Annotated in this window: 93 protein-coding genes, 1 tRNA gene and 11 pseudogenes (1 of these 105 running past the window's edge); 58 read left to right on the top strand and 47 right to left on the bottom strand. The window is 46.0% G+C overall.

Features of this window, described 5'->3' with window-relative positions; all coding sequences use genetic code 11:
• Nucleotides 1-857 precede the first annotated feature (857 nt).
• The gene (locus MiSe_RS00005) at nt 858-2,195 is read left to right on the top strand and encodes an ABC transporter substrate-binding protein (protein ID WP_226572470.1); all 1,338 of its coding nucleotides are present in this window, start codon (nt 858-860) and stop codon (nt 2,193-2,195) included.
• A 20-nt stretch (nt 2,196-2,215) separates the two neighbouring features.
• Here MiSe_RS00005 and MiSe_RS00010 read toward each other — a convergent pair whose 3' ends face one another.
• From MiSe_RS00010 to MiSe_RS00020, 3 genes are all read right to left on the bottom strand, one after another.
• Complete coding sequence (locus MiSe_RS00010; protein WP_226572472.1) at nt 2,216-2,383, bottom strand: hypothetical protein; 168 nt, start codon at nt 2,381-2,383, stop codon at nt 2,216-2,218.
• Nucleotides 2,384-2,816: 433 nt separating this feature from the next.
• A tRNA-Pro gene (locus tag MiSe_RS00015) sits at nt 2,817-2,890 on the bottom strand.
• A 50-nt stretch (nt 2,891-2,940) separates the two neighbouring features.
• Nucleotides 2,941-3,468 (bottom strand): GNAT family N-acetyltransferase, encoded by a 528-nt coding sequence (locus MiSe_RS00020; RefSeq protein WP_226572474.1) that lies wholly within the window; start codon nt 3,466-3,468, stop codon nt 2,941-2,943.
• Between the two features lie 222 nt (nt 3,469-3,690).
• Here MiSe_RS00020 and MiSe_RS00025 point away from each other — a divergent pair, with 222 nt between their 5' ends.
• From MiSe_RS00025 to MiSe_RS00035, 3 genes are all read left to right on the top strand, one after another.
• Complete coding sequence (locus MiSe_RS00025) at nt 3,691-4,410, top strand: ACT domain-containing protein (protein WP_226572915.1); 720 nt, start codon at nt 3,691-3,693, stop codon at nt 4,408-4,410.
• A gap of 163 nt (nt 4,411-4,573) precedes the next feature.
• Nucleotides 4,574-5,470 carry an alpha/beta fold hydrolase gene (locus MiSe_RS00030; RefSeq protein WP_226572476.1) on the top strand — a complete coding sequence of 299 codons (897 nt, stop codon included), beginning with the start codon at nt 4,574-4,576 and terminating at the stop codon, nt 5,468-5,470.
• 230 nt (nt 5,471-5,700) lie between these two features.
• Nucleotides 5,701-7,422 carry a two-component system response regulator gene (locus MiSe_RS00035; RefSeq protein ID WP_226572478.1) on the top strand — a complete coding sequence of 574 codons (1,722 nt, stop codon included), beginning with the start codon at nt 5,701-5,703 and terminating at the stop codon, nt 7,420-7,422.
• 232 nt (nt 7,423-7,654) lie between these two features.
• Here MiSe_RS00035 and MiSe_RS00040 read toward each other — a convergent pair whose 3' ends face one another.
• The 3 genes from MiSe_RS00040 to tsaD all read right to left on the bottom strand — a co-directional run bounded on the left by MiSe_RS00040 (nt 7,655) and on the right by tsaD (nt 18,091).
• The gene (locus MiSe_RS00040; protein WP_226572480.1) at nt 7,655-8,920 is read right to left on the bottom strand and encodes a sensor histidine kinase; all 1,266 of its coding nucleotides are present in this window, start codon (nt 8,918-8,920) and stop codon (nt 7,655-7,657) included.
• 3 nt (nt 8,921-8,923) lie between these two features.
• Entirely contained in the window at nt 8,924-16,933 is an 8,010-nt protein-coding gene (locus MiSe_RS00045) for a PAS domain S-box protein (RefSeq protein ID WP_226572482.1), read from the bottom strand.
• A gap of 102 nt (nt 16,934-17,035) precedes the next feature.
• On the bottom strand, nt 17,036-18,091 hold the full coding sequence (gene tsaD, locus MiSe_RS00050) for a tRNA (adenosine(37)-N6)-threonylcarbamoyltransferase complex transferase subunit TsaD (protein WP_226572917.1): 1,056 nt from the start codon (nt 18,089-18,091) through the stop codon (nt 17,036-17,038).
• Nucleotides 18,092-18,271: 180 nt separating this feature from the next.
• Here tsaD and MiSe_RS00055 point away from each other — a divergent pair, with 180 nt between their 5' ends.
• Complete coding sequence (locus MiSe_RS00055; protein WP_226572484.1) at nt 18,272-18,769, top strand: Photosystem I reaction center subunit III; 498 nt, start codon at nt 18,272-18,274, stop codon at nt 18,767-18,769.
• A gap of 34 nt (nt 18,770-18,803) precedes the next feature.
• Nucleotides 18,804-18,932 carry a photosystem I reaction center subunit IX gene (gene psaJ, locus MiSe_RS00060; RefSeq protein WP_226572486.1) on the top strand — a complete coding sequence of 43 codons (129 nt, stop codon included), beginning with the start codon at nt 18,804-18,806 and terminating at the stop codon, nt 18,930-18,932.
• Here the strand turns inward: psaJ and MiSe_RS00065 are convergent.
• Nucleotides 18,889-19,152 carry a hypothetical protein gene (locus MiSe_RS00065; RefSeq protein ID WP_226572488.1) on the bottom strand — a complete coding sequence of 88 codons (264 nt, stop codon included), beginning with the start codon at nt 19,150-19,152 and terminating at the stop codon, nt 18,889-18,891. The two genes, psaJ and MiSe_RS00065, sit on opposite strands and share 44 nt — an antisense overlap.
• Between MiSe_RS00065 and MiSe_RS00070 the strand changes: the two genes are divergently transcribed.
• Entirely contained in the window at nt 19,152-19,286 is a 135-nt protein-coding gene (locus MiSe_RS00070; protein ID WP_226572490.1) for a photosystem I reaction center subunit IX, read from the top strand. The genes MiSe_RS00065 and MiSe_RS00070 overlap by 1 nt on opposite strands.
• Nucleotides 19,287-19,296: 10 nt before the next feature.
• Here the strand turns inward: MiSe_RS00070 and MiSe_RS50700 are convergent, their stop codons facing one another.
• Entirely contained in the window at nt 19,297-19,431 is a 135-nt protein-coding gene (locus MiSe_RS50700) for a hypothetical protein (RefSeq protein WP_264196257.1), read from the bottom strand.
• 135 nt (nt 19,432-19,566) lie between these two features.
• Here MiSe_RS50700 and MiSe_RS00075 point away from each other — a divergent pair, with 135 nt between their 5' ends.
• Complete coding sequence (locus tag MiSe_RS00075) at nt 19,567-20,064, top strand: photosystem I reaction center subunit XI (protein ID WP_226572492.1); 498 nt, start codon at nt 19,567-19,569, stop codon at nt 20,062-20,064.
• 173 nt (nt 20,065-20,237) lie between these two features.
• Here MiSe_RS00075 and gmk read toward each other — a convergent pair whose 3' ends face one another.
• Together gmk and nrdJ are read right to left on the bottom strand one after the other, a co-directional pair.
• Nucleotides 20,238-20,795, bottom strand: a complete 558-nt coding sequence (gene gmk / locus MiSe_RS00080) for a guanylate kinase (RefSeq protein WP_226572498.1) — start codon at nt 20,793-20,795, stop codon at nt 20,238-20,240.
• A 265-nt stretch (nt 20,796-21,060) separates the two neighbouring features.
• Nucleotides 21,061-23,097, bottom strand: a pseudogene (nrdJ, locus tag MiSe_RS00085) (ribonucleoside-triphosphate reductase, adenosylcobalamin-dependent); the annotation flags it as partial.
• Nucleotides 23,098-23,191: 94 nt separating this feature from the next.
• Between nrdJ and MiSe_RS00090 the strand changes: the two are divergent.
• Nucleotides 23,192-23,332: a hypothetical protein gene (locus MiSe_RS00090; RefSeq protein WP_226572499.1), complete on the top strand. Its 141-nt coding sequence runs from the start codon at nt 23,192-23,194 to the stop codon at nt 23,330-23,332.
• An 18-nt stretch (nt 23,333-23,350) separates the two neighbouring features.
• On the opposite strand, the pseudogene MiSe_RS00095 reads toward MiSe_RS00090, so the two are convergent.
• The 3 genes and pseudogenes from MiSe_RS00095 to MiSe_RS00105 all read right to left on the bottom strand — a co-directional run.
• Nucleotides 23,351-24,325, bottom strand: a pseudogene (locus tag MiSe_RS00095) (glycyl radical enzyme family protein); the annotation flags it as partial.
• Nucleotides 24,326-26,119, bottom strand: coding sequence for a group II intron reverse transcriptase/maturase (ltrA, locus tag MiSe_RS00100; RefSeq protein WP_226572921.1), 1,794 nt, complete (start codon nt 26,117-26,119; stop codon nt 24,326-24,328). It lies immediately after the preceding pseudogene.
• A gap of 676 nt (nt 26,120-26,795) precedes the next feature.
• Nucleotides 26,796-27,050: pseudogene (locus tag MiSe_RS00105) on the bottom strand (ribonucleoside-triphosphate reductase); the annotation flags it as partial.
• A 161-nt stretch (nt 27,051-27,211) separates the two neighbouring features.
• On the opposite strand from MiSe_RS00105, the gene MiSe_RS00110 reads away from it, so the two are divergent.
• The gene (locus tag MiSe_RS00110) at nt 27,212-27,793 is read left to right on the top strand and encodes an Npun_F5749 family FMN-dependent PPOX-type flavoprotein (protein ID WP_226572502.1); all 582 of its coding nucleotides are present in this window, start codon (nt 27,212-27,214) and stop codon (nt 27,791-27,793) included.
• Between the two features lie 122 nt (nt 27,794-27,915).
• Here MiSe_RS00110 and cysE read toward each other — a convergent pair whose 3' ends face one another.
• Both cysE and MiSe_RS00120 read right to left on the bottom strand, forming a co-directional pair.
• On the bottom strand, nt 27,916-28,710 hold the full coding sequence (gene cysE, locus MiSe_RS00115; protein WP_226572503.1) for a serine O-acetyltransferase: 795 nt from the start codon (nt 28,708-28,710) through the stop codon (nt 27,916-27,918).
• A 215-nt stretch (nt 28,711-28,925) separates the two neighbouring features.
• Nucleotides 28,926-29,417, bottom strand: coding sequence for a hypothetical protein (locus MiSe_RS00120; protein ID WP_226572504.1), 492 nt, complete (start codon nt 29,415-29,417; stop codon nt 28,926-28,928).
• A gap of 570 nt (nt 29,418-29,987) precedes the next feature.
• On the opposite strand from MiSe_RS00120, the gene MiSe_RS00125 reads away from it, so the two are divergent.
• The 3 genes from MiSe_RS00125 to MiSe_RS00135 are packed head-to-tail and all read left to right on the top strand — an operon-like array spanning nt 29,988 to nt 35,435.
• On the top strand, nt 29,988-31,184 hold the full coding sequence (locus MiSe_RS00125) for a PstS family phosphate ABC transporter substrate-binding protein (protein WP_226572505.1): 1,197 nt from the start codon (nt 29,988-29,990) through the stop codon (nt 31,182-31,184).
• 20 nt (nt 31,185-31,204) lie between these two features.
• The gene (locus MiSe_RS00130; RefSeq protein ID WP_226572506.1) at nt 31,205-32,101 is read left to right on the top strand and encodes a vWA domain-containing protein; all 897 of its coding nucleotides are present in this window, start codon (nt 31,205-31,207) and stop codon (nt 32,099-32,101) included.
• A gap of 37 nt (nt 32,102-32,138) precedes the next feature.
• Complete coding sequence (locus MiSe_RS00135; RefSeq protein ID WP_226572507.1) at nt 32,139-35,435, top strand: tubulin-like doman-containing protein; 3,297 nt, start codon at nt 32,139-32,141, stop codon at nt 35,433-35,435.
• A 379-nt stretch (nt 35,436-35,814) separates the two neighbouring features.
• Here MiSe_RS00135 and MiSe_RS00140 read toward each other — a convergent pair whose 3' ends face one another.
• Nucleotides 35,815-37,017, bottom strand: a complete 1,203-nt coding sequence (locus tag MiSe_RS00140) for a Coenzyme F420 hydrogenase/dehydrogenase, beta subunit C-terminal domain (RefSeq protein WP_226572512.1) — start codon at nt 37,015-37,017, stop codon at nt 35,815-35,817.
• A gap of 52 nt (nt 37,018-37,069) precedes the next feature.
• Between MiSe_RS00140 and MiSe_RS00145 the strand changes: the two genes are divergently transcribed.
• The 6 genes from MiSe_RS00145 (at nt 37,070) to MiSe_RS00170 (ending at nt 41,069) form a co-directional block, all read left to right on the top strand.
• A complete protein-coding gene (locus tag MiSe_RS00145; RefSeq protein ID WP_226572514.1) occupies nt 37,070-37,243 on the top strand; it encodes a type II toxin-antitoxin system HicB family antitoxin in 174 nt (57 codons plus the stop codon).
• Nucleotides 37,244-37,255: 12 nt separating this feature from the next.
• A complete protein-coding gene (locus MiSe_RS00150; RefSeq protein WP_226572532.1) occupies nt 37,256-37,459 on the top strand; it encodes a type II toxin-antitoxin system HicA family toxin in 204 nt (67 codons plus the stop codon).
• A gap of 352 nt (nt 37,460-37,811) precedes the next feature.
• Entirely contained in the window at nt 37,812-38,231 is a 420-nt protein-coding gene (locus tag MiSe_RS00155) for a hypothetical protein (protein ID WP_226572534.1), read from the top strand.
• Nucleotides 38,212-38,589, top strand: coding sequence for an HNH endonuclease (locus MiSe_RS51880; protein WP_307731091.1), 378 nt, complete (start codon nt 38,212-38,214; stop codon nt 38,587-38,589). Before MiSe_RS00155 ends, MiSe_RS51880 begins: the two co-directional genes overlap by 20 nt.
• A gap of 133 nt (nt 38,590-38,722) precedes the next feature.
• Complete coding sequence (locus MiSe_RS00165; RefSeq protein ID WP_226572536.1) at nt 38,723-40,141, top strand: tetratricopeptide repeat protein; 1,419 nt, start codon at nt 38,723-38,725, stop codon at nt 40,139-40,141.
• 277 nt (nt 40,142-40,418) lie between these two features.
• Nucleotides 40,419-41,069 (top strand): type I restriction endonuclease subunit R, encoded by a 651-nt coding sequence (locus MiSe_RS00170; protein WP_226572538.1) that lies wholly within the window; start codon nt 40,419-40,421, stop codon nt 41,067-41,069.
• A gap of 120 nt (nt 41,070-41,189) precedes the next feature.
• Here MiSe_RS00170 and MiSe_RS00175 read toward each other — a convergent pair whose 3' ends face one another.
• Nucleotides 41,190-41,378, bottom strand: coding sequence for a hypothetical protein (locus tag MiSe_RS00175; RefSeq protein WP_226572540.1), 189 nt, complete (start codon nt 41,376-41,378; stop codon nt 41,190-41,192).
• Nucleotides 41,379-41,807: 429 nt separating this feature from the next.
• Here MiSe_RS00175 and MiSe_RS00180 point away from each other — a divergent pair, with 429 nt between their 5' ends.
• The 3 genes from MiSe_RS00180 (at nt 41,808) to MiSe_RS00190 (ending at nt 44,942) form a co-directional block, all read left to right on the top strand.
• Nucleotides 41,808-42,638: an acyl-CoA desaturase gene (locus MiSe_RS00180; protein WP_226572542.1), complete on the top strand. Its 831-nt coding sequence runs from the start codon at nt 41,808-41,810 to the stop codon at nt 42,636-42,638.
• 91 nt (nt 42,639-42,729) lie between these two features.
• Nucleotides 42,730-44,379 carry a 16S rRNA (cytosine(967)-C(5))-methyltransferase RsmB gene (gene rsmB / locus MiSe_RS00185; RefSeq protein ID WP_226572544.1) on the top strand — a complete coding sequence of 550 codons (1,650 nt, stop codon included), beginning with the start codon at nt 42,730-42,732 and terminating at the stop codon, nt 44,377-44,379.
• 140 nt (nt 44,380-44,519) lie between these two features.
• Complete coding sequence (locus tag MiSe_RS00190; protein WP_226572546.1) at nt 44,520-44,942, top strand: tellurite resistance TerB family protein; 423 nt, start codon at nt 44,520-44,522, stop codon at nt 44,940-44,942.
• Nucleotides 44,943-45,033: 91 nt separating this feature from the next.
• Here the strand turns inward: MiSe_RS00190 and psb35 are convergent, their stop codons facing one another.
• Complete coding sequence (gene psb35, locus MiSe_RS00195) at nt 45,034-45,249, bottom strand: photosystem II assembly protein Psb35 (protein ID WP_226572548.1); 216 nt, start codon at nt 45,247-45,249, stop codon at nt 45,034-45,036.
• A 147-nt stretch (nt 45,250-45,396) separates the two neighbouring features.
• Nucleotides 45,397-48,261, bottom strand: coding sequence for a PBP1A family penicillin-binding protein (locus MiSe_RS00200; RefSeq protein ID WP_444980441.1), 2,865 nt, complete (start codon nt 48,259-48,261; stop codon nt 45,397-45,399).
• Between the two features lie 600 nt (nt 48,262-48,861).
• Here MiSe_RS00200 and MiSe_RS00205 point away from each other — a divergent pair.
• The 3 genes from MiSe_RS00205 to MiSe_RS00215 all read left to right on the top strand — a co-directional run bounded on the left by MiSe_RS00205 (nt 48,862) and on the right by MiSe_RS00215 (nt 54,261).
• Nucleotides 48,862-49,485, top strand: coding sequence for a hypothetical protein (locus MiSe_RS00205; protein ID WP_226572550.1), 624 nt, complete (start codon nt 48,862-48,864; stop codon nt 49,483-49,485).
• A 97-nt stretch (nt 49,486-49,582) separates the two neighbouring features.
• Nucleotides 49,583-51,385: a radical SAM protein gene (locus MiSe_RS00210; protein ID WP_226572552.1), complete on the top strand. Its 1,803-nt coding sequence runs from the start codon at nt 49,583-49,585 to the stop codon at nt 51,383-51,385.
• 578 nt (nt 51,386-51,963) lie between these two features.
• A complete protein-coding gene (locus tag MiSe_RS00215) occupies nt 51,964-54,261 on the top strand; it encodes an NACHT domain-containing protein (protein WP_226572554.1) in 2,298 nt (765 codons plus the stop codon).
• A 15-nt stretch (nt 54,262-54,276) separates the two neighbouring features.
• On the opposite strand, the gene MiSe_RS00220 is transcribed toward MiSe_RS00215, so the two are convergent.
• The 6 genes from MiSe_RS00220 to MiSe_RS00245 all read right to left on the bottom strand — a co-directional run bounded on the left by MiSe_RS00220 (nt 54,277) and on the right by MiSe_RS00245 (nt 59,452).
• Nucleotides 54,277-55,071, bottom strand: coding sequence for an SDR family NAD(P)-dependent oxidoreductase (locus tag MiSe_RS00220; protein WP_226572555.1), 795 nt, complete (start codon nt 55,069-55,071; stop codon nt 54,277-54,279).
• Nucleotides 55,072-55,136: 65 nt separating this feature from the next.
• A complete protein-coding gene (locus MiSe_RS00225) occupies nt 55,137-56,141 on the bottom strand; it encodes an NADP-dependent oxidoreductase (RefSeq protein ID WP_226572557.1) in 1,005 nt (334 codons plus the stop codon).
• Between the two features lie 515 nt (nt 56,142-56,656).
• Entirely contained in the window at nt 56,657-57,142 is a 486-nt protein-coding gene (gene apcA / locus MiSe_RS00230) for an allophycocyanin subunit alpha (RefSeq protein ID WP_226572559.1), read from the bottom strand.
• 72 nt (nt 57,143-57,214) lie between these two features.
• The gene (locus MiSe_RS00235) at nt 57,215-58,174 is read right to left on the bottom strand and encodes an orange carotenoid protein N-terminal domain-containing protein (RefSeq protein WP_226572561.1); all 960 of its coding nucleotides are present in this window, start codon (nt 58,172-58,174) and stop codon (nt 57,215-57,217) included.
• 159 nt (nt 58,175-58,333) lie between these two features.
• Complete coding sequence (locus MiSe_RS00240) at nt 58,334-58,846, bottom strand: response regulator (RefSeq protein WP_226572563.1); 513 nt, start codon at nt 58,844-58,846, stop codon at nt 58,334-58,336.
• Between the two features lie 201 nt (nt 58,847-59,047).
• A complete protein-coding gene (locus tag MiSe_RS00245) occupies nt 59,048-59,452 on the bottom strand; it encodes a fasciclin domain-containing protein (RefSeq protein WP_226572565.1) in 405 nt (134 codons plus the stop codon).
• A gap of 519 nt (nt 59,453-59,971) precedes the next feature.
• Between MiSe_RS00245 and MiSe_RS00250 the strand changes: the two genes are divergently transcribed.
• Together MiSe_RS00250 and MiSe_RS00255 are read left to right on the top strand one after the other, a co-directional pair.
• Complete coding sequence (locus MiSe_RS00250; protein ID WP_226572567.1) at nt 59,972-61,189, top strand: RNA-guided endonuclease InsQ/TnpB family protein; 1,218 nt, start codon at nt 59,972-59,974, stop codon at nt 61,187-61,189.
• A gap of 241 nt (nt 61,190-61,430) precedes the next feature.
• Nucleotides 61,431-62,207 (top strand): sterol desaturase family protein, encoded by a 777-nt coding sequence (locus tag MiSe_RS00255; RefSeq protein ID WP_226572576.1) that lies wholly within the window; start codon nt 61,431-61,433, stop codon nt 62,205-62,207.
• Nucleotides 62,208-62,551: 344 nt separating this feature from the next.
• On the opposite strand, the gene MiSe_RS00260 is transcribed toward MiSe_RS00255, so the two are convergent.
• The 13 genes and pseudogenes from MiSe_RS00260 to MiSe_RS00320 all read right to left on the bottom strand — a co-directional run bounded on the left by MiSe_RS00260 (nt 62,552) and on the right by MiSe_RS00320 (nt 71,401).
• Nucleotides 62,552-63,046, bottom strand: coding sequence for a type II toxin-antitoxin system VapC family toxin (locus tag MiSe_RS00260; RefSeq protein WP_226572578.1), 495 nt, complete (start codon nt 63,044-63,046; stop codon nt 62,552-62,554).
• A 148-nt stretch (nt 63,047-63,194) separates the two neighbouring features.
• Complete coding sequence (locus tag MiSe_RS00265; RefSeq protein WP_226572580.1) at nt 63,195-63,446, bottom strand: hypothetical protein; 252 nt, start codon at nt 63,444-63,446, stop codon at nt 63,195-63,197.
• Between the two features lie 176 nt (nt 63,447-63,622).
• Nucleotides 63,623-65,326, bottom strand: coding sequence for a hydrogenase maturation protein (locus MiSe_RS00270; RefSeq protein ID WP_226572582.1), 1,704 nt, complete (start codon nt 65,324-65,326; stop codon nt 63,623-63,625).
• A gap of 109 nt (nt 65,327-65,435) precedes the next feature.
• Nucleotides 65,436-65,672 (bottom strand): IS1/IS1595 family N-terminal zinc-binding domain-containing protein, encoded by a 237-nt coding sequence (locus MiSe_RS53550; protein ID WP_444980439.1) that lies wholly within the window; start codon nt 65,670-65,672, stop codon nt 65,436-65,438.
• 422 nt (nt 65,673-66,094) lie between these two features.
• Nucleotides 66,095-66,619: a hypothetical protein gene (locus MiSe_RS00280; protein WP_226572584.1), complete on the bottom strand. Its 525-nt coding sequence runs from the start codon at nt 66,617-66,619 to the stop codon at nt 66,095-66,097.
• A gap of 227 nt (nt 66,620-66,846) precedes the next feature.
• Nucleotides 66,847-66,996: pseudogene (locus tag MiSe_RS00285) on the bottom strand (helix-turn-helix domain-containing protein); the annotation flags it as partial.
• Between the two features lie 79 nt (nt 66,997-67,075).
• Nucleotides 67,076-67,523: pseudogene (locus tag MiSe_RS00290) on the bottom strand (type II toxin-antitoxin system VapC family toxin).
• Nucleotides 67,520-67,762, bottom strand: a complete 243-nt coding sequence (locus MiSe_RS00295; RefSeq protein ID WP_226572590.1) for a hypothetical protein — start codon at nt 67,760-67,762, stop codon at nt 67,520-67,522. Before MiSe_RS00295 ends, MiSe_RS00290 begins: the two are co-directional and overlap by 4 nt.
• A gap of 122 nt (nt 67,763-67,884) precedes the next feature.
• Entirely contained in the window at nt 67,885-67,965 is an 81-nt protein-coding gene (locus MiSe_RS52495) for a hypothetical protein (protein ID WP_373872733.1), read from the bottom strand.
• A gap of 541 nt (nt 67,966-68,506) precedes the next feature.
• A complete protein-coding gene (locus tag MiSe_RS00305) occupies nt 68,507-69,142 on the bottom strand; it encodes a CAP domain-containing protein (protein WP_226572592.1) in 636 nt (211 codons plus the stop codon).
• 136 nt (nt 69,143-69,278) lie between these two features.
• Nucleotides 69,279-69,650 carry a hypothetical protein gene (locus MiSe_RS00310; protein WP_226572595.1) on the bottom strand — a complete coding sequence of 124 codons (372 nt, stop codon included), beginning with the start codon at nt 69,648-69,650 and terminating at the stop codon, nt 69,279-69,281.
• 234 nt (nt 69,651-69,884) lie between these two features.
• Nucleotides 69,885-70,163: a hypothetical protein gene (locus MiSe_RS00315; RefSeq protein ID WP_226572597.1), complete on the bottom strand. Its 279-nt coding sequence runs from the start codon at nt 70,161-70,163 to the stop codon at nt 69,885-69,887.
• 248 nt (nt 70,164-70,411) lie between these two features.
• Nucleotides 70,412-71,401 carry a sigma-70 family RNA polymerase sigma factor gene (locus tag MiSe_RS00320; protein WP_226572598.1) on the bottom strand — a complete coding sequence of 330 codons (990 nt, stop codon included), beginning with the start codon at nt 71,399-71,401 and terminating at the stop codon, nt 70,412-70,414.
• A gap of 797 nt (nt 71,402-72,198) precedes the next feature.
• Between MiSe_RS00320 and MiSe_RS00325 the strand changes: the two genes are divergently transcribed.
• From MiSe_RS00325 to MiSe_RS00340, 4 genes are all read left to right on the top strand, one after another.
• A complete protein-coding gene (locus tag MiSe_RS00325; protein ID WP_226572600.1) occupies nt 72,199-72,663 on the top strand; it encodes a hypothetical protein in 465 nt (154 codons plus the stop codon).
• A gap of 168 nt (nt 72,664-72,831) precedes the next feature.
• Entirely contained in the window at nt 72,832-73,278 is a 447-nt protein-coding gene (locus MiSe_RS00330; protein WP_226572604.1) for an SRPBCC family protein, read from the top strand.
• A 334-nt stretch (nt 73,279-73,612) separates the two neighbouring features.
• Nucleotides 73,613-74,068: a hypothetical protein gene (locus tag MiSe_RS00335; RefSeq protein WP_226572606.1), complete on the top strand. Its 456-nt coding sequence runs from the start codon at nt 73,613-73,615 to the stop codon at nt 74,066-74,068.
• A 108-nt stretch (nt 74,069-74,176) separates the two neighbouring features.
• Nucleotides 74,177-74,332, top strand: a complete 156-nt coding sequence (locus tag MiSe_RS00340; RefSeq protein ID WP_226572609.1) for a hypothetical protein — start codon at nt 74,177-74,179, stop codon at nt 74,330-74,332.
• A 6-nt stretch (nt 74,333-74,338) separates the two neighbouring features.
• Here the strand turns inward: MiSe_RS00340 and MiSe_RS00345 are convergent, their stop codons facing one another.
• Complete coding sequence (locus MiSe_RS00345; RefSeq protein ID WP_226572617.1) at nt 74,339-75,544, bottom strand: hypothetical protein; 1,206 nt, start codon at nt 75,542-75,544, stop codon at nt 74,339-74,341.
• A gap of 231 nt (nt 75,545-75,775) precedes the next feature.
• Here MiSe_RS00345 and MiSe_RS00350 point away from each other — a divergent pair, with 231 nt between their 5' ends.
• Together MiSe_RS00350 and MiSe_RS00355 are read left to right on the top strand one after the other, a co-directional pair.
• Entirely contained in the window at nt 75,776-76,000 is a 225-nt protein-coding gene (locus MiSe_RS00350) for a hypothetical protein (protein WP_226572930.1), read from the top strand.
• Between the two features lie 23 nt (nt 76,001-76,023).
• Nucleotides 76,024-78,395, top strand: a pseudogene (locus MiSe_RS00355) (VIT domain-containing protein).
• 112 nt (nt 78,396-78,507) lie between these two features.
• Here the strand turns inward: MiSe_RS00355 and MiSe_RS00360 are convergent.
• On the bottom strand, nt 78,508-78,738 hold the full coding sequence (locus MiSe_RS00360; RefSeq protein WP_226572619.1) for a hypothetical protein: 231 nt from the start codon (nt 78,736-78,738) through the stop codon (nt 78,508-78,510).
• A gap of 7 nt (nt 78,739-78,745) precedes the next feature.
• On the opposite strand from MiSe_RS00360, the gene MiSe_RS00365 reads away from it, so the two are divergent.
• Entirely contained in the window at nt 78,746-78,940 is a 195-nt protein-coding gene (locus MiSe_RS00365) for a hypothetical protein (protein WP_226572620.1), read from the top strand.
• Nucleotides 78,941-79,108: 168 nt separating this feature from the next.
• Here MiSe_RS00365 and MiSe_RS00375 read toward each other — a convergent pair.
• Nucleotides 79,109-80,699, bottom strand: a pseudogene (locus tag MiSe_RS00375) (nuclease/transposase family protein).
• Between the two features lie 797 nt (nt 80,700-81,496).
• Here MiSe_RS00375 and MiSe_RS00380 point away from each other — a divergent pair.
• The 6 genes from MiSe_RS00380 (at nt 81,497) to mrdA (ending at nt 90,623) form a co-directional block, all read left to right on the top strand.
• Nucleotides 81,497-82,468 carry a cytochrome c oxidase subunit II gene (locus MiSe_RS00380; RefSeq protein ID WP_226572626.1) on the top strand — a complete coding sequence of 324 codons (972 nt, stop codon included), beginning with the start codon at nt 81,497-81,499 and terminating at the stop codon, nt 82,466-82,468.
• A 107-nt stretch (nt 82,469-82,575) separates the two neighbouring features.
• Nucleotides 82,576-84,324: a cytochrome c oxidase subunit I gene (gene ctaD / locus MiSe_RS00385; protein WP_226572627.1), complete on the top strand. Its 1,749-nt coding sequence runs from the start codon at nt 82,576-82,578 to the stop codon at nt 84,322-84,324.
• A 194-nt stretch (nt 84,325-84,518) separates the two neighbouring features.
• The gene (locus MiSe_RS00390; RefSeq protein WP_226572628.1) at nt 84,519-85,139 is read left to right on the top strand and encodes a cytochrome c oxidase subunit 3; all 621 of its coding nucleotides are present in this window, start codon (nt 84,519-84,521) and stop codon (nt 85,137-85,139) included.
• Between the two features lie 598 nt (nt 85,140-85,737).
• Nucleotides 85,738-88,491 (top strand): tyrosinase family protein, encoded by a 2,754-nt coding sequence (locus MiSe_RS00395; RefSeq protein WP_226572630.1) that lies wholly within the window; start codon nt 85,738-85,740, stop codon nt 88,489-88,491.
• 73 nt (nt 88,492-88,564) lie between these two features.
• Nucleotides 88,565-88,726: a hypothetical protein gene (locus tag MiSe_RS00400; protein WP_226572638.1), complete on the top strand. Its 162-nt coding sequence runs from the start codon at nt 88,565-88,567 to the stop codon at nt 88,724-88,726.
• An 82-nt stretch (nt 88,727-88,808) separates the two neighbouring features.
• The gene (mrdA, locus tag MiSe_RS00405) at nt 88,809-90,623 is read left to right on the top strand and encodes a penicillin-binding protein 2 (RefSeq protein WP_226572640.1); all 1,815 of its coding nucleotides are present in this window, start codon (nt 88,809-88,811) and stop codon (nt 90,621-90,623) included.
• 63 nt (nt 90,624-90,686) lie between these two features.
• On the opposite strand, the gene MiSe_RS00410 is transcribed toward mrdA, so the two are convergent.
• Complete coding sequence (locus tag MiSe_RS00410; protein WP_226572642.1) at nt 90,687-92,927, bottom strand: S8 family serine peptidase; 2,241 nt, start codon at nt 92,925-92,927, stop codon at nt 90,687-90,689.
• Between the two features lie 904 nt (nt 92,928-93,831).
• Between MiSe_RS00410 and MiSe_RS00415 the strand changes: the two genes are divergently transcribed.
• Nucleotides 93,832-97,584 carry a S8 family serine peptidase gene (locus MiSe_RS00415; RefSeq protein WP_226572644.1) on the top strand — a complete coding sequence of 1,251 codons (3,753 nt, stop codon included), beginning with the start codon at nt 93,832-93,834 and terminating at the stop codon, nt 97,582-97,584.
• Here the strand turns inward: MiSe_RS00415 and MiSe_RS00420 are convergent.
• On the bottom strand, nt 97,517-98,713 hold the full coding sequence (locus tag MiSe_RS00420; protein WP_226572646.1) for an RNA-guided endonuclease InsQ/TnpB family protein: 1,197 nt from the start codon (nt 98,711-98,713) through the stop codon (nt 97,517-97,519). The two genes, MiSe_RS00415 and MiSe_RS00420, sit on opposite strands and share 68 nt — an antisense overlap.
• A 69-nt stretch (nt 98,714-98,782) precedes the next feature.
• Here MiSe_RS00420 and MiSe_RS00425 point away from each other — a divergent pair, with 69 nt between their 5' ends.
• The 6 genes and pseudogenes from MiSe_RS00425 to MiSe_RS00450 form a co-directional block, all read left to right on the top strand.
• Entirely contained in the window at nt 98,783-98,953 is a 171-nt protein-coding gene (locus tag MiSe_RS00425) for a ribbon-helix-helix domain-containing protein (RefSeq protein WP_226572648.1), read from the top strand.
• Nucleotides 98,954-99,032: 79 nt separating this feature from the next.
• Complete coding sequence (locus MiSe_RS00430; protein ID WP_226572932.1) at nt 99,033-100,067, top strand: calcium-binding protein; 1,035 nt, start codon at nt 99,033-99,035, stop codon at nt 100,065-100,067.
• A 378-nt stretch (nt 100,068-100,445) separates the two neighbouring features.
• Nucleotides 100,446-100,775 carry a hypothetical protein gene (locus tag MiSe_RS00435; protein ID WP_226572649.1) on the top strand — a complete coding sequence of 110 codons (330 nt, stop codon included), beginning with the start codon at nt 100,446-100,448 and terminating at the stop codon, nt 100,773-100,775.
• Between the two features lie 32 nt (nt 100,776-100,807).
• Entirely contained in the window at nt 100,808-101,167 is a 360-nt protein-coding gene (locus MiSe_RS00440) for a rhodanese-like domain-containing protein (RefSeq protein WP_226572651.1), read from the top strand.
• Between the two features lie 205 nt (nt 101,168-101,372).
• Complete coding sequence (locus MiSe_RS00445) at nt 101,373-101,567, top strand: hypothetical protein (RefSeq protein ID WP_226572652.1); 195 nt, start codon at nt 101,373-101,375, stop codon at nt 101,565-101,567.
• Nucleotides 101,568-101,579: 12 nt separating this feature from the next.
• Nucleotides 101,580-101,780: pseudogene (locus tag MiSe_RS00450) on the top strand (GNAT family N-acetyltransferase); the annotation flags it as partial.
• 78 nt (nt 101,781-101,858) lie between these two features.
• On the opposite strand, the gene MiSe_RS50715 reads toward MiSe_RS00450, so the two are convergent.
• Nucleotides 101,859-101,990: a hypothetical protein gene (locus MiSe_RS50715; RefSeq protein ID WP_264196262.1), complete on the bottom strand. Its 132-nt coding sequence runs from the start codon at nt 101,988-101,990 to the stop codon at nt 101,859-101,861.
• Between the two features lie 269 nt (nt 101,991-102,259).
• Between MiSe_RS50715 and hrcA the strand changes: the two genes are divergently transcribed.
• From hrcA to MiSe_RS00505, 11 genes and pseudogenes are all read left to right on the top strand, one after another.
• A complete protein-coding gene (gene hrcA / locus MiSe_RS00455; RefSeq protein ID WP_226572655.1) occupies nt 102,260-103,333 on the top strand; it encodes a heat-inducible transcriptional repressor HrcA in 1,074 nt (357 codons plus the stop codon).
• A gap of 71 nt (nt 103,334-103,404) precedes the next feature.
• Nucleotides 103,405-104,085 (top strand): DUF2834 domain-containing protein, encoded by a 681-nt coding sequence (locus tag MiSe_RS00460; protein WP_226572657.1) that lies wholly within the window; start codon nt 103,405-103,407, stop codon nt 104,083-104,085.
• 309 nt (nt 104,086-104,394) lie between these two features.
• The gene (locus MiSe_RS00465; RefSeq protein ID WP_226572659.1) at nt 104,395-105,048 is read left to right on the top strand and encodes a DUF2834 domain-containing protein; all 654 of its coding nucleotides are present in this window, start codon (nt 104,395-104,397) and stop codon (nt 105,046-105,048) included.
• 15 nt (nt 105,049-105,063) lie between these two features.
• Nucleotides 105,064-105,765, top strand: coding sequence for a DUF2834 domain-containing protein (locus MiSe_RS00470; RefSeq protein WP_226572661.1), 702 nt, complete (start codon nt 105,064-105,066; stop codon nt 105,763-105,765).
• A 263-nt stretch (nt 105,766-106,028) separates the two neighbouring features.
• Nucleotides 106,029-106,985: a COX15/CtaA family protein gene (locus tag MiSe_RS00475; RefSeq protein ID WP_226572662.1), complete on the top strand. Its 957-nt coding sequence runs from the start codon at nt 106,029-106,031 to the stop codon at nt 106,983-106,985.
• A gap of 154 nt (nt 106,986-107,139) precedes the next feature.
• Nucleotides 107,140-108,114, top strand: coding sequence for a heme o synthase (locus tag MiSe_RS00480; RefSeq protein WP_226572664.1), 975 nt, complete (start codon nt 107,140-107,142; stop codon nt 108,112-108,114).
• Between the two features lie 553 nt (nt 108,115-108,667).
• Nucleotides 108,668-109,528, top strand: coding sequence for an HIT family protein (locus tag MiSe_RS00485; RefSeq protein ID WP_226572667.1), 861 nt, complete (start codon nt 108,668-108,670; stop codon nt 109,526-109,528).
• A 315-nt stretch (nt 109,529-109,843) separates the two neighbouring features.
• The gene (locus MiSe_RS00490; protein WP_226572674.1) at nt 109,844-112,732 is read left to right on the top strand and encodes a class I SAM-dependent DNA methyltransferase; all 2,889 of its coding nucleotides are present in this window, start codon (nt 109,844-109,846) and stop codon (nt 112,730-112,732) included.
• A 26-nt stretch (nt 112,733-112,758) separates the two neighbouring features.
• Nucleotides 112,759-113,337 (top strand): Uma2 family endonuclease, encoded by a 579-nt coding sequence (locus MiSe_RS00495; RefSeq protein ID WP_226572676.1) that lies wholly within the window; start codon nt 112,759-112,761, stop codon nt 113,335-113,337.
• An 87-nt stretch (nt 113,338-113,424) separates the two neighbouring features.
• A pseudogene (locus MiSe_RS00500) lies at nt 113,425-113,775 on the top strand (Uma2 family endonuclease); the annotation flags it as partial.
• A gap of 386 nt (nt 113,776-114,161) precedes the next feature.
• Complete coding sequence (locus MiSe_RS00505; protein WP_226572677.1) at nt 114,162-114,854, top strand: PEP-CTERM sorting domain-containing protein; 693 nt, start codon at nt 114,162-114,164, stop codon at nt 114,852-114,854.
• A 27-nt stretch (nt 114,855-114,881) separates the two neighbouring features.
• Here the strand turns inward: MiSe_RS00505 and MiSe_RS00510 are convergent.
• The 3 genes and pseudogenes from MiSe_RS00510 to MiSe_RS00520 all read right to left on the bottom strand — a co-directional run.
• Nucleotides 114,882-114,980, bottom strand: a pseudogene (locus MiSe_RS00510) (phosphohydrolase); the annotation flags it as partial.
• Between the two features lie 12 nt (nt 114,981-114,992).
• Nucleotides 114,993-115,184 (bottom strand): annotated as a pseudogene (locus tag MiSe_RS00515) (LuxR C-terminal-related transcriptional regulator); the annotation flags it as partial.
• A gap of 56 nt (nt 115,185-115,240) precedes the next feature.
• A protein-coding gene (locus tag MiSe_RS00520) for a TetR/AcrR family transcriptional regulator (RefSeq protein ID WP_226572681.1) crosses the window boundary here: on the bottom strand, nt 115,241-115,343 show its 3' portion. Its footprint extends 488 nt past the window's final position; only the last 103 of its 591 coding nucleotides appear in the window; its start codon lies off the right edge, out of view; its stop codon occupies nt 115,241-115,243.

Here is a 115,343-nt window from a genome sequence, read left to right on the forward strand (position 1 = left end):
GTCGATCTTTGGTTGCCAAACCCACGATTTTTCCGAGAAACTTTGGTGATTTGCCTAGAAACCGGGTTTCTGCGTCGATCTTTGGTTGCCAAACCCACGATTTTTCCGAGAAACCCGGTTTGTTTGCCCCGGTTCTCAGAGATATAGGACGATCCTAGAAACCGGGTTTCTGCGTCGATCTTTGGTTGCCAAACCCACGATTTTTCCGAGAAACTTTGGTGATTTGCCTAGAAACCGGGTTTCTGCGTCGATCTTTGGTTGCCAAACCCACGATTTTTCCGAGAAACCCGGTTTGTTTGCTTAGGTCCTCACAGATATAGACTTAGTTTTTGCCAGACCAGTTCCAAGGTAACGTTATATTCTCGCTCAAAATGCTACAAATCCTGTAAAAAAGCAGTCGGCTGTATTCATAGATGCTACAGTTGGAAGCAGATTAAGCTGGCAAGCTCTGAGCAATCCTGTTCAGGACTGACGCTTGGGCGACCAAGAAACCGGGTTTCCAGCTGCTATCTCCCCTTCCAAAGCGACGATTTTTCCGAGAAACCCGGTTTCCAGCTGCTTACTCTGGTTTCAAAGCCACGATTTTTCCGAGAAACCCGGTTTCCAGCTGCTTACTCTGGTTTCAAAGCCACGATTTTTCCGAGAAACTCGGTTTCAAGCTGCTTACTCTGGTTTCAAAGCCACGATTTTTCCGAGAAACTCGGTTTCAAGCTGCTTACTCTGGTTTCAAAGCCACGATTTTTCCTAGAAACCGGGTTTCTTTGCGTAAGTCCTGCTTTTGAGAGCTTGGTGATTATCAATTCTGAACTACTTTTCCCCCCGCCGTTGTAACCCTTTTAAACGATTGCAATAAAAATATGAATTATTATTCCTCTGGGGAGGATACTTCCCACCCTCAATATAAACAAAGTGCGTTCGCGAAGCTTCTCCGAATCAGAATCGCTGTTTCAAGACACCTACTCAGACTAGGAGCTATAACCCCGATCTTACTCGTATCAGGTTGTCAAACCGCTCCCAGCGGACTCAAAATTGGCACGCTTCTACCCATCACTGGGGACTTGTCCCAGTTTGGCTCTTCGATGCAGGATAGTGCTAGTTTGCTCGTCAAAACCGTCAATAGCTGCGGTGGCGTGTTAAACAAACCCGTACAATTAATCTCAGAAGACGACCAAACCAATCCTTCTGCGGGTGCGGCGGCGATGAGCAAGTTAGCCGAAGTGGATCGGGTCGCCGGAGTCATTGGGGCAGCCGGGAGTGCTGTTTCGAGTGCTGCAATTGACATTGCAGTACGCAACCAAGTCGTACAAATTTCCCCCTCCAGCACCAGCCCCGTTTTTACCGAACGCGCTAAAAAAGGCGATTTCAAGGGATTTTGGTTCCGCACCGCCCCGCCGGATACGTTTCAGGGACAAGCTTTAGCTAAATTAGCTAGTGCTAAAGGTTACAAATCAGTTTCAGTACTGGCGATTAATAACGACTATGGGAAAGGCTTGGTACAATCGTTTATCCCAGCTTTTGAAGCCGCTGGGGGCAAAGTGGTGAATAAGGCTCTTCCGACTTATTATCCGCCCCAGAGTGCTACTTTTGACTCGGAAGTCTCAGCAGCTTTTCGAGGGAACCCAAACGCGGTCGTTTTAGTTGCTTATCCAGAAACTGGCAGTATTATCGTCAGGACAGCTTATCAACAGGGACTGCTGGGAAAACAAACGCAACTGCTGGTGACAGAAGGGATGAAAGACCCCAAAATTGCCCAACTCGCGGGAAAAGATACGGCGGGTAAGTTTATTGTATCTGGAGTTATCGGGACGGCGCCGAGTACAACCGGACCGGCGGTAAAACAGTTTCGCGAAGTCTACCAAACCACTTACAATAAGCGTCAACCCGGTGTGTTTGACGCCAACACTTGGGATGCTGGCGCGCTTTTAGTTCTCGCAGCTGAAGCAGCTAAATCGACTTCTGGTGCTGAGATTAAAGACAAAATCCCCGTTGTTGCCAATCCCCCAGGACAAGAAGTTACCGATGTTTGTCAAGCACTTGCCTTGATCCGCCAGGGTAAGGAGATCAACTATCAGGGAGCGAGCGGTAAAGTAGACTTCGATGCCCAAGGCGATGTTGTCGGCAGTTACGATGTTTGGACAATTGACAATAACGGGCAACTCAAGGTGACAAATACCATCACCGTCGGCGGATTTTAAAGTCCTGAGTCAGGAAAAAGCTAGATATCAGAAGGTTTGAGGTGTTCCAGCGCTAGCTTATCAATATAATGTTTTCGTATTACTTCAGGGGTATTTCCTACCCATCTAGCAATGGTGTCGCTTGAGTTACCCTGGAGTGCTTGTAAGGTAATAAATGTATCCCGACAGTTGTAGGGTGTGGTAGGCATCCCATTTTTTTGGTTCAGGTTAACCAGTTTTGTGACTGTTTTCCAGGCTCTTCTACTAAAGTCATTGTAGTTAATTGGATTGCCTTCTCGGTTAGGGAATAAGCTGCGGGAGCATTTAAATCCAATAAAGAGGCGGGCAAGATGCCCACCCCACAAGAAGAAGGGAAAATTTGACTCTCAAATTAGGTGCGTAGCAGCTTACTAAGGTTTCAGGGTGATAATTTTCCGCTCTAATTGATACAGCGGTACAACCGATGGCTTGCTCTTGCTGTAGGCGGCGTCATCCGCTGGTGTCGCTTTTCCTCCCTGACCTGAAGGTGCAGGGTTTCCCAGCTGCCGGAGGTTCTTTATGAACCATTTACTGGTGATTATCCACAAATGAAAAAACCCCAAACCTTTGCTATTTAGTGGTTTCGGGGTTTTAAACTTAACATCGGGATGACAGGATTTGAACCTGCGGCATCGTGCTCCCAAAGCACGCGCGCTACCAAGCTGCGCTACATCCCGTCGCTTGTCTAGTATAACCTACTTTTTCCAGAATGGGAATTAGGGATGGTTTAGTTAGGATACCAAAACATGCCTTTGATGCCCTCCGGATCGGAAATAAACCCAAGGCCGTGATAAAAATCTAGCACATGGGGGTCGGCGAATAAGGTAATGTTGCTAATGTCCTCACTGCGGAGTTTTTTGATCGTGTATTTCATCAGAGACTTACCCAGACCTTGACCTTGGAAGTCCGGGTGAACGACTACATCCCAAATCGTCGCGTTAAACGCATGGTCGGATGTAGCGCGAGAAAAGCCAATTAGCCGCCGCCGGTTAGCTCGCATTTCCCACATGGAAACGACGAGAAAACTGTGTTGAATGGCCTTTCTGACTTTACGCAGCGGACGGCGGGACCACCCCACCGCATCGCAGAGTTCTTCTAATTCGTAGAGGTCAATCTCTCGGTCAGTAGTGAAAAAAATGCGACCATTGCGGTTATTCAAGTCACCTGGACGGGCGATCGCATCCTCTTCAATTTGTGTAGCCCCAGTTGTCGAGGCAGTATCAGATTCGCTGAACCAGCTTTTCCAAAAACCCATGCAGCCGTGGTTATTGTAGTAAAAAGACGTTGGATGGCGGTAATAGTTAGTATATCTCCCGTATCCCCTTCAATGTTTGGCTGGTAGATCAAGTCAGTCCAAAGGCAGGGGAATGGGAAATGACGCGATCGCGGACGCGATCCCCACTTCCCGCATCAGCGTTGAAATTCAACCTTTAGCTAGCCTTTGACCTGGTAAGCACCAGATGCAGCACCCCCAATGATGGAAACGGGTTTGAAATCATCAACACTGGAACTCCTGAAACGCTTTAACAAGTCGTTTCCTCAGTTCTACGAGCAATTTGTCAGCAGCGAGATCCAACTGCAAAACCTGCGGCTAGCCTATAAGCTCTTTAAAACCAAGCGAGCAGTGATTGACATGAAACCGGAGGGTAGCAAAAGTGCGTTACATTTTGCCTACCGCAATCAGTCATTTTTGCTCAGCGATATTTTTGGCGTGCTGGCTGCCTACGGATTGACTATCCACAGCCTCAGCCTGTACGGTCAAATCCAATCCCCCATGTTGGTGTTTATCAAGCTGGTGGTGTCTCGCGGTAGCAAGGCTTTGACAGAAAAAACCGCAGATAATGTCTGTCGCGCGATTCGAGAAGCGCTGGCGGGGGTGTTTGAAGTAGAAGAGATGCTGGCGGTGGAATTCAATCTCGATGCTGGTTTAGAACAGGTAGAAACCGAATTCTACGTCGATCCAGTCTTTAAACTACCCGCGCTATTGATTGAGGCCGATAACCAACCCGGTTTATTTTACAAAGTAATGTACACCATCTGGCAAGAGGATCTGCTGGTGATCAATGCCAATTTGCTCGTTTGGCGAGGGCGAACCCGCCTGATTCTTTACCTGTTGGGACCGAATGAAAACTTGATACCAGACTATCTGGGGCAAAAAATTGCCGAAAGCGTGCGCCTGAGATTGATGGGGCAGTAAAAAATGGCACGCGCACTTAAAAGCCGAAAATTTATCCAGCGGGGACTCTTGACAAAAAGGAAAATATTGCCATATCTCCCATGTCTCCTCAGTGTCCCTATCCGCTTTGTTCCTTGTCTCCAACAGTCGGTCAACAAGGGCTTTTCAAGGATAGGATCGAAATATGGCTAGCATCGATATCCTGGGAGTCCCCCACGCTTACGATTTAACCGCTCCCACAGAGGAACCCCAAGTACTCGTGTTTATTCACGGTTGGCTTTTAAGCCGCCGGTACTGGCAACCCCTAGTTGACCAACTCTCACCTACTTATCAATGTCTTTGTTATGACCTGCGCGGATTTGGTGATTCCCAGCCGATACCGATTTCTGGCTTAAACAGTCAGGAAACATCGGTAAGCTTGACGCCAGACAACAAGGCTTGCCGCTATGCCCCAGCTGCCTACGCTCGCGATCTGGGCTTGTTGCTGGAAAGACTCAATATATCCAATGCGTGGCTGATTGGTCACTCCCTGGGCGGCACGATCGCGCTGTGGGGAGCAGCACAATTACCCTACTGTGTCAAGGGGGTGATCTGCCTGAATGCCGGGGGTGGCATTTATCTAAAGGAAGCATTTGAGCGGTTTCGCGCGGTAGGCGAGCGCTTGGTGCAATTCCGCCCCCGTTTGCTGTGCAATTTGCCTGGGATTGATTTGGTATTTACCCGCGACAGCGTAGCGCGTCCGATTGCACGTTCTTGGGGACGCCAGCGGGTAATTGATTTCGTCATGGCTGACCCAGAAGCCGCCAGAGGAACCCTGCTTGACTCGACTACAGAAGCCGAAGTAAATCGCTTGCCAGAATTAGTCTCCCGGCTGAAGCAGCCGGTTTATTTTATTGCCGGTGCTAAAGACACTATCATGGAACCGAAGTACGTGCGTCATTTAGCTAGCTTTCACCAACTGTTTCAAGCCTGTGGTGACAATGCGATCGAAATTCCGGACTGCGGGCATTTGGCAATGGTAGAACAACCAGAAGCCGTCGCCACTCAGATCCGCAATATCCTTTCTCATCACCCTGGGTAAAAACGGGAGAAAGCTTTATTTTCTATAACTCGGTTCGGTAAACTCGTTGATTGATCTAAGAGGAGCTACTGGATTTAGGCAGATAGCTGGGATTATCTATCATAGCTGGAGTTCAAGTTAAACCACCTGCACCTATAGGGCATTCTAAACCAGTAAATGCGTAAATCCTGATGTTTTTAAAGTGACATTTCATCAGGCTAGCCAACGGTCACGTCGGGGTACAGATAACCATGAGAAAAATTTTAGTAATAGAAGATGAAAGAGCTAGTCGCAAACTTATATTGAAATTGTTGCAGAATGAGGGATATGAGGCAATTGGAGCCGAAAATGGCAGCATTGGATTGCAGCTGGCACTCCAAGAATGTCCCGATCTAATTCTTTGTGATATCAGGATGCCCGAAATGGATGGTTACGAAGTGCTGTCGAGATTGCAGCAAGATCCGGTGACGGCGATGATTCCGGTGATTTGCCTGACGGCGCAAAACGATCGCGCGGATCTGCGGCGGGGGATGGAGTTGGGAGCTAACGATTATCTTACCAAGCCTTTTACGACAGAAGAATTGCTCAGCGCGATCGCCACTCAGCTGGCTAAACAAGAAATGCGCGCCAAACAGCAACAGGAAGTACTCCAGCAAGCGCTCTCCAAGTTTAATAACGTCGTCTACTACGATAGTCTGACGAACCTGCCAAATCGACTCTTGTTACGGGAGCGATTTTACCAAATACTCGCGCCTAAACTCCAAACTCACCAATCGATTCCGATCGCCGTTCTCAGCTTAGACCATCTCGACCGCTTTATCCACAGTCTGGGAACTGACTACAGCGACTTATTATTGCAGGCAGTGAGCGATCGCTTGCTGCCCTATGGAGGTAAAGTAGGTACGATCGCGCGACTCAACAGCGAACAACTAGCTCTGATTTTACCCCCTGTCTCAACTCGACCAGAAGCTGCAAACATTGCTCAAAGTATCTTGGATACTTTATCTCAACCCTTTGATTTGGAGGGATTTGAAGTTTTTCTCACTTGTAGTATTGGCATGGCGTTATATCCTGAGGATGGCAGCGATATCGATAGCCTGCTCAAAGCTGCTAATACCGCGATGAAGGTGGCTCAACAACTGGGAGGAAATCGCTTTCAGCTTTACACGGCAGATATCTCGGAAAAATCCTACGACCGCCTGATGCTGGAAATGAACCTGCATCATGCTCTAGAACGGTCTGAATTTATCGTCTACTATCAACCGCAGATTGACCTACGAACCGGACGTATGGTAGGAGCCGAAGCGTTAGTCCGCTGGCAACATCCAGAGCGAGGTTTAATATCGCCCTTAGAATTTATTCCCATCGCGGAAGAATCTGGTTTAATTATCCCTCTAAATGAATGGGTGCTACAGACAGCTTGTAAACAAGCAGGTATCTGGCAAAAAGCCGGGTATTCCTTAAAAGTGGCGGTAAATTTATCGGGAATTCAATTTAATCAACTGGGTTTAAGTCAAAGAATTATGCGAATTTTAGAGGCAACTAACTTAGAGCCAAGCTGTTTGGAATTAGAATTAACTGAAAGTGCGGTGGTCAAGCATCCAGAAACAGCGATTGCTACGCTACGCGAACTCAAATCACTCGGTATTAAGTTATCTTTAGATGATTTCGGCACTGGGTACTCTTCTTTTAGCTATCTGCAACAATTCCCATTTGATGTATTAAAAATCGACCGCTCCTTTATGCGGAACGTCACCGAAGACTCCAAAAATGCTGCGATTTTGATCGCAATTATTCAACTGGCTCACAGTTTGAATTTGAAAGTAGTCGCTGAAGGAGTCGAAACCTTCGAGCAACAAGAATTTCTGCGCCAGCATCAATGCGATATGATGCAGGGTTATTATTTCAGCAGCCCCGTTCCAGCAAATGTCCTCGAACAAACGATCGTTAGCTACACTAACCCAAGTTGCTAGTTGCATCCAAGGGTACTGATAATAGGTAATAGCTAATCGGTAATTGTTACGATTCTACCGTCTTTTAATATCGTGTCCGGTAGCATCGGTTGCGTTTGGCTAGCTCTTGTGCAGGTGGTATCTTGTGCAGGTGGGAGGGAAAAAAACAGTTTTTGCACCAGCGACTATATACAACCGATGCTAGCAAACTTGATATAACTCAATTACCAATTACCAATTACCAATTACCATCTTATTTATATGGGTGTAGCGGAATTTCAATGATGAACTCTGCCCCCTGTCCTGGTGAGGAAATACACCGCAAATTTCCCCCATGCTTTTCTACAATAATTTGGTAACTAATTGACAACCCCATGCCGATCCCTTTACCTACAGGCTTAGTCGTAAAAAAAGGGTCAAACAGTTTTTGGCGAACTTTTTCTGTCATTCCCGGCCCATTATCTAAAATTTTAATTTCCACCCGATCGTTATCAATTTCTTTAGTGCGGATTTGAATCATCGGCTGGGGTGATGGGTTTTCTTTGCCATGACTTTCTGCTAAAAAATCAATCGCATTAGTAAGAATATTTAGGAAGACCTGATTGAGTTGTCTGGGATAGCATTCAACCAAGGGCAAGTCGCCATACTCTTTGAAGACTTGAATGGCAAAATTGTTTTTTTCAGAATGGAGGCGATGTTGTAGAAATGCCAGGGTATTATCAATTCCTTCGTGCAGGTCAACCCGCTTTAATTCGGCTTCATCTAGACGCGAGAAGTTGCGTAAGTCCTGAACAATTTGAAAAATCCGCTGGGCGCCGGTTTTCATAGAATTTAAAAGGTTGGGTAGATCGTAGGCTATAAATTCTAAATCGATTGCACTGGCGTGCTTTTGGATTTCTGCATCGGGGTTGGGATAATATTTTTGATACAAGTGGATTAAGTCTAGTAGGTTTTGAATATAGACGCTGGCATGGTTGAGGTTGCCGTAAATAAAGGTGACTGGGTTGTTGATTTCATGAGCCATACCCGCCACCATTTGAACCATGCTAGACATTTTTTCGCTCTGAATTAATTGAGCCTGAGTTTGTTGTAACTCCTGTAGAGTTTGGCTTAGTTGCTGATTCGCTTGACTCAATTGGCGATTTAAATTGTACTGTCGCAAGCCAGCGCGCACCCGTGCTTGTAGTTCGTTGGGGTCAATAGGTTTAGAGAGAAACTCATCAGCGCCAGCATCGAGTCCTGCTACTCGGTCGGCAATCGCTTCTCCCCGCGAAGTCAGTAAAATAAAAAATGTAGTTGCTAAATTAGGGTCGGCTTTGACCCGACGACAAACCTCCATCCCATCCATCAATGGCATTACCCAATCGCAAATAATCAGAGCGGGTTGTATCTGAGTTGCTTGCAGCAGCCCTTCTTCACCATCCTTAGCCACAATAACTTGATACCCTTCGATCTGGAGGTCGCGTTTGAGAAATAAGCGAGTTGCCGAATCATCTTCGACTACAAGAATTTTTGACATCACTTATGGATTAATTGTGAGTGACCAATTATCTGTAAAAGTTTTAACCTGCAAGAAAATAGTTTCCAACTGGTCTACCAACTCGGCAGTTTTCTCGAGGCGATTTTCTTGAGCCTGAGTTTCCAGTTGCTGAGCTAATTCTGGCATAGTTCGGATAGCTACCATCGCGCTTCCTCCTTTAAGTTGGTGAGCATGACGAGCCAGCGCTACACAATCGTTGTCTTGGAGCGCTAGCTTAATCTTTGCTAGGTAAGTGGGAGCATCTTCCATAAAAGTTTGCAAAAGATCGAGTTGAAATTCTGTATCGCCTCTGGTGACTTCTTGCAGGCGCTCTAAATCTACGGGTTCTGGAGGGGATGTGGCTTCTGGGGTGGCGGAATTAGAGGAACTGGAGCCAGTTTTTTGTTCTAAATCTCCCCCAGAAGCGCTCTGCTTTTCGCAAGTGCTGTAGCGTTCCAAAACAGCCGCCAAGACATCGAGCTGAATTGGTTTGCTGATATAGTCGTCCATACCTAATGCTAAGCACTTTTCTCGTTCTCCTTTGAGGGCGTTGGCAGTCATGGCAATGACTACGGTATGGCGGGATTGAGCTTCCCTTTGGCGGATGGCTTGGGTGGTTTTGTAGCCATCGAGGATGGGCATGAGACAATCCATTAACACGATGTCGTAGTTTCTTTCTGCGAGTCGGTCGAGAGCTTCTTGACCATTGCTGACGCAGTCTGCTTCATAACCCAGCACTTTGAGTAGATTGAGGGCGACTTTTTGGTTGACTGGGGTGTCTTCCACCAGCAGAATTTTGAGGTTTTTTGGTGATGGGTGAGAAGGTTTTTTATCCCCCATGACTGAGGATTGGTTACTAATTAATTCTGACTGAGAGTTGATTAATGAAGCAGGACTAAGTACATTCATCAGGCAGTCTAACAGGCGCGAGGCTTTTACCGGCGTCGTTAAATGACCCGCAAATCCTAGCGCTTGGGGGTTGATAACTTGACTGCGCTGCCCAAGCGAAGTCATTAAAATCCATTTAGTCCCAAAAGAGCTAGGCGGGCATCCGACGAGTTGAGCGAGCAATTCCCGATTCATGCCTGGAATATTGAGGTTCAGCAGGGCGACATCGTAGGGTTGACCCTGTTGCTCTGCTTGTTGGACGATGGCGATCGCGCTGGCGCCATCTTCTGCTTCGTCCGCTTGTATTCCCCAAGACTTGACATAAGATAGCACCACCTGGCGATGGGTGGCGTTACTATCCACCACTAACAGCCTCACGTCGGGGCGCTCAAAAGGCAAAGATACTGGGGAGGGTAAGGGGTCTGGCTTTTGCGCCAAGGTTGCCGTAAACCAGAAGGTTGACCCCACTCCCAGTTGACTTTCAACGCCAATTTCACCCCCCATCAACTCGACCAATTGCTTGCAGATTGCCAATCCCAAGCCAGTACCTCCATACTGGCGCGTTGTACTGGCGTCTACTTGGGAAAACGACCGGAACAGTTTGTCCATGTCTGCCGCTGCAATGCCAATCCCTGTGTCTCGCACGCTGAATCGCAGCTTAACTGTGGTGGGGGAGAAGGGAGAAGAGGACGCGGTGACGTGGTGACAAGGGAGAGCGGAGAGGTTGATGGAAGAGTTACCCGCGTCTGCATCTTCCCATATTCTCTTGTCCTCTTCATTCTCCGCGTCCCCCTGTCCCTGTGTCCCCGCGTCCTCTTCTGCTTCTGGAAATATTTCTACACGAACCACTACTTCTCCGGTCTGGGTGAATTTGATTGCGTTGCCGATCAGATTCATCAACACTTGGCGCAGGCGGGTGGCGTCTCCTGTTAACAATTTGGGGACGTTGCTGTCGATTAAAGAAAACAGTTCTAGTCCCTTAGATTCGGCTTGGGTGGTCAGCAAATCTACGACTTCTTCAATCCATATTTTCAAATCAAAGTCAATAGATTCTAGCCGCATTTCCCCGGCTTCCAGCTTGGAGACGTCGAGAATATCGTTAATCAGCATCAGCAGACTTTGTCCGCTGACTTTTAGGGTTTGGACAAAGTCTTGCTGTTCGGGAGAGAGGGGAGTTCTCAGGAGTAAATCGGTTAAACCGATGACGCCATTCATCGGCGTGCGGATTTCGTGACTCATGTTCGCCAGAAATTGGGATTTCATCCGCGAAGCTTCTAAGGCGGCTTCCCGTGCTTCTACCAATTCGTTAATTATTTGAGTGGCAATGACGATACCGCCAATTTGGGGATGGGGAGAGGGGGTATGGGGGTTCTTGTGCCGGTGTGCAGGTGGGCAGAGGGGCAGAGGGGAATTTGAACCTACATTCTCCTCTGCTCCCCATCTCCTCTGCTCCCCATCTCCCCTGCTCCCCTGCTCACCTGCCCCATTGCCGATGTACCAAGGTTGGACGGCCCAACGCAGGTAAATTTTGCCGCCATTGGGTTGTTCCCAAACGTCCTCTGGTTTGGAGATTACCTCACCTTGTAAAGCGCGCTGATGAATGGCTTTAATTTCCTCTGGCAGATTGGGGAAAACGTCATAGTAGGATCGCCCGATGAGAGATTGCCCTTCGAGATGGTAATCAGTTAGCCATTGATTGCTGTGGGCGATGTAGCGCATTGAGGTATCGAACATAGCGATCGCAACGGGTGCGTTGGTAATAATTTGCCGCAATTGTTGCCGCTCTTGTTCGATGGCTTGCTCTATGCGCTTGCGGTCTGTAATGTCGTTGAGGGTGCCGGAAGATCCCAAAAATGTCCCGTCAGCGGCCTGGTTGACTCGCCCTTGCACTTCAATCCAGCGGTAGCTGCCATTTTTAGTTTGGCAGCGCACTTCGTATCGGGTGGAATCGACGTGGGAGGACATTAAAGCGTTGAATTGATTTAAAGTCAGCGAATGGTCATCGGGGTGAATAAATTCTAAGAAATGACGACCCAAGCTTTCTTTTATTTCATATCCAGTTATTTCTGTCCAAGCCGGATTGAGAAAAGTCCAGCAGCCCTGTACATCTTTTTGAAAAATAACTTCTCTTAAATTGTTAATGACATAGCGATATTTATTCTCGCTTTCAGAAAGCGCTGATAAAGCCAGCTTGCGCTCTTGACGGAGGGAAATTGCTGCTGCGGCACTCCGCAATAAATCTATTTCTAACGGCTCCCAAGTCCGGCAAGTGACGCATTCGTCGAAGCCAATAAAACCAAAAAACTGGTTATTAACCAGTAAAGGTAAAACTAGCATGGAAAGTATGCCCTGCGGTGCTAAAATTACACGCTCTTCGGCGGGAAAATCGGCAATTTTGCCAGCAATAACTTCCCCTTGCGCCAATACTTGCGCCCAACGGGGGAAAAATTCGTCGTAAGGGCAGTTTTGCAAGTCTGGGTTGTCGATTTCTCGAGCAATGCCAGAGGCACACCACTCGGCGCGCTGGCTCATGTAGAGGCGTCCTGTGACGCAGGCATGGTTTTCAAACACGTAGACGCGGCTGGCTTCTGAAGCGCGTCCTAGGGGTTCCAATATTGACGTGTAGCAGTTGTGGTCACCCTCATCAGCGAGCAGTCGCAGTTGAACTTCGACCAAGGCGGCGAGATAGCGATCGCGTTTCGCCAAAATTTCTTGTGCCAGCTTGCGGGCGGTAATATCGCGAAAAGTCCACACCCGACCGACAATGTTTTCTCCCACTCGCTGGGGCATAGAATAGCGCTCGAATACTCTCCCATCAATAAATTCCAACAATTCGTAGGTTTCCCTATCCGGCAGGGAGTAGATTTCTGCTATTTTTTGCACAAATGCTTGGGGGTCTTGCAGTTGATCGAGGACAAACGAGATCGTCGCTGCATGATCTCGCGTAGCTACAATCTGATCGGGAAGCTGCCACATTTGTTGGAATTTGCGATTAAATGTCGCAATTTTTCCCGCTCGGTCAATTACTAGGATACCGTCTGTGGTAGAATCAAAGGTTGCTTGTAGCAGGGATACGGTTTTGGCTAAGTCTGATTCGGCTTGCTTGCGATCGGTGATATCTGCCCAATAACCGATGAGTTCCAGGGGATTACCGGCTTTATCTAGCACCAACTTGCTCTCGTCGCGCATCCAGCGAATTGTGCCGTCGGCGCATTGGAAGCGGTATTCGTGGCGGTGATAACCAGGCTCGAACAAGCGGGGTAATTCGGCAAAGACTCTTTCCACATCTTGCGGGTGGATGTGGTTTTTCCAGAAACTGGCATCTTCTAGGAATTCCCGCGCTTCGTATCCCACCAGGGTTTTGACGTTATCGCTGACGAAGGTCGTACTGTAATCGTCGGATGCTTTGCGGCTATAAATGACGGCTGGGCTAGAAGTTAGCAGATATTGCAGGCGTTCTTGAGCGATTAGTAGGTCTTTTTCTGCTTGGGCGCGATCGCGCGATTCCATCGCCAGACTCCCCATATAAGCTAAATAACTGGCAAAGTTCTGCTCTTCCAGCGCCCAGTTACGCGCCGATCCAATCTGTTCGTGACGGATGACGCCGATTGTCTCTCCGGCGACGCGAATCGGCACGTCTAACATCGAGGTAATACCTAAAGGCGTCAGATAAGCGGCGCTAAATTCCTGGGTTTGAGGGTCGGTGTGGGCATCGTCGGCGGCGATAATGTTATCTGACTCCAAGGCTTCAAAATAGGCAGGATAGTCAACGGCAGCAATTGCCCAGCCAGATGAATGCTGGAGGGTGGTGAATTCGTAGAGGTCGGCGCAGCGGAGTTGGGAACGGTCGTCGTTGAAGAACCAGATGCTCGCCCGCTGTACTCTGAGTGCGATCGCTGCAATTTGGGTAATATTTTGCAACGCTGGTTTCAAGTCGCCGGTGTATAGCGACTCGCACTTAGACAGTGCCATCAGTCCTTCCTGATGCCTTCTGATGCGCCGTTCCCTTTCCCGCAGGGCGGCTTCAGCGGTTTTTCGCTCGGTAATGTCCTGAATTTGGGCAATTAAGTACAGCGATCGCCCCTGGGTATCCCGTAGCGTCGAGATAGTTAACTGCACCCAGACGATTTGCTCCAGCTTGTGGATGTAGCGCTTCTCCATCTGGTATGTGCCAATTTCCCCATAGAGGATTTGGTGCAAATAGTCCAGGCTAGCTTCCACATCTTCGGGATGGGTAATATCTTGAAATGTCAGCTTGAGCAACTCTGATTCCGAGTAACCCACTATCTCGCATAAAGCCGGGTTGACCTGCAACCAATGACCCTGGGGCGATACCAATGCCATACCAATCGCAGAATACTCAAACGCGCTTCTGAACCGTTCCTGACTCTCTCGCAGCGCGGCTTCTGCTCGTTTTCGCTCGGTGATGTCAAATATCGTGGAGCGCGTCATGAGAAAATTGTCGCCGTCATCTTTAACCCTCGTCCCCGACAAGCTGACAGGAACAACTTTGCCATCCTTGCGAACTAACTCCAACTCTAAATCCTGCACCCAGCCGCGTTGTTTGAAGCGAGGGAAAATTTTGCGAAAAAGTTGCCTGCTATGGGATGTCAGCAAGTCGGCAAACCGCTTGCCAATCAACTCGTCGCGGGTATAACCCAATAATTTGAGTTCGGTATCGTTGACGCGGATAAATCTGCCATCGCTGTCGAGGGATTGATACCCACAGGGAGCGTTGTTATACAGATCGTGAATTTCGGCAGCGTTTCTTTGCAGAACTTGTTCTGACTCAACGCGGTAGGTAATATCGGTCACGGTGCCGATGTAGCCTACGACTTGTCCGTCGTTCCCCTGCTGCGCCACTGCTTGAACAAATGCCCACAAGCAGCTGCCATCGGGACGCTGAAACCGCGTTTCGGTGGCAAAGGGTAAGTTTTCTTGGGTACAGCGATACCAGTGGGTTTGGACGCGGGAGCGATCGTCGGGATGGATGGCGTGCATCCATCCATCCCCCATTGCTGGTTTGAGGGAAATGCCGGTAATCTCGCACCAGCGATTGTTGACATATAAGCAGCGGCTTTGAGCATCGGTATGAAATATTCCTACCGGCGATAAATTAGCTAAGGTTTGATAGCGATACTCGCTGGCGCGCAACGCGGCTTCTACCTGCACGCGGGAGGCAATTTCTAACTTGAGGAATTGGTTCGCGGCGTAAAGATCGGCGGTGCGTTCTTGGACTCGAATTTCTAATTCATCGTGGGATTCACGCAAGGCTTTTAATGCTTTTTTCCGTTCCAGTTCTGCTGCTGCCCGCGCTGCAAATACGCTGATAACTGATTGGGTGCGGTCTTCATCGATCAGGGGTTTATCGTTGAGAATCCACAAATTGCCAATCACGTTTTGGGCGGTGTCTAACAGGGGAACTCCCAAGTAACAATCGGCGCGCAATTTCGTTGGTAATGATATTTCTGGGAATAATTCCTGCAAGCGGTCTGGAAAATAACAGGCTTTTTTTCGCTTGACGACGATTTCGCACGGCCCGCCAGTAATGTTGTATTCTAAAGTTTCCCCAAGAGCGTCGCTATCCCACCAGGCAATCGTCTGCCATTTCTGCTGTTGAACGTCTATCAGTTCGCTCACAAAGGCATAGCGAACCCCCAGTGCCGTCGCTAAATACTGCACCAAAACTGGAAAAAATTCTTCCCCAGTGACTGAAGCTGTTCCGGCGACAATATTTTGCAGGGCAATTTCTGACAGCTTGCGTTCGGTAATGTCGGTGATAATCCCATCGATGCGAATTGCTTCCCCGGTTTCATCTTTGATCGCCTGCGCCCGGTTATTCACCCACCGCACTTCTTTGTTTGGGCGGATAATCCGGTATTCCATTTCTATATTTCCTGTTTCCAAGATGGTGGGGAAAGCCGATGCAACCCGCGAGCGATCTTCCGGATGAATCACTTCTAACCAAAGATATGGATTGTAGTAAAATTCCACTACGGGGCGTTGGTAAAGTGTTTCTGTGGCTGGATTGAGATAAAGTGCTTCAAAGGTACTCGCTGCTACCGACCAAACCACATCTTGCAGCGAGTTGAGCAGGTTAGAAAGTCGCGATTCGCTTTCTCTCAGGGCGAATTCTATCTGTTTTCGCGAGGCAATTTCATTTTTTAATCGTTTGATAGTCTGCCTTAATTCTAGGGTTTGTTCTTCTACCCTTTGCGCCAGATCGGCATTCATTTTACCGATGGCTATTTCAGCCGCTTTTCGCTCGGTCAAATCTCGTCCAATATAAATAAAATCTTCCGCCTCCTCTCCGTCATTTTTAATTGCGGAACAAGAAAAGGAAATGTTTAGCTGTTCGCCGGTTTTTTTCAAACAAACTACTTCAACATCTTTAAACAATTCCCCTTGAGATATAAATCGGTTTTCCCTTGCCGTCTGCCATAAATTATTATCGGCAATAATTTGGAAGATTGACTCTCCGATTAATTCAGATTCATGATACCCAAATAACTGTTGAGCCGCTAGATTAACTTTTTTAATTTCTCCCGTTATTGTCGTTACTATTAATGCATCGGCAATTGAAGCAAGAATTTTATTAATATAACTTCGACAACCGGATAAAGCGTTTAATAAAAGCCGGGCTTCATTGCCTCGATTTAAAAAGCTTTTATTTAATAAAAACTCGGAATTGGCACTTTCAAATAAAATCAAAAATCTATTTAATAAAGTCTCGTCATCTGGCAATCCGACCACACAAATATCAATCCACCCAGAAGCATCATTAGCTGAACTTTGCTCAATATCTTTTAACTCGAAACTAACCTGCCGTCCTTCCAGGACATCAATGAGGAAATCCTCAAATCCAATCATTACGGGAAAGCCTAGACGCACATCGCTGCCCATGGTAACTTGCTCGGGATAATAGGCAAATTGTTGTACGCCTAATGACATTTCTTGGATCAGTAAGTTCCGATCCAGGATGAGATATTCTAAGCGGCGCGACGCAAAGAGTTTTTTGAGCAGCGATTTCATATGGTTGGATTTGATGGGAATATTTTTTAAGGCGGATCGCAAGTGCAAAAATGGCGCTGGTGGCGCTTTTTGTTTGCCACCTGTATTTATCACTCCATACAAAATTTAACAATTCTGTGGTGAGTTTCGCCAATAGCGGGCGTATCCGCTAGATTCCCATGTGTAAATCGCAACCAGTAGCGCGCGCCTTTTTACCTATGCCCCGTGACCCGAATAAAGCTGCATCACGTCGGTAATTGCCAGCCGAGACTGCACGCCTAACGTTAACGGCGAAGTGTGTCCCCTGTTCAAATGGTCACAAGCGGCACAACCAATCATCGCGGCGTTATCGGTACAGTATTTGAGGGGAGGAAACATCACGTGCAGGTTATGCTCAACTGCGGCAGCTTGTAGGTGCTGGCGGAGTCCGCTGTTAGCAGCGACACCACCCCCGATGGCGATCGCATTTAACCCATAATCCAAAGCACAAGCTACGGCGCGTTTGGCAAGGCTACGGGCAACTGTATCTTGAAAGCTGGCGGCGATGTCGTTCACCGGCAAGGGGTCAATGCCTTCTTGCTGTAATTTTTGCACCAACCGCAACACGGCTGTCTTTAAACCGCTAAAACTCGAATCGTAGGGATGATATCCCCCATTGGGTAAGGAAACCTTTCCTTCCGGCAGCGCAAATGCTGCGGGATTGCCTTGTTTTGCCAGTCGGTCGATGACTGGGCCACCGGGATAACCCAAATTCAACAACCTTGCCACTTTGTCGAAGGCTTCCCCGGCGGCGTCATCGCGGGTTTGTCCGAGGGTTTCGTATATACCACAATCTTTGACATAAATCAAGCTCGTGTGTCCGCCAGAAACGAGCAGGCAGAGGAAGGGAGGCTGTAAATCTGGTTGGGAGAGGTAGGAGGCGTAGATATGTCCTTCCAGGTGGTGGACGCCTAGAAACGGTTTCTGATGGACGAGGGCGAGGGTTTTGGCGGCGGTTAGCCCAACGAGGAGCGAGCCAACCAAACCTGGGGCACAGGTGGCGGCGATGCCATCAATTTGGCACCAATTGGTGCCAAAATTTTCTAAGGCGTCTGCGATTGCTTGATTGATTGTCTCCAAGTGTTGCCGCGAAGCCACTTCCGGCACCACGCCGCCATACTGCTGGTGGACTGGAATTTGGGACGCGATGACGCTGAAGATAACTTCACGATTGTTAACAATCGCCACGGCGGTTTCATCGCAACTTGTTTCTATCGCTAGCACCGTCGCCATTACAAGCTTTTCCTGGACTAGAGGGGGAGTTTGAGAAACTTTAACTTTTATTAGCTCGAACTTTACTGGGATTCCCGGCAAGAGTATGATGGCTTCCTAGTTCAGCCATTTTGAATGTAACAAACGTTCTCGGCTTTTTCGACGAAAAATTTATTGTTTTGTAACACAAGGAAACAATCCATGCGACGATTGTTGGCTTTACTTGTAGCAGTCGGTCTCTGGTTTAGTTTTGCTCCCACGGCGTCTGCTCAAGAATCGGCAGTTCTAGTACCTTGCAAGGACTCCCCGGCTTTCCTGGAGCGGGCACAAACCGCGCGCAACACGACGGCAGACCCAGAGTCGGGCAAGAAGCGCTTTGAGCGTTATTCTCAGGCGATGTGCGGCCCAGAAGGGTTGCCCCACCTGATCGTGGATGGTAGCTTAGACCGTGCAGGTGATTTTCTGATTCCCAGCATTCTGTTCCTTTACATCACCGGGTGGATTGGTTGGGTAGGTCGCTCTTATCTGCAAGCGATTAAGACAGAGAAGAACCCCGAAGAAAAAGAAATCATCATCGATGTACCTTTGGCTATTTCCAAGATGCTGACCGGCTTTGCATGGCCTTTGGCAGCGTTTGGAGAACTGACCACTGGGAAACTGACTGCTAAAGACAGCGAAATCCCCGTTTCGCCCCGCTAGTTTAGGCTGAGAATATCACGAGGAGGAAAATTTCATGAAAGATTTGCTGAGGTATCTTTCTACAGCCCCAGTTTTGGCTGCTGTTTGGATGACGATTACAGCTGGAATTTTGATTGAATTCAATCGCTTTTTCCCAGATCTACTTTTCCACCCGATGCCCTAGTCAGAGAGAAAATCTGGGCATCCTGAGATGCAGTAACGGATGAAGCTTGCGATCGCACCTCGAACAGAAGCGGGTGGCGATCGCAAGTTTCATCAATTTCACAACCAGCGGGTGGCAAGCAGTAATAATTATCACCAAAGACATATTTACTCAGGATGAAGAAGTTGAGCGATCGCCACGCTAGTTTGAGGAGAGAGGCGATTTTGAGAGGCTCGTTCAATGCAGCAAAAATATTTATTGAGGTATCTTTCGACTGTCCCCGTCTTAGCAACGGTTTGGCTGTCGGTACAAGCAACTATCCAGATTGTGTTTAACTATTATTTCCCAGACCTGCTTTTCCACCCAATGCCATAACCGACACCACCTAACCCGTCCAAACTCGTTTGGGCGGGGTAATTATTAAATCATCTCTTGTGATATCAGGACTTACGCAAGGGCGTTGCCAGAAACCCGGTTTCTTCATTCTCTGGTCGCCGCCGCCAAACCAACGATTTTTCATATCACCCTTGTTTCTTTGCGTAAGTCCTAGATATGTTGGTAAATAATTAAGTTTTTTAACGTCAATGGGAAAGCTGGTGGAAGAAGTGTACCTATCACTATAAAATAAAGCCAAAACCTGCACTAAATAGCAATTATGAGCGATCCAAGAAATCGAGAATTGGTTTACGCTGCTGGAGATCCCCAAACCGGAAATTTGGTAACACCCATCAATGGTTCGGGTTTCACCAAAGCTTTCCTGGGTAACCTGCCTGCCTATCGCAAGGGTTTATCGCCCCTGCGTCGCGGTCTGGAAGTTGGTATGGCTCACGGGTATTGGCTGTTTGGCCCATTTGCCTATACGAGTCAATTCCGCATGTCAAAAGTGGCAGATGTCGTGGGTTTAATTGAAGCCATTTTGTTGATTGTGATTGCGTCCTTAGCGATGTCGTTATACGCAAATAGCAATCCACCAAAACCTGTGGTAGTAGACCCGTTACCCGAAGCTCCCGCTTCATTCTCAACACAGGAAGGCTGGACTGATTTCTCCAGTGGGTTTCTCGTGGGCGGAATTGGCGGTGCAGCGTTCGCTTACGTAGTATACTTAGCCTTCAAGTCAGGAGTGTTCCAAGCTTTCGGCAGTTTTGGCGGCTAAAATTCTTAGGGGTTGGTAACTAACTCAAGTTGCCAGTTATCTCAAAGGAGCGGCTAATAGCTAATGGCTAATGGCTCAATCAGGAAAAATGCTATATTAGCTTTTCTGGCAATTAGCAATTAGCAACGCCCAAGTTGATAACTAGCAACTTGTGTTAACTATTAAACCAACCCCTAACTTATGGAAAATACAGCCGCTTCCAGGCGGTCTAATGTTTTTTCCAAATCGTCATTGACAATCTGGATATCGAATTCATTGGCGGCGGCAATTTCTTCTTTAGCACGACGGAGACGACGAGCAATCGCTTCCTCGCTATCAGTCCCCCGACTGCGAATCCGCCGCTCTAATTCAGCTTCACTGGGCGGCAAAATAAAAATTCTCAAAGCAGCAGGAAAGGTTTGTTTAATTTGTCTTGCCCCTTCTAATTCTATTTCTAAAATCACCGATTGACCTTGAGCAATTTGTGCTTCTACAGCCTTTCTAGGCGTGCCGTAACAATTCCCGGCAAATTCAGCCCATTCTAATAATTCCCCATTTTTTATCATCTCCTGAAATTGCTCGCGGCTGGTGAAATAGTAATGCCGTCCGTAAATTTCTCCCCCACGAGGAGCGCGGGTAGTAGCGGATACAGAAAAGTATAATTCGGGGTGGCGTTGCAGGAGACTTCGCAACAAAGTTCCTTTCCCCACGCCACTTGGTCCTGTTAAAACAATTAATCTACCTAGTTGCATCGTTAATTCCTTATTTGTACTTGCTTATCGATCCCCCTCAACCCCCAATGCCTTGGGGGGCTTTTTCATTTTTTCGTTCCCAGGTTCAACCTGGGAACGAGACAAGGAGGCTATGCCTCCAGATAGTTAAGACAGTTGGAATACAGCGGATTGCAAGCGAGTGAGGTACAGCCAAAAGGCTTTGTTTGTATAGCGGCAGCATTAATGCTGCCGCTATACAAACGAAGGTGTACCTCATCCATCTGCAATCTGCTATATCTCAAGTTTACGAACCTGATGGTTGGTCAGGCATGAGACACTTATCAGAATCACAACCTGCTGGGCCTGCTTCTGCCATTTCACCTAAGTCATAGCGACTCAATGCGGCAAAAAAATCATCAGTTTTGCGTCTGGATTTCACTTCTCGCGTTAACTGTTCGTAGGTTTGTTTGTCGATGGGTTCAAACGGCAAACGAGGGAAGGTTTGGAGATCGTCAAACCGTGCCAGAAGTGCGGCTGAAATGTAGCCTTCATCACCCTTGATTGCTTCGTAGATTCGACTGCCTAAAGCCTCTATTTCGTTTTCTCGTAGCTCTACAGTCGCAGAAGTGTTGTGTCGAGTATAGAATTTTTCGACTTGCATGTAAAAGTCCATTTGTGCCAAGGCTGAAAACTTGCTAATCTCAATTTCATCAGCACCCGGTAAATCAGCCCAAGGTACAGAAACCGGAATTTCCACCAGCCATTCTGTGCATCGAGAATCGAACGGATCGTTTAAAAGATTGCCTTTTTCATCTTTATCAGATTGAGAGGGAACGACATTATATCCGTATTCGATGCAAGCGAGTGCTACGGGGTCATTTTTCCGGAAAGTGACGCGACGAATAAAACGCTGTGCTTTGGGAGGATGCCATCCTGGAGATGCACCTGTGAGGAGGGATTTTGTACCAGAAGGTTGAACCGTTGTACAGCGATTGGGACGTTTTAGGTTATGGCGATCGCAATAATCCCACACCACCCGATGCACGATATCTTGCCAACGGGTGAGATATTCTTCTTCCCGCCGTTTAAATTCTAATCCCTGTTCGGTTGCGGGACGACCTTCTTCCCACCACCGCAACCAATCTGCCCCAAAAGCCTTGACAAAAAAGTCAAATAACCCTGTAAAAGAAACGCCAACAATCGGGTCTAATTCGCGACTGTATTGGTAGCGAGGCTCAACAAATTTATGATTGAGCAAAACGGCTACAGATAATGCTCCTGCTGCGAACGCTTTCTCTTGTTCTTGATAGTTATTGGGGTCAATTTGATTGAGATGTACCTCTGAAAGATTGCAGTTTCCAGTTAGGGTATTGCCAAAAACTCCCTTATGAAACTCTGGTTCGTTGAAACAGTAAGTGTCGTGAATTCCGGGTAATTCTTCAACACTTGTGACAACTTGCCTACCGTGCTTAGCCTCTGTTCCTTTGCTAACATGCAAACGCTGGCAAGGTATCTCAGCACAGTCAGTAATTTGCAAGTAATACAAATCCCGACTTCTGACACCATAATTAGTAATTGACCCTTGGCGATCGCCAGGATTTAGGGATGAACGAATACCGCATTTTGTCAGCAGTAACTGAATTCTGTAAGCGCGGTCATAATCCGAGATATAAATCCCGATCCCATTACTGCTAGTATTTGAGCCATCGGTATCGGCTAATCCGGCAATAAAATGCAAAATTGCCCTACGATTCCAACTCGCAATGACATTGAGTGCTGCTGGATTTGTTTTTAAGCTTTTGAGAAACTCAAAAGAAAAGTCTAGATCTGTTACGTAGGTAAAAGCAGGTAAATAGTCACAGCTTCTTTGTGGAGATTTATTTCCTGCTACTGCTAATTCTGCTTTGGGTTCATAAAGTCGAACTTTAGCATTGTTATTTTGGTCTGTAGTTCCATCTCCTACAGCGACGCCCAAAGTGTAAGCATAGCTTGGATCGATATTCAAACCACCTTCATACTCAATCGTGAATGGTTCTGTGTGAATAGCATATTGGCTCGTATCCATCAAGTCTTTGGTTTGAACTTCTTTGTAAACTTTACCAAAGCGATCCTTGACAAAAAACCGATGATACTCTGTGGCATCGAGATAAGAACCATCGCCAAACCTGACGCGATAGAGTTGGCGATCGCTCCCCGTCTTAAAGGGCGTTACTTTGCTCCATTTTTTTCCATTCCAAATTTCAATTTCAGTTCCTACAACCTCCTTAATTTTATGCATTCCGTCTCTAGTAATTAGCAGCGTATTGCCACTTACGCAATGAAAGTTAGAGCCAATAATTTCCAGTTTTGTTACCCTAGAGGCTTTTTATCCTCTAGTTCTACAGGTTCTGATTTTCCCTGTAGCTCGGCGTACATTTTCACTTGCAAGGAAGCAAATGCCCCACACTCTTGCCAGGATTTTATTCTTCTTAAAAGAAGGTTCACCTAGTACGCTCTACGGTGTCAAAGACTTTTTAATTTCTTTGATTACCTCGGTATTAGCATCTCAGCTTTCACCGATTTTGCGGGGTTTTTAACGTGAGGCAAAATTACCTACCACACGGGTTTAAACCATAGCGCTGTAAGCGATGTTCTAGTTCGCTTGCAGGCATTTGAGGAAAATGCTCTTGCAACCATTGTTGACCGCTTCCAGCCGCGTAAGCTTTGATAAAATCAGCTTTAACTTCAGAGCTGCTAAAAATGTCGCTATTTGCTCTAGCAATAGCTTCACCAGCCCATTGAATAGCTCCCTCGCCGCTGTAGTATTGCAAACGAACAGCATCTATACATTCTTCTAGAGTTGGCTTGTGGTGAAAAACGCGAGAGTGATTTGCCATGCGAAGTGCATCTCGTTCTGGATCGATTCTCCAGTTGCCCAAATCATCCTGTTGCCAGAGGTTTGCCTTCGCATTTGCAAATAATTCATCATCGCTCAATCCCTGTCTAATGCCAGCTGACCGGCGAACATTTCCGGCAACGACAACTACGGCTGCTTCATCAATTAACAAACAGCATTCAACTGAATTTAATTGCCGTCCGATGGCTTTATTTAAAATAGCCGCGCACCGCCCATAAAGTTCTGACAACTTGACCGGATTTGCTACCCCACCAAAGCCTTTGAGTGCTTCTCCCGCTGGACGAACATCGCTCAAATCAATGATGACTTGAACTTCTCCTGTAAACCGTTCATCTGTAGATAATTCGAGCAGGGTTTGATAAGATTTGACCCAACCTTGACGACTGTCTCCTACCTGGATATAGACTTGATTTCCGGCAATCTTGACTTCGGTTTCTTCCCGACGGAATTCTGGTGCAGTCGAGCCAATTTCACCCTGTAAGATGACATTCAGATGATTGCGAATAGCTGGCAGTTGATTGATATATTTAGGTTCGATAACTGCTCCAGTACCGCAGCCCATCATTGCCAGATCCATCATCAAGCCAAAGGCACGCCAATCGACGACATTGGTACTGGTGCAGTTATAGCCACCGGAAAAATTTTCGGGTTTTTCGATCCAGTCTGTATTACCCTAAGCCACATTGTCGCCAATGTGACTCGGCTTCAGAACCGTGCGTGATACTTTCGCATCACACGGCTCCTCAATGATTTGGCTCTTGTCATGAGTACCGTCTCGTTTGGTTTTGATGTCGTGGCAGTGTCTATGCAGTAATTGGTAATTGTCGTACCTGTCTTTCCCTCCTTTGGAACGGGGAATAACATGGTCTACTTCCATTACATCTTCATCTCTGAAGTACAAACCGCATTCTGTGCATTTTCCATTCTGCTTTTTCAGCAGTTTGGAGACTCTGGTAGGTAATTCGACGCTTTTGCCCATACGGGTAGCCCAGTAGATGAAGTCGCCATTGTAGGGGCTGACTTTTCCCTTGACTTTGACAAATTTCTGGATCTGGAAATCACTGTGATACACAAGATATATATTCTTGTTATCTGTAATCGCCCGGAATACCCAGGATGACCCATCTTTGATGCCGAAATATTTTCCTATCCACCGTTTTGTAGATTTGTGAAGATGTCTAGCTTTAGTCCACGCAATTAGCTTCCGTGTTAGAAGATGGTCTAGCTCTTTAAAGGTTTCAGCACTGTTGACTTTAGAGTAGTAGTTACTCCATCCAGTGATGATTGGGTTTAAACGCTTGATTAGCTCTATTTGGGATTGACAGGATTTTAGTTTGTCAATTTCGTTCGCTAACCTTTGGTAGTGAGCTTTAACAGCCTCTTTACTTGGCTTAATGTACGTCTTGTAGCCTAGCGGTTTGCCATGTGTGTTTTTGCCTGTTGTGTATTTTCCTACTGGATACTGACGGATATTAAAGCCAAGGAAGTCAAAACCTGGAGTTTCCTCTCCCATTCTTTCCAGGGTGTGGGTTATACGAGTTTTTTCTGGTCTAAGTTCTAAACCAATATCATTAAGGAATTCCTCAATCAGTGTTTTAGATCTCATAAGTACATCCAGCTTGGGATGTAGGATGACAAAATCATCGGCATATCTGACTAAGGTAATTTCCTTCTCGTTGTTGTCCTTTTTCCCTGGGAGGGTTCGGGCAAATTCCTTGACAATTTTTTCCATTCCATGTAAAGCAATGTTCGCCAATAGTGGTGAGATAATACCACCTTGAGGGGTTCCTTCATCAGTTGGAAACCATGTTCCGCTATCATATACGCCGGATTTAACCCATGCTTTAATCTGTCTGCGGAGTTTGGGAAACGTATTGATTTTATTCAATAGTTTCTTCTGGTCAATTTTGTCAAAGCATTTTGCAATATCGGCATCTAGAACATATTTGCTCTTTTGCTTGATTGCTACTTTGATACCCTCAATGGCATCCATACAGCTTCTACCGGGTCGGAAACCGTAGCTGTTAGGCTCAAACTTGGCTTCCCATTCGGGTTCCAAGGCTAGTTTCACAAGTGCTTGTTTAGCCCGTTCTGTGATAGTAGGGATACCCAAAGGTCGTTTTTCTGTTTTCCTTGGTTTGGGAATCCATACTCTACGTGTTGGTGCGGATTTATGGCTTAATTCTAGTGCTTCCACTAGCTCTAACCGAGCTTTGGGCGTTAGTGCCTTCTGCCCATCTATTCCCGCAGTGTTTTTGCCTTGGTTATCTTGTGTCACTTGGCGGACGGCAAGCATTTTGGCGGACCAGGAATTCAGAAGAGTCTTTTGCAATTTACGTACTGCTTTGACATCTCCCCGACCAGAGGCTTGATAGATTCTCTTTTGCAACTTGTACACCGTGCGTTCTAGCTGGCGCCAGTTCACTTGTGTCCATACCACCATCGGTTTTTCCCGTGTTTTAGTCATTTCCATTGCTTTGTTGCCACTCTATCTTCCAAATCATCGGGAATCTGTCAGCTTATCCACACCCATTACAGGTAGGCATTTGCTTCTGATTCCATCTCTTCCTGTCAGGGCTTGCGGATTGGTTCCTACTCTAAAATCGACCTTTTAGAGAGCCACAGACAGGATTACTTCGTTCCGTATAACCTTTTGTTTGAGTGTTTAGGACGGTACTACTCAGCCGGAGACAGGAAAGCGTGACCTTTATGGCGGTACTTTCAGATTCCTATGTGTCTCAGTGTCTTTTGACCGCAGCGTATCAACCATTCTTTTCGCTGCTTAGTGGGTTACGACTGTTCCATGCGTACCTTCACTTCCGTTGTCCATGCACTCTTGCTTGCTGGGATTCACCTCATGGTTTGGTGTTACCAGCGTTTTTCCCCGCTTTACCCTTTGATAACCAGTCGCTAGGTAGGGGAAATGCTTTCACTCCCACGCTTGGAGGATAGGACTTTGTGATGGGAACATCACATCACCTATAAGGTTATACAGTTATCCAGGTTCGGTTATCCGTACATTGCTTGTTCGGCAATTCGTTTAAGTTTTTGTAACGGATTTTTAAGAACCTAGAGAGTCATCCCAGGGCTAAGGAATAGCTGAAAGCCTTTCCTATAGCCAGTTTCGACTCATCGAATCACACACCGCCCACCCACAGCCAGCGACCGGAGGGCAAAGATTTAATTTGACGCTGCATCTGGTCTATAATGTCAGCTTCTTGGGGGGTTAGCTTGCCCAAGCGTACCAATCCGCGTAGGGTGCGATCGCACACCTGCTCCCAACTCTCTCGCCCATTTGCCGTCCGACGGCTGTACGTTCTAAAAAACACCGGATTCGCCACAGGGGCAGTTTCCGGAAATGGGTTAGTATTTTGCAAGCGCTCTAGCTCTCGAACCATATCACCAAGCCTTATCGTTTTGCGACAGACACAGATTTAGTAGTGTAAGCGATCGCATATCTAGCGTCAAAGCTTGAAAAACACTGAAATTTGCTCTATTTGTAGCTAATGGCTAATTGTTCCCCTGCCCGTCTGAAAGCCTGCTCACCCGCCCTTTGACAATGACTCTTGCCCCTTGGCGATCGCCTTTATCTCGCGCCCTCGATCTTAACCGCAGCCTTGTGTACGCCCGTTACCTGCAACTGGCTACCGTTCGGGCAGATGGACGCCCTGCGAACCGTACAATCGTTTTCCGGGGCTTTCTAGCCGATACGAATCAGCTGGCGTTTGTCACCGATTCCCGCAGCCAAAAAGCCGACCAAATCGACGATCAATCTTGGGGTGAGGCTTGCTGGTACTTTCTTGAAACGCGGGAGCAATTTCGCCTCGCAGGTCAGCTAATCCTAGTCCGCGAAAATAATGCTAATACAGACCTCCAGAAAGCCCGCCAATCTGCTTGGCAAGAACTTTCTGACGCCGCGAGACTTCAATTTGCATGGCCTCATCCAGGGCAAAATAGAGCTAATTCAGAGGCTTTTGAGCCACCGCCGCCCAATCCAACCGAACCGTTACTAAATTTTTGCCTATTATTATTAGATCCAGTTCAGGTAGACCATTTAGAATTGCGGGGCGAACCGCAAAATCGATGGCTGTATCAGCTAGATAGTGCTGGTGTTTGGTTGACGCAAGAGATTAATCCGTAATTGGTAATTGCTAATTGGTAATTGCTAATTGCTAATTGGTAATTGCTAATTGCTAATTGCTAATTGCTAATTGCTAATTGCTTTTTTCCGATCACCAATTAGCTATTAGCAATTAGCAAATTTCAAATGCCTGCGCCGTCTAGGAATTGCTGAATGGCTTTATCTTGGATGCGACATCTGGGGGAGATGGGATCGTCGCTTTGCGTCTCTGTAGGATAATCGGTTTCATCCGTCGAGACTTCTTGCTTAAGTGCTAAAACAGGCTGAAGCACCGCTACTGGTTGAGGTTGTTGGATTGCTTGCATTTGTTGTTCCAACAGCTCAATTCGGTCTACCAAGGCGCGAATCACTTCTGCTTCAGAGTCTGGCAAACTGCCGTGTTCTAGGGGATTCACCCGCACGCCAGAACGATAAACAATCCGCCCTGGAACGCCTACCACGGTGCAATCTGAAGGCACGTCGCGCAGTACAACCGAACCTGCACCAATCCGAACATTATTGCCAATTAGAATATTTCCCAATACTTTAGCACCGGCTCCCACTACCACATTTTCCCCTACAGTTGGGTGGCGCTTGCCGGATTGCTTGCCCGTCCCGCCGAGGGTGACGCCTTGGTAAATTAGGGTATAGTCGCCTACAATAGCTGTTTCGCCAATCACGACGCCCATGCCGTGGTCGATAAAAACACCCTTACCAATTGCGGCACCGGGGTGTATTTCAATCCCGGTTAAAAAACGACCGATGTGAGAAATGAAACGAGGGATGAAGGGAATTCCCAGTACGTAAAGCCAGTGAGCAAAACGATGCAACACCAAAGCTTGCAAACCGGGGTAGCAAAACAATACTTCCAGCCAATTGCGAGCAGCCGGGTCGCGATCGAAGATTATGCGAAAATCAGCTATGAGGGAAGTGAACACGAGCGGTCACCAAGTTTTGCGTAACATGCCATTCCCGATTTTAGCTTTTTAAGTGTCTTCACTGGTAATTGGTAATTGGTAATAGGTAATTGGTTACGACTTCCCACGGTCACTTTCCTGAAAGTTTGGCATGCCCCAAGATTGGCAAGCTAGCCATTAGCCATTAGCCATTAGCCATTAGCCATTAGCCATTAGCCATTAGCTATTACCCGCCTTTACTCTTGTCGCACTGAAAGACTGTAGTCGCGGCGGACTCCTTCTTCAAAGGTTCCCACCCAGATGCTGTATCTGCCAGCTTTCCAGTTGGTGTCAGAGATGCTGGCATCTTTATTGCTGCCGGTATCGTCGCCGCAGCGGATGGTATTTTCGTTACCGGGGCCTCTGATTAACAACGTTGTATCGGAACCGCCGGAATTGACTTGTACGGTTAGTTTGGGAAAATCTCGCTCTAAAACCATGATGTGGTCGGGTGTGGGGGAAGCGAAACCGATACAGCGGTTGTGTTTGCGATCGCTATTTGCGATCGAAGCCAGCGAGTAAGACCCCCCAGTATAACCCGATGCAACCCCAGCCGAAGGCGGAAAGCCTTGGGAAAGTGTCAAAGAAGCAAAATTAGCAGTTTGGGCGAGAACGGGTGTAGCGCTCAAAGCTGTTAACAAAACTAGCCAAGCACGGCTTTTGAAGCGAAGTATAGTATGCACTAACATATCAACAGCCCTCCTCCAATTCTGGGTACAGGCGTTCTCAATTCCAACCTATCCCAGAATCGAGTCGGCGGCGTTGCGGCTCATGCCAGTTTTAAGGCTGCACACTAGGGGGAAAAATCTGTTGCGATCGCGCTTTTTTTCCAACTTTACCGGCCAAGTCAGATCCCTTCCCAGTGTGATAGATTTTCTATAAGTAACTCAAGTTGCTAGTTATAAGCTTTGGCGGCGGTCATTGGTAATAACCCAAGTTGCTAGTTATAACTATCGTGGGTTGCCAAATTGCTAATCGCCAGCTTGCTAATTGCTGATGGGAATATTTTTCGGTTCTACCAGCCATTAGCTATTAGCCATTAGCTTGTCTTGGGCCCTAAAAATATAACTAGCAACTTGCGTTAATAGGTAATTGGTAATTGGATTCATTGGTGGTGGAATCGTGGCAATTACCGATTACCCATTACCCATTACCAGCTTCCTTGGATGTAACTAGCAACTTACGTTAACTATTAATCCCCAATTACCTATCTGTTTTCTAAACTTTTTGCCGTTTTCGGGACTGGAGATTAGCCACATATGAGTTCTTCCAAACCTTGGACTTGTGATGGTAAACCGAGAGATGGGAAATCTTACCCAAATTGCTCTGGTTCCCACGAACCCTACGAAAATTATGGTCCGGACTGCGTGATGTGCGGCTTACCGAGAGAAGCAATAATTCCCAACAAAGGTGAGGGTAAGCCAGATATTACTGCTATTGCTGTTGGTGCTGCTTTGGTCGTTGCCTTACTGGGTACTTTAGTTTATTTAATCTGGCCTAAACCTCAGTCCCAAACTCAAAGTGTCAGACCTGCAACGACTCAACCAGCAAACCCATCTCAAACTACCCCCCTAGTTAGTCCTGCGGCGATTGTTACGACTTACCGCACTCTGGCAGAGGTGCCTAACGTGCCATCGGTGGTGGTGAACTATGGGGGGTCTACAACATTTGCACCGCTTCGTTCTCCCCAGATAGTAGCAGCGATCGCATCTGCTCATCCAGGATTTCAGTTACGCTATCTTGAGCCGCCTTTCGGTAGGAAACCTGGATCTGGCACCGGAATCAGAATGCTTTTGGATGGTCAACTAACTATTGCCCAATCTTCCCGACCTATAGAAACTAAAGAGTTTGAAGAGGCCAAAACTAAGGGATTTGAGTTAGAACAAGTATCAGTTGCGATTGATGGCATTGCTTTTTATGTCAATCCTAAATTGTCTATCCCTGGTTTGACCGGATCTCAGATCAAAGATATTTTCACAGGAAAAATTACTAACTGGAAACAAGTAGGGGGTCCCGACCTAGATATTACTCCCATCAGCCGTCCCATTGCTGATGGCGGTACGCCAGAATACTTTCACAAGGAAGTTTTGGGTGGCGAAAATTTTGCTTCAACTGTACAAGAAGTGAGAGACACCACAACAGGCATCCAGCGGGTTGCCAGAACGCCTGGTGGAATTGGCTATGCTACTGCTTCCGAGGCGATCCAAAGTACAATACGTCCTTTGCCAATTGCTAAAGACGCAAATCAGCCTTTTGTGCCTCCTGTAGTGGGAAATGCAGTTAATAAAACAGCTTTGGCTGATGGTTCTTACCCAATTACCAGGCAACTTTTTGTTGTAATTAGACGCGATCGCCAATTGGCTGAACAAGCTGGTGTAGCCTATGCCAATATGATCCTAAGTGATGAAGGTCAACGATTGGTAGAGCAAGCGGGTTTTGTGCCTATTCGCAAGTAAAACATATCAGGGTATTTCTAGTGAAACTTCCTCGTCGCGGTTTGTGGTTGTATCCCCTGTTTCAGATTCCAGCGATGTTTCTAGGGGCTTTTTTAGTAGCAGCTCTGTTATTTGGCGTGTTAGGCTTGGGTAGACCCAATGTTGCAGTAGCGATCGCTCTAGATTTGAGTAGCAGCACCTACCAACCGCAATTCTTCAACGCTCCAAATACAGTCATGGCTCAAGAAATTGCTGCCGTGGGAGCGTATCTTGAGCAAAACTCGCAACTGCTGAGAACTCCTAACCAAATTCAAATCTTGGGATTTGCGGGAGAAGTTATTCCCCTTACCAGTTCGTTCAAAACCGACAAACAGCAGTTAGAATTAGAGTTGAACCAAGCTTTGCAAAATCCTAATCTGCCTGCCCAAATTGGTCAAGGTACGGATATCAATAAAGCCATTCAAAAGGGGACGGAATTACTCAGTAGCGTCAGCAATCGCTGCCGCGAATTACTTTTAGTCACCGATGGAATGGCTGAGGTTTCGCAATCAGTTGTTGACGGGGCAGTAGCTCAGAAAGTTAAAATCAATACCGTCATAGTGGGAGCCGAAGCACCAGCACTCCAACAAGCCGCATTTAGCACCAAAGGCATTTACATATCTGGTCAACAGAATAATCTAAATATGTTATTTACAGACAGATTTTTTACCAGTTTTAACAGTAACATAAAATGGATTAAATTCTGGCTAGGTGCTGCCTGGATTGCCTTCATGTGGATGCTGACCCTCCCCCTAGACCGATGGATTTTTCAACCATTGATGAATCTGCCGCCTAATCTTTCCGGACAGTTGGCGTTGGGAAACGCCTTTTTTTGGACTATTTTGACCCCATTAATTGTTTGGCGATTATTTGGTTTACCCTTTGGCTTAGATTGTTAAAAAACTTTAGTTTTACCTTTGCTAATAGGAGAAAGTTATGGCAGTCGATGAAAAAAGCATGGTTCCTACCGTATTAGTAGGCGTGGGAGGAACCGGACATGAAGTTCTATCGCGGGTGCGTCGATTAGTAGAAGAAACCTACGGCAGTTTGCGGAATTTTCCTATTATTAGCTTTTTGATAATAGATACAGATCGAGAATACAAAGTCACCAATCCTGAGGCGGCAGGTTCGGCATTCAAAGACAACGAAAAATTTTGGGCGAGTGTCAGCGGCAGCGAAGTCAAAAAAATTATATCCGAGCTAGATAATTATCCCTGGATTTCCAGGTGGTTTCCCACAGAATTAGAACGAAATATTGGAGCAATTGAGGTAGGAGCAGGACAAATTCGCGCCTATGGAAGGTTTGCCTTTTTCTGTAATTATCACAAGATTCAAAGAAAGTTTAACGAAACTTGCGATAGCGTAAAAGGCCATGAAAATTTCATGCGCAATAAATATGGCATCAAAGTAGATACAACATCTTTAAATGCGTTCGTAGTCGGTTCTTTATCCGGCGGAACTGGCAGCGGAATGCTGATAGATATTGGCTACTGCATCCGCCATTGGTTGAGGGGACAGGGAAGTTCAACCGTAACGGCAATTGTGCCAATGCCAACCGCTTTTGCCAGCATTAATATAGGCGATCGCGTCCTCGCCAATGGTTACGCCGCACTGATGGAATTGAGCTATTTTTCCGACCACAGAACCGAGTATGACGCTCAATTCAGCAGTCAGTTAACCGATGAAATCCGCAGCAAATCCGCTCCCTTTGACTTTACTTACCTAGTCGGAACAAAAAATGGTGAAACTGAATTTACCCTCGCTCAAATTCGGGAAATGATCGCCCAAAATATCTTCCTGGATCTGACTTCTGATTTTGCCCCTTATAAACGCTCAATTAGAGACAACATTAAAGGATCTTGGGCGCAATCCGACTCTGCCGGTCGAGGTTATCCTAAGAATTTTATGAGTTTTGGATTATCCACCGTCGAAATTCCGATTGCCCAAATTCGCACCTCCATATCCCAACGACTCGCGGCTGATTTTATCAGTTGGTGGCTGAATGAATCTGTCCCGCTACCACCCGATATGTCAAAGCTGGTAGAAACAGATATCCTCAAACGGATGCGGTTAACAGAAGCGGAACTTTTAGCAGATTTATCCTCGGCTGGAGATCGTTCTTATATAGCAGAAATTTCCGCCTGGGTCAACAGCATCCGCAACGAAATTGCTACCGATAACAAACTAAAATGCACCCAAGAAGGCGTGAATGTAATTGGTGCTGAACGCGGCAAGATTCTGCAATTTTTGGATTATCTCCAACCCAAAGTTAATGAATATCGGGAAAATCACTTGCGCGAATTGAGTCCAGATCCGCGCTTGCACGGTGACTTTTTAATCAAGATGTACGACAATCGCGATCGCATCATTCAACAAGGTCGGAAATCTTTAGAAGAAGAGTTTTATCGCATCATTGAAGACCGCAATCGAGGGCCAAAATTTGCCGATGCATTCATGACAGCAGTGCGCCAGAGTTTTTACACAGCAACGGAAAAGTTTCGACGGGAAATGGAAAAAGTATGGCAACCCAATGAAACTAATCGTCAGCGACAATACGAAGGAGCGTTGCAAGATATTGCCCAATTTAAAGATAAGTTTGCTCTAACAAAGCAAGCTGATATGGAAAAGCGTTGCGAATCTGCTCTCACCGGATTGGAGGGGAATGTAATCGCGACAATTCAGCGCAAAGCGAGAGCTTTGGGTTTAGAAGTAATTGCCAGAATGGAAGAACATTTGAATGAATTGAATCGCCGTTTAGCTCGGTTAAATCAAAAACTGCGGCAAATCCGCGATGATTTTCAGCAAAAAGCCGATCGACAAGCAGATAGTGCTGACGCTTTAATTGTGAATGGAATTAAGCTTTATAATCGCGAAGAACTCAACGACTTGTATCAAAACCTAATCGAGCAATTAGCGGTTGCTTCTGAAGGTAGTAAAACCCGCTATCAATTGGGGATGGATGGGATTTGCAGTAATCTTTCTGGGCAGGTTTTGTTGGAAGCAAGTCCGCTGTGGAAACGCAACCGAACCGCTGACGAGGTGATGCGACTGTTCGACCTGCCGAATCTGGCTGATGTGCAAGATAATGACTTCAAAGATATTATTGGGGAAAAAACTAAAGCCGCAGTGGTAAATGCGCCAGGAAATAGTCGCATAAAACGAGACTTAGCAGCGGGCGATCGCTTGTTCAAACTATATAACAATGACGAACCAGAAATCCGGAATCGGATCGGCATGGCCCACAGTCAATCAAAGCCGCTGATTTTACTTTCTGAAGCAACTCTGAAACGAAAAGATGCTGGTTTTACCCCAGCACTCAATGCCAAAGTTGCCATCGTCGGAGGTCGAAACAGTAGCGATATTGCCGCCACGAAACTGATACCAATACTGCGGGAACGTGTTGGCAGTAATGATGCTATTACACCTCTGGGAGAACCAGAACGTCACCGGATTGTATTTGTGCAAGAAATTGGTGGTTTTTCCCTGCGTTGTATTGAAGTCATGCCAGAATTACAACAATCCTATCAAGACTGGAAAGGACAATCGATTCAGGCAAAGCGATCGCAACTTAAAGGTGAAAGTAAAGATCCTCCGATTCCAGTTCATATTCAAAAAGAGCCTCCTTTCTGGGATGTGTTTCCCGAAAAACCAGAAATCTTTAAGCTAGTTGTGGAAGCACGATCCTTAAAAGTGCTGCGGCTAGAAGAAAATCGTCAAACAAAGGAAAAAGTAATTCGCTACACCCGCAAAACAGTAACCGGATCTGAGAATGTCGATATTGCTTCTACTTGGGAAGAAGCAGTACAAGTACTGCAAGTTTTGGCTTGTCGTCCAGATAAAGAAGAGATTCAGCGTCAGGTGACGGCAAAACTGAGCGAGAATCAAACCGACCAGCAAAAACGGGTATTGTACGCACAATTGATCGAGTATATAAATCAGCGACAAGTCGAGTTAGAAAAAGAGGGAGTCAGCGACAGTCTCGAATACAAGCGCGAACTGAAAGTTATTCAGGATACGATTGAAGCACACAAACTTTATTCAGAGTCCAGTCCAAAACAAGATACTAATAAAGCGAGCAAAACTATTGACTCAAATGCAAAAATACCAGAAAATAATGATGGTGCAGTTTCCCAAACTCGCACTCATGTTTTCTGCAACAAATGCGGTCACAAGAATCCAGCAGAATCAAATTTCTGTTCCAATTGTGGCAACAAATTGGAGCGACTCATCTAATAACGCAAGTTGCTAGTTATAAACAAGGGCGTTGCTAATTGCTAATGGCTAATTGCTAATATAGAATTTTTACCAATCTCGCCATTAGCCATTAGCTGCTATCCATGAGATAACTAGCAACTTGAGTTAATAACTCAAGTTGCTAGTTAATAGTTGTGACAGCGGTAATTGGTAATTGGAGTAACAGGCTTTTGCCGTCAGCAGTCAGAAACCCGGTTTATTCATAGATTTCTCCCTCGGATTTGGGATTACTTCCTTCGCAATTCTTCGATTACCTATCTCTTCTTTTCTCTTACCTCTGTGTTCTCTGTGCCTGGAGTGGTTCGTTAATTAGGTTGGGTTTGCCCCCCTTGGGAAGGGGGGTTGGGGGGATCGCCAATTACCGCTCCGGCAATTTATACTGGCCTACAATCCGTTTGGCATATTCTGGCACGTGGGCATCTAATTTTTCTGGATGATTCCGCTTCACATATAAATAGTTGCGGGTGAAGTGGGAATCAATCGAAAAACGGGCATATTCCAGACCTTTAGGGCCAATTTTTTCAATTACCACGCCCATTAATTTAGCCGCCCACATCGGGAGAGTGACGCCTTTGTCGTAGGCAGGTATACTTTGCTGCACGGCATTTTTGCGATCGCCCGCAGACATCACAGGCTGAGTTTCGATCTGATCTTGCACCAAATCGAGCATTTCTTGCCCGCGATCGTTTCTGACCACAATCCATTGCCAACCAAAGGGCGCGCCCATATAGCCTACCACTAAATCTGCCAGCGAATTGACATAATCAAAACAACTCATGCAAGAAGGAGCAAATACATCCTTCAATTCCTTAGTATTGAGGCCAAAAAACGGCACTTTTTCAATCGAACCGTCTTCGTGTTTAAAGTGAACCTGGAAATCTTGCATAAACTCGTAATACACCACCGTTTCTGGAGAACGACTGGTAGTATCCAGGAATTTTTGCAGACCGGCGCGGGTAACATTATCTACACAAGGCGTACCTAGAACGTAGAGCTTTTCCAAACCCAATTCTTTTTCTACCGCGCGTAAAGCCTGGATTTGACAACCCACGCCAATTACCAACAACCGCTTCATCCCAGATTGCTCGATTTGTTCCAAAACCGAAAGATTTGGCGACAAGGTAGGCTTATTCACCCGCGCGGCTAGAATTTCCTCTGGAGTGCGGGCGATGACGGGTTTAGGTTGAAAACGGTCTTCCTTGGTATTTTGGACGCAGACAACGCCTTCCACAATGCCGCTACCCAGCATTTCAATAGCAATGGTACTGACAATACCAGTCCACTGCGCGCCTTCGATGGGTTGAATTTTCCGCGCCGCCATCATGTCTTGACTGACGCCGAAATACCATTCATCGGGGTTGTCTAGATTGCGATCGCGCCCGTGGGTAAGTTCTTCCAGTTCGGCAATTTGTTGGTTAAGAAAAGCACAAGCTTCCTTGACATAATGAATATAGTATGTATCGCACAGTCCGCACTCGCTGCAAAGTTCCTTAGCAGGGCGACGGCTGGAGGGTTTAAGGGCTTTCGCCTTTTTGCGATCGGTAGGATTAGCTGAGGTCATTAAATTACTTCTTTTATCCAGAAACAGCCTCTCTCAAAATAGATTAGCAGCTATGAACTTCACGATAGACATTGAACAAGAAGAAGATGGACGCTTCTTGGCTGAAGTGCTTGGGATGCCCGGAGTGCTAGCTTATGGGGAGACGCGGGAAGAAGCGATCGCCAGAGTCCAAGCATTAGCGCTGCGAGTTATTGCAGATAAACTTGAGCATGGAGAAGTGATCTAGTTAGCGTTTCCTTTGCCTAGCACAAAAGCAAAGCGCGTCCTTGTCGCCTTGTTACGCATCGGGTGGGAAGTCAAACGAATTTCAGGTTCTCATCGGATCTTGTCGCACCCTGACTGGCCTGATGTGGTGTTTGCCTTTCACGATAATGAAGAAATTGGGCCTCGAATGCTAGCCCGAATTGCCAAAGTCACGGGTTTAACACCTGAAGATTTATAGCGGATTGCTTTCTTAGTGAGGTACACCTTCGTTTGTGTAGCGGCACCCTTAAGGGTGCCGCTACACAAACGAAGCGATTTCGCTGTACCTCACAAGGGCTGCAAGCCGCTGTATAATGATTGCCTGAATCCTCTAGGCACGGCTGCTGGAGGGTTTGATAGCTTTAAATTTTTGGTGAGAGTTGACGCCCGGTCAGATTAACGAGAGTTTCTTAAATAGCACCTTAAGATGAAGGCTGGTCTTTACAGAAACTTTAAGAAGATTCCGTTATATTTCAGTATTTATTACGAAGCATTCAAATTTTATTCAGATTAAATTTTAAGTAATTTCGACTACCTTGGGCAAAAAAACTATGACCCAAAATAACGAAGAGTTCAAAGATAAAGCAGAAGGTGCGGCATTAGTTGCAGGTGGAACCGCAGCAGGTGCAGGTGTTGCCGCAACTGTCGGTGGCATGGGATTGGTGGGAGGATTTGGCGGAGTAGCAATTGGTGCGGCTCCTGTTGTCGCAGCTGGCGCTGTTGTAGGTTCAGCCGCTTATGGAGCCAAAAAAGCAATAGAAGAGGGAGACGCTACAGCTTTGGGTGCAGTCGCAGGTGGAGCAGCCGTTGGTGCTGGTGTTTCAGCAGTAGTTGGTGGCATGGGTTTAGCAGTAGGCGGCACTGCGGTTGCAATTGGTATGGCTCCCATCGCTGCTGCTGGTGCAGTAGTTGGACTAGCTGCTTACGGGTTAAACAAGCTTTTTAACAGTAATGACAAGAAAGAATCCTAATCCATTACAAAAACTGGTGCGGGGTGTAATTCGGGATTTGATCGATCAGGTGAATAGTCAAACAACCGATCAACCTGCAAAGCGAAAGAGTAAAAAAAAATCTGCTGCTACCAAATCCGAATCTAAACCCAAGCAGGAAAAAAAGAAGCGATCGCGCCATATCCCCGCATCAGTTCGCGTCACAGTTTTGCACCGAGACGGCTTAAAATGTGTTTTTTGCGGTCGAGGCGCGCCGAAAGTTGAGCTAGAAGTAGACCATATCTTACCTTTTTCAAAAGGTGGAAGTAACGACCCTAGCAACTTGCAAACCCTGTGTTTTGACTGCAACCGAGGAAAAGGTGCGCGTCGCTTGAAATAATAAGTCATACGGTGCGTTACGCTCACGCTAACGCACCCTACAATTTTTAACTTCAAAACCCAAGATGAACTGGATTAATCTACTGCGATCGCAACAAGCCGACTTTATCCAAAGGATAAAATCTGGTTGTCTATTGCATTCTAATAAAGAAGGTCAGCACAGTGAAATAATCGTCATTTCAGGCGATAGGTTAAAGCAACTGAGAGACTTCTGCTGGGAAATGGCTGAAAAGTATAAGCGAAATTCACCAGTTCGTCAGTTATTTATTAACAATCTGAAGGGCAAACTGGGCGAAGAGGTTGTGAAAGCTCGTTTAGCTGAACTTGTGACTGAAGTTGATTATGAAAAACGACTGGGGGGCGATGGCAAAGTAGATTTTAGGTTGGCTTCTAACCAAAATTTTGGCATACAGGTTAAATCCCGTCACGGAAGCCTTGAAACAGTTCAATGGTCAATTACCTCAGAAGAGGTAGAAAAAAACTCAATTTTAATCTGTATTTTGATTCAGGAAGAGGTGAGCGAAGCTCAAACTCAGTATCATCTAATTTTGGCTGGATTTTTACCTACTAATATGATTGAACTGAAGAAGGGTCAAGCTTCAGTCAGAATAGAGCAATTGCTATATGGTGGTGGTTTGGTAGGTTATCTAAGCAATTTGAGCTTGTTTCAAGCCGATAGTTTACTTGTAACACTGCAAAATATTAAACAACAAGAGCAACAAGCGTCTATTAAAAATCAGGAGAATTCAACATCTGAATCTGAGAGTTGTGAAAGTATAGCTTATTCATACCTGAGCGCGGGTACAGCTCGGTTAGGAAAAAATACTCACAGATCTATTGCAGATTTTGATGAGGCTATTCGCTGCAATCCTTCCGAGTCTAAAGCTTACTACTACAGAGGCTTAGCTTATGATCTCAGGGGATTCGTTCAAGAGGCAATCGAGGATTTTACCCAAGCATTACGACTTGTACCAGATTATACTGCTACTTTATACGGTTTTCGTGCAAGTGCTTACTCTGCGATTGGAGATCGCCAAAGAGCTATAGAAGATTACAGGCGAGCGATTCTGATCAATCCTGAAAATGTAGCAGTTTATTATTGGTTCCGGGGAAAACAACGCTTTAAATTAGGAGATTATCACGGAGCGATTGAGGATTACAATCAAGCTATTCAATTACGTCCTCTAGTTGCCGACCTTTATGAAAGTCGAGCAAGTGCTTACGCTGCAATAGAAAATAAAAAAGCAGCAATTGAAGACTGCGATCGCATAATTCAGAGCAAACCTGATAGCTTTGAAAGCTACCTGATCCGAGGTGATATCCTTTCAAAGTTTGGGGATTACAAAAGAGCAATCGAGGATTATACTGAAGCAATACGTCTTTGTCCAACATTTTCTCTACTGTACGACAAACGAGGTTCTGCCCGTTCTGAAATTAGGGATAAGCAAGGAGCTATTTCAGATTTTCAACAAGCAGCAGATCTCTATCAGCAGCAGCGTCAGCAAAGCTTTTACGAAGAGGTTATGGAAAAAATTAGAAAGCTTCAGCAATAGTGACATCAAAAGAGTTACCACTCAGCTTGGTTGAATAGATTAAACTTATAGAAGTGACAGATAGGCTAAGAGAGAAGCGCGATCGCATCTCTCCTCCTCTTCCTTCGCGTACTTCGCGTCTTCGTGGTTCAATTTCCTAAATCTTCATACCTTGGCAGAGAAGAAAACGAGGAAAGGTACTTGCCTTTAGCCGCAGATTTTAGCGCTTAAGCGCGACTACAAACCAGAGCGATCGCAAGCTACCCTAAAGAAAGATTCTCGCCTACTAACTCCCATTATGGTTCAAACTCGCCCCATCTCCAAAACCATCCTCAGCTTAGATGACCTAGAAGCAAGGTTTAATCTGCGTCCGACTGAAGACGAGCAATTTTTCCCAGAATGGATAGATAATCTACCAGAACTCACCGATTCTGAAATCGAAACCTTAGACCAAATTAAACATAGATTTTATCGTCATAGAAAGCGGGGTTCTCTAGCTGAAGGCACAATTAACCAGTTGCTAATTTCTCCGTTACTAACCTTGGCTGGTTTATACGACGACCCCTTTTACGTCACCACAGAACCCCAAGTCGAAATTCTTTTACAAGAGCGAGACGAATTATTGCGAGGACGCATCGATACCTTGATTATTCAAGAGCAATTCTGGGTATTAGTCATTGAATCAAAATCAACGATCGCTTTTGCCGTTGCTTTACCCCAATCCCTTACCTACATGCTCAAAAACCCAAACCCAGAACGCCCAGTTTATGGAATGGTCACCAACGGTGATGAATGCCAATTTATCAAAGCATCAACTGGAGATAACCCCCAATACGATTTATCAAATATCTTCTCTTTATTACTACCCCGCCGCAATCAGTTGTACGATATCATGCGAGCCTTAAAAAACATTAAACAGATAATGTTACGAACGGTGGTATCCCAATAGTTAGCTGGAATTACTTGCAGGATTATAAGAAGCGATCGCATCTCTTCCCTCTTCCGGGTCTTTCAGGTTAAATATGCTGTAGGGGCACGGCATCATCAATATGTCGGTTCTATCAAGATTTTAATTATGCCGTGCCCCTACAAGAATGTTCAGGTTGAACATTAGCATAATAATTCCGCAAGACCCACAAAAGATTGCCGTCCCCATCTGGTGGATGTGCGCGCGATCCCATGTGGGAAAATCGAAGGACAAAGTGCTAGAGATATTTTTAAAACCCAAGGAAACTCCCAAAAGGTAGATGTCTTTCAAGATTTTTTGTGGCAGTTGGGGTTGGAGTAAAAGATATATATTGATAGGTTTGGTTTCAACAAAAACTGAGATTTTCTCCCTTCATCTGCGCCAAAACTGTATTTCTATGGTAAAATACACATCCAATTTATAAGTATTTTAAATTAAAAAATAAAAATGAAAAGATTTATTTAATAGAGCGCTTGAGAGTTATAAAACAAAATAAGTTTAAAGATTCGCAGTTTTGCAAGGTGGGAGAAGGGTTTTGCAATCGCGATCGCAAACTTTCCGGCGAGAAAGTGCATTTACCCTAACACAGCGACACCAAGGAACTGTAAGATGGTAGAGCGGTGAACTCTAAGATATGCAACAAAAACTTGACTTGGGCAGGATATTGTTGATATATCAAATCGCCGAAAAGCCATCGTTCTCGGTTTCAAGACTACTCGCATGTATAAAAGCTGGACCATTAATTTTGGTGCCTTGCCGTTTGTTGGCGTTCACCTTGCTTGCCTTGCTGCATTTTGGACAGGTGTAGATCCATTAGCAATTTGGATGTGTGTCGCTTTATTCCTGATCCGCAAATTTGGTATTACTGGCGGCTATCATCGTTACTTCTCGCACCGTTCCTACGAAACAAGCCGCTGGTTTCAATTTATACTCGGATTGTTAGGAGCATCAGCCGCGCAACGAGGCCCGCTTTGGTGGGCATCGCACCATCGGCATCACCACAAGTATTCAGATACAGACGAAGATATTCATTCTGCCAAAAAACAAGGCTTTTACTGGTCGCATGTGGGCTGGATTGTCTCGTTTGATTACGATGACTATGAACCAAAATTAGTCAAGGACTTGACAAAATACCCGGAATTACTGTGGTTGGAAAGATACAATGTTATTCCAACAATCATCCTTGCCGTTGGATGCTATTTGGTTCACGGGTGGATGGGATTAGTTTGGGGATATTTTATCAGCACGACGATTCTTTATCACACTACATTCGCGATCAATTCCCTGTGTCACGTATTCGGTACGCAGCGCTACGACACGGGTGAGTCGAGCAAAAATTCTTTGTGGTTGGCACTAATTACCCTGGGGGAAGGATGGCACAATAACCATCACCGCTATCAGCTTTCGGCACGTCAAGGTTTCTTCTGGTGGGAAATTGACATCGCCTACTATGTGCTGTTGTTGCTATCTGCATTCGGCATTGTGTGGGATTTAAAACAACCGCCGAAATGGCTTCTGCAACCAGAGGCAATGATAGCAGGGCGGGGATAAATAGACCCCTACCCAAACCCCTCCCCTGTAAGGAGAGGGGCAGAGCAAAAAATGCGTTCGCGTAGCGTGCCTGAGGCATATCGCTCAAATCATGAGTAAGCAAAATCCTCGGCAATTAGCATTTATTGCCCTCCGGTCAGTTCACCGGGGGGCGTTTGCCGATGTTGCCCTTGATAAAGTACTGCAAAATGCCAATTTGAGCAATTTAGACAGAGGATTGGTAACAGAATTAGTTTATGGCAGCGTTAGAAGACAACGGACCCTAGATGCACTAATCGACCAATTGGCTAAAAAACCTGCCAGCAAACAACCAGACGATCTCCGCACAATTTTACATTTGGGTTTATATCAACTGCGCTATCTCAGTCAAATTCCCCCTTCTGCTGCGGTTAATTCTACCGTTGAACTTGCTAAAGAAAATAACTTTTCCGGATTGACTGGTTTTGTTAATGGTTTGTTGCGCCAGTATATCCGCCTATCTCTTGTGGGGCAGGCATCTTGCCTGCCATTGGTGGAGGGCAAACAGGATGCCCACTCCACAAATCCATTGCTCAAACAAGGCAAACAGGATGCCCACTCCACAAATCAATTGGTAAAACAAGGCAAACAGGATGCCCACTCCACAAATCAATTGATCGCACAGGGCGGGCAGGATGCCCACTCCACAAATCAATTAATTACACAGGGCGGGCAGGATGCCCACTCCATAAATCAATTGCTCAAACAAGGCAAACAGGATGCCCACCCCACAAATCCATTGCTCAAACAAGGCAAACAGGATGCCCAACCCACAAATCAAGACCCGCTTAAGTTGCCAGAAAACCCTGTTGTTAGGTTGGGAATTTTACACAGTTTTCCCGATTGGATTGTACAAGTTTGGCTGGAACAATTAGGCTATGCAGAAACAGAACAACTTTGCGAATGGATGAATACTTCCCCTACTATTGACTTGCGCGTTAATATTTTGCGAACTTCGATCGAGGAAGTAGAAGCGGCGATGCAGTCGGCGGGAATTTCTGTTAGTCGCATTCCTTATCTTCCCCAAGGATTAAGATTAACTGGAACTCTCGGTACAATTGCGAACTTGCCTGGATTTAGTCAAGGTTGGTGGACAATTCAAGATAGTAGCGCTCAATTGGTGGGGTATTTACTCAATCCGCAACCAGGGGAAGTAATAATTGATGCTTGTGCGGCACCGGGAGGGAAGACAACCCATATCGCGGAATTGATCGGGGATAATGGGACGGTGTGGGGATGCGATCGCACTCCCTCCCGACTCAAAAAACTGCAAGAAAATACCCAACGACTCGGCTTAAAATCGATTCAAATTTGCACCGGAGATAGCCGCAATCAATCCCAGTTTACCAACATCGCCGACCGAGTTTTACTCGATGCCCCTTGTTCGGGATTGGGAACTTTACACCGCCGCGCCGATGCCCGCTGGCGTCATACTAAAGAAACAGTAACAGAACTGGCGACGCTACAGGGGGAACTTTTAGAACAAGTGGCAACTTGGGTTAAACCCGGTGGTAGTTTAGCGTACTCTACCTGCACGCTGCACCCCCTAGAAAATGAAAATATTATTCAAGCATTTCTAGAACGCCACCCTGACTGGCAAATCGCATCGCCAATGCCCAATTCAAACTTAGCATCCTTTACGACCCCAGATGGGTGGCTGAAAGTTTGGCCTCATCGGCATCAAATGGATGGTTTCTTTATGGTGCTACTGAGATGCAATTGAAACAGGACTTACGCAAGAAGATCCCAGAAACCGGGAATATGCGCGTTTGTGAAAGTTACAAAAAATTAATTCTTTTTTTATTCTCAATTTTTCTTCTTTTTGATCGCTTAAGCTGTTAGGGAAGAGTTAGGAAAAAATCAATGGCATCTAACTCAAATGTTAAAAATCTCGTTAAGATTCTGATTGGTGCAGCTTGGCTTGATGGAAAAATTCAGCCGGAGGAAAGGGAATATCTCCACCGGGTGGCTAAAGAAAAGGGATTAACCAACGATCCGGAAATTCGACCTTGGCTGTATGAATTACGGTCAGTGTCACCGGATGAGTGCTATCGGTGGGTGGAAGAATATTTAGGTTCGCGCCCAAGTTCTGAAGATTGCCAGCACCTGATCGAAGCCATCAGTGGCTTAATTTACAGCGATGGCAATGTTGCCAACGAAGAAGCCAAACTTTTAATGAAGTTACAGCAACTCGAAGAGGCAAAAGAGTCACCCCTGCCAGTTGAGCAGACTGTACTTAAAGCGATTCAAAAGCTTTACCACCGCTGGGTTAAACGTCAAGCTTAGCAAGTTTGGTAATTGGTAATTGCAGATTTTAGATTGTAGATTTTAGATTTATTGCATCTGAAATCTGCAATCTAAAATCTAAAATTCCCGATTAGCTTTTAGGCTCGCCCAAACCTGGTGTTTCTTGCTTTTTAATCTCAGGCACGATGCTGGGGCGTTCTTTGTCTTCCCAACCTGGGGGGCGCTTGGAATTATACCAGGCTAACGAGCCTAAAGATACAGCTGCGATAAAACCAACGATATACACCGCAGTAAAATAGACGGGAAAATGAGGCGCGTTCGCAGCAGCTTCCATTAGTACAAACATTGGTTATCAACTCCTAAATCAATCGCTGTCTCTAGAGTATAAAGACTTATTAAAATTATGCATCTTCCCCTAGTTTGATCCTAGGTGCTGCGTTGGTAATAGGTCATGGGTGATAAATGACCGATGACCTATTACCAATGACCCAATTTAGTGGTGACTCTTGAAATCGATCGTTGGGGCACTTGCTGCGGGTGCAGGTGCGGCAGAGCGGGCAGCAGCTGGGCGAGATCGCCTCGAAGTTACCCTTGTCGAGCTTCTAAACGATCGCCTGCTGGCAGTTGACTCCCCACCAGAACCACTACGGCGCGACCCACCCGACGAAGAGCGACGACGGGTGTAGCTCGAGGTATCAGACGACCTGGTATTGGATGAGGCAGCCGTATATGAGCGTCGCCGACTAACTCTGGGTTGTTCCGATGCCCTGGTATTGGATGACGAAGCCGTATATGAGCGTCGCCGACTAACTCTGGGTTGTTGCGAGGCGCTGTTATCCGATGACGAAGCCGTATATGAGCGTCGCCGACTAACTCTGGGTTGTTCCGATGCCCTGGTATTGGATGAGGCAGCCGTATATGAGCGTCGCCGACTAACTCTGGGTTGTTCCGATGCCCTGGTATTGGATGACGAAGCCGTATATGAGCGTCGCCGCCACTGTCTGGAGTTATCCGACGAGCTGTTATCCGATGACGAAGCCGTATATGAGCGTCGCCGCCGCCATTGTCTGGAGTTATCCGACGAGCTGTTATCCGATGACGAAGCCGTATATGAGCGTCGCCGCCGCCACTGTCTGGAGTTATCCGACGAGCTGTTATCCGATGACGAAGCCGTATATGAGCGTCGCCGCCGCCACTGTCTGGAGCTATCCGACGAGCTGCTATCCGATGATGAGGCGACAAAAACCCGCCGGCGACGCCGCACTACTGTTTGTTGATCGTCATTGCTGGCAGTTTGGTTTTCTGACCTCACCCTAAAGCGGCGTCTCACCCCTTGGGATGGAGAAGAATCGTTATCCGAACCACGCCAGCGACGGGATCTCCTCGAATTGTCGTCATCATCATCATTCGATGCTCTTTTGATGCGCATCGTGTAGAGCTGTCCGGGTCTGACGGGTTCAGCTTTAATAATCCCTTTACGACCTTCTACCTTATCCGGTCGCGGCGGGAATTTCTCCACCTCCATCCCATCGACTGCTTTGACCATAAAGTTGCGCCAGGTGAGGGCTGCGGTGCTGCTGGCGCCCCAAGTCGGCGTGTTATCGTCGTTACCCAGCCAAACGCCGGTCACGAGTTGGGGGATGTAGCCAATGAACCAGAGGTCGCGAGCGTCGTCGGAGGTGCCGGTTTTTCCGGCAACTTGTCTGCCTGGTAAAGCTGCGGCGCTTCCCGTTCCCGAATTGACGACGCCCCGCAACATCCAAGTCATAATGGCTGCGGTTTCTTCGTCTACGGCTTCTTCGGGCTGGTATTTCGCTTCGTAGAGGACTTCTCCGCGCTGGTCGAGGACGCGACGAATGCCGTGAACTTCGGTATGCTTCCCTTTGGTTGCCAGGGTGCCGTAGCCGCCGGTTAACTCTAGCAGGTTGACTTCTACGCCTCCTAGTGCTAATGAATAAACCGGCTTGAGTTCGGATTTAATCCCCATTTTGTGGGCGGTTTCGATCGTGGGTTCAAATCCGACATCAATTAACGCCCGGACTGCGACCGTGTTGACGGATTGGACTAGGGCGTCGCGCATGGAAATCCAACCGCTGTGAGTTTCGCTGTAGTTTTTAGGGGTATAGCCATCCACCTTAAACGGGGCGTCTAAGTAACCCCGGAAGGGGGAGAACCCAGCTGCGATCGCAGTCGTATAAACAAACCCTTTAAACGTAGATCCGGGTTGCCGCATCGCTTGGGTGACGCGATTAAATTGGGTATCGTCAAAGTCCGTCCCCCCCACCATCGCCTTGACTTCGCCGTTGCGCGGATCGATCGCGACTAACGCCGCTTGCTTAAATCGCTCACTCCGACCATAGCGAGCGATGGCTTTTTCCACCACTTCTTCGGCTTGCTGTTGCCATTGGCGGTTTAAACTTGTTTCGACAATTAAACCGCCTGCTTCCACAGCTTCTGGCGGGATCAAGCGCGGCAATTCTTGCTCTACGTAGGAGGTAAAATAAGGCGCTTCGGTTGCCAGTCGTTTGGGGGGTGCTGGCTCAATTTCCAGAGGTTCGGCAATCGTTGCTTGCGCCAGTTGGGGTGTAATAATTTTAGCTTCTTGCATCCGCTGCAACACGAGATTGCGACGTGCTACGGCGGCTTTTTCATCCACCAGGGGCGAGAATTTACCGGGGGCGGGTGCCATTGCTACCAGGGTCGCCATTTCTGACAGCGTCAGTTCTTCCAGGTCTTTGCTGAAGTAGACCCAAGCTGCATCGGCGACTCCGTAAGCGCCTTCTCCCAGATAAACCAAATTCAGATAGCGTTCGAGTATCTGCTGTTTGGTTAATTTTTGCTCAATTTTTTGAGCCAGCATGACTTCCCGAATTTTGCGCCAGACGCTGCGCTCTTGGGAGAGGAAAACAATCCTTGCCAGCTGTTGGGTGATCGTACTGCCTCCTTCTACCACGTCTCGCGCGGTTAGGTTAGAGACAACGGCGCGGAGGATGCCTTGATAGTCTACGCCCTTATGCTGGTAGAAGCGGCGGTCTTCCGAGGCAACGAAAGCTTGTACCAAATGGGGCGGCATTTCTTCGAGCGAGTATTTTTCCCGCGTTGCTTCGCCCCGCTGTTGTAAAATTGTGCCGTCTTCGGCTTTAATCGTCAGCGTGCCGTCGCGCACGAAGGTGAGAGCTTCTGCTGGATCGGGCAAACTGCGGTCTAACTTCCACCAGACGACGCCGACTGCGATCGCTCCCCCGCTGACACTCACCCCAATTCCGGTCAAAATCCAAAATTTCCGACTGCGATACATCGGGTTTTTCAGATCCAGCAAAGGCGAATCCAGTACCTGCTGGGGAATTACCCGCGACATCGCCGCCATCAGCTTGCTTTTTGGCTTTGTGGTTGCGGTGGATGCATCATCTGGCGCCGCGTCGGTTTCTCTGACGGCAGATTCCAGTGGGAGCAAGGTTTTTACCCCGTTCGCTGACTGGGATTTAGTTTCCGACGTTGTTGCTGATTCAGCCACTTTGGAGTTGCTGAACTGGGTTGAAATATCATTGAGTTCGGGGATAAATTTTGTCACCTTAGACCCTCACACGCAACACAGACCAAGCCAAGCTTTGTTTTGGAGTGAAATTCACCTAAGTTTTGAATATTTTGAATTTGCTTGAAGTCATACTGGCTGTTTTTGTCGGTTTATTAGGCTATGACTCCTGGAGAGGATTGAAATTGATTGGCGTTGTTCGCTCTTGGATTCGAGCTAACTTTGCTTTTTTAGGGTAAGTTCAACGACGATTATTTGCAACCGTGCTGCTATTGCCATGGGAAGCAATACGCACCCGCAATTGTTCGTTTGGGCAAGCGAGAGCGATTATACCATGCCTTGCCGATTTTGCGGAGAGCTATCAAATCAAAGCGCGATCGCGCTGCCGCCGGATGATAGCCTGATAGGAAGCGAACGGAACTTACTATGGCTAGATTGATCGAGCGCGCGATCGCAATACCCAGTTTATTAGAGTCCAGAAAATCAGGCTCAGGGCAGGCGAGACGCCTACCCCACAAGAGTTTTTGGAGATATCTATTGTTCTTGGCAAGCATTACCGCCATTTCCTCCCCCACTCTCCCCCAACTCGGAGCATCTGCGGCGACCTTGGCACAAACCCCGGCACCCAGGTATCAACCTTTACCCCCCGCCGCGTGCAACGAATTAGCCCAGGCAATGACGAACGCCCTCAAAGTCAGGGTGAGAATGACAAGGGGATCTTTTGTAGACTACATCAACCGAGAGCAAGGCATTGGCTGCCAGTTGATTGCAACGGGTGACGGGCGCAACTTTAACAAGCTTTCTGATATTGTCCGCAATTTAAGCGATCTGCTGGCGAAGCAAGGCTGGTCAGAAGTATCCGATTACACAGCCGATGGCCCAACCGAAGTTGCCAGAGGATTTCGTCAAGGCAACAGTTTAGCCGTATTCAACGTGGAATGGGAACCCGCCCCAGGTGCTAGCTGTCCCCAAAATCAGCCGATTTCAGCTTGTCAGCTGACACCAGATCAACAAATTTATCGCATTAGGGTGAATGCGGCGACTAAATAACTCAAATTGCTAGTTACAATTGGAGCAAGCGGGTAATAAATAAATTCATCCCAATTACCAATTACCCATTACCAATTACCCATTACCTCATCTATTTGTGACAGCATCTGTCTTTACATCCGAACGCCTTTTATTTACCCCCGCGAAACCTAACGCCGACGCCATCCCGACTATTTTTGCTTTCCCAAACGAGTACAGCGTCGGCATCACCAGCTTAGGCTATCAAGTGGTGTGGGCAACGTTGGCAATGCGTTCTGATGTTGAAGTCAGTCGCTTATTTACCGATACCCACGAACCCCTACCAAGGCATCCAGAATTAGTCGGATTTTCCGTATCTTGGGAATTAGATTACGTTAATATTCTCAACTTAATAGAATTCCTAGAAATTCCTATTCGCAGCAGGGAGAGATCCCCCCAACCCCCCTTATTAAGGGGGGTTAAAAGCGGCTCCCCCCAACCCCCCTTAATCAGGGGGGCTATAGGCGGATCCCCCCAACCCCCCTTGCTAAGGGGGGCTATAGGCGAGCGATCCCCCCAACCCCCCTTATTAAGGGGGGCTAAGGAGGAACCCCCCAAGGCATTGGGGGCAGGGGGGGATCGCCATCCGCTAATATTTGGGGGTGGTCCCGTTCTAACAGCAAACCCAGAACCGTTTGCAGACTTTTTCGACATTATATTGCTGGGCGATGGCGAAAACTTGTTGGGTAATTTTATTGAAGCGTATAAACAAGTCCGCACCGCAGATAGGCAAACTCAGTTAAAACATTTAGCACAAGTTCCAGGAATTTACGTTCCCAGCTTATACGAAGTAAATTATCATAGCCCAACGGGTGCAATTGAATCGATTAAACCAATAGATCCAGAAATTCCCAACCTAGTCGAAAAGCAAACTTATCGGGGAAACGTGCTTTCTGCATCGACAGTTGTGACAGAAAAAGCCGCTTGGGAAAATATTTACATGGTGGAAGTGGTACGCAGCTGTCCGGAAATGTGCCGCTTCTGTTTGGCAAGTTATTTAACATTACCGTTTCGGACCGCAAGTTTAGAAACTTCGCTAATTCCGGCAATCGAAAAAGGGTTGGAAGTTACAGATAGATTGGGTTTGTTGGGGGCGTCGGTGACCCAGCATCCAGAATTTGAAAGTTTATTGGAATATTTGAGTCAGCCAAAATACGATAGCGTGCGACTCAGCATCGCGTCAGTGCGGACGAATACAGTGACGGTGAAGCTGGCGGAAACATTGGCGAAACGGGATACGCGATCGCTCACCATCGCAGTAGAAAGCGGTTCGGAAAAAGTCCGCCAAATTATCAACAAAAAACTCAATAACGACGAAATTATCCAAGCGGCAGTAAACGCCAAAGCAGGTGGATTATCCGGCCTTAAATTATACGGCATGGTAGGAATTCCCGGCGAAGAACCCGCTGACTTAGATGCAACCGTAACGATGATGCGGGAGATTAAAAAAGCTGCCCCCGGTTTGCGTTTAACCTTCGGATGCAGTACTTTTGTTCCCAAAGCACACACGCCATTTCAATGGTTTGGCGTCAATTCCCAAGCAGAAAAGCGCTTGAAATACTTGGAAAAAGAACTAAGGAAAATCGGGATAGATTTTCGACCAGAAAGTTACAATTGGTCGGTGATTCAGGCGTTGATATCGCGAGGCGATCGCCGCCTCTCCAAGTTATTAGAATTAACGCGGCATTATGGCGATTCTTTGGGCAGTTATCGTCGTGCATTTAAAGAACTGCGCGGACAATTGCCCGAACTAGATTTCTACGTTCATGCTAATTGGAGTCAAGAGCAAGTTTTGCCTTGGAGTCATTTACAAGGGCCACTTTCTCAATCGACTCTGCAAAAGCATTTAACTTCAGCTACAGCGCATTTTATTAGTTCGTAGTAACGACTTTAGTCGTTTGTAGGTAGGTAGGGACTCAAGTCCCTACTACAAACTTTTAAACGGAAGTTCACCTCACCGAAAACGCGCGCTCTTATCCCCTGGCTTTAGACCTTGTCGTTACCCACATCTCACGCTACGTTTAAAACCCGCCCTGCACTTAAGTGCAGGGCTAATAGCCAAAGTCCACTTAAGTGGACTCGCGCATATTTCTTTAGTCCACTTAAGTGGACTTTCGCTATTAGCCAGGGATTTTAATCTCCGGGCGGGCTGACAACGAAAGCGTCAATCGGACTCGTGAGAAAATCTGGGTAACGACAAGGGCTTTAGACATGGGGCTAGCGGAAGTTTGAAAAGCGATTTTAATCGCAGTCAATATGGTAGCAGCTAGCGCAAAAGAACCGATAAGTAACAGTCGTTCTGTCCAACTGACAAGCGGATCGTTGACTTTTGTGCTGGGGGTAGCTGCTGTTTCATAACCGATGGTAATTTGTTTAGTGCTACCATCAGCATAATCATCACAGTACCTGGTATTTATAAAAGTTTAATGTCCAATTTTTTGGAAAATATTTTTTTACATTATGGTCAAGCGATCGCAAAAGGCATCACAAGCAGGGATTCAACAGGCTAAGAGAGCATTTTCTCGCAAAGGTTGGACTCAAGAAAACCTGGCTTTTGAAGTAAACTTAAAGACTCGCCAACCCGTTTGGAGATTTTTCACAGGTCGTCCGATTGAAAACCATACATTTAAAGAAATTTGCTCTATCTTAGGGCTGAATTGGCGGGAGATTGCAGAAAATCCGCCAGAGGAGGAGTCTGAAGCCGGAGAACAGGGAGTCCCAGGTATTGATATCTTGGTACAACAGGTGCGATCGCAACGCTTTGACAAAATTCAAAACCAGTGCAGCACCTTACAGCTATTGGATATCAGCCGTCCCGTTGGGATAGACGACATTTACATTGATGTCAATATTTTAGAGGAAATCGCAAGCCAACAGTGGTTAGAGATCTCGGATCTAAAAAGCCTTACCCCAGAAGAATTTGACCGCTTTGGATTGGGTGAAGTTTCCCAGAAACAAATATCAGGCATGAGGGCAGTTGAAACCTACTCTAAGCTCAGAGTGTTAGGTAAACCTGGGTCTGGTAAAACCACCTTTTTGCAACATCTTGCCATTGAGTGTAACCAAGGCAAATTTGCGGCAAACCGGGTTCCCATTTTTATTACCTTGAGGGATTTTGCCGATGAGTCTAGAGAGGCAGATCGTAGCAGCTTATTAAACTACATCCGAGCCGAATTTCTCACCTCTGGAATTACAGACCCCTCGGTAATTGAAACCCTGCTGCGTGAGGGTAGAATATTGCTGTTGCTAGATGGGCTGGATGAAGTACGAGGTTCAGATAGTAACCCCATAGTTAAGGAAATTCGCAGATTCTCCGAGAACTATGAAAAGAACCTGTTTATCGTCACCTGTCGAACAGCAGCTAAAACCCTAAAACTCAGGGGCTTCACCGATGTAGAAATCGCAACCTTTACCCAAGAGCAAATTGTCGCCTTTGCTCAGAAGTGGTTTGCCACATTGACGAAAACGAATGCCCAGGATGAAAAGGAACCAGCCGTTAAGTTCATTGAAAAATTGGACTTGCCCGAAAACTTTCAATTCCGCAGACTCGCAATCACACCCTTGTTTCTGCATCTCGCCTGCTGGGTGTTCCGTCGCCAGGAAAAATTCCCAACCAAAAAAAGCGAGTTTTATAAGCAATGTCTAGACCTTCTCCTCGTCAAATGGGATGAAACTAGGGGGATTCAAAGGGATGAAGTTTACCGGGGGTTTCTATTACCTCAAAAGCTCAAGCTGCTGAGTCAGATTGCAGCCCTGTCGTTTGAGCAGGGACAGTACTTCTTTGAGCAACGTGCGATCGAAGAACACATTAGCGACTATATCCGCGATTTACCAAATGCTCCCACTGAGCCGGAGGAATTGCAACTGGATAGTGAAGTGGTGCTAAAGGCGATCGAGTTGCAACATGGTTTATTGACAGAACGAGTGCGGGGAATTTTTTCCTTCTCTTATTTGGCGTTTCAAGAATACTTCACTGCCCGGAAAATCGTTGCTTCTCATAATTTACAAGCATTAGAGAAACCCCTGGAACGTCTGGTTAGTCACATCACTGAACCCCGTTGGCGCGAAATCTTTTTGTTGACGGCTGCCATGCTGCGGAGTGCAGACTCCCTGGTACAGTTGATGAAGCAACACATTGATGGGCTAGTCGCCCAAGACCCCTATCTCCAAGAGTTTTTAACCTGGGCGAGTCAAAAGTCCCAAGCTGTTCCTCCCCAACCATCTGCAACTCGCGCTTTTTACTTTGCCCTTGCCCGGACTCCTCACCTTGCCCCTCAATTTGCCCTTGCCTGCACCCTTGACCAGAATATTTTTCTGGATGCGGCACTGGATGATTTGGTGTTGCACAGTGCTATTGACTCCAGCTCTGATTTTGCCCATGCCTATGCTTGTGCCGATGCCCTGAGCAATGCTTTAACCATTGTTCTGGATCTGGGGTTACAGCAGTCCTTGCAACAACTCCAAGACCAACTTCCTGACTCAAAACGAGACAGAGAAAGGTTTCAGGAATGGTGGCAAACAAACCATGTAGCTTGGAGTGAGCGGTTAAGGGAAGCGATCGCACTTCATCGAAATATTCAGCATCAGTGGCACTTCACCACCGAGCAGCAGCAAGTTCTGCAACGCTATTATGATGCCAATCAGTTGCTAATTGATTGTCTTAATAGCAACTGTGAAGTGACGGCTGGTGTGCGACAGGAGATTGAAGCCGCTTTGTTGTTGCCTCAGAAGGAACTTGAGGAGAGGGAATGGCAGTAGATCTGAGGTTGATCGCTAAACAATCGATCGCACCAATCCACCCTCTACTCGCAGAGCGGCCCCATTAATTGCAGAGGCTAAAGGACTAGCAACAAATGCAACTAACGCAGCAACTTCAGACGTGGAAGCAAATCGCTGAATCAGCGAAGATGGACGAGTCTTGGTAAAAAAATCTTTCTCAACTTGTGCGGCTGAAATATTTTGATCCTTGGCAAGTCCCTCAATCAAAGTTTCCACTCCTTCAGAACGAGTTGGCCCTGGCAATACTGTATTCACCGTGACACGGCTGCCTGCGGTTGTTTCAGCTAAACCACGACTCAACGCTACTTGTGCAGTCTTAGTAACGCCATAGTGAATCATTTCAGCGGGAATATTCAAGGCAGATTCACTAGATATAAAAATAATGCGTCCCCAATCTTTCTTTAACATTAGTGGTAAGTAATGACGCGAGAGCCGTACACCACTCATAACGTTTACTTCCAGAATGTTCATCCACTCTTCATCGGAGATATTTTCAAATGCTTTGGAGCCATAAATTCCTAAGTTGTTCACCAGAATGTTGACTTCTAGCACCTGTTGAACCAATAATTCAACTCCTACTTGCGTTCCCAAATCCGCAGCAATTCCCTGAAGTTTGGCATTGGGGACGCTTTGCTGAATGTGGTCAATCGCATTGTTTACGCGCTCTTGCGTTCTGCCATTGACAATGACCGTCGCTCCTTCTTGAGCAAGTGTAGTAGCGATTGCCAATCCAATTCCACCCGTTGAACCGCTGACCAATGCCACCTTGTCTGATAGTTTGAGATCCATAGTTTGTGAAAAACAATAACGTAAAACAATGCTCTAGAACCAGTGCCCACTCAATTAATCGCCACCTAGTCCAACTTCACCACCATTTTGCCAAAATTTTTGCCTTCAAAAAGGCCGATGAACGCGCCCACAGCCCCATCGATTCCTTCCACCACTGTTTCCTTGTTCTTCAGTTTTCCAGCTCGGAAATAACCGCCCACTTCCTGTTCAAATTCGTTCTGACGATCGAGCCAATCGCCAACGAGCAGCCCTTTCATCGTCAACCGTTTGCCAATCATATTAAACAGATTGGAAGGGGCCGGTTGCGGCTTTTGGGTGTTATAACCGGAGATGCTACCACAAGCGATAATCCGACCGTGTACCCGTAACGCCGAGAGCGCTGCTTCAAGGGTTTCGCCACCTACATTGTCGAAATAAACATCAATCCCATCCGGTGCAGCGAAGTTCAATTGTTCGAGGATAGGGCCGGAATTGTAATTGAAAGCGCGATCAAATCCGCATTCTTCCAGCAGAAACTTGACCTTTTCCTGCGATCCGGCTGACCCGATGACACGACATCCGCGCAATTTCGCCAATTGTCCAGCCACACTTCCCACCGCACCAGCCGCACCCGAAATAAAAATGACATCGCCAGCTTTAACCTCTACCAAATTCAACCCAACCCAAGCCGTCATGCCCGTCATGCCGAGGGCACCGAGGTAAACCGAGAGCGGTTGAATTTCGGTGCTAAAGGGATGCAGCTCTTTGGGCGCAGCGGTGAAGTATTCCCGCCAGCCAAAGTTGGAGGTGACAACATCACCGGGCTTGAATTCCTCGGCGCGCGACTCAATGACCTCGCCGACTGCGCCTCCTTCGAGCGGTTTGCCTAACTCGAAGGGTGGAACATAGGATTTCCCTTCGTTCATGCGTCCGCGCATATATGGATCGACTGATATGTAGCGATTGCGAACCAGCACCTGCCCATCTTGAATTGGCTTTAGTTGGGTTTGGGCGATCGTAAAATTATCTGCGGTTGGAATCCCTTTGGGGCGGGAGACTAACTGAATTTCGCGGCTGATGATATCTGTCATAGTTTGCTCCTTATTGGTGAGACTTTAATAACTCGATCGACTTAATTTTCATCTGTTCTTTTTAACATTTTTTAAAAGCAACTTTACTAAACATATGGATGCAAAATATATTTTATTTTAACTACATTATTGTTACATGAGCGAGAGTTGTTGCCATCTATCTTAGGTTTAAGAGGTGAATATATTGAGAGGTAGATAATCCCTAATTTTTCACTTGTTGTCATTTCATATACTTCATCTTCAAAAATGAGCAGAACATGAAGTATCTCTCATGATATTGAACAAAGATGAATAATATCATGGCAGGCTGATCGCACATTATATGTTCGTAGTAAGGACTAAAGTCCTGAGCCGCGATCCTTGGAAGGACTGAAGTCCCTACTACAAACAATTTTATTGCGGGCTATTGACCGGACATCATATAACCTATGAACGATTCTCCATTAGAGACTAATTGAAACACTCTCCTTTCCGGATGAGTTGAGGATTTCAACTCATCCGGAAAGGTTATGGTTCTACTGCATGGCATCAATTAGATAGTCGAAGTAAGCGCCAACTTCGCTGGCGTCTTCTGCGGACATTATCGATGTGGTGAGATTCTTCATCCCACGGACGCTTTCGGCAACAGCCTCAATCGGAGTGCCAAGAGATCTGTACATTTGGCGAACACCAATTACCCCAATCTGTTGAATTGGTGTAGTATCACCAGCCACAACGCTGTAGGTGATTAAGCGCAGGTAGTAATCCATGTCACGCAGGCAAGTTGCAGTCATTTCCTCACCGTAGGCGTTGCCACCAGGAGAGACAAGATCTCGGCGCTTTTGGAACAGTTGCAAACTAGATTGTTTAACAATGCGTTCCCGATTTTGGGTTAGAGATTGAGCAAGGCGCAAACGGCGATCGCCATTCATGCAGAGTTGCTTAATCTGCTCTAACTCCCCAAGGGTGAGATAGCGAACCTCCGCGTCCGCGTTCACAATCAACTTCATCAGAATACTCATTAAAAGACTCCTTCAAAAAAATAAAATCAATGTTCTAGATCTGTTGTTTAAAACACTCGATCCTTGAGCTATCTACCGAACCAAGCCCAAGTTCATCAGTTCCTTGGGAGATGCCAGCAAATCAATTGCCACCAAGAAAATCTTGCCTTGAGGATTGAGCAAGAACCGCCATGCTAGGTTGATGCCAACACTCTCACCAAACCAGGGAGTTTGCACTTTACCCGTCACTTTAATCTGGGTAAACTCTCCTTCTGCTGCCTCAGATACACCCCGCTGTGGCATCAGCTTAAGTCCATAGCATTCTTCGCGCATATACGCGAGGATGTTCTCCTGACCCACAATCGGTTCCTCAAAAGGAGGTTTCAGCGCACCGTCTTGGGCAAATAAAGCTACAGCCGCCTGAAAGTCAAAGGCGTTCATATTCTCCATGTAGCTCAAGACTGTCAAGTTGTCGATGCCTTTAATTGTGACCTTGGTTCGGGGTGCGAGGTTTTTAGGTGGAACAACAGGTTCTTTGACTTTTGGAGTACCGCAAGTTGGGGCATACCCCATGCTGACAACAATATTCTGTAGCACGGTGAGTTGCTGACCCCCTTCAAGTTGACGGATGGCTTGGAGGACATCGGATGCTTTCGCAGACAGTTTATAGCCTTTTGGAATGGGAGCAACAATTAAGAGTTTCATCCACTCGCTTAACTGATACCAAAAACCCAACTTGATATTCGTGCCAAAAGACGAATAGGTACGGCAGATGGGAGTATCAGTATGGTTAACGAGATCGCACATTACTTGCGTTTGCTCGCTTGTAGACATCTGCTTGATTTGAGTCAGGGTGTTTTCTGCGAACACCATGTTAACTGCTTGCATAGCAGCGGGAGTGATTGTAACTCCCATTTCGGTGTAGGCAAACCACAGTAAAGCTAACTGATCCTCAGCACTGAGTTGATTGAATGATTCAACTGTAGCTGGAACTCTATCAGCAACTTGAGTGTTAGGGAAAATGGAGCGTGCAGACTCGATGGTAAATGACACGATCAAAATCTCCAGAACGAAATTACATTAATTTGTTGGTAAGCTGCTACGCATCTAACTTGACAGTCAATTAAAGCCTTTTTCTTGTGGGATGGGCATCCTGCCCGTCTCTTTATTGGATTTAAATGCGTAGCAGCTTAGTGTTTCAAAAATGGCGATCTAATTGAGAAATGTCAGCTCTAACTGCTTTTCGAGACTTAGAGCGTCATGTCTAGGGACACCCAAAATATGTTGAGCGATCGCATATGAGGATTGTTGGCAAATTGCTAAACAGCCAAGCACAGCAAGGAAGTCATCAAAATTCAGGGGTTTGGTAAACCACAAGTCAAACCCAGCCGAAAGCACACGTTGTGACATCTCTTTAGTTCCCTGGGCTGTCACAGCAATGGCTAGCACTTCTTTCCCTCGCTCTCCCGTGAGTGTTCTCACTTGACGAATCAGGGCATAGCCATCTTCCTTTGGCAAGGCAATCTCACTCACGAGAACATCCGGTTGCCATTGCACAAATATTTCCACAGCTTGCTGGACTAAAAATGCCACTTTAATCTCTACATCATAGGGTTGCAGCATCACCGTCATCAAATCGCCGCAATCGATACTGTTATCTACAACAAGTATTCGCAGCCCTTGGAGAGATGGAAGATTAGTAGGAAATCCATTATTTATACTCATGGCAGCTCCTATCGGGATTCCACCTGTAACGAATGGGAAAAAACGTTAACCCAAGTTGCTAGTTATAACTATCATGGGTTGCTCGCATTGCTAATCGCTAATTGCTAATTGCTCGTGGTAATACCAGCCATTAGCTATTAGCAATTAGCTATTAGCAGCCTTAAAAAGATAACTAGCAACTTGCGTTATCTATGGGTTTCCTTACGCAGGAATCAACACTGTGTCAATGATGTGGATGACACCGTTATCAGCACCAACATCTGGTGTTGAAACGGTAGCATCATTCACTTTGACACCACCATTTTCAGCGTCAATTTTCACATCTGAACCTTCAACTGTTTTGGCTGACTTCAGCTTAACTACGTCAGATGCCATCACCTTGCCTGAGACGACATGATACGTCAGGATTTTTTTGAGTTTTGGAATATCCTTAAGCAATGCGTCTACGGTGCCTTCTGGAAGCTTAGCAAATGCCTCATCAGTGGGCGCAAAGACGGTGAATGGCCCAGCACCTTTGAGAGTATCTACCAGTTTGGCAGCCTTGATTGCAGCAACCAGGGTGCTGAAGGAACCAGCTTTAACAGCAGTATCAACAATATCAGCCATGTATTTCCCTAGTTTTGTGGAATCTGTTCACAACGTTTAGTATGACATCTTGCTCTTAGAAATGATGTTTGACTAAGCGTTTGATTGGCGTATAAGTTGTATAGGTTGTACTGAATAGATTTAAATCGTTACAAAACCAGACAAAACCTGAAAATACCTGATTTAAATATCTGCCTTTGGGGTGAAGAACATATGGTATTTATTTATTAAGGGGTAGTCAATACTGATTGATAATCTCTCATTATAATTACCGCAAGATTCACCATTTATTGGCAGTTTATCTCCAAGCAACAGCAAGTGCTACAACTCTAGTATGATGCTAATCAACTCATCGACTGCTTTAACTATTGGTGGGGGTTTGGGGGAGGCTATAAGTCCGACGCTGTAATCTCCGATGAGCGCGTGGGATACATGGACATCCCCCAAGCAAATTTTATCCGGTCAAGCCCGGTAAAATTTGCAACTATCCAGAACACCCTGATCAAAAAGTGAATATAATAATAAGAGGAGGTAAAAGCAATGCAACATCAAGCCGTCAAAGTCAGACTGTATCCGACAACTGAACAAAAAGAGATACTAGTTCAACACTTTGGCTGTTCTCGTTGGTGGTGGAATTATGCACTTAACCTGTGCATTGAAACCTGCAAGGCAACGGGCAAAGGCTTGACTCAAGCTGGATTAAATAAGTTTTTACCAAAGCTCAAACAAGAGAAGGAAACTGAATGGCTTTCTGAGTGCTATTCTCAGGTTTTGCAAGCTACTACGCTCAATTTGGTGACGGCTTACAAAAACTTCTTTGAGGGTAGGGCCAAATACCCTAGATTCAAAGCCAAGAAAAATAAGCAGTCAATTCAGTATCCCCAGTCAGTCAAAGTTGTTGATGGCTGCCTGAAGCTGCCCGGTCGTGTCGGCATTATTAAAGCCAGACTACATCGACCAATTCAGGGAACAATCAAGACTGTAACCATCAGCATGACCCCATCAGGGAAGTATTATGCTTCTGTGCTGATGGAGTCAGAGGGCGACAATCCAATAACCAACGCAGAAGGAAAAGTAGCAGGAATTGATTTAGGGCTTAAGGATTTTGCCATTGTTAACGATGGCAGCAAGACCTCTAAATACGCGAATCCTAAGCATTTAGCAAAACACGAACGTAATCTTCAGCGGAAACAGCAAAAATTAGCCAGAAAGGAGAAAGGTAGCAAGTCAAGAGATAAGGCACGAAAATTAGTCGCTAGGGTTCACGAACGAGTATCAAATGTCCGTCAAGACTACTTACATAAGCTGTCCTTGAAGCTGGTTGACGATAACCAAGTCATCGTAGTCGAAAGTCTCAATACTAAGGGCATGGTTCGGAATCATAAACTAGCCAAAGCAATTTCTGATGTCGGCTGGGGAATATTTGTCAATTTTCTCTCATACAAATTAGGCCGCAAAGGCAAGGTATTGGTAGAGATTGACCGATGGTTCCCTAGCTCAAAACTCGGCTCGAATTGCCACTATCAAGTGGATGAGATGCCGCTAGATGTTAGGGCTTGGATTTGTCCAAGTTGCGGCACTCACCATGACAGAGATGGCAACGCCGCCATCAATATCAGAGCAGAAGGGATCAGAATGCTTAAGGTCTTGGGAACCAGGACTGCTGCTGATGGAGGGGATGTGAGTCCGAAGCTTGGATGCAAGTCTAAGCTGACAAGGGTCCCCCGCGAAATCAGAAGCCTACGCTGTACTCTCTGAGTCAGCGTAGGTAGTTCACTAGTAATATCATGTCTGGTTAATTAGTCATCATTGGAGTGCGAGCGTCTGGCTCGCGAGTGGGGGAGTGCAAGCGAGCGTCTCGCTCGCACTTCAAAATTATAAGCAATCAACCGGACTTGATCTAACTGGGAATTCACAACGGCAATTCGGCAAGAAATTGAAGCTACGTTGCTGTTACCTCAAAAGGAACTGGAAGATCGGGGATGGCAAGGAGATTAAATTGTTAGATCGCTCATTTGGGTTTTACGGCATCGCTTTTTTTGGAATTATTCTGTTACGGTATTTTCTGGTGGCGGGGGGAACCTATTTGTTCTTTTATGCACCATTTAGTCAGTCTTTTATTAACGATAATCTGCGGCATCAGTCTCCCTCCTGGCGATCGATTCAACGCGATATTCAACTTTCTATTCTCTCGGCGGGGGTGTTTGCACTGGCGGCGGCATTCATCCTGTCAGGATACAGTTGGGGTATTACCCGCTTATACAGCCACGCTCAACAGTATGGGCTGTGGTATTTAGGTGTTAGTTATGGCGGGGTGTTGGTTCTCCAGGATGCCTATTTTTATTTCACACATCGATTGTTTCACCATCCGTCACTCTTTCCCTGGTTACACCAGGGGCATCACCGATCGCGCTATCCTACCCCGTGGACCTCGTTTGCCTTTGACCCATTAGAAGCGATCGTTCAATCACTTTTCCTGGTTGGTATCGTCTTTGTGATACCGCTGCATTTCATCACTTTGATTGCGGTACTCACTACCATGACAGTTTGGGCGGTTTTAAACCACCTCGGGATCGATCGCTTGCCCTCTTCATTTCCCCACCATTGGTTGGGTAGGTGGTTTATTGGGCCTGCCCATCATTCGATTCATCATCTCAAATACACCGTGCATTATGGGCTATATTTTACGTTTTGGGACAAACTTCTTGGCACTCAAGACCCAAATTATGAGCAGAAGTTTGGTGAGCATCGGACGAGTAAAGTCGATGAACCTTAACTCGTACATCTTCAGTGCTGAAGCGCCAATCAATGCACTTGGCGTTTGCGTCTAGCGCCCGGTCGCTATAATGGTAGGGACTGAAGTCCCTACTACAAACTTTTAAGTGCGCTTCACCCAGTCGGGTGATTTTTTGATTAATATTCTAAGCTGGTGCGATGAAAATAAATTTAGCAAAAGTTTACAAACTTTTTTGCGGAAAAAGCCTAACTTGGGTTTAAAGAATAAACTAACAGATCGCGCTTGGCTCAAAATTATGACATTAATGCATAAATTCAATCACAACCCGGCATTGAAACTGACTCTAGCCGCAGTTGGGTCACTGTTATTTTTAACTCCATCGGTTAAAGCAGCGATCGCACTACAAGATCTGATGAGATTCCATTGGTTACAGCGTCCAATCTGCGATCGCGCTTTCTGGGTACTAGACCAAAATCTCGTTGGTTACGGGTAACGACTGTGGCATTAAGAGATAATGCGATACCATCTTCGATGGTTGCCAAGGGCATCGCAGCTATTCGCATATCTTTTTGGAGGCGATTTTTTCGCAGGGGAGGATTCTCTTTCAGCAGGTGTTTGAGACAGTCATCAGCTAGGGGTGTGAAGTCTAGAATCTCAACTGTTTGGAGATATTTGACGGTTGTCCAAAGTTTTGAGTAGAGTGCGGGGAGATTATGCACTGCTGAGGGATCGTTAATTCTGCCAATCCAGCCGTTGAAAAGTTCTTGAACCGTAATTACCGTCACAGCAATTTGATGTAGAGAAGCGTTGGCGGTAACTTGGGGATGATTGCAAAGAATTAGTGAAACATGGTCAGTATCGAGAATATATCGAGACACACTAAGCAACCTCTACAAGTAGTATGAGGAGTCAACTTCAGTGTCATCATCTGAGGTTCGCTCGGCTCGAATTTCATCCATGATTTCCTGAAAATCTGGATCGTCTTGAAAGACACCAGCAAATTGCATCCAGGTAGGTGGTGAAGCGTCAAGTGGCACATTCGGTGGAAATAGCTTCGATGTGGCTGAGTCTTTCTAAAAAGGTGGCTTGCAGTTGGGCGTAGACGCGAAGCGGCTTGTCGTCAGACATCGCTTCTTCTCGTGTTTGTGCTTCGACGCGAAAGTTGGGAAACTCAAAGATAGATGCGACAAATTGACCATTTTTGAGGGTTTCTACTAGGAGTGTCACCTTCAGGTTTGCCGATGGCTGGGATTGCGGTACATTTAGATTGATGACCATGTTTAAAACACTTTAAGTGTCTTTCTCATTGTACCGTAGTCAATCCAGTAGGGTGAGATGCCTAGGTTGGGCTACGCCTACGCATTTGCTATTTCGGCGATCGCTTGACTTTTATGTAATGGCATAAATGCCTTTAATGTTTACGGAGCATAGCTTAGAGCTTTTCTTAGTGCCATTCATTGCAGGTCGTTACAATTACAGGGTGTTTCATTGCATGAAATTTTAAAAACAAAGCGATGCCGTGCTTTATGGTATTTATCGTCACCATAAAAATTTACATACATATTTTTTAGCTCATCTTTTCTATATAAATTCAAAGACTTGCTTGATTCATCAATGCCACGTTGTTCTGATTTTTTATTTAATATCTGCTGCAACGATACATTATCTGAAATAAGTAGCTGGGTAAGATTTTTTACCTGTGCATAAAAAAGTGCATGATTATTGTCAAGTACTTTATCTACCAAGCCAAGTTGTAAAGCATAATTAGCACTGATAGGTAAACACTGTTCAGTTAGCTCTATCGCTTTTTCATTGCCAACTCGCTTGGGTAAACAATACGTCCAATATTCAGAACCAAATAAATCTCCCATACTTTTGTAGTGAGGGTTCATAATAACGCCATTTCTTGCAAATACAAAATCAGCACATAAGGCTAACATCACCCCACCAGCAGCTGAATTACCTGCCATAGCAGAAATGGTTAATTTATCAGTTGTAGTAATGATCTGGTGAATAAAGTCATCTATTGCATTAATGTTAAACCATGATTCATTAGCTGGACTTTTCGCTACTTCGATGGTATTTAAATGAATACCATTTGACCAATAATTTCTGCCACCTAATAAAACAATTGCTTTAATGGGTAAAGCCGCTATGTGCTGGTAAACTTTTAACAGTAGTTGGCATTGTTGAGTATTCATTGCACCGTTATGAAACTCAAAATGTAGGTAAGCAACACCATCTTCTAGTGAATACCATACCTCCTGACAAGCAAGCTGTTTCCCTTCTTTGCTATAATCAATTTCAATGTTTTTAACTTCTTTAGGAAGCAAACTACCTAATATCTGAGTTGAGGGTAATTTTACACCTTTTTTACCTTTTTCCAGTTTCTGTTTTAAATGCCCTATCCAAACTGCTCCGTCTATTGTTGCTCGACAAATTGCCTGATTAGCCGTAGCGATAACTTCTCCTGGCTTACCTGTTAATGTTTCCTCTTTATGGACATTATGTAAAAATACGGCTTGTCCATAAATCTCATCTAAAACCCCTGGTGAGCCATCCGCTGCATGTATATGCCTGGCAATATCATCGCTTGTCTGAGTTTGCCAATTAATACTTCTATCAGCTTGTTTCATGAACGGTTGAAATTTTCCAATAACATCGGCCTGTTCACAATTTAAAGCTTCAGGCTTAAAATCTGGCGATTCAAAATAGGTTAAAACCTCCCATAAACATTTAACCGCAGTTTCAGTCACTTCTCGATTATAAATACTGCTTTTTGAAGCAGTACGCATAGGAAAAGTTTTGCTAGACCATATATCGCCCGCATCCATCTCTTCATCGGCTTGCAATAAGGTTACACCCCATTCAGCCACATTATTTTGAATTGCCCAATCTAAAGAGGATGCACCTCTATCGCCTTTAATGCCTGGATGAACAATAATACAGGGATAATTTGTATAAATGTCCTTAGAAAGGTGTCGCGTTAAAAAGGGACAAAGAATTAAATCAGGATTAAAAAGTTTTATTCCTGCTAATAATTTTTCATTATCACCGTGATGAAGCTCTACAGACACTTTGTAATTAGCATCCATTAATTCGGTATAAAACCGTTGGCTTAAGCCATTGAAGGCTGTTGATATAAGTAAAATTAGCATTTATTTTGAATATCCTTATTTAGTTGAAATTCTAAGTCAGAAAACGCTATCGCCAACACCCATTTCAAAGAGTATTCCGTCCTTGACAGCGATTAAGGGATGATTTTGGTTATGAGGTAGTCTCCTGTTTTACCCAATTGATGACAGTGTTGTGGCTAACCCCAGTTTCCCGCCCGATCGCTCGACACCCCATACCATCGGCATACAGCTTGAGGCAACGTTCCCGCACCTCTGGGGGATAGCCTTTGGGAGAACAGGAATCGAGAAACTGGCGATCGCATTTTTGGCAGAGGTAATTTTGCTTCCCTCTTCTGTGACCGTTCTTGCATATGTGCGTAGACTGCAATTGCTATTTCGGCGATCGCATTTGTTATTTCGGGAGTCGCCGAAATAGATATTGAGACGGCAATGGGGTTTGGGCAAAGGGGCGATCGCCTTTATTCTAGATACCTTTGACATACTCCCCACACCTTTAGGCGTGGGGAGTATGTCAAGGGCATTTAATTCTCTTGCAGTTTATTAAACATTCAGAAAAGCCACAATCTCCTTCGATCACCGCACAATTTGATGCTATTGGTAAACACTTGCGGAAACACACCGTCTCACAATCTTGACTCGGAAATATACCTCCGTCGAGTACCGTGGCTGAGCTTACTTTTCTTCTGAAGGTGAATTAGTGCTTGCCTAATCAACTATTAAGTCATTCAGAGGGAAATTAGATGGTGCTAACGAGTGTAACGCACCCTACGAAAGTGGCGATCGCACTGTCTAGACCCGTTGGAAACCGACATCCAGGCGCGCGTATGTATTCCAGCAGGTCAGATACCCTTTTTCTTTCTTATCGTACGACATCTCTTGGTGGTTGTAGTCGGATCTGAGATGAGATCCAACCACCGTAAAACCCGTAGCCCCACTCCAGCTATAGAAGCCAACGTAGGCACGATCGCTCACGGACATGTACCGATTTGTCCCCCTGATTCGATAATAGTTGACCCCGTTATACGGGTACCACTCCAGAGTCAATGCCTCAGCTTGACTCACGAGCTTCGCCCATTGCTTGGAGTCTTGCCCGAGCCAACCCAGGTGAGTTCCATTTTGAGACAGACTCACCCTGTAGAATTGGCCTGCTGCTGCCACGGCAGTTGCTGTCGGCTCTATGTTCATGGCTTCGTCAAACGTGAGGGCAGTCGCTGTCGGCTCTATGTTCATGGCTTCGTCAAACGTGGTGGTTGCTTTGTCCATGTCTTCGGAAAGCGTGGTGGTTTCTTTGGCAACTGTGGGATTCATACTCATGATTTTGTTCCTTTTTACGTCATTACAAGAAGTAGACGATTCCAGTAGTCAATTTCTGAATTTTTCGCTCGCGTTAGAGGCTTTTTTTTTCCTAAATCGCTGCCTCCCATCAAACCAGCCTCAAGCACGAGAACCCTTGCACCGCCTCTTCTACCGCCCCTGGGTTTTCCCAATCGTCTCAATTCTGCTGTCCAATCAAGGGATGATTTTGGTTATGAGGTAGCGTTCTGTCTTACCCAATTGATGACAGTGTTGTGGCTAACCCCAGTTTCCCGCCCGATCGCTCGGCACCCCATCCCATCGGCATACAGCTTGAGGCAACGTTCCCGCACCTCTGGGGGATAGCCCAAGGCAGAATAGGAGTCGATAAACTGGCGATCGCGAAGCTCCTCTGAAGGAGGCTTGCGTAGTACCACACAATGAAAGACTCAAAAGCGATCGCGCTATTTTTATAGTCTAGCTGTTTAGGCTATTAGGGTGAATTATTATCAGTCCTTCAATTGCGACGAAATCTTGGGGATTTAAGGTGAGGATATGAGAGATATTATGAGTTAACATTACTGCTTGTATGCGGAGATCGTGGGCGCGTTTACCTGAAATTTTGACCAGAGGTAACAAGACTCAACCATTGGGGAAATATTGCAGGTGTTTCTTCTAGCAAGTCGAATTGATTAATCAACATTTGTACTGCTTGTTCAGTTTTTTCTACTGTCCATCCTAGTCCATTGACAGTCATAGGACGAGTGGCTACAACCCAAAATTCAGTGATAACTTGAGAGGTAATAAAGCACTGACCACCTTCTACTAAGATTTGTGAAATAGCATTGTTTATCAGGTTATACTCAACGGAGTCAGTATCAGTAAACCTGAGAATAATATTCGTATCTAGCAAATAGTTGGTCATCTGCCTCGCTCATCATAAATATTTTCTCGGCGTAGAGCTTCATCAGATAGATTAGCATTACTTTTAGGAAATTGAGCGACCCATTGACGAAATTGCTCCGCTTTTTCGGTTGAGGTTACATTTTTGTGAGTGGTTACCTCTATTTGCCTATTAGAGAGCATTTCTTGAAATAGTTTTTGGTCTTCAGGTGAGAGGTTTAATACCACTTCTACAAGAGAATTAACAAGCTGTACATTCATAGTTCTCTCTGAGATTTTTGGGCTTACACTCTATTATATGATTTTGGGGTACATTCCTTTCCCCTTTAACCTTTCCCCCAACATAACCATTAACTAAGTAATTGGTGCAAGATATGAGATAGTTAACCCTTCTCCTGTCTTACCCAATTGATGACAGTGTTGTGGCTAACCCCAGTTTCCCGCCCGATCGCTCGACACCCCATCCCATCGGCATACAGCTTGAGGCAACGTTCCCGCACCTCTGGGGGATAGCCCAAGGCAGAATAGGAATCGACAAACTGGCGATCGCACTTAACGGGACTTAGACAAAAAATGAGGTCAAAATGGCTTCAAACCTAGACAGAGAAAGACTTTTAGCTCGAATTGGCATAAATTTAGTACTGACAAGGGTTTCAGGCATTTTTAGGGCATCGACCTCTTTCGCTGACCCAGAGAGGTTTTCAGCCCCTTTAGTGGCGAAAAAATATCTAAGTCCCATTAAACCCATAACCGACTTATCACCTGCAAAATGAAAGCTTAAACAGCGATCACACTGTTCAGTTTGATGAGAGGAATTGCTCTTACCCTTCAGGTGCAAGATGTAAGGTGTCCAGTAATTCAAATACCAAGGGTGGATACAGGGTTACGGATCGCTTTTTACCCAACTGATGACAGTTTTAATTAAAATTAATCTCTTATTTTAAGACATTATGTAAGTTGGGTTTCGTTACCTCAACCCAACCTACAAGAGCGGCGATCGCACTATTAAGACTTACCAAAATCCTGCGTCCATAAATCATTGCCATAACCAACACCAAGGTGCTGATATTGGGGACTGAGGAGGTTTTCTCGATGTCCAGGATGATTCACCCAACCAGACACAACACTTTCAGGAGTATGATATCCTTGAGCAATGTTCTCTGCAATTGCTGACCACTTATAGCCGGTCTGTGAAATGCGACCCCCTAACGAAGGTTCTCCTGGAAGTTGATGACTCAATTGGTTGTCCTTTATCATCAGATCAGTATGAGTTTGGGCAGCAGTCATCAACTGAGAATTTAGACTCAGTGGTGAACTACCGACTCGACTGCGCTCCACGTTTGTAAGGTCAAGAATTCTCTGAGCTATACCTCCGTTGGACGGAGCAGGAGAAGCACCAACTTGTTTGAAGGATGAGATCACATCATTCCAGTCATTACTGAAAACAGGATAATTACCAGCGTTGAGCCGAAAACTCCGACCTTGATAGTTCACATCCTCAAAAAACTCCCAGGTTCCAGAGTAGATTTTTACCGAGGATATTTTGTCGTTCCAAAAATCTCCAACATAAGAAGAGTCCTTATCGAGACGGCCTGATGTGGCTCCAGAGAAGTTGGAATCTATAAAAATTTCGATTGACATAATTAATGCTCCAAAATTTCAAACGTTTTCTTTATCCCACATTCCGCACTTCATTTTGTAATACGGACACAAGTGTAATATGTAAGTTGGGTTGAGGTAACAAAACCCAACCTTGTATCTTGGTAGAGTCGTTAATCTATCTTGCCCATGCCAATCCTGCTGTTACAAGTTGTTGATTGTTCAAACCTTGTAAATTTGGTGTGGAGGGGCTATGACCTTGGTCTTCCACGATCAAAGTGTTTCGTTGATCATCATGGCTCATGCTCTGTAACGCATGGGTATCACGAATTCCTGCTTTCAGTAGAAACACCGTAATGGCAGCCTCCCCGATCAAATCATTGTTATTTAACCCCTGGTAATACCCCACACTTTCATTGCTGTTATGGGTCATTGCCACAATCAGGCTATTCCTTTTGTCATCGGCTGACATGTTCTTTAGTTCATCCGCAGTGCGCCATGAGCCTACTTCTAATACTCCATCTAATGTAAAGTCAATGTTGAACGACATATTTAATGCCTCTCCTTTTGATTCTTGTACACCTAAAGACGATTCCAGTGGTCGATTTCTGAATTTTTTGATCGCGTTAGAGGCTTTCTTTTCCTAACTCGATGTCTCCCATCAAACCAGTATCAAATGCGAAAACTCTTTCACCGTCTGTTCTCCCTACCCCTGGCTTTTTCCAGTTGTCTCAACTGCGCTGTCCAATTAAGAGATGATATGGAAGTTTAATACCGTGAAAAGTCAGCTCAGCCACTCACCACCCACAATGTTTATTTTTTGCATCGCTTGAGTTTGTAAGTTTTCTCCTGCTTGTAGCTGCCAACTTGGCTTATTAACAAAAGTCACATGAATATATCTTCCCGCTCCTTCTTTCCACTTATCTGAAACTACTTCGTTCAATACTACTTTTCCGTCAGCCCTACCCATAGAACCGATTAAAGTTACTGTCTCCCCAGCTTTAATGCCTTTCGCAGCAGCATTATCTTCTACTTTAAGGAGAGCTTCATGTTTAGTTGCCATAATTATTCCTTGTTTAAATAAATGGTTGGTACTAGAAGGTAATTGCTCGTTTGCCTTCCTTCTGTTTGTAAGACGATTCCAGTAATCAATTTCTGAATTTTTTGATCGCGTTAGAGGCTTTTTTTTCCTAAATCGATACCCCCCATCAAACCAGCCTCAAGCACGATAACCCTTGCACCGCCTCTTCTACCGCCCCTGGGTTTTCCCAATCGTCTCAACTGTGCTGCACAATTAAGGGATGATTTTGGTTATGAGGTAGCGTTCTGTCTTACCCAATTGATGACAGTGTTGGGGCTAACCCCAGTTTCCCGCCCGATCGCTCGGCACCCCATCCCATCGGCATACAGCTTGAGGCAATGCTCCCGCACCTCTGGGGGATAGCCTTTGGGAGAACAGGAATCGACAAACTGGCGATCGCATTTTTGGCAGAGGTAATTTTGCTTCCCTTTTCTGTGACCGTTTTTGCATATATGCGTAGACTGACAATAAGGACATTGCATCCCTCGATTGTGCAAAGCTTCACCACCAGCCTCCGATTGAGTTAACAAAGTTGGCGGCAACCCTTGTTGTATCTCTTTGTTTAGATTCGCCTCCGTTGGGTTCTCCTTTTTTATCGATGGGAGGGGAATTTCTAAGAAGGCAGAATCATCCTCTTCTGAAACTGAAAGATACTTGTTCATCTGGGGTTTCAGAATTGCTCGCGCCTGTGAAATCCGTTTATAGACGTTATCTATGGAAATCCCGAGTTTTTGGGCAATATCTAGGTAAGACATATCTTGCTCAAAACGCATGATAAAAGGCGATTTCAGTCGGGGAGACAGAGCATTAATAGCACGGCGGATGGTTATTCCTATCTCACTGCCGAAAAGGGCTGATTCAGATGACTCAACTGGAAATGTTACAACTTCTACTTGCCCAGCTATTTCTTCAAAATTATCTATCCCTATTGCCCTTCTGCCATGCTCTCGGTGTATGTCTATACAAAGATTATGAGTAAAGCGCGTCAGCCAAGCTTTAAGATTGGTGATTTTGTCAGCATGGTGGGGTAATTTATCCCAGGCTTTGAGAGTCGCTTGAGAGAGGGCATCTTGGGCATCTGTAACATTTCCATCCATCCAAGTTAAACAGCAATGATAAAGATAGTCTTGGTATGGCATCCACAGTTGCCAAAAGGCAGTGCGCTTCCCTTGAGATAAACTTTTTAATAGAAGCTTTTTATCTGATGGTGATTCTTGCATGGCGGTTCTGTTGCAAAAAGAATGAATAGTAGGGAGCAATGCAAAATTGTGGGGTCAGGGTGCAATTAAAAGTGGCATTTTAAGTCAAGCAGCATTCTCAGCGAGATCCAGCCAATAACATTGCCAATCTTGATTTGCCCGCAGCACTCTCCGTGCTAACATTGCCCAAGCATTTTCGACACTCCACCAACTGCCACAGCGTTTGATCCAAATAAGGTAGACCAGGGTCTAATCTTTGGGCTTTTAGGCTTACGCGGATAGAAGCCGTGACCGATGATGCTACGGGGTATGCGAGGTCATATGTGTAATCCAGAGGCCGATGAGGGATGGGGCATTCACAAAGCCATCCCCAGATGGCTTTGTCCAGGCACAATCTCCACCTGGGACTGCTCAATAACCCTGGTCGCATGTTGGGCAATTGTTTTAGATATACCCAGGTTTATTATGAAATACTGCTGCCATCAACCATGTTTAACCAAGCGGTTGATTTGTATAGATTGTACTGAATTAACTCAAATCGTTACAAAGCCAGATAAAAAACCCCAAACTTTTAACTGTTCGTAGTAACGACTTTAGTCGTTTTTTGTAGGCTGGTAGGGACTCAAGTCCCTACTACAAACTTTTAAGTGCGTTTCACCCAGTCGGGTGATTTTTTGATTAATATTCTAAGCTTGTGCGATGAAAATAAATTTAGCAAAAGTTTACAAAATTTTTTCGGGAAAAGCCTAACTTGGGGTTGAAGAATAAACTAACAAATCGCGCTTGGCTCAAAATTAGGACAAAAACAGGCAGAAATTATGACATTAATGCATAGATTCAATCACAACCCGGCATTGAAACTGACTCTAGCAGCAGTTGGGTCACTTTTATTTTTAACTCCATCGGTTAAAGCAGCGATCGCAGACTCCAGCATTTCCTCTATCCATAATCGCACAACCTTGGGACATGTGGCAGACGATCGTCCGATGCTAGTAGCTCAAGCAGATTCTGTTTGTCCGCCCAATAGCGGTGGGAGTCAGTTTGTGACGGCGGAAACCACAAGCTTTTACATCTATATTTGCGGGGGCGATTTGCCCAATACTTATGTTGGTGTTGCTAAAAATCGCCGAACGGGGGGTATTATTCTGCCGCTGCAAAGCTCTAGTAATGACCGATTTGTTGCAGTTAACCGGAATGTGCGCTATACTCTCACCCGCAGCGAACTGATTGTGACTCAAAATGGGCGAGTAATTGTCAGAGAAAGAGCTACTTGGAAATGGTAGAAACCCACTAGAAACCCGGTTTTTTCAAAAAACCGGGTTTCTAAGTCATTTACAATTATGTAGGGGCACGGCGTATAACAATTTTTGGTTTATATCAAAAGATTGTCTAATGTCGTGCCCCTACTTGCGCCTGTTGATGTTCCCTAATTTCCTCACGTTTTTATTATCATGCTGCATTTCAAACGTTCCACCTTAATTGATGCGCCGGTAGAAGTTGTTTGGCGCTTCCACGAAAGACAAGATATCCTGCAAATTCTGACACCGCCTTGGCAACCCGTGCAAATTGTGCGCCGCGAGGGGGGTTTGGATGTGGGTGCGATTACAGAGTTTCGCATTTTTTTGGGACCAATTCCGGTGCAGTGGGTGGCGCGCCATACGGAATGCGAACAATATCGGTTGTTTACCGACGAACAGGTTACAGGGCCGATGCAGTCGTGGGTGCATCGCCATCAGTTTACCACTGTTGATGGGAAAACTAGACTGACGGATGCGATCGCATATTCCCTCCCCGGCGGTTATCTTGCTGAGTTCGTCTTGGGTTGGTGGGTAAACTCGCGCCTCGATGAAATGTTCCGCTACCGCCACGAAGTCACAAAACGCGAGTGCGAGAAATAGTTTTTCGGAATTTAGTCTTAGAGAAGTGTAGTTTATTTTTGGGTAATAGGTCATAGGTTTTTCCCTGCTATGACCTATTTCAGTTTGCAGTTGCGCTGACACTTTACAGCGGATTGCTTTTCGAGTGAGGGAAAGCCTTTTGGCTTTGAATGCAATAGCGGCAGCAAAAATGGCAGCGCGCTTGACAAACTCAGGTGTACCTCATACAGCTGCAATCCGATCTAATTCAAAATCCCAAATACTTAAAAACTTTCCGGAATATTATTGACTAAATTAGAAGTAGTAATTACAGAGCAATTGAACAAATTATCTAACAGCTAAGGACGGCTAACTTATGTTTTATAAATTTAATTTAAAACAAGCGCTGAAAATGACATTAATCGGTGCTGGGATTTCATTATGCTTGACTCCTGCTGCTCAAGCTGGTCAATTAATGAGGAGCATTTATGGGGTTAATAATCCGTTTAACTATCCCCATGTAGTCGCTTATGGTGACGATGCTTGTCCGCGCAATACTTATATGTTGCGTTATGCAGAAACGAGCAATTATTACGTGTGGATCTGCGCGACTGAAGGCGGAACTCTTTATTATACAGCTCAAGCCAAAAATTTAAACCGAGGCGGTATTACTCTCCGCATTCGCAGCTATTCTGGGGAAAGATATGTTGCTGCTAATGGGAATACCCGTTATATTGTCACCCCTTCTCGGTTAGTCGTAACTCAAGGTTCTCGCACCATCCTCAGCGAACGAATTTTGCAATGGCAAGAAGGAACTGGACTTGAAGGTTAAATTGACAGCTTTTTAGAGTTTTAAACGTGTTTCTCCTAGAGATTTTTAAAGTTATACCCAGATGTCATCATCTGGGTGTTTTTTTAGGTAAATTATTGCCTATCACCTTTGTTTCTGTGTAGGGGCACGGCGGGAGAAACATTCCGTACAAGAGAACATTTTATGATTGCCGTGCCCCTGCAATATTCCCAACGATGGGAAAGGCAACGAGAAATCTACGCAGAAACAAAGGTGATAGCATCTTCGCACATCAGTCATAATTAAACCAAACTACAATTTTTCTCCAAATAAACGACGTAATAACGATGGATTCTTTTGCTTTTCATCGCCATGATGTTTGTTTTGTTCTGTCAGCCTATAAGATTGCTGAATCATTCGATTCAGTGCTAAACTTTTTTGGCATTCTATTTTACTAATTTCTGAAATAACTTTTTTATTACGCCGACTGTATTCTTTAATTTCTTCAGGTAAATTCACTAGGCGTAATTTCAAAGCAAAATCCTCAAAAAAGTAGCGGATTTCTCCAGTTTGAGGCCAATGAGGATCTAGCCAAAGGATTAGCGGGGAGCTTTGAACGGTTTTATCATCTTCATCATAAACAAGTTCTAGATTGAAATGATAAATATAAGAGGTATAAATTAGGTAAGAAAGCTGGCGATCGCTTATCAATTGCTGGGACGTTTTAGGCATAGACAAAGTAAAAGTAAATCGATCCACATCATTACAAGCAACGCACTGGGAAATCTTAAACTCTTGGGTATAGGCAGATTGATCGATCAAAAATTGATGGTTATTATCTAAAGCATCTTCCTCAAACAAGCAGGGTATATCAACATTGAAATGTAAAAATGCTGGCAAATTTAATTCATAATTATAACTAGGTGTAACGGCTCTACTGGTTGACCTTTGTTCAGATGGTGAATAAGGAACTAAAGAATATACTGCATCGGGTTCAGGTTTATGAACGATCCAGCTTTTGAGAACCCAAGCATTGCTAAACAGAAACTTAGTGCTTTTGAGAAAAGCCACTTGACTGCCAATATTGCGAACTTTAAGGTCAACGATTGGAGACTTGCGATCGCCTTCTAGGGAAACATCAACGATTTTGATTAGCGAATCATTGACTAACTCAGAATGACTAGCCAAACGAATTTTATAACCTGCTTCTTCCAGCCAGATAGCAACATCTCTCCAGTCTTTTAGCGTGTTGAGGGGTCGTAGGGTGAGTATTTCTACGTAACGATACAATCCCCTGGATAAGTCCACTCGCAGTCCCCTGGGTTCCCGATTCAGTTGGGCGGCGATTTCAGTAGAACCATAACTGCAAAGCAACCCCCGCAAGCAAGACATTTCTACGGGAGTTAGTTGTTTGGGTTTACCAGTAAATTGCGTTTTGGCAGCGGCGAGATCTTGGTAAAGCTTTTCTAGATTCCAGTCGTTTTTAGCTTGTGCAAAGGGTTCTGGGGTAGGTGCCATCGTGAAAATTTCTCCTCACTTGCTTCCCAACATGCTAACAAAATTCCTAACACTGGTTAGGTGATGACCTAGAGCTGCGGCAGTTAGCTTGGTTTCATACAAGCAGCAACTAGCAAACTCCACGCTGCTTCCCAAGGCAACGATCTTAGAGCAATTACTGCTTATTTTCCCTTGTTTTGGCTGGATTCAGAAACCGGGTTTCTCTGAAAAATCGTCGCTTTGGAAGGGGAGATATGCCTCGCTTCCGCACTCGCGTTCGCAGCAAGAAACTTTGGTGATAGGTTCGTCGGTGCTTTAACGATTGGTTTTCTGACTGTCGCAGCAGAAAATCAACTGCGACAGCTGCTAAAAACCGAGTACGACGAAGACGAGCTAAATGGGTTTGTCAAGTTGCAGGAAGCAGCTATGACAGGTCGCGTGAGGCAGGAATCGCGAGAATTGATTCGCTCTCATTGATTCAATAAAAAGGAGAAAAGTTTATGAATACCGTTGGCAGCAAAAACCATCAGTTAGGCGGGTTATATGTCCAATCCCGCGAAGGACAGCAGTTGGTTTTTCCTTTGAAACATACCGAAGTTCAGGCTAAAGTTGCTGGAAACTTGTCGCGAGTCGAGGTGACGCAAAAATTTCAAAACCCCTTCACGGCGACTTTGGAAGCGGTGTATGTCTTCCCGCTGCCTGATGAAGCGGCGGTGGATGATATGGAGATAAAAATAGGCGATCGCATCATCAAAGGTAACATCAAAAAGCGCGAGGAAGCCGTAGCAATTTACGAACAAGCTAAACAACAAGGTCGCACCGCTGGGTTATTAGAACAAGAACGAGACAATATCTTTACCCAATCTCTTGCTAACATCAAACCAGGGGAAGAAATTGATGTCACAATTCGCTATACCGATAGCTTGAAATTCGAGGGTGGCGATTACGAATTCGTCTTTCCAATGGTTGTTGGGCCTCGCTATATTCCCGGAACGCCGATCGATCCAAATGCGACTAGCGCCACCGCAATAGCACCGATGACATTAAACGAAGATAGCGATCGCGTACCCGATGCTGAGCGTCTGAACGCACCAATTTTACCCCCTGGAACTCGCTCTGGACATGACATTAACGTAACGGTAGAAATTGATGCAGGAGTGCAAATAAGAGAAGTGCGATCGCCTTCCCATCAAATTAACATCGAACATGAAGGTCAAATTGTGCGGGTAAAATTAGGCGGCGAAGACACAATTCCTAACAAAGATTTAATTCTGCGCTATCAAGTTGCCGGTAACAATACGCAAGCTACCGTACTAACTCAGTCAGATTCTCGCGGCGGACACTTCGCCATTTATCTGATTCCCGCTTTGGAATATAGCAGCAAACCAATGAAATAGTGCCAAAAGATGTTGTATTCCTAGTCGATACTTCCGGTTCTCAACACGGCGATCCGCTGATGAAATGTCAGGAATTGATGCGGCGATTCATCAATGGATTGAACGCTTACGACACTTTTTCGATTCTCGATTTTTCTAATAGTGTCAGACAATTATCTCCCACACCGTTACCAAATACTCCCGAAAATCGTGCTAAAGCAATTAACTACATCAACAACCTACACGCTGCGGGTGGGACGGAAATGCTCAGCGGTATTCGCGCCGCGATTAATGTCCCAACACCACCAGGACGCTTGCGGAGCGTTGTATTGCTAAGCGATGGTTACATTGGCAACGAAAATGAAATTTTGGCAGAAGTCCAAAAGCACCTGCAATCGGGAAATCGCCTTTATAGTTTTGGTGCTGGCAGTTCGGTGAATCGCTTTTTCTTAAATCGCGTTGCCGAAATTGGACGGGGAATTTCTCGCATTATTCGTTACGATGAACCGACTGAAGAAGTAGCTGAAAAGTTCTTCCGGCAAATCAACAATCCCGTACTGATAAATATTCAAATAACTTGGGAACCTACGGGAGAAAATCCAGCGATTTATCCTGCCGTCGCACCCGATTTATTTGCCGAACAGCCGTTAGTTTTGTTTGGACGCAAACAGGATGGTATTGCTGGAAAATTGCACATCAGCGGCATCGCTGCGGGCGGTAAACGCTATCAAAAGACGTTTGACCTCAATTTTGACGAAACGGGTAATCCAGCGATCGCACAGCTTTGGGGACGGGCGCGCATTAAAGACCTAACGAAACAAATGGTTAGTTACGAAACCAAAGCGGGAGTAGAAGCAGTTACCGAAACAGCGTTAACTTATCAATTGTTATCGCAATATACTGCATTTGTCGCCGTCAGCGAAGAAGTGCGAGTCGATCCGGAAGGTGAGAAAATTACCGTGCAAGTGCCAGTTGAAATGCCTGAAGGTGTTAGTTACGAAGGTATTTTTGGAGAAATAGGTGCTGCTTCACCTCCGTCAGCGCCAATGTACGCAACAGGGCGATCGCATTACAGTTACGGAGCTGAAGACATTCAATGTCTCAGTTCTAGTATCGTTGACGAAGAACCTAATTTGCTGAACATGCGTCTTTTTGCATCGATGGGTCTTACAACAGCAAAAGGGATGCGTCGTGCAACACCAAAAGCACCCAATCCCAAGTTGCAAGTTATCAGCATAACAGGATTGGAGCAAGGCGCGATTGATGCTCTCACCCAACATCTACAACTGTTGCAATTGCCTTCTGGTAAGAGTGGCGAAATTGTCTTCGAGTTCAAAGTAGGAAAAGGTCGCGTGAAGCAGATTATGTTAGATGAGGATGCTTCAACGCTGAAAGATGCGGAAGTGGTGGAAATAATTAAGCGCGCACTCACCACCTGGCGTCCTCCCCAAGCTGCTACGGGTACTGTTCGCATCACCTTGCGAATTCTGCCATAATTGCTAGAAACCCGGTTTCTTAAAGAAACCGGGTTTCTTTTCAACTTCTCCTTGAGAACCTAATATAAACGACAACAGAAGATGTTATTATATGGGCATTTTTTTAGGTAAATTATTGCCGAGAAACCTTGTTTATATGTAGGGGCACGGCGGGAGAAACATTCGGTACAACAAAACATTTGATGATTGCCGTGCCCCGACGATTTTTCAGGGTTTCTGTGTAGGGGCACGGCGCGCGAAATATTCGGTACAACAAAACATTTGATGATTGCCCTGCCCCGAGGATTTTTCCGGTTTTCTGTGTAGGGGCACGGCGGGAGAAACATTCGGTACAACAAAACATTTGATGATTGCCGTGCCCCGAGGATTTTTCCGGTTTTCTGTGTAGGGGCACGGCGCGCGAAATATGCGGTACAACAAAACATTTTATGATTGCCGACGATTTTTCACAGTTTATATGTAGGGGCACGGCGGGAGAAACATTCGGTACAACAAAACATTTGATGATTGCCGTGCCCCGAGGATTTTTCCGGTTTTCTGTGTAGGGGCACGCCGCGCGAAACATTCGGTACAACAAAACATTTGATGATTGCCCTGCCCCGACGATTTTTCAGGGTTTCTGTGTAGGGGCACGGCGCGCGAAATATTCGGTACAACAAAACATTTGATGATTGCCGACGATTTTTCACAGTTTATTTGAGCCACACCCCGCTCTAAAGAGACGGGGATTCAGGCCAGGAATTAAAGTTAGCTTTTCGCTCATCAATAGCTATCTGGCTAACCGTTTCTGGCTTCATGCAGAACTGCTCTGAGGGTGAATGACTCAACCTACTTTTGGACGCGCCTAATCGTTCGCAGTTGATTTGAAAGTCCTTCCATGCCTGCATTAAGTAAGGCTCCGACCTTTCCCACTCATTTTGAGCAAGATGCAATAGAAGGTTGTCTTCGTCATTAACAAATCTACTCAGGTATGCACTAAAAAGATCGCGATGCATCACCACTCCTGTTTGGTCATAGTGAACGCGCTCTGAAAGTTTTTTCTTAATCCGTTCACCAGTCAAATGGGTTTGCGACAGTGCAGTACGTGAAGTAGAAAACTTAACGAATTGCCCGCCAGCACTTACAGCAAGAGCGAGCTAATTCAGATTGCACAAAACCGGGAGACTTAGCAGAAATGGCTTTACCATATCGCCTCTGCCATGCCTTCACCGATACATTTTCAGTTTTGATCTGATTACCATGCCTCAAAATCTCATTGACGATTCTCCGGTTTTGAGACTTAGCATAAGCGCTCTTGCGTCGATCTATTTCTTGCTTTTTGCGAGCTAACTTTTGATAGGTTTTGGATTTCTTCCATTGACGCTTACCCGGTTTTGTTTTACCTTTCTTCAGGACAATCTTACGCCCTACTTGACCAGAAAAATCTCTTGAGTAGTTGTCAGGATTGCTGGCTCTTTGAGAGCGCTGCATCTGACGCTGTAATGCTTTGATTTCACGGGAGTATGTTGGTACTTGTTCTGCAAATGCGAGCAGTCCGGCGTTGTCACTTACGAAAGCAATGTTGGAGATGTTAATATCTAGTCCAATAACGCCATCAGTTACATAATTTTTCTCTTTTTGATAGGGCTGTCCCTCGTTAATTAACTGAACATACCAGCGCTGCTTACCATTGAGTTCTCGAGCCAGTGCGGTCTTGGGGTTCCCCCAAGTGGAGCATCTGGCGTGCCACAGAAGGCGAACGTATTTTACCGGATGATTTAAGCCATGTTGGATAACAGGGTTTTGAGCATCAATATCAGAGGTTAGGGTTAACTTACCCCAAACTAGCTGGTCGTTTTTCCACCTAATTCCTTGCTTGTTAGTTTTGCCTTCTACGCTTCTAAATCTGGAAGGTACTTTATAGCGAACCTTTTTGGCTCGCCCAAACATTACTTTTTCGCTGGCTCTAAAAGCGCGAGTGGCTAAAACTTGTTGGGTATTTGAGTCAAGCAGTTGAGCTATCCATTTTGAGCGATTACTAACGATTGTTGCATATGCCTGCATGTCGTAGTCAGAATATCTGTATGCTCTTCTTGCAGCGTTGAATGCGTCACTTCTTTTTTTCTTAGTTTCTCTGTTTATTTGTTTGGCTTGCTGGAAGGCTTCTGAGCTTTTCACAAGATTCATTCTTACCATTGCTTCGTTCAGGCAAGCATTGTATAGTTGTCTCGCTGCTTGAAAACGAGACAGTAGTTCTTTCTGCTGCTTGCTATCTACAATCAGTGGAATTTCTGTGATGAATGATGAAGTCTTGCTTTTAGCCAATTGCTATCACCTCTTGTTGCTGTAAGTTAAATTATAATTTACTCCTTTTAACCTGAGTGTTAATATTAATTAAATTCACCTAATATTGACGGCAGATAAATCTGCTCGCATCGCGTTTCCGCCCCGATTTAAAAATGCGGGGCTACCACGCTCCCGGTATTTTTAGGTGTAGGGGCACGGCGGGAGAAATATTCCGTACAAGAAAACATTTTATGATTGCCGTGCCCCGACGATTTTTCATATTGAGATCTTGCACCAATTTCATAGCCCGCCAGGGAATAAATTCCAAAGCTGACAGCGCAAGTCCGTTAAAACAAACTGATTTGATGGCATTGAGTCGGTTTGAACCGACTTTCGCTATTAGCCCTGCAATTTGCAGGGCGGGCTATGAGATTGGTGCAATATCTGAACATAGAAACCCGGTTTCTTTGCGTCAGTCCCGATCTTATTTCCCCCATTCATACCAGTTCACTTTTGTCATCTTTCTTGGTATATACGCCTAACGGCGTATGCCTAATTGTGCATTACCTTTGGTAAAAAAAGTAGAAAAAATAAAAATGGTATAACCCCAAACAATATGGACTTGCTTAAAAGCTGAGGTAGCCGCTTTGTGGGGGCTATCCTAAAAAAATTTCGCAAAAATCCCTCTAAAGTAAGCTTTCTTTTCCAGGGATATCGCTTTACTTTGGGAATGGGTCATGGCTCGTGGGTCATGGGTAATAATTCTGATCGTTAACCAGGAACTACGAACTATGAACCAAGCAGTTTTACAAGCATAGTCCAGCTTGAGAAATGCCGTGAAAATTCCTAGTTCTATTGTCACTTTAATTGCCGGTATCGTCATAACCCTGGTCAGCCTCTGGTACGGTCACAATCACGGCTTACTGCCAGTTGCTGCTTCAGAAGAAGCACCCTTGGTAGACGGGTTATTCGATACAATGATGACCATTTCTACCGGGTTATTTCTGATAGTTGAGGGGGCATTAATTATTTCGATCTTCCGGTTTCGCCGCCGCCCTGGCGATACGACAGATGCCGCACCCGTTCACGGGAACATTCCTTTAGAAATTCTCTGGACGGCAATTCCAGCGGTAATTGTCTTCATTATCGGGATCTACAGCTTTGAAGTTTACAACTCGATGGGGGGCTTAGATCCGATGGCGGCCCACGGGCATAAAATGGAAGCGAAGATAACGCGGGGGGCTGCGATCGCAGGCACATTATCTCACAACAATACACCCCCCTCCAACCAAGTTGCCGTAGGCGTGGGTGCTTCCCCAGAAAAAGGTGTTACCCCTGAATTAGACATTAACGTAACAGGGCTGCAATTTGCCTGGATTTTTAACTACCCAGATAGCGGTGTTGTCTCTGGAGAATTACACGTTCCCCAAGGGCGGGAAGTTCAACTAAACATTAGCGCCAGCGATGTTATTCATTCATTTTGGGTTCCCCAATTCCGCCTCAAACAAGACGCAATTCCAGGTCAAGAAACCCAGCTAAGATTTACACCCAGCAAACTAGGCGAATACCCGGTTATTTGTGCCGAACTCTGCGGCGCTTATCACGGTGGCATGAAAACGCGGGTTATCGTTCAAACACCAGAAGAATTCGATGCTTGGTTACAAAGTCAAACCCAAGCCGCAAGCAATAACAATTTGAATCAAGCCGTAGCCATTAACCCGCAAGAAATGTCGGCAGAAGAATATTTAGCCCCCTACTCAGAAAAAATGGGAGTTAATCCAGAAACCCTAGCCCAATTACACCATTAAATTGGTAATAGGTCATTGGTAATGGGTAATTGGTAATTCTAAATCAACAAAAACGCCAATTAGCCATTAGCCATTAGCCATTAGCCATTAGCCATTAGCAATTAGCCATGACAAGCAATATAGAGCTTCAAGCCCAAGCCAATAGAGTCGTTCATAACGAAGAACCGCTGTTTAGAAATTGGCGCGACTACTTTACGTTTAATACCGACCACAAAGTTATTGCAATTCAATACCTGGTCACGTCCTTTTGCTTCTACTTAATCGGCGGTTCCTTAGCGACGGCGATGCGAACCGAACTGGCAACGCCAGATGTGGATTTTGTCAGCCGCGAACTTTATAACGGCTTGTTGACGGTTCACGGGACGGTGATGATTTTCTTGTGGATTGTACCGGCAGGCGCGGGGATAGCTAACTTTTTAATCCCGCTAATGATTGGGGCGCGGGATATGGCGTTTCCTAAACTCAATGCCGTTGCTTTTTGGATTATCCCGTTTGGCGGTTTATTGCTGATTAGCAGTTTCTTTTTAGAAGCACCCCAAGCAGGTTGGACATCCTATCCACCTTTGAGCATTCTTAACGCCAAAGTCGGTCAGGCAATTTGGATTACTAGCGTCCTTTTACTCGGTACTTCCTCAATTTTGGGGGCAATTAACTTTCTGGTCACAATCTTAAAAATGCGAATTCCCGGCATGGGAATCAATCAAATGCCTTTGTTCTGCTGGTCAATGATGGCGACTTCCGCACTAATTTTAATTGGAACGCCAGTGTTAGCCGGTGCTTTGATTTTACTGGCGTTTGATTTAATCGCCGGGACGGCATTTTTTAACCCGACTGGCGGGGGCGATCCAGTCGTGTATCAGCACTTATTCTGGTTTTATTCGCACCCAGCGGTTTATATCATGATTGTGCCTTTATTTGGGGCAATTTCGGAAATTATTCCGGTTCATTCCCGCAAACCAATTTTTGGATATCGCGCGATCGCATACTCAAGTATCGCCATTGCTTTCTTGGGTTTACTTGTTTGGGCGCACCACATGTTTACCAGCGGCACTCCCGCTTGGTTGCGGATGTTTTTTATGATCGCCACGATGGTGATTGCCGTGCCAACCGGAATTAAAGTATTTAGCTGGTTGGCAACAATTTGGGGCGGTAAGTTACGTTTAAACAGCGCCATGCTATTTGCAATGGGGTTTGTTTCCATGTTCGTGATCGGCGGAATCAGCGGCGTTATGGTGGCTTCCGTACCCTTTGATATTCACGTTCACGATACTTACTTTATCGTCGCCCACCTGCACTACGTTTTGTTTGGCGGTTCGGTTTTTGGTATTTATGCCTCGCTTTATCATTGGTTCCCCAAAATGACGGGACGGATGATGAATGAAACTTGGGGTATCGTTCACTTTGCCCTCACGTTTGCTGGTTTTAATTTGACCTTTTTACCGATGCACGAACTCGGTTTATTGGGAATGAACCGCCGCGTGGCAGAATATGACCCTGCACTCGCACCGCTGAATTTGTTATGTACGATTGGTGCTTATCTGCTTGCGGTTTCTACTATTCCCTTCCTCGTCAACGCCGCTTGGAGTTGGCTATATGGCCCCTTAGCGGGTGATAATCCTTGGCAAGCACTAACTTTGGAGTGGACAACCCCCTCGCCGCCACCAGCAGAAAATTTTGCTACCACGCCGGTTTTAGCCATTGGTCCTTATGACTATGGTATGGGAAACCGCAACACCGAAGTCGATGTCCCCTTCTCGGAAGCAGAAGATCCAGCTTTATCCGCCGGACCAAATTCTGCACTACGTGCCGATCCCGACCCCGCAAAAGCGGCGCATCCCGACGACCGTCAAGGATAATTTTAGATTTTAGATTGCAGATTTCAGATTGAAATTAAATCTAAAATCTGCAACAGGAATAAAGCTGGGGCAATAAATATGGTGGAACGGTGCGTTACGCTACCGAAGAGAGCACCCTACATATGGAGACTCTGCGTAAGTCCTGTGCAATCAAATTGACCAATTACCCATTAGCCATTAGCAATTAACAATTCATGCAAAGTTCAACTATCGAGCCATCTAAAACTGCTCTAAACTATCACCATAAAGCTGAAGCAGCTCATGGTGAAGCCCATCCCGATCACCGTATATTTGGGTTGCTAGTATTCCTAGTGGCAGAAGGGATGATTTTTATGGGGCTATTTAGCGCCTATCTCACCTTCCGCGCCGTTGCACCCGTTTGGCCTCCCGCAGGTACGCCTGAGTTAGAATTATTGCTGCCTGGAATTAATACTTTGGTGCTAATTTCTAGCAGTTTTGTGATTCACCAAGCCGATACGGCGATTAAAAATAACAACGTCGCCGCAATGCGGAATTGGTTTATCGCCACCGCTGTTATGGGCGTACTTTTCCTCGCCGGACAAGGTTACGAATACAGCCATCTGGAGTTTGGTCTGAAAAGCAATCTATTTGCCAGTACGTTTTACGTTTTAACGGGTTTCCACGGTTTGCACGTTTGCGTGGGCGTGTTGGCAATTCTGGCAGTGTTGTGGCGATCGCTTAAACCGAATCACTATTCCAGTCAACACTACTTTGGCATCGAAGCAGCCGAACTCTACTGGCACTTTGTAGATATTATTTGGGTGATTCTCTTTTTCCTGCTTTACATTCTTTAGATTCCCTCATCAAGCGTTTTTTGACCAAAATGTCCCCAATTGGGGATATTTTTCTTGACTTTCATCTTCAATCTTGACAAAACTACTTTTGGGTGATATAATAAATATTTTTTAAATTATCCTGTGCATGGGTAGGACCTAAATATATCTCCTCGTTCGCAAGGAATGTACAGCTTGTATTGGTCTATCTTTTTGAGTAATATGAATATTCCTTCGCGAACGTGTAACTTATGGCTGAACTCGTTTTAAGCAAACCCCAGGCTCAGCAGTTTAACAATGTATTAAGTTTGGCATTTAAGTGGAAAAAAAGTATAAATTAACATGCAGTACTCAGTAAAAACCCTAGAAAGTTGGCAGGAGTTCATATAACCATTATCTGACCTGAGCCTTGGTTTAGCTGGGTGGGATGCGCTTTCCCGGCAGGCGATCGCGCAGTTTTGGCGCGAAAAATCGCTGTGCGGGTTCGATCCAGACAGCTGTCGTGGGAAAAATCAACTTTTCCTAGTTTAGGGAACCTTTTTGCCGCAATTCGCTCCTAAGCTACAGGTCAGGGTGCGTAGTTTGACGAGCAACTTTGTTTTAAGGAAACAATCAACCGATGAACCACACTGACGATAATCTCCTAGTTCGCAAGGACGCTAAGGATCTCACCCCCCAAGAAAAACAGCGGTTTGTCAACGCGGTTTTAGCGTTAAAAAATAGACCTTCCTCCTACACAATTTTTAATCCCGCAACCAATACGACTGAAACTGCTCCCAATGCCTATGATTACTTCGTCAGGTTGCACCAACTAGCTTTTGGGCAAGTAGACGCGAGGGGAGAAATGGCGTTTGAAATGCCACCCGTCCACGGTGGGCCACCATTCCTGCCGTGGCATCGCGAATTTATCCGCAGGTTCGAGCAAGAACTACAGTTGGTAGACCCAGGCGTCAGCCTACCTTACTGGGACCCCACCAGGTCAGACAGTACCAGAGCCGTTTTCAGCGACGATTTTATGGGAGGTTCCGGCGAAGCGCAAGATAATTATTTTGTGCGAACCGGGCCGTTTAAAGCACCCGATGTCTCGCGGCGGAATCAACCGACGGAACAGCTAAACCAGCAGAACGTGTGGACGCTGACGTTTAATTCGCGATCGCAAGTAAACCCGACCGGACAGGCGCGATTTTTACAGCGCACCTTTGGTTCCATCTTCGATCCGTCCTCAGTATTTTTCGGCAGTGCCAACTTACCGACACAAGCGGATGTAGAAGAAGCCCTCAGCCAACCCACCTACGATACCTTTCGATCCACTGTGGAAGCAACGCCCCACGGACGCCCCCATGTCTGGGTGGGTGGCGCGATGGGTTTGGCGACTTCTCCTAACGATGCGGTCTTTTTCCTGCACCACGCCAACATTGACCGCCTCTGGGATGAGTGGATCGAACGCAACCAAAATAATCCCAACTTTCGTCCGTATCTTCCCCTAGACGGCGCGCCGGGAAGTGCTGGACTTGACATCAACGACCCTTTATTTAATTTCGGGGATGTCTCTCCAGAGCAACTGCTGGCTACCGAACCTCTGGGTTACACATACGATACAAGCGATCGCCAACCCACCCAAACCCCCGACCCCCAAAACCCCAATCCCCCAAGCCCCAATCCCCCAAGCCCCAATCCCCCAAGCCCCAATCCCCCAAGCCCCGAACCCGGTATCGATCCATCCCTACCCCAAATCTCCGTTAACGACCCATCGGTAGGGGAAGGTAGCGGGGAATTAAACTTTACCATCAGCTTGTCGGAGCCAAGCTTGCAGACTGTGACGGTAAACTATGCTTTGACATTTGCCAACATAGAAGGCAATACCGCCTACGAAACAGTTTTATCCGGCAACCAAGAAGTCCCGCCCGTCAATTCCAAAGCCACCGGCTTCGGCTTTTTCCAACTTAACGGCAAAGGCGATGCTCTGACTTATGCAACAAAAATTTCCGGCTTAGATTTTGGGCCGTTGTTGGGCCTAGCGCCTCAAACCTCTGATACAGGGGATGATGTTACTGGCGTTCACTTTCACGTCGGGTCATCAAACGTCAACGGCCCGGTTGTTTTAGATATTTCCAAAGGTCAAGACGCAGACGACTGGAAGGCTACGATTAACCCAGATGGTTCTACCATCATTACCGGGGTTTGGGAAACAACCGATAAAGCCACTAAATCCATTAGCGAGTTTACCGCCAGTCTCAAGTCGGCAACTCCCGGAGACGATACCAAGCTGTACCTAAACGTTCATACCAAAAGGTTGCCAGGGGGAGAAATTCGCGGTCAAATTACCGGCGGACGTCCCGACGTTAGTGCGATTGCCTCTAAGGGTCAGATAACGTTCAGCCCAGGCCAAACCAAACAAGTTATTACTTTAAACGTTATCGATGATAGGCTGCCGGAGTTTGACGAAACAGCGCCGCTCTTTTTGAGCAACCCCAAAGGCGCTGCGATCGCCGACGCCCAAGGTCTTGCTAAGATTCTGGATAATGACGGTGGCGGTGGTGTGGGTCTACCCGAAACACCCCAGACGGGTGGTAAAGGCAACGATACCCTTTCCGGCGACAGCGGCAACAACACCATCTCTGGCGGCGATGGGGATGATTTCTTTTATGCCGGGGATGGAGACGACCAAGTCTTTGGCGGCAAAGGCAAGGACTTCTTCTACGGTGACGGCGGTAACGACGACATCAACGGCAACCAAGGCAACGATACCCTGTATGGAGGTAAAGGCAATAACACCCTCTACGGTGGTAAAGGGGATGACGATGTCTACGGCGATGGGGACGACGATGTCCTTTACGGCAATATAGGTAGCGATCGCATCTACGGTAAAGGCAAAGATCAACTCTACGGCAACCAAGACAACGACTCGATCTATGGTGGAGAAGGCGACAGCACGATCTACGGCGGTCAAGGCGATGACATGGTCTGCGGCGACAGCGGCAACGATGAAGTTTATGGAGATAAAGGTAAAGACACCGTCATTGGTGTCGCTCCCAAAGCTGCCAGACCTGGAATGGGCGAGATCGATCGTCTCACGGGTGGTTCCGAATCAGATACGTTCATCCTGGGAAGTAAGATTGGCGCCTACTACAACGACGGCAACACCAAAGACAAGGGTTTGAGCGATTACGCTATCATTACCGACTTCAACAGCAAGGAAGATTTTATCCTGCTCTCAGGTTCCGCATCCGGCTATCGGCTGGTTGCCTCTCCCAAGGGTTTACCCAGCGGGACGGCAATTTACCAGAGAACCGTTGCTGAGGATGAACTGATTGCAATCGTCAAAGACGCTACGGATTTGAGTTTGTCAAGCAGTTACTTTAATTACATCTAACTGCTGCAATGGGGCAGATGAGCGAGAATCCGTGCATAATACATCCAAGGCTTCCTCATCTTACCCTGTTATTATGCCCCCCATTATCTTGCTGCCCCTATTGGTATTGAGCGTTTTATGCTTGACTAACGCGATCGTGCTTTACCCTTTAGAATTGCTCCGGACGTTTAGCATCCCAGGGTGGCTGAGTTTAGTTGCGATCGCCCTAGTGCTTTCTTGGTGCTTCGGCGAGTAGACCAGGTCGATCAACTTACAATTGATTGGGAATTAACTTTTAATACAAAAGACATCTCCCTAGCAGAGCAAATCCGATCAAAATGGCTGGCAGAATTCCAATTCCTTTTCGTTCTAAGCGTCGTGTCGCAAACCTCTCGCGCGAGGCAAACCCAGTTAGACCTCAAACTGCGGCGCGCCCTACTAGCGCCAAATACCGAGCCGTCGTGTTGATGCTGATGGTCACTTCGTTTATGAGCGTTTGCACGGCTCGTTTGGTGCAACTGCAACTGCTGCAAGGACAGTACTACCGGAAGCAAGCCGAACAAAACCGCGTGCGCTTGATCCCGATGGCATCGGCGAGGGGCAATATTGTAGACCGTAAAGGCAAAGTGATGGCAGCCAGTCGGGTAGCTCGCTCGGTGTTTGTGTGGCCCTTGCAACAAACCCCCGCCCAATGGCAAGTCACGGCGAATAAACTGAGCGCCATCCTGGATATTCCCAGCGAGGAAATCCTGGAAAAATTAGACCAGGCAGGCTATGTATCGGCTTTGCCAGTAAGGGTGGCGCAAAATCTCTCCCCGGAAGCCTTCGTCGCCCTGGAAGAACTGGCGACTCAATTTCAGGGTTTGGAAATCCGCGCCGAGTCGAGCCGTTACTATCCCAACGGGGAAATAGCTTCCCACGTTTTGGGATACATCGGCGAAGCGACGAGCGCAGATATGAAAGCAAACCCCGACTTTCCTGTAGGGATGATTGTCGGCAAAATGGGAGTCGAACGCCTCGCCGATAAACAGATCAGAGGCATCTGGGGCAGCCGCTTGATCGAAGTGGATGCCAGAGGCAAAGAATTGCGCGAAATGGGCATCCGTCAGCCCCAGGCGGGCGCTCAAGTCACCCTCACCTTGGATCTCGACCTGCAAAAAACAGCTGAACAAGCTCTAGGCCGTCGGCGGGGTGCAGTTGCGGTTATCGACCCCAGAACGGGGGCAGTTTTGGCGCTGGCTAGCACCCCGACGTTTGACCCCAATTTCTTTACGCGCAAGGTGTCTAGGGCTGAGTGGCAGAGCCTTCAGGCACGCAACAAGCCGTTTCTCAATCGCGCTTTGCAAGGCTATCCACCCGGCAGTACGTTCAAAATTGTCACCTCGGCGGCGGGGATGGGTTCTGGAAAATATTCCCCAGGCTCAAGGATTGCTACCTCGGCTGGTATCAGTCTGGGTGGATTCTTTTTCGGGGAACACTCAGGCAGCGGTTATGGCGTAATTGGCTTTCGTCAGGCGCTAGCGGTTAGCAGCAATACCTTCTTTTACCGCATGGGGCTAAAAGTAGGGCCAGAAGAAATTTCTAAGTGGGGTCATAAGCTGGGAATTGGCAACGTAACCGATCTGAAGTTGCCGGGAGGCACTCACGGCAGTCTCCCGACGCCGGAGGAAAAACAGAAGCTTTATAAAGAACCCTGGTATCCAGGGGATACCATTAGCATGTCCATCGGTCAAGGCTTAGTGCTGGTGACTCCCTTAGAGATGGCGGTGGTGGTAAGTGCGATCGCTAACGGCGGGATGCGCGTTAAACCCCATTTGCTTGCCGATCAAACTAAAACCGCCGAATATAAACCAGAACCCACAGGTCTATCCCCAGACGCAGTTGATGCGATTCGTTCTGGACTCAGAGCTGCGGTAACACAAGGAACTGCTAAAAAGCTCAACGATGGTTCTCTTCCTCCAACAGCAGGTAAGACGGGGACGGCGGAAGTACCCCACGGTCGCCGAAGCAATGCCGTGTTTGTGGGTTATGCCCCGGTAAACAAACCGACCATAGCGATCGCGGTCGTCGTCGAAAATGGTGGCTACGGCGGCGTGACTGCGGTTCCCATCGCCCGCGAGGTCTTCAGAACTTATTTCAATCAACGCAAATAGGTAATGGGTAATGGCTAATGGCTAATGGCTAATTGTTTTTTGCCATTAGCCATTAGCTATTAGCTAAACCAGCAACGAACTACCCCCGTAAAGATTAGCCAAATCGGAACTTCTTTGTAGCGCCCAAGCCCGACGCACCGCAGCATCAGCATTGACTAACCCATGACCAAAGGTATTATCCCGCCCTGGGACACCCAAGTCCATTGCCGTATTGGTCAAAATTTGACGCACCTGCCCTGCATTTAAGTTGGGATTGACACTCCAAACTAGCGAGGCAATGCCAGCTAAATTGGGATTGGAAGCAGAAGTTCCGGGAAAATAATTCACACTGCCATATTTATCCATCGCGGGCGAATCTGTTGCCGCCATTAAGGTCAAATTAGACCCGCGATTAGAATATGGTGCAATATTTGCCACCTTGGCGTTTAATAAACCATTCACCCACTCGTATTGCCACTGACGTACCCCATTAACATCCCCTATGGTTTGCAATGCGCCAACTGACATGACGTTGCTGTGCGTTGTTTCCAGCCTTGCCAGACCATTAACGCTGGTTAGATAGTTTGGATCGGCGAAATTACCGCCTGGACCGCCATTCCCCGCAGCAACTGCAAACAGGGCAATATCCGAGTTATTTTCGATTAGCTGTTCGAGTTGCTCCCGCGTAGCCCCCCAATAATTTAGCCAACCATCCTCTTGAATTCCTCCTTGGAATACAACTCGCATATTATTGGCGCGTGCGTAATTAATTGTGTCACCAATCCCTTGCAGTAAAGAGACACCTCGATACACGTCGTTCACGTATACTTGGCTGTTCCAATTGATGCCAGCAATCCCAGAATTGTTGTTAGCTGTTGACGACATAATACTAATCGACGAATGCCCGTGTCCGTAAGTATTCTTGCCGTTATTCGGGTTATTGTCATCGTCTTCGTTATCATCGTCGGTTGGATCGGTTATCAAACGCCCCTGTGCTATATCAACGATGCTGCCGCTTGCTCCCGCTGCTGTCAATATTCCCGTATCTAAAGAAGCCAATAATACGTTATTCGCTCCTTGAGTAAAGCGCCAAGCGCTATCTACATCGGATACGTGCAGATTCCACTGATAATCAAAATACCCATCCTTGGGCCGAACTTGCAGTTCTAAATTTGTCCCGTCTGCAAACTTGAGGTTTTCAATTCCTTGAAAATAGATTTCTCCTCCATTAGCCAGGGTTAAATAATCAAAGGCTGTCCCTTTAAAAATTGCTTGATTCGCTGTCGAGTTGGACAATGGATTGAACCCACTGAGCTTCATGCCATTGATGCTCGTCACATCATTGCGAGAAATTCCGGCAAGATTGAGCGTATCTGTGCCGCCGCGTCCCAGAAATACTGCTCCTTCTCCCGGTACGTTCGAGTAATTCAGGGTGTCGGCAGTAAATGTGCCAATGCTTTTATTCCAAGGTAAAATTTCTAAGCTTTGGAAGGGGGAGAAAATCTTTTGACCGCTGGTTGTAGTTCCAATTGCACGAACTAGATATTCGCCCTCAGATAGATTTGAAAAGTTCGCTAGATTAATCAGATTATTAGATAATTTATTCTCAGTCCAATTTCCTAAACTATCTACAATACGATCAAATTGCACAAGTTCCAGCTCAACCTTTGACACAGATGCTCCGTTGGCTAAGTCATAGCTAACCCGGAGCGCTCCGCCTTTAAACACAGTATCGAGAGTGTTATCGCCGGAAGCATCAATTACGCTAAAATTAGTAAAATTTGGAACAGTATTAATAGGTACGATCGCAGGTGGATTGGGGCTGACACTCGGAGGGATTGGATTAGCTGCCAAACCTGTCCAATTTGTCAAGTCTTGTTGGCTAGATGTGTTGCCTGGATTGGGAATGGAAATGTTGGTAAAATTGGTTAAAATGTCGTTGTTGATGCTGTCGCTAGAAGTCTTTGGCGGGTTACTCGATGGGATGGCAGACACCGTAAGATTGTCAGCGTTGCTGGCAGCACCAAATGGATAAATCTTGATGTAGTAAGTGCCTGGATCTAAGATTGTATCGACGGTTTCGTTGCTTGTGCTGACATTGGTCGAACTGTGCAACACCTGACGGCTATCAGATAGCAGCTGCATGTCAGCATTCGCGCTCATGCCGCTGAGGGACATGTGGCAGCCGCTGCGACTGCTAAGAGTGAACTGATAAAGATCGTAGGGGTCAACGGCGTCGATAGCATCGGTAAACCTCTGGGGACTGGAAGTGATATTTAGAACCCTATACGTACCGGATGATTGCCCTGCATTGTCGAATAGCATAAATAACCCCCTTAGGGATCGTACTTCCACTATACAGGCGAGTTTCGGGTATTATGGGCTACAGAAAGAGTTTTACCTAAAAATTACAAAATCTTTATAAAAGCTTTAAAATACCTATTTAGATAGATGCCCCAGATGGGTTCCCTAGCCAAATCCCTGACTTTTCGCCACAAATCCGCGCGATCGCGTTCTCAGGGAAAGAGCGTATTACTTAGTATTGCCTGACACATGTTCTTTGGATTTGCATTTGCTCAAGTGCATGTCGCGCCATAGTCAAGCATAAGTCAGGCAATCTCAACTATTTCTCAAGCTGACTCTCAAGCAGCCGTTGTTTTTAATCAATATTATCGCAGCGATCGCGCAGCGGAAGGGAGGCATATCGCCTTATTCATCCTAGAGGAGAAATCATCCCATGCCATTCCTAATGCCTGGGCCACTCAACTACCCGATCTGATATTTTTCTAAAGTCAAAGTGACCCAGAAGTTAGCCACTCATATCCGGCTGAGTCAACAGCGTTGCTTAATTTCGGTATATTTTAGCACGACAAGTTACAAAACTTTGTAAAGTGTTGCCGGAATTCCTTGACGCTTTTGTGAAGCTTTAGCTAAGCTGACTTAGTAGTAAATAAAATACAAACAAGCTACAAAAGCGTTGTTTAAGTATTTTTACGGCGAAGAGAAGTAATTCTTTTTGCTCGTTATCGCGGCGTTGCAATACCGACGGAACCGATGCCAAGCCCAGTTAAAAAAAGGGGGTTGGGGGATTTTCATGGGGCAAAAACGTGAAAGTCAGTAAACCCTGCATCAGTTCTGAGCAAGTTTTAGCAGGAAGCATGAGACAAGGGCAAGCTTGGTGCAACTACCGCTAGTTCAAACCAACACTAATGCTCACTAGAAGCAAAGTATGCAAAACAATCAACCGATCGACGACATAATGGCGTTTGGTCAGCAACAACAGCAGCTGGAAAATCAAACTGTCGAGCGACGTGACGAGAACTTGCGAGATCGCCCCAACCGGGTTCCTGATGCGGAATACGTCCCCAACCAGGTGATTGTCAAGTTCAACTCAGGAGTTCAGACAGCAGACATCGAGTCTTTGCAACAAAGTCTAGGTGCTACAGTTCTCGGCACAACGACAAATCTGGGTATTCAACTGTGGGAACTCAGAAGTCTGACTGCGGATCAAGCGATTGCCACCTTTGGTAACGATTCCAGGATCGAATATATCGAACGCAACTATATCCGCAGTTTGGATGCAACCCCCAACGACCCCAGTTTTAACCAACTTTGGGGGCTAAACAATACCGGACAGACAGGTGGAAAGCTGGATGCCGACATCGACGCCCCAGAAGCCTGGAATATTCAAACCGGCAATAATGTTGTGGTTGGGGTGATTGATACAGGGGTAGATTACAATCACCCGGATCTAGCTGCCAACATTTGGACAAATCCGGGAGAAATTGCCGGAGATGGAATCGATAATGACGGCAACGGGTACGTGGATGATATTCACGGCTATGACTTTTCCGATGGAGACTCGAACCCGTTGGATTATCAGGGACACGGTACCCATGTCGCAGGCACAATAGGCGCAGTTGGTAATAACAGCACCGGCGTTGCTGGCGTCAACTGGTCAGCCAAAATCATGCCGATCAAGATTTTCCCTAACGCCACAGACTTCAACATTGTCAAGGCGATAGAGTATAGCGCCAACATGGGGGTGAAAGTCACCAACAATAGCTGGGGAGGTGGTCCCGGTTCTGCGGCACTCAAAGATGCGATTCAATATGCTGGGAGCAAAGGACAGTTATTTATTGCCGCCGCCGGGAATGATGCAACAAATACCGATATATTTCCCCACTATCCTTCCGGCTTCAACCTGGATAACATTATCTCGGTTGCTGCCACAGACCACAACGATGCCCTAGCCTATTTTTCCAACTACGGTGCCACATCCGTAGACTTGGGTGCACCTGGAGATAATATCTACAGCACCCTACCGAATAACAGCTACGGCACCTACAGCGGCACCTCGATGGCAACCCCCCACGTAGCTGGGGTAGCCAGTTTGATTTGGTCGCAATACCCGAACCTGACAGCACCGCAGGTTAAGGATCGGATTCTGAACTTCGCCGATCCCATTGCTGCCTTAAACGGAAAAACCGTTACTGGAGGACGACTCAACGCTTTTAACTCACTCCTGCTGCAACCGGGTAAAGGTGCGATTAGCGGCATCAAGTGGAATGACAAAGACGTTGATGGTATCAAAGACAACAACGAGTCTGGTTTAGCAGGCTGGAAGATTTATCTAGACCAGAACAACAACGGTAAGCTAGACCCAGGAGAAACCTCTACCACCACCGACGCCTCTGGTGCTTATAGCCTGATTAATCTGCAACCAGGTACTTACACCGTCGCTGAAGTACCGCAACCGGATTGGGAACAAACCTTCCCAACAGGAGGTACGCACGCGGTAAACGTAGCAGCCAACCAGATTGTTGACAACATTAACTTCGGCAACCGCGATACTAATTTTGGTGTCATCAAAGGCACTCAGTGGAACGACTTAGACGGCGACGGCATCAAAGATATCGGCGAACCGGGACTCAGCAACCGGACAACTTATATAGACCAAAACAAAAACGGTGTGTTCGATCCGGGCGAACTGTCCGCTCAAACCGATGCTAATGGCAACTATACCTTTACCGACTTGGCAACAGGAACTTATCAAGTTGGCGCAGTGCCGCAGACTGGCTGGCAGCCGACCTTCCCGTCAGGCGGGGTGCAAACGGTCACTCTCAGCAAGGGCGAGATTGAAACCAAAATCGACTTTGGTAACAAAGCGCTACCCGGAGAAATCCAAGGCATCAAGTGGAAAGACACGGACGGCGACGGTGCTAAAGATGCCAGCGAAACCGGACTTGCGGGCTGGACTATCTTCCTGGACGCTGACTTTGACGGTATTCTCGACCCTGGGGAGACTTTCACCACCACTGGCGTCAACGGCGAATACAGCTTCAAAAACCTAGCACCGGACACCTACACGGTAGCTGAAGTGGTGAAACAGGGTTGGACACAAACCTCTCCTGGCGCCCCTGGTAACAAGAGTTTTGAAACGGGTAACTTCACCAGTTGGCAAACCTTGGGCAACACCAGCATCCAAACAGCTGCCTATGGTGCTACTCCGACCGATGGTACTTATGACGCTTTGATTACCAACGGCGTTGGTTCGGTCAGCGATACAGCATTGGAAAGCTTCGCGGGATTGGCTGCCGGTAGCTTAGACGCCTTGGGCAACGGCAACGCCACCGAAGGGTCGGTTATCACACAAACAATCTCCGTGCCTAAAGGGGCTAAATTAACCTTCGATTGGAACTTCCTCACCAACGAAGGAACGCCCAGTTTCTTCAACGATTTTGCCTTCGTTGCCATCGGGTCAAATCCCTCGAACACACTGGCTAACACCAAGAGTTCTTTCGTCACTTCTCCTACGATTTTTGAGGAAGAGACCGGATTCGGCACCTTCTCCCAAACCTTCACGACAGCTGGAACCTATACGGTAGCTGTCGGGATGGTGGATGTAGGAGATACTGGTTTCGATTCCGGTCTGCTAGTAGATAACTTCTCTCTTACAGATGACGCAGGCAACCCCTTGCCAGGTTCCCACACAATAACGATTAATCCAGGACAAACGGTCAAAGGCGTTGACTTTGGCAACAAGGCACTATCCGGAGAAATCAAAGGCATCAAGTGGAACGACCAAAATGGGGATGGGGTGCAAGACCCCGATGAACCGGGACTGGCAAACTGGACAATTTATTTAGACGCGAACCAGAATAGCAAGCTTGACCAAGGGGAAATCGCGGTCGTCACCGATGCTAATGGTAATTATGCTTTCACCGACTTGGAACCGGGTACTTACACCGTCGCCGAAGTCATGCAAAACGGTTGGCAGCAGACAACTCCAGTAAACCCCACCAATAAGAGTTTTGAAACGGGTGACTTCACCAGTTGGGAAACCAAAGGCAACACTACCATCCAAACCGATGCGTTTAAATCTGGCCCGACAGATGGCATTTATGACGCTTTTGTCACCAACGGCACTGGTTCCTTCAGCGATACGAACCTGGAAACCTACCTGGGTTTGACCCCAGGCAAGTTGGACAGCTTGGGCAATGGCAACGCTACGGAAGGTTCGGTTCTCAAGAAGACAATAACAGTGTCCGCTGGCACAAAGTTGAGCTGCGATTGGAACTTCTTTACCAAAGAGGGAACGCCGAGTTCTTACAACGATTTTGCCTTCTTCTCCGTTGGGGGTGGCGCTTTGACGACGCTGGCAAACACCAAGAGTTCTTTCGTAACTTCTGCTACTTCTTTCCCGAAAGAAACTAAGTTTGGGACTTACAGCTACACCTTCACCAAGGGTGGAACTTACGATGTGGCTGTCGGGGTTGCGGATGTGGGAGATACTGGGATTGATTCCGGTTTGCTAGTTGATAACTTCCAGCTGACCGATAGCAATGGTTTGCCTGTCCCAGCTTCCCAGAAGGTCACTCTCAGTGCTGGTGATATTTTGACACTCCCCATGCCTAAAGGCAAGGGGATTCTTGGCTCAACGTCGCAACTTGCTCGACCAGGGTTGCCCCAAGCAGAGTAGAGGTTCCGACTCCCCAAGCGTTACTTCCCGGATGCCCTCCGGTAGACTTTGCTTTTGACAAAATGTTGATGGCTGCATTCACATCACGTTGTAGAACACATCCACATTTGCAGACGTGTGTTCGGGTTGACAACGTCTTTTTCACGATACTTCCACACCTACTGCACTTTTGGCTTGTGTAGTGAGGTGGAACAGCCACAACTTGAGTGCTGAACTTCCTAGCATTGTATTCCAGCCAACGACGAAAAGCGCTCCAAGCCACATCGCTAATTGACTTGGATAAACGACGATTCTTTACCAGTCCTCTCACATTTAAGTCTTCATAGGCGACAAAAGCGTTAGCCTTGCATACGTTACGCGCCATTCTCTTGGCGTGTTCTTCCCGTTGCCTACTTACTCTTAAATGTTTCCGAGCATATCGCCCTCTAGCTTTTCGTCTGTTGTTTTTCCCTTTTTCCTTTTTATAAATTCTACGTTGAGCGTGTTTGATGGCTTTTTCGGCTTGGCGGAGAAAACGAGGATTTTCTTCGTGATGCCCATTAGAATCGGAGTAAAAATACTCTAATCCCACATCCAATCCAATCTCGCTGTTTCCGTTTCTAGGCTCAAGTTGAGCATCAACTTTGACGCAAAACTGAACATAATAACCATCTGCCTTGCGTACAATCCGGACTCGCTTGATTAACTCGATTGGGTATGTGTGGATATCCCATTTACCCAACAACTTAACTTCACCAATACCTTTCTTGTCTGAGAAAGTGATTCGGCGCTTTGTTTGGTGTAGCTTCCATCCTGACGTTTTGTACTCAACAGAACGGCTATCTTTTTTAAATTGAGGATAACCTTTCTTGCCTGGTTTGTTCTTCTTGCAATTATCAAAAAACCTGTTGATTGCGCGTTCCACGTTTTCAACGGATGCTTGACATGCGTGGCTGTTCAAGTTTTTGACAAAATCAAACTCTGCTCGCAATTGAGTGTTGTACTGATATAGCTGTTTCTTGCCCACTCCACGGTTATCCATCCAATAACGTAATACTTTGTTCCGTACAAACTGACTTGTACGGATAGCTTCGTCTATCGCTGTGGATTGAGACTTTTTGAGAACTGCTTTGTACTCTAGTACCAACACTCTTGAATCACCTCCTGTTTTTTGTTAGTGTATGGCTTATAGACCCATAATAACATATAAAACTTTGTTATGCCAAAGAAATACGCAGCTAAAAAATTAACTGTTCGACTAAGTGAGCAGGAGTGGGAGATAGTCCAGAAGGTGTCGGAGTCTGAAGGTATTGACTACAACGATGTGATTCGTGATGCAGTGCGGAGACTAGGACGGGGAATAAATTCCCCATCGGGCTTATCCCCATAGCTAGAAGCTAGGGGCTTGCGCCCTCCGATTTCCGGTCAATGACATTAATTTTGGCAACCAACAGGTTCCTCAACTGTCTATCAGTAACGCAACTGTTACCGAAGGGGATGTAGGAACTGCCAATGCTACTTTCACCGTTAGTCTATCTCAGCCTGCAACCAAGACAGTGACGGTGCAGTATGCCACGGCGAACAGTACGGCTAAAGCTGGGGAAGACTATATCGCTGCTAGCGGTACCCTGACGTTTAATCCGGGGGATACTACTAAAACCCTATCGGTATCGGTGATTGGCGATACCATATCTGAACCAGACGAGATTTTCTTCGTCAACCTGAGTAACCCTAGCTTTGCCATCATCGCCGATGCCAAAGCTACGGGTACTATCCGCAACAACGACACCAAAGCGACTCTCGGCAAGGACACGATTTACGGCACTTTCGGCAATGATTCGATTGATGGGTTAGCAGGTAGCGATTTAATCTACGGCGGTACTGGCAATGATTCGCTCTTCGGCGGCGAAGGTAACGACTCCCTCTCTGGCGAGGCGGGTAACGATATCCTCAATGGTGGCAATGGGAAAGACTCGCTTGTTGGTGGCGCTGGCAATGATTCTCTCGCTGGCGGGGCAGATGATGACACCCTCGTTGGCAGTGCTGGAAATGACTCCCTCTCCGGTGATGATGGCAACGACAATTTAGTCGGCGGTGCTGGAAATGACTCCCTCTCCGGCGGCAATGGCAACGACACCCTCAGTGGCGTTGACTCCTCCAATAGCGCCCCCGGAAAAGGCGAGTTAGATACTCTGATTGGTGGGCTAGGCTCAGATCGTTTCGTTCTGGGGGATGCTAGCAAGGGAGCCTACTATAACGATGGCAATGCCAGCAATAGCGGCACGAGCGATTTCGCTCTGATAACTGACTTTAGTACCACCCAGGATTTCATCCAGCTAGCAGGAGTTGCTGCTAACTACATTCTGTCTTCCAGCGTCGGCAATACCGATATCTTCCGCGATAACGATGGCACGCCTGGGTTCAGTGCTAATGATGAACTGATTGCTCGCGTGGCGGGCGTGACGGGTTTAAATCTGAGCGCTAGCTACTTTGTCTACGTGTAGTTCTACAGGACTTACCCACGACGATCCTAGAAACCGGGTTTCCAGCTGCGATCTCTAGTTCCAAAGCGACGATTTTTCATAGAAACCCGGTTTCTTTGCGTAAGTCCTGTTCCAGCTAGATCTGGCTAGAACCCCGACTTCTTAAACAAGTCGGGGTTCTGAGCGTTACCCATACCATTATCGCTGCCGATTGTCAAGCATATAACAAGATATTAAAGCTTTTATCAAGTTATATTTTTTGAGGGATCGATTCCCAGTTGGAATGCTTACACTTGATTAGTATCGTAAGCTACGCATGAACGGTCAGGTGGCAGCATCACAATCTCAAAGTAAAATAACAGTTTTACTTTCAGCTTCGCGAAATGTGGTGTAGCATTTTTGACTAAGTGGCTAGGGTTTATTAGGATATTATCAAGAGGAATTAACCAGGGGGCGATCGCAATGCTGGAACTAAAATCGCGTCAACTCGATCAATCAGAGGAAGAAACGGCAACAGAAGCATCAGAGGCGGATTTGCAACAGCGGGTGGAAGAGCTGCAACGGGCGGATCGGTCGCTGTACAATCTGATGGGGATGGAAGTCTGGGCGATCGCAAAAACGATGGACGATATATATCCCGGTTTTTGGCATCAGTTTATGGAGAATCGTCGGATTGCTTGTAAGCAGTTTATGCAGGAGAAAAGGCAAGCTCATCGTTCCCAAGATTGATATAGTTTGAAGGTAGGTTTCTCCCTTGGTTCATGTCTGCTCAATTTTTTAGTCAGCCCATACCTGAGATCGGCGTTGAGGAATTGGCTAGCCGTCTAGCATCTGCCACTGATGGGATACAGTTAATTGATGTGCGAGAAATGTCTGAGGTAGCGATCGCTCATGTGGATGGCTTTGAAGTCCTTCCCTTAAGCGAATTCAACTCTTGGTCTGAGCAGATTCAGACTCGTTTCGATCCTAATGCAGAAACTCTCGTCATGTGTCACCACGGCGTTAGATCGGCTCAAATGTGCCAATGGTTAATGACTCAGGGGTTCACCAACGTTAAAAATGTAGTTGGCGGGATAGATGCTTATTCTATCTTGGTCGATCCTTCAGTTCCGCGCTATTAAATTAGACCTCTGGGAAAAGTCCTTTTCAGAAGATTTCAAGAGCGGGCACCGACGCCCACCCCACAAGAATTTTTCTGGTTTTGTGGGGTGGGCATCCTGCGCGCATCAAATATTTTTGCCAGAGGTCTATTGATACAGATGCTTGGGGGCGGGTTGAGCCAAATTGTTGGTAAAACCCGCCTCTATACAATGAAAAGAAATTCAAATGAGAGACTTAACAATAAAGGTTGAGGATAATCCAACCAAAGAAGATATTCGTACTTTTATCAAAAACCTGGTTGATTACAACGCCTCGCAGGTAGGTAAAAATGTTTCCTATCCAATAGCCATTTTTATTCGAGATAGTGAAGGCAAAATAGTCGGTGGTTTGGTCGGCGAAACTTATTGGGAATGGATGTGAGTTTCCCAACTTTGGGTTAGCGAAGCGCTTCGAGGTCAAGGATATGGACGGGAATTAATGCTAAAAGCAGAATCAGAAGCCAAAAAGCGCGGTTGTCATCATTGTTATCTCGATAAGTTTAGCTTTCAAGCGCTGGGTTTTTACCAGAAACTCGGCTATCAAATATTTGGCATTCTCCAAGATTTCCCACCCGGACATCAACGATATTTTTGACAAAAACACAACTTATAACCCTGGTTGTACCGTCAAGCGACATCAGTCTCGGCTTTGCTATCGTAGAAGTGAAGCCATCTATGTTACTACGGGTGCATCGGCGATATGCCTCGCCTCCGGCACGCGCGAGCGATCGCATACCACCATTTTCCCCTTCTGGCGCGGAACATAGCAGCCATATCTTAAAATCTTTGTATTGCTTGCTACCATTGCCGTCCCAATCAGCGCGGAAAATATGATAAGTGACGTGAGGATAAACTTGCCTCAATTTGGATGCGAGTTTAGCGGCGATTGTTGCGCAGCATAATATTGTATCAAAAAATGTCAGACTTCGATAGAAAAACTTTAATCTGTACCGCGATGTATACGAAACAGTGGGAATTTTGTTATTATCCTTGATCAAATTTGAGAAAACATATGGCTTTCTCGCAGCAATTTTTTAATAATTCCATAAAGCTCGACTGCCGCTTGACAAATCTATGCAAATCCATCTGACAGACAGACAACAACAAGTTCTTTGGGCAACAGTACGTCACTACATCGCAACGGCAGAACCCGTGGGATCGAAGGCGTTGGTAGACGAATATAACCTTAGCGTCAGTCCAGCGACGATTCGCAACGCAATGGGCGTTTTAGAAAAAGCGGGTTTGTTGTATCAACCCCATACGTCAGCGGGACGGGTTCCCTCGGACTCTGGTTACCGCATTTATGTTGACCAACTGATTACGCCTTCAGAACCCCTAGCACGTCAGGTGGAACAGTTGTTACAAGATCGGTTGCAGCAAAAAAATTGGAGTTTGGAGGCGCTGTTGCAGGGCGCTGCTCAAATCCTAGCGACAATCAGCGGTTATATTACCCTGATTACGATGCCTCAGACTCGGACTAACAAATTGCGACATTTGCAACTGTTACAAATTGAGACGGGACGGGTGATGCTGATTGTGGTAACCGAGCATTATGAAACCCAATCGGTGTTGATGCAATTACCCCAGACCGAGAATAACGCCCAACTTGATGAGGAGATTTTAGCGAGAGAGTTGCAGATTCTCTCTAACTTTTTGAATAGTCAGTTAAGGGGGCGAAGTCTTTCTGAAATTGCTTCCCTAGACTGGACTCAAGTGGATCGGGAATTTCAACAATATGCCGAATTTCTGAAAAATTTACTAGCAGAAGTCATATTAAGGTTTCAACCAAGTGCTGGGACGCAAATTCTGATTCGCGGCGTGTCGGAGGTGTTGCGTCAACCAGAATTTTCCGAATTGCAGCAAGTGCAAACGCTAATCCACCTATTGGAAGAAGAGCAAGAGCAGTTGTGGCCTTTAATATTTGAATCACCTGCAAGCAAACAGCTAGGAAAGCGCGTAACGGTGCGAATTGGAGCGGAAAATACTCTAGAACCGATCCGCACTTGTACGCTGATTAGTGCTACTTATCGGCAAGGTGCGATGCCGGTGGGGAGTGTGGGGGTTTTGGGACCAACGCGGATGGTTTATGAGAATGCGATCGCTGTAGTAGAAGCTGCGGCAGATTATCTCTCTGAAGCGTTAAGTTAATTTTTTGAACCGCGATAGACACGAAGTGTCTTCCCGTAGGGTAGACGCAAAGAACGCGAAGAAGGAGGAGTGTGGTTAGAAAAGTTGCATTTTGGTTATTGTGGGTTGGTTTTGTGGGCTACGCTTTTTTGCTAGCGCCTCCCAATCAACCAGATACTCCTGATTTGATTCAAAATCTTTCTACGGGAAATTGGCAAGGGATTAATTCTTTAATTGTCTCCCTGTTTAATATTATGGGCGTTTGGCCTATGATTTATGCTTGTCTGCTGTTGGCGGATGGTAGGGGACAAAAATTACCGGCATGGTTGTTTACTGGTTTGTCGTTTGCGGTTGGTGCTTTTGCGATATTACCTTATTTAGGGTTGCGCGAACCCAATCGGGGGTTTGTCGGTAGTAAGAATATTACTCTGAAGATACTCGACTCGCGTTTTACGGGTTTGATTCTAACTCTGGTTACGGTTGGACTCGTTTACTATGGTTTACGCGATGGTAATTGGGCAGATTTTATCCAACAGTGGACTAGCGATCGCTTTATCCACGTGATGAGTTTGGATTTTTGTCTGCTATCTCTCATATTTCCCGCGTTGTTGGGCGATGATATGGCGCGGCGAGGTATAAAAAATCCGCTAGTTTTTTGGGGAGTATCCCTGATTCCTTTATTTGGACCGCTTGCCTATCTTTGCTTGCGTCCTTCGCTTCCAGAATCTTCACTAAAGGTAGAAGCGGAAACTGTTGCTAGCACCACGCGCTAAGCGGTAAAACCAGAGGGAGAGGGTTTTCCTCTCTCTTTTGGCCTATTTTTTAGATTTAACTAAAGATAGATTTAACCTTTTATAGGTTACGTTTAGAATTAATTCATAACCTTGCATATATCCGTTCTCCAGCCTGCGATCGCCAGTCGCAGGCTCCTACTTAATAACATGGTTCATATCCCTTAAAATGCTGGCTAATAGCTAATTGTTAATGGGATTTTTACTATTAGCTATTAGCCAGCCAAAAATCCAGACTATAATTATAATTAATTGCTTTGCCATTACCAATATGAATAGAAAAATTGCTGGTTGCTATGGATAGGATTTATTGCCTATATTCTGTTTTTGGCTCCGCCTACTCAACCAAGTACGATTGAGTTGCTTAAAAACTTATTTACAGGGAATTGGTTAGAAATTAATCCAATTATTTTATCATTATTCTCCCTCATCGGCATCTGGATACAAATATACAGTTGTCTGATTTTCGCTGATGGCAGGATGCAAAAAATTCCGGCATGGCCTTTTGTTTTGGCGTCCACTGCAACGGGAGTCATTGGCTTAATCCCTTATTTAGCTTGGCGCGAATCGAATCAAGAATTTTCTGGGGAAAAAGATGCTTTCCTAAAGCTGCTAGATTCGCGGTGGACGGGTGTTGGCATCGGTTTAAGTACAGTTGTTTTACTAGGTTATGCTTTGCTGTTTGGAGACTGGGGAGGGTTTATTTATCAGTGCCAAACCAGTCGATTTATTAATGGTATGAGTTTGGCATTTTGTCTGTTGTGTTTGTTATTTCCAACGCTGCTGGGCGATGATATGGCGCGGCGAGGTTTCAAGAATTCGCTAATTTTTTGGGTATTCTCACTGCTGCCTTTAATTGGGTCGGTGGCTTATCTTTGTTTGCGTCCTCCTCTAGAAGAAACCAGTGCTAAAACTGCGCCAGAAGCTTTCGCAAGTACAAGTTAGTAAAAGCGTGTAATTATGTTCAGGAAATTTGCATTGTTTTTCATCTGGATAACCTTCGTAGGTTATACAATCTGGTTAGCACCCCTCGACCAACCAGATACATGGCCTATTGTCAAGAATTTGCTAACATTTCAGATGGAAAAAGTTAATGCAATTCTGGTGGCAATATTTTGGTTGATGGGCGTTTGGCCTACAATATATGCTTGCCTGATGTTTTTTGATGGCAGAATGCAAAAGTTGCGCGCGTGGCCTTATTTTATCGGAGCGAATGGAACCGGAGTTATCTGTCTAATGCCTTATTTGATTTTACGTCAACGCCATCAAGAATTCTCTGGCACAAAAGATAAGTGGCTCGAAATTTTAGATAGACGTTCAACTGGAGTCACTCTGCTTTTAATTACCATTGGTTTAATTGCCTACGCGATCGTTGCTGGAGATTGGGAAGATTATGTCCACCAGTTTCAAACTACGGCATTTGTTCATTTGATAAGTCTAGATTTTTGTTTGATGAGTCTGATATTTCCCCTAACATCGCTATTCGATGATGATATGGCGCGTCGGGGTATTCAAGATAGTCGCATTTTTTGGACAGTGGCGCTAATTCCGCTGTTTGGACCATTGGTTTATCTTTGCTGGCGTCCGTCTTTAACTACAAAAATAGAGATGCGTTCGCAAAGTTTCTCCGAACAAGAACCCCTCGCACCTCTAGGTAATTAAAACAAACCGAATTTGTATCAATTATGGCAGAATTCCCAGAGATACGGATGGGACTGGTGGCGGCTGGGGTGGGAGGGGTGGTGTAAAGATATGTAAAAGTTTAAAACTAAAAAAATACGGAAAGCTTTTCGGGAAAACCGCTTAGTCTGACTAAATTGATTATTAGGAGCCAATGGTCAACCAAGCGCGATGCTTGGCTGGGAATGAGTAAATGCTCATGACTCGCTTAATAGTGTTTGCAAATAACATCCTTGGTATAGCTAATGACTGAATCTGCCTTGCATCAAGACATACGCACCGAATCGAGTACCACCCCAAAAGATTGGATTCGTCGCTTTGTGTGGAAGATAGCGATCGCGACGCTACTATTGATGGCAGTCGGCAGCGCTACGCGGGTGATGAATGCCGGGTTGGCTTGTCCGGATTGGCCTTTGTGCTATGGTCAGTTAGTACCCTCGCAACAACTGATGAACCTCCAGGTATTCCTGGAATGGTTTCATAGACTCGATGCGGCGTTGATTGGGGTGAGCGCGATCGCGTTAGTTGCCGTATCCTGGTGGTATCGCCGTCAGCTACCCCGCTGGATGCCCGCTGCATCAATATTTGCCCTGGGATTGATTGTGTTCCAAGGCGTGTTAGGCGGACTCACGGTTACCCAATTGCTGCGATTTGACATCGTCACCGCCCACTTGGGATGTGCGCTATTATTCTTCATCACCCTCCTAGTAATAGGCACGGTGCTACTTCCCTACAAAGGCACCCGAAGCGTTGGTAAGTTGCCCTGGATCGGTTTAACCGCCGCAATTTTAGTTTACTTGCAAAGCTTACTAGGGGCGCTCGTAGGTTCCCGCTGGGCGCTGCACCAATGCTTCGGCGCATCGGAGTTATGTGCGGTAATGAATAGCCATATTATTGGCGTTTTTCCAGCAACTATAGCAACTTTGGCAGTCGTGATTTTAGCATGGCGAAAATACGCACTTCATCCCATGCTGCGTAACTTGTCTAGACTTACCGCCCTGTTGCTAATTGCACAAATAGTTTTGGGAATTGCGACTTTCCGCTTACACCTGCAAGTAGAAGTGCTAACAGTTTCTCATCAAGCAGTAGGTGCAGCATTATTGGGTTCCTTGGTGGCATTTACCGTACTAGGACTGCGAGATTCTAAACCAGAAAATATCGCTGCCAATGTTTTAGGGGCATCTGTCGGAAAAGCCGCCTAATTAGGTCAGGTAAGCGATGTAGGGGCAGGTTTTACAGAGGAATTATGGGTAAAACAAACAGCTAAATTAAACCCGCCCCATCCCCAATTACCCATTACCAATTACCCATTACCAATTACCAAGTTTTGTTTCACACGAGAAGGATGTAACCGTAATGATAGGGACTAGCGTTGCCCGCCAACATGAAAACTTTCTACAAGTCATTCAAAGCTATTACCAGCTAACCAAACCGAGGATTATTCCCTTACTGTTAATTACAACTGCTGCCAGCATGTGGATGGCGTCGGATGGGCGAGTAGACCCGGTATTGCTAATCGTAACTCTTTTGGGTGGAACCTTAGCAGCTGCCTCGGCGCAGACGCTCAATTGTATCTACGATCGCGATATCGACTATACAATGGAGCGCACCCGCCATCGCCCGATTCCTTCTGGTAGGGTGCAGACGCGGGATGCATTGTTGTTTGCGATCGCACTCGCTACCCTTTCTTTCACCTTACTAACTGTCTTTGCCAACTTGCTAGCGGCGTTGTTAACAATGTCCGGTATCGTATTTTACATGCTCATCTACACCCACATGCTCAAACGCCACACGCCCCAAAATATCGTCATTGGCGGTGCGGCGGGTGCAATTCCTGCTTTGGTAGGATGGGCAGCAGTAACGGGTAGTTTAAGTTGGTCAGCGTGGATGCTGTTTGCGATTGTATTTATTTGGACGCCGCCCCATTTTTGGGGACTGGCGTTGATGATTAAAGACGACTACGCCAAAGTCGGCATCCCGATGTTACCAGTGGTAGAAGGTGAAGTAGAAACAACCCGCCAAATCTGGATTTACACCTTAATTTTGGTGCCATCAACCCTATTGCTAATTTATCCTTTGGGTACGGCAGGTGTTGTTTATGGATTGATTGCCCTTACCTTGGGTGGGAAATTTATCCAAAAAGCTTGGCAACTGTTACAAAATCCAGTTGATAACACGTCAGCGCGGTCGGTGTTTAAATACTCGATTATCTACATGATGCTGCTGTGTTTGGGAATTGTGATTGATAGTTTGCCAGTGACTCGCTGCATGACAGCTAGCATCGCTCAGAATGTGGATACGCTAATTAGCACGATTTCGATACTGCAATAGTCAGACGATTAAATATCGTCGCTGTTTCCCGCTTGGTTATTTGCCAAGCGGGTTTTATTATTTGGAGGGGGTGGGTTGATATAAATTGTCGATTATCAAGCTGCTACGCATTTAAATCGAATAAACTGACGGGCAAGATGCCCATCCCACAAGAAGCTGATAAAAGTTGGTTGCCAAATTAGGTGCGTAGCAGCTTAGTAGAGATCGTTGGTAAAACCCGCCCCTACAATACACAACTTTTGCTTACTCCCTTTGCGGCGGAAGAATAACTATTGAATAAACCGCGAAGACACGAAGAACACGAAGAAGGAAGTAGAAAGAGTTTATTCAACTAGAGATTTAGCTGAGATCGTCCCTAATTTTTTAGCACAATTACCAGGCGGGGAAGATTGGAAGGAAGGGAGGCGGTGATTTGGGAGCAACAGCTTACCCTATCCCCTTGTAGCGAGGAATGAGGGGGTAGAGGGTTAGTTTTTGACTAAAACGGGGAATTCTATCGAACGAGCGCCAATAACATCGTGCTGTGTCCGATTTTACCAGAAACCCCGTATCTATGAAAAAGCAACAAAATAAATTCAGCTACCTGACTGCAAAAGAAAGAGTTTATCTGTCATTCCCAGCACAGCTTTTGTTAGATAAAAACTTGCTTCAAGGTAAGGTTCTAGACTTTGGTTGTGGATTTGGTAATGATGTTAAATTATTGCAAAAAAAAGGATTTGATATTACAGGGTATGACCCTTATTATTTCCCGCAATACCCAAATGAAAAATTCGACACCATCATTTGTTTTTATGTTTTAAACGTTTTGTTTCCTGAAGAGCAAGCGAATGTTATCATGCAAATTGCACATCTGTTGAAACCGGGCGGCAAAGCGTATTATGCAGTCAGAAGGGATATAAAAAAAGAAGGTTTCCGAGAACATTATATTCACAAAAAGCCTACATATCAGTGTGTCGTAAAACTTCCTTTTAAGTCAATATATTTAAATGAAATGTGTGAAATTTACGAATACATGCATTATAACCATCAAAGAAATTCAACTAATAATTGCATATTTTGTAACCCTTATAAAAATCTAACCATATTAACAGAGTCAGCAACAGCTTATGCCATGTTTGATGGTTATCCTGTGAGTAAAGGGCATGTGTTGATCGTACCGAAGCGTCACGTTGCCAATTATTTTGAACTGCCATTTAAAGAACAATCTGCCTGCTGGTATATGGCGAACAAAGTGCAAGAGATTTTGACAAAAGAATTTCAGCCTGATGGGTTTAATGTGGGAATAAATATCAATAAAGATGCAGGTCAAACTAGGAAGCACGCTAGCATTCATATTATCCCTCGTTACCAAGGTGATGTTGATGGGAATAAAGGTGGAATGAGATGTGTGATTCCTAAAAGAAGAAACGAGTAAATAACTCAAGTTGCTAGTTATCTCATACATAGCAGCTAATGGCTAATGGTTAATGGATCGATTGGTAAAAATCCAAGATTAGCAAGCTTGCAATTAGCAAGCTGGCAACGGCGAATTTTATAACTAGCAACTTGCGTTAAATACTCGTTGAGTCTAGAAACCCGGTTTCTTTGAGCGATCGCGTTTTTATATCCCGATGTTATTGTAAGCTGTGTTTAAATTGCGTTGAACAACATTTCGTTGGCATCGACAACGCACGACGGTTAACCGCACGGCGACTGTTTTATAGCTTCTTTACACTGGTTATCTATTCCCATGACAGATACATCGAGCAAAATCAAAGCTTTTGTTGACTATGCCCGTTCTTTGAAGGGAGATGAAAAAGGTGAGGCTCAAGTATTTTGCGATCGCCTGTTTCAAGCATTCAGTCACGCAGGGTACAAGGAAGCAGGAGCGGAACTGGAATTTCGAGTCAAAGCTAATGGTAAATCTACAAAATTTGCCGATCTGTTGTGGCGACCAAGGTTACTTTTGGAGATGAAAAAGCGCGGCGAAAAGTTAGAGAAGCACTATCAACAAGCATTTGAATACTGGCTAGAGTTGGTTCCTCAGCGTCCAAAATACACGGTTCTTTGCAACTTCGATGAGTTTTGGATTTATGACTTTGATACCCAACTACGGGAACCTGTAGATCGCATTAGCTTAGAAGAGTTACCTAACCGCTTTACCGCATTCAATTTTCTGTTTCCTGAAAACCGCAAACCCTTATTTAATAATAATCAAGTTGATGTGACGCGCCAAGCCGCTGATGATGTGGCACAGGTGTTTAATCGGTTAGTAGAACGAGGGGAAGATGCAGCGAGCGCGCAACGGTTTGTGCTTCAGTGCGTTATCTCTTTGTTTGCTGAAGATATTGACTTGTTACCGAGGGGATTGTTTACCGAATTTTTAGAAGATTGTCGCTCTAACAAGTTCAGTTCCTACGATTTGATTGGGGGGTTATTTCGACAAATGGGGAGCGATCGCCCTGCACCCAAAGATAGTCGTTATCGAGATGTTCCCTATTTCAATGGTGGCATTTTCTCAAATGTTGAACCCATTTCCCTCACTAGAAGTGAAATCGATTTGCTAGCAACCGCAGCATCGCAACGCTGGTCAAAGGTGGAACCTGCTATTTTTGGCACGTTATTTGAGGGCAGCTTGGGTAAAGAAGAACGTCATGCCTTGGGCGCTCATTATACCAGCGAAGCTGACATTCAAAAAGTAGTTTTGCCAACGATTGTACGCCCCTGGCGCGAGCGGATCGACGCGGCTAAAACCTTAAAAGACTTACTGGCACTGCGACAGGAATTAATCAACTTTAAGGTATTAGATCCTGCCTGTGGTAGCGGAAACTTTCTCTACATTACTTACCGAGAACTTAAGCGACTGGAAGCGCAACTACTGGCAAAAATTCACGCAGAATTTGGCGGGCGCAAAGCAGGCAGTATCGGTACGATGTCTTTGGTCAAAACGACTCAGTTTTACGGTATTGACATCAAACCGTTTGCGGTAGAACTGGCAAAAGTAACTCTCATGCTAGCGAAAAAGCTGGCACTAGATGAGGAAAATCAGTTGCTCAACGTAGCGCAAATGAGCTTACCTCTAGAACTCGATCGCGCCCTTCCTCTCGATAACTTGGAGCAAAATATTCGCTGTGATGATGCCCTGTTTTGTGATTGGACAGAGGCAGACGCAATTATTGGTAATCCGCCTTACCAATCAAAAAACAAGATGCAACAAGAGTATGGATCCGCCTATGTGCGCCGAGTCCGAGCCAAATATCCCGGAGTACCTGGACGGGCAGATTACTGTGTCTATTGGTTTCGCCGTGCCCATGATGAATTGAAACCAAACGGACGCGCCGGACTGGTTGGTACAAACACCATCCGCCAAAACTATTCCCGCGAAGGTAGCTTAGATTACATTGTGAGTAATGGCGGCACAATTACCGAAGCAGTTTCTACCCAAGTTTGGTCAGGCAACGCTGTTGTCCATGTGTCCATTGCTAACTGGATCAAAGGCGAACAACCAGGCAAAAAGAAACTCTTCACCCAACTAGGTGATGATAAAGACAGCCCTTGGGAAATTGTAGAACTAAATACAATCAATTCAGCCCTGTCTGCAAAACTTGATGTTACTCAAGCCAAGAAACTGCCAATCAATGCCAACTCGGACGCTTGTTATCAAGGACAAACACATGGACATGAAGGATTTTTACTGACTCCAAATGAAGCGGCTTCCATGATTCGACATTCGAAAAACAATATGGAAGTTATTTTTCCTTACTTGATTGGAGAGGATTTACTCTCAGAGAAACCTCCATTACCACAAAGATATGTTATTGACTTGCATCCCCGTGATGTTCTTGCTTCTAGTAAATATTCTGCACCCTTCAATAGAATTCAAGAGCTTGTATTACCAACTCGCCAAAATGCTGCTAAAGAAGAGGCAGAACGCAACAACGAGGCTTTAAAGGATAACCCAAAAGCCAAGGTTAATCGTCATCATCAAAATTTTCTGGCAAAATGGTGGTTGCTTTCATATCCTCGTGCTGAATTAATGCAAAAAATTGCCAAATCATCTCGTTATATCGCTTGTAGCAGAGTTACAAAACGACCTGTGTTTGAGTTTATCGATCCTAAAATCAGACCCAGCGATGCTCTACAAGTCTTTCCGCTATCTGACGATTACTCGTTTGGAATTTTGCAGTCTGGAATTCATTGGGAATGGTTTAATCGGCGATGTTCAACCCTAAAACGAGATTTTCGTTACACCTCCGACACAGTTTTTGATTCCTTCCCCTTTCCGCAATCCCCCACACTGCCACAAGCTAAAAAAGTTGCAACAGCAGCCGTCAAATTGCGACAGTTACGGCGCCAGGTGATGAACGAAAACCAGTGGAGTTTGCGCGAACTGTATCGCACCTTGGAATTACCGGGAGATAACCCGCTTCGCAAGGCACACGCAGAACTGGATGCAGCAGTGCGGGAAGCTTACGGCATGAAAGCCAAGGAAGATCCACTAAAGTTTTTGCTGGAATTGAATTTTGAGGTAGCAGCGCGAGAAGCTAAAGGGTTACCCGTTGTCGCTCCCGGTTTGCCGCCTGTCGTGAAAAATGCCAGTGAGTTTATTACAGAGGATTGCGTCAAAATGCCAGAGTAAAATCATATTAACTAGAGGAACCCGCGATGATTGCAACCCCCCAACCCCCACAAAAAATGACTGTTGACGAATACCTGGAATGGGAAGCGAGACAAGAAATTCGTCACGAATATGTCAACGGCGAAATCTTCGCCATGACTGGAGGCTCGATTCCCCACAATGATATCGCCCTTAACTTGTACACCGCCTTACGTCCCCATCTGCGTCCGAGAGGCTGTCGAGTCAACGTTTCAGATGTTAAACTCCAACTCAGCAGCAGTAAGGCATACTTTTATCCCGATGTTATTGTAAGCTGCGACCCCCAAGACCTCAACTCGCGCAAATTCATCCAACATCCCAAACTGATTGTCGAAGTTCTTTCCCCAGGTACAGAAGCAAAAGAGCGCGGTGAGAAATTCACCTATTATCGAACCATCCCCACTTTGCAAGAATATGTCCTGATTGAATCAGAAAAAATTGCAGTTGAGCGCTACTGTCGGGGAGAAGGGAAAATGTGGTTATACTATCCTTATACTGCTGGCGATATTATTACTTTAGATAGCATTGAATTTGAGTTGACGATTGAATTGCTGTACGAAGGGGTTATATTTGAGGGTCAGGAGTGATGCAGCACTCCCAGTACGCCATTTTTTAAGACAATAGCTACAACAAAAATTCGTCAGTCGATTGGTATTCTTAACCCAGACATAGCCATGTACGCCGTAATTTCACGAGACAAAATTCAACTCCCCCCCGGAACCGTAGTCCGAATGCCTGGAACCTGGCAAGACTACTGTGCCTTGCGCGATAGCCGGGGTGATGGCTCGATTCCCCGCATCAAGTATCGCGATGGCGAAATTTTACTCATGAGTCCCCTACCCAGACATGGACGGGAAGCCAATATTTTGGCAGATATTGTTGAAGCTTTGCTTGATAGTGAAAACCGTAACTATGAAGCCTTTACGCCAATTACAATGGACATTCCCGAAGCAGGAGGCATTGAGCCAGATTACTGCTTTTATATTGACAACTGGCAAGCCGCCGTGGGCAAAGATCGGATTGATTAACCACTCTCCCTCTCGATCCTGCAAGATAGCGATCGCGTGCAAACTTGACATGCTCCCACTTGTGACTACATATAAATACTGAACCTTCATTATAGCTTTGTATTATTTAATAATAATTAATTTCCTGAGTCAATAGAAGAACTCAAATTAAGCAATAAAAGTTTCACATATTACCCAGTATCAGGTCATTTTTCAGTGTTTTACTGCGTGTTTTTTTGGTAAAGATTGTACAGAAATGCTTGTCGTTGATGGCAGAATTATATAACCTTTAATATTGTTACTCAGCCTCAACAACCAGGATGTTTCTGGTTTATTTTACACAACTTAATAGTCTGTTGTGCATAAAACCCTGGTGGATTGACTCATTGAAAAAGGAGATTCCGATGAAAAATTTTCTTGCTATGATGTTCGTGCTGGTGGGACTGACGATCCCACAAGAAGCTAAGGCTATTACAATTGTGGATTCTTTGGGACAAGCAACTCCTAGCACGCGGTTCAGTGTCTTTGGTTCCGCTGGTTTGGCAATTTCGCCCACTCAATTTGTTGGCCCTGAGTTTGTTCTCACACAACCTACGATTCTCACTGAAATTGGAGGGTTTGTTAACAATTGCGGGACGATTATCCTTGGTCAGCCTGATTGTCCCAACACCCTTCCGTTTACTGTTCAAATTCATTCATCTCTAAATGGAGTCCCTGACCTATCCAATACAATTAAAAATTTTACTCTGTCCCATGATAACGATCCTCTGGTCATCTCGTATGAGTCTGTTGCTCTCAACTTATTGCTAGAACCTGGGGTTTATTTTGCTTTGTTTGCTCCCCAAGGTTCTGATAGTGGCTTTTTGTTGGAGAACATATCCAATCCACCTTACAGGGGAGAATTGGTCACTATTGGGGGATTTAACTTTGTTGGTTCTGGAGCCTTTGTTGACGAGCGAAGGACTTCTGCCGTTCGGATCTTGGGAGTTCCTTCATCTCAACCCACTTCCGTTCCTGAACCTAGCACTCTTGCCTTGATTGGTACAGGTTTTGTTTCCTTACTTTCCCACAACCGATCCCGCCGAAAGCGAACATAACCTCAAGGTTTTCTAGATGTAAAGGGCAGCGATGACACTGCCCCCGAAACCTTGGCGAATTTCTTCACGAGTTTTTGCCCCGCCTTGGTCTTCAATGGCATAGTGGAGTAATGCTGCGATCGCTTTCACAAAAATAGCTCACCTAATATTCAACTTTGCAATCATTTCACTCCGAGCAGATACATTCAACTTCCGAAATATACGTTTGAGTGCCTGTTTTACCCCATCACGACTGATGTTGATTTTGAGCGCAATTTCTCGATTGCTTAATCCCTGAGCTACCAGTTCGATAATTTCCATTCCTCGGTTAGTCAAACAGTCCATCATAGGCAACTTTTCGTTCTAGTCGTTGGGACAGTAACCTGAAGATTGTCTGTTGGTGTTCTTCAATCAGATCGCTTTACACCTGCCAAAATAAATGCGATCGCTTCTTCTGTATGTTCTTCAATCATTTCTGGGCTAAGCCTATCTATATCTGGCGTTAAATGT

Source organism: Microseira wollei NIES-4236 (genome assembly GCF_020521235.1).
GTDB lineage: Bacteria > Cyanobacteriota > Cyanobacteriia > Cyanobacteriales > Aerosakkonemataceae > Microseira > Microseira wollei.

Coding starts and splice junctions, on each gene's coding strand:
- MiSe_RS00005 (WP_226572470.1), top strand. CDS start 858: ATGAATTATTATTCCTCTGGGGAGGATACTTCCCACCCTCAATATAAA.
- MiSe_RS00010 (WP_226572472.1), bottom strand. CDS start 2,383: ATGCCTACCACACCCTACAACTGTCGGGATACATTTATTACCTTACAA.
- MiSe_RS00020 (WP_226572474.1), bottom strand. CDS start 3,468: ATGGGTTTTTGGAAAAGCTGGTTCAGCGAATCTGATACTGCCTCGACA.
- MiSe_RS00025 (WP_226572915.1), top strand. CDS start 3,691: ATGGAAACGGGTTTGAAATCATCAACACTGGAACTCCTGAAACGCTTT.
- MiSe_RS00030 (WP_226572476.1), top strand. CDS start 4,574: ATGGCTAGCATCGATATCCTGGGAGTCCCCCACGCTTACGATTTAACC.
- MiSe_RS00035 (WP_226572478.1), top strand. CDS start 5,701: ATGAGAAAAATTTTAGTAATAGAAGATGAAAGAGCTAGTCGCAAACTT.
- MiSe_RS00040 (WP_226572480.1), bottom strand. CDS start 8,920: ATGTCAAAAATTCTTGTAGTCGAAGATGATTCGGCAACTCGCTTATTT.
- tsaD (WP_226572917.1), bottom strand. CDS start 18,091: ATGGCGACGGTGCTAGCGATAGAAACAAGTTGCGATGAAACCGCCGTG.
- MiSe_RS00055 (WP_226572484.1), top strand. CDS start 18,272: ATGCGACGATTGTTGGCTTTACTTGTAGCAGTCGGTCTCTGGTTTAGT.
- psaJ (WP_226572486.1), top strand. CDS start 18,804: ATGAAAGATTTGCTGAGGTATCTTTCTACAGCCCCAGTTTTGGCTGCT.
- MiSe_RS00070 (WP_226572490.1), top strand. CDS start 19,152: ATGCAGCAAAAATATTTATTGAGGTATCTTTCGACTGTCCCCGTCTTA.
- MiSe_RS50700 (WP_264196257.1), bottom strand. CDS start 19,431: ATGAAAAATCGTTGGTTTGGCGGCGGCGACCAGAGAATGAAGAAACCG.
- MiSe_RS00075 (WP_226572492.1), top strand. CDS start 19,567: ATGAGCGATCCAAGAAATCGAGAATTGGTTTACGCTGCTGGAGATCCC.
- gmk (WP_226572498.1), bottom strand. CDS start 20,795: ATGCAACTAGGTAGATTAATTGTTTTAACAGGACCAAGTGGCGTGGGG.
- MiSe_RS00090 (WP_226572499.1), top strand. CDS start 23,192: ATGCCCCACACTCTTGCCAGGATTTTATTCTTCTTAAAAGAAGGTTCA.
- ltrA (WP_226572921.1), bottom strand. CDS start 26,119: ATGACTAAAACACGGGAAAAACCGATGGTGGTATGGACACAAGTGAAC.
- MiSe_RS00110 (WP_226572502.1), top strand. CDS start 27,212: ATGACTCTTGCCCCTTGGCGATCGCCTTTATCTCGCGCCCTCGATCTT.
- MiSe_RS00120 (WP_226572504.1), bottom strand. CDS start 29,417: ATGTTAGTGCATACTATACTTCGCTTCAAAAGCCGTGCTTGGCTAGTT.
- MiSe_RS00125 (WP_226572505.1), top strand. CDS start 29,988: ATGAGTTCTTCCAAACCTTGGACTTGTGATGGTAAACCGAGAGATGGG.
- MiSe_RS00135 (WP_226572507.1), top strand. CDS start 32,139: ATGGCAGTCGATGAAAAAAGCATGGTTCCTACCGTATTAGTAGGCGTG.
- MiSe_RS00140 (WP_226572512.1), bottom strand. CDS start 37,017: ATGACCTCAGCTAATCCTACCGATCGCAAAAAGGCGAAAGCCCTTAAA.
- MiSe_RS00145 (WP_226572514.1), top strand. CDS start 37,070: ATGAACTTCACGATAGACATTGAACAAGAAGAAGATGGACGCTTCTTG.
- MiSe_RS00155 (WP_226572534.1), top strand. CDS start 37,812: ATGACCCAAAATAACGAAGAGTTCAAAGATAAAGCAGAAGGTGCGGCA.
- MiSe_RS51880 (WP_307731091.1), top strand. CDS start 38,212: ATGACAAGAAAGAATCCTAATCCATTACAAAAACTGGTGCGGGGTGTA.
- MiSe_RS00170 (WP_226572538.1), top strand. CDS start 40,419: ATGGTTCAAACTCGCCCCATCTCCAAAACCATCCTCAGCTTAGATGAC.
- MiSe_RS00180 (WP_226572542.1), top strand. CDS start 41,808: ATGTATAAAAGCTGGACCATTAATTTTGGTGCCTTGCCGTTTGTTGGC.
- rsmB (WP_226572544.1), top strand. CDS start 42,730: ATGAGTAAGCAAAATCCTCGGCAATTAGCATTTATTGCCCTCCGGTCA.
- MiSe_RS00190 (WP_226572546.1), top strand. CDS start 44,520: ATGGCATCTAACTCAAATGTTAAAAATCTCGTTAAGATTCTGATTGGT.
- psb35 (WP_226572548.1), bottom strand. CDS start 45,249: ATGTTTGTACTAATGGAAGCTGCTGCGAACGCGCCTCATTTTCCCGTC.
- MiSe_RS00200 (WP_444980441.1), bottom strand. CDS start 48,261: ATGTCGCGGGTAATTCCCCAGCAGGTACTGGATTCGCCTTTGCTGGAT.
- MiSe_RS00205 (WP_226572550.1), top strand. CDS start 48,862: ATGGCTAGATTGATCGAGCGCGCGATCGCAATACCCAGTTTATTAGAG.
- MiSe_RS00215 (WP_226572554.1), top strand. CDS start 51,964: ATGGTCAAGCGATCGCAAAAGGCATCACAAGCAGGGATTCAACAGGCT.
- MiSe_RS00220 (WP_226572555.1), bottom strand. CDS start 55,071: ATGGATCTCAAACTATCAGACAAGGTGGCATTGGTCAGCGGTTCAACG.
- MiSe_RS00225 (WP_226572557.1), bottom strand. CDS start 56,141: ATGACAGATATCATCAGCCGCGAAATTCAGTTAGTCTCCCGCCCCAAA.
- apcA (WP_226572559.1), bottom strand. CDS start 57,142: ATGAGTATTCTGATGAAGTTGATTGTGAACGCGGACGCGGAGGTTCGC.
- MiSe_RS00240 (WP_226572563.1), bottom strand. CDS start 58,846: ATGAGTATAAATAATGGATTTCCTACTAATCTTCCATCTCTCCAAGGG.
- MiSe_RS00245 (WP_226572565.1), bottom strand. CDS start 59,452: ATGGCTGATATTGTTGATACTGCTGTTAAAGCTGGTTCCTTCAGCACC.
- MiSe_RS00250 (WP_226572567.1), top strand. CDS start 59,972: ATGCAACATCAAGCCGTCAAAGTCAGACTGTATCCGACAACTGAACAA.
- MiSe_RS00265 (WP_226572580.1), bottom strand. CDS start 63,446: ATGGTCATCAATCTAAATGTACCGCAATCCCAGCCATCGGCAAACCTG.
- MiSe_RS00270 (WP_226572582.1), bottom strand. CDS start 65,326: ATGCTAATTTTACTTATATCAACAGCCTTCAATGGCTTAAGCCAACGG.
- MiSe_RS00280 (WP_226572584.1), bottom strand. CDS start 66,619: ATGAGTATGAATCCCACAGTTGCCAAAGAAACCACCACGCTTTCCGAA.
- MiSe_RS00295 (WP_226572590.1), bottom strand. CDS start 67,762: ATGAATGTACAGCTTGTTAATTCTCTTGTAGAAGTGGTATTAAACCTC.
- MiSe_RS52495 (WP_373872733.1), bottom strand. CDS start 67,965: ATGGGGTGTCGAGCGATCGGGCGGGAAACTGGGGTTAGCCACAACACT.
- MiSe_RS00305 (WP_226572592.1), bottom strand. CDS start 69,142: ATGTCAATCGAAATTTTTATAGATTCCAACTTCTCTGGAGCCACATCA.
- MiSe_RS00310 (WP_226572595.1), bottom strand. CDS start 69,650: ATGTCGTTCAACATTGACTTTACATTAGATGGAGTATTAGAAGTAGGC.
- MiSe_RS00315 (WP_226572597.1), bottom strand. CDS start 70,163: ATGGCAACTAAACATGAAGCTCTCCTTAAAGTAGAAGATAATGCTGCT.
- MiSe_RS00320 (WP_226572598.1), bottom strand. CDS start 71,401: ATGCAAGAATCACCATCAGATAAAAAGCTTCTATTAAAAAGTTTATCT.
- MiSe_RS00325 (WP_226572600.1), top strand. CDS start 72,199: ATGACATTAATGCATAGATTCAATCACAACCCGGCATTGAAACTGACT.
- MiSe_RS00330 (WP_226572604.1), top strand. CDS start 72,832: ATGCTGCATTTCAAACGTTCCACCTTAATTGATGCGCCGGTAGAAGTT.
- MiSe_RS00335 (WP_226572606.1), top strand. CDS start 73,613: ATGTTTTATAAATTTAATTTAAAACAAGCGCTGAAAATGACATTAATC.
- MiSe_RS00345 (WP_226572617.1), bottom strand. CDS start 75,544: ATGGCACCTACCCCAGAACCCTTTGCACAAGCTAAAAACGACTGGAAT.
- MiSe_RS00360 (WP_226572619.1), bottom strand. CDS start 78,738: ATGTTTTGTTGTACCGAATGTTTCTCCCGCCGTGCCCCTACACAGAAA.
- ctaD (WP_226572627.1), top strand. CDS start 82,576: ATGACAAGCAATATAGAGCTTCAAGCCCAAGCCAATAGAGTCGTTCAT.
- MiSe_RS00390 (WP_226572628.1), top strand. CDS start 84,519: ATGCAAAGTTCAACTATCGAGCCATCTAAAACTGCTCTAAACTATCAC.
- MiSe_RS00395 (WP_226572630.1), top strand. CDS start 85,738: ATGAACCACACTGACGATAATCTCCTAGTTCGCAAGGACGCTAAGGAT.
- MiSe_RS00400 (WP_226572638.1), top strand. CDS start 88,565: ATGCCCCCCATTATCTTGCTGCCCCTATTGGTATTGAGCGTTTTATGC.
- mrdA (WP_226572640.1), top strand. CDS start 88,809: ATGGCTGGCAGAATTCCAATTCCTTTTCGTTCTAAGCGTCGTGTCGCA.
- MiSe_RS00410 (WP_226572642.1), bottom strand. CDS start 92,927: ATGCTATTCGACAATGCAGGGCAATCATCCGGTACGTATAGGGTTCTA.
- MiSe_RS00415 (WP_226572644.1), top strand. CDS start 93,832: ATGCAAAACAATCAACCGATCGACGACATAATGGCGTTTGGTCAGCAA.
- MiSe_RS00425 (WP_226572648.1), top strand. CDS start 98,783: ATGCCAAAGAAATACGCAGCTAAAAAATTAACTGTTCGACTAAGTGAG.
- MiSe_RS00440 (WP_226572651.1), top strand. CDS start 100,808: ATGTCTGCTCAATTTTTTAGTCAGCCCATACCTGAGATCGGCGTTGAG.
- MiSe_RS00445 (WP_226572652.1), top strand. CDS start 101,373: ATGAGAGACTTAACAATAAAGGTTGAGGATAATCCAACCAAAGAAGAT.
- MiSe_RS50715 (WP_264196262.1), bottom strand. CDS start 101,990: ATGGTAGCAAGCAATACAAAGATTTTAAGATATGGCTGCTATGTTCCG.
- hrcA (WP_226572655.1), top strand. CDS start 102,260: ATGCAAATCCATCTGACAGACAGACAACAACAAGTTCTTTGGGCAACA.
- MiSe_RS00470 (WP_226572661.1), top strand. CDS start 105,064: ATGTTCAGGAAATTTGCATTGTTTTTCATCTGGATAACCTTCGTAGGT.
- MiSe_RS00475 (WP_226572662.1), top strand. CDS start 106,029: ATGACTGAATCTGCCTTGCATCAAGACATACGCACCGAATCGAGTACC.
- MiSe_RS00480 (WP_226572664.1), top strand. CDS start 107,140: ATGATAGGGACTAGCGTTGCCCGCCAACATGAAAACTTTCTACAAGTC.
- MiSe_RS00485 (WP_226572667.1), top strand. CDS start 108,668: ATGAAAAAGCAACAAAATAAATTCAGCTACCTGACTGCAAAAGAAAGA.
- MiSe_RS00490 (WP_226572674.1), top strand. CDS start 109,844: ATGACAGATACATCGAGCAAAATCAAAGCTTTTGTTGACTATGCCCGT.
- MiSe_RS00495 (WP_226572676.1), top strand. CDS start 112,759: ATGATTGCAACCCCCCAACCCCCACAAAAAATGACTGTTGACGAATAC.
- MiSe_RS00505 (WP_226572677.1), top strand. CDS start 114,162: ATGAAAAATTTTCTTGCTATGATGTTCGTGCTGGTGGGACTGACGATC.